The organism is Deefgea rivuli DSM 18356 (assembly GCF_000620145.1).
In the GTDB taxonomy this organism is placed as follows: domain Bacteria; phylum Pseudomonadota; class Gammaproteobacteria; order Burkholderiales; family Chitinibacteraceae; genus Deefgea; species Deefgea rivuli.
The window spans coordinates 1-115,343 of record NZ_JHVM01000009.1; the positions used below are offsets into that span (position 1 = coordinate 1).

Below are 115,343 nucleotides of genomic sequence, written 5' to 3' on the forward strand. Positions count from 1 at the left end.
AATAAATAGCAATCGAGTTTGGATTTAGCCACATCAATACCGAGGTAAAACATGATGAGAATCTCCTTTAAAATGCCCAATTCGCCCATTTGCCTTGTACATGCAGGGTCAAAGCCCTTGGCTACCGTTCAGTGTCTTGACTGGCGAAAGGAGTAAGGTGAAGGGTTCAATCTACCTTGCAAGGTCTGTGCCTTAAAGTGCCGCTCAAGCTCACTTCACCTCATGTGATACTAGCTAAGCATCACATTGAACAAGATACAAGGTGCCGCGCGGCATTAGCGCCGACCCCGCATTGAAAAATCTCAAAGTTTTAAATCCTAAAATCACCAAGTCGGATAACGTTTTTGGCGGGTTTGGTTTGCGCTGTTCATTTACATTTTGAGCAAAACGGTGCAATTCGCGCAGATTTTGACACCCTACGTATGATGTATTTGCTTGCGGGCTTTTATTTGCAATGCCTAGCTGGCAATACATCAACTTTATTTCAAACCTTGTTGAGCTGCGCGAGATCCCTTGTGTCAAGCCGAGCGAGGAACAAGCGGGGCGGGGTTTTTGCGATCAATGTTTGAGAGAGGCCGACGCTTTTGCACTTGAGGCCGAACGAGTTTTGAGCGCAACCGACCCGATTGTCCGCAGCGAGGGAATCCGACGAAGTCGGACGCAGATACTAGGGGCGCCTTTCTTTTGCCTACTTTTCTTTGGCGAAGCAAAGAAAAGTAGGTGCCGCGCGGCATTAGCGCCGACCCCATGTTGAAAAATCTCAAAGTTTTAAATCCTAAAATCATCAAGTCGGATAACGTTTTTGGCGGGTTTGGTTTGCGCTGTTCATTTACATTTTGAGCAAAACGCTGTAATTCGCGCAGCTTTTGATACCCGATGATGTAGATGTATTTGATTGCAGCTCTTTATCTAAAATGCCTAGCTGGCAATACATCGACCTTATTCTTGAATACGCCGCTTTATTGCTAACGCTGTGCTGGAATAAACCCATAGCCCAATCGCCCACGATTGGATAAAATCGCGCGCTTAAAAGTCATTGAATCATCGAGAAATTTATGCGCGCACTACGTTGGGTCATCGGTCGGGGTATCTTAGGTTTAAACGCGGTATTCGCGCCGAAAAAAGCACAACACTCGACTGAGCGCCAAGCTTGGTTGGATCAACAAACCCTATCTTTGGCGCTTTACGAATACGAGGCTTGCCCGTTTTGCGTCAAGGTTCGCCGTACGATGCGACGACAAGGCCTGAATATTAAAACCATCAATGCCAAACAAGCTGAGCATAAGACAGCCTTAGCCGAGCAGGGCGGCAAAGTCCAAGTGCCTTGCTTGCGGATCGAAGAAAACCAGCAAGTGCAGTGGTTGTACGAATCGAAAAGTATCATTCAATACTTGGAGCAACGTTTTGCCGCTCCAGTAAATGCATAAGGCGCAAAGGTATTCATCAGGTCAGAAAGTATGCGCGGCCTAATATTGGAATCCGCCTTATAGGGTGTATTTGCTGGTAGGCCTTTACCTAAAAAGCCTAGAAGGCAATACATCGAATTTATTTCAAGTTGAGTGATGCGAACCGCCTTGCATCCAACCCAGCGAATTCAAGTGAGGCGCAAGACTAGGGCGAAGCTGATGCTTTAGTTTTATTTCGCCGCGTTTGTCTTTGCCAACGATGCCAAACAAAAACCACATCATCATGGGCGGGGATGAGCGCCAAAGTGACTAAAGCCAAAGCCAGCGGCACTGTGGCGATATAGCCCAGATGTTTAAAACCTAAAGCCCCTATCACGCCGCCAGTAAAAAAACTGAGGGCTAAGCCACTGAGTAATTTGAGGCGTGCGCGATTGGCGATGACTTTGGGCTGCGCAGGGGAATGGCTGGCATTGATGTAGGCGAGTTTGCCCAGCTCAATGCCGATGTCGGTGATAATGCCGGTGATGTGGGTGGTGCGGATTTCGGCTTTGGAGAGTTTGGTGATTACCGCGTTTTGCAAACCCATAATGAAACACAGCAGCATCACGGTGACAGGAATAAATAAACCATCAATTTGCGCCAAGCTGGCGCCCAAAAAGCCAAAGCACAATAAGAGCAGCGCTTCGAGTAATAAAGGCAGCGCAAATTCGCTATATAGATGCCGCCGCCGCGCATAGTTGACCAAAACTGCAGAGCCAGCGGCTCCAGCCAGAAATGACAGCAGGGCACCTAAGCCACCGAGTACAAGATCATAAGCGCCAAAGACCCAATGGTCGGCCATCGCCGAAACGATGCCGGTCATGTGTGAGGTGTATTGCTGTACGGCCAAAAAGCCGCCCGCGTTGATGGTGCCAGCCACAAAGGCGAGGGTAAACCCGAGGTGGTAATTGCTGTTCGCGGAGCGTTTGCGACCCACTAAGTTTCTGGCATATTTGAATGGCATGCGGCCTCGCGGTTTGCCGCAAGCTTAAAGATGAATCCGGCCCTTATTGCGCCACGCCATTCGCTCGCGGCGAGTGTATGGCATGGCGCTGGCTTCAATTTACAATACAACTTTATGGGCGGTATTGATTTTTAGCATTGATGATTGAATTAAACATCTGCATCTTTGATTGCGATTCGCGTATCGCGTTAAACCTTATGGCTGTTTAAAGTAAAACGAATGAACCGTTTTTTGTCCTGATGCAATTTTAAATTTAAATCGCTGGGTTTGATTTTCATCACTTACATTGGCAATGTAAGTGCCATTCGGAAGATTGACATATAAAAATGGCCCCGGCACTAGCGTATCAAGCACCGTTTTATTTTCTGTATTAACGATGTTCACTTTAATATCGGCAAGATAAGCACCAGAGCCTTGTTCGGCAAAAGTAAATTGAGTATTAAATTGTGGTTTGAGCTGTGCAAATTGCTGGCTCTGCTCTTCACTGACGCCACCCGCGATATAAGTCACACCGGATGGGGCGGTTTGTTTCGCGACTAAATGATTGTCTGCGGCAAATGAAGCGCTAGAAATTAAAATTAATAGCGCAATTTTACTGAGAGTGAGTTTTTTATTCATTTTGAATTCCTTGTGGGCGAGTAGAAGTTAATTCATAAAAGATGTGGCTTATTTTAATTGAGTTGCTTTATTTGCTCTGTCTGTTATCGCACAGAAAAAAATTTAGAAAACACTCAATTTCAGAAAAATTGTGAATTTTATGCCATTAAGGTCATTCGCTTGTGCCGTGTGTAAGCGCTGATTGCCCTCAAAAGCTAGACCTCATACAGACAAAACGCCATCTAATACCGACCACCGGATACGGCTGGCACTTAAGAAATTGATGGCTATGCTAAAGCCAAATCCTGCCCCAAACCCAAGGAGAATTCTGATGTGTAATCCCAAATTGATGCTGATTTTAGCTAGCCTTTTCATTGTTAGCACCGCTCAAGCTAGCGATCTAAAAACAGAAAGCGCGCAAATTAATGCCAATTACAAAAGCGATTTGAAAGTCTGTATGGAGTTTGAGAAGAGCGAGCAGGCCGATTGCAAAAAAGATGCTGCCACGCAGCGCCAAGCTGGTTTTCAGGCGTTATGGAATAAGCGCCAAGGCAATGAAGCGCTGCCCGTGTATCAAGGCGATTTGGCCAGCCAGAAAAAACAAATCGAAGCGGATTACCAGCTAATGTTATCGATGTGTAAAGAGCTGGATAAAGCGACTCAGCCTACGTGCAAAACCGAAGCCACTAATCGGAAAAAAGCCTCGCTCAAAACCGCGATGAATGCGCCTGCAAGCAGCGATAAAAAAGCGATTTGTGCAACGTGCGGCGTGGTGACTCAGGTGCTCGAAGTTGAGAAGCCCGGCGAGGGAACTTGGATGGGGAAAATTGGCGGTGCGGCAGTGGGCGTGGGTTTGGGGAGCTTGATCGGCAAGGGCAAAGGTAAGACTGCCGCGATGGTGGTGGGCGGATTGGGTGGCGCGTATGCGGGCAATAAAGTGGAGGGCGCAATGAATGATAAAAAATATTATGAAGTCAGCGTGAAGCTCGACGATGGCAGTACGCAAACGGTGACGTTTGATAATCCCAATCATGGCTACAAACAAGGTGATAAGGTGAAATTAGAGAATAAACAGCTCGTAAAACGCTAGGTTTTGTTAGGCATTTTGAAATAAAGCCCTTCCTTGTCATCAGAAAGGGCTTTTCGTTTTAAAACACTAAACCCAATAATTTTCGGACTAATTCTTCGAGTGGCATCATCGTTAGCGCCAGTGGAATAAGTGGTGCAACGGTGGCGATGGCGAGAAAAAGAATGGCGTCTTTTTTGATCGGCACGGTATTCATCGCTTGCACGACATCAAAACTCGCGCCCAAATCGACCAGTGACGACATATCGGGATTGCCCAAGGGTGATTCTTTGGGTTTGCCAGAGCGAAACCATTTTTGATCAAACTCTCGATTGTGCTGCATTACCAGCAAGCCATATTCGCGCAGTGCATCGCGTTTGGCTTGCGCCAATTGCGGGCGAAAGACCAGTAGCGGCGCCAAAATAAGCAATTGCACCCAGATGATCATCAGCACAATTTCAATTTTGAAATCGGTGAGCACCGCGCCTTGATAGAAAATACGATTGGCTAGCATCGCCGCCAGCATGGTGCCGTGCGCGAAGGCGAGCGGGGCGAAAGCATGAAAAGTGCCGCTTAAAAAAGCCAAGCCGCCTAAGCGATCACTGTGGCTGGGCAGCAATTGCAGTTTGATGCGGGAAACCTGCCATAAAAATCGCGCCCAAATCCAGAGCCGGTAATACCAGCGCGCGACGAGAAATTGAAAAATCGGCAGACTGACGCCAGCATACCAATAGCCCGCCAGCGTGAGGCTCAAACCCTCAGCGCCTTGGTGGGCGTACCATGTATTGGTATCGAGCACCATGACGTTGCGCCACAGAAAAATCCCCGCGCTGTAAACGAGCGCAATCAAAATCAGCTCGGCTTTGATGGAATTTCTAAGCTCAAACGCAGAATGCAGCGCAGTTTCAAATTGTTGCATGGCCTCATTAGGAATCAGTTGGCGCTGTAAAAACTGCTGCACGACTTTACGCATGCGCCGATGCACCAATAATTCGGCAGCAATCATGATGGGAATGGCGAGCAAAAAGCGCACATGGACTTCTAAATCATATAAAAACGGAATGGTTGCGCCTTGATACCAACTGCCGCTGAGCAGCGTAATTAGGCAGAGCGGCAGCCAAGCGAGCAGTGAAATCACGATGATGCGTCGCCACAACAGACCTTCAGCATCGTCAGTCAGATGGGCGCGGCGTAAGAGCTGAAAAAGCGGGCCGCCCAGCACCAATGAAAAATTGCTTTGTTCTGCTAACAGCTGTTCGCTGAAATACGCGGAAGATGTGGCTTTGGCCATGATTTTGCCCCAAGGGTTGCTGTTTTTACCTTAGCAGAGCAGAACTGGAGCGATAGCCGCTTAAGCCATAATCCTGACCCATTGCACGATCATCACGGCGCTGTGTTCCAGCGCCAGCCAACACCAGCGTTGCAGCGCCATTTGCGCTGGTTGTATCCACGCGTGGCCGGGGCGCTGTAGCGCGACCCACAGAAAATAGCCCACACCAATCCAGCAGCCGCGATAAATCAGTTGCTCGACCCAACCATCGGCCTTAAATAAATTCAGCGAAAATTTTTGTCGAATCGGCCACAGCAGCGGCACACCCGATGGCGTCAGTAGATCGCCAATAATGTGTGAAAAATAGCCAATGACTAAGGGCAAAATCGGGATGTTTTGCTGTTCGCGGTGCGTGAGCAGCAGCCAAATAATCACCGCGACCATTAACAGCGAATGCGTAAAGCCGCGATGACCAAACACCTTGGCAATCGGAATCGAAATATAGGGCACGATGCGGCCAAAGGTCGATTTGGGGTGATCCAAATCGGGCAAGAGGCCAGCTGCGCCAGCGAGGGCGACTTCATGCACTTGCGGCATACGCTGCAAAATGCCAACACTGCATGCCACCATCATTAAGGCGGCAAAAGCAATGTGGGTGCGGGCCATCATGGGAGTACCTGCTCACAATGAATGGGTGCCATACGTGTGGTATACGCATAGAACCCTTGAAAACTAAGGGGGCTGTGAAGATACCAGAAAATTACATCGTCGGTGTAAGTATGTGAGTGTGATTTTGGCGACAAGTTCGGCTTGAGCGCAGAAAATCGCTAAAAAATGCCTTTTCCTCAGCAAAATAGCCGTGCGTAGCGGGGGCGACGTGCGTGAATTCTCGCTTTATCGCGCACTGTATTCGGCGTCACGACACACATTTTGTGTCTATTCTTCCGAATTTTGATCGAGGTTTTTGCTGCTTTAAGTGTGTTGAAGGCTGTATTTCTTACGTTAAAATTAAGAATAAAGTTTGGTTGAATGCCGCTCAATACCTTAAATCGACGCTTTAATCTGGCTATGAGCGCTTTATCGCAAGTGCCAACAGCGCAAAAAGCAATCGCCTACAGTAGCGAGATCAAATTGATTCGTGACTTATTCACTGACTAAGGAATTTTTACCATGAAGCATAAATTGTTTACTCCGCTGTTATTGATTGTTTTGGGCCTGATGTTTTTGGCGCATAACCTTGGCTTTTGGCCGAACTTGGGTGAGTTGTGGGCGACGTGGTGGCCGTTGATTTTGATTGCTGTCGGGCTTAATCATTTTTCTCGTCCACGGCTTTGCGCGAGTGGTCGAGATAAAAATGAGCAATCCAATGATTAAGTTGGGCGCAATCCTATTAATATCAGCATGGCGGCCGCCAACAGCGGCAGATGTTCCCACGGTACACAGTATTTTCTAGTGATTAAATTTCTTCCGTGATTGGTAAAGAGTAAATCCAAGTCTTCAAGCATAAAGAGTACAGAGTTCTACTCTCTATGGTTCAAGGTTTAGGTTTTAAACGGCAAGCTGAAATACTTTTTGTGAGAATTTTTATGGCAACCTTGATTCGCCAACATGCTGGATTTTTTTGCAACTGGCGTACTGATTTACCGTTATTACTTGGTGTGAATGCGGTGATTGCGCTGCTGTTGACCTTGATCGACGAGCGCACGACGCTGATTGATAATCTGATTATTTCCAATTGCATCGGCTTTTGCATTTGGGGCAGTAATACGCTGCTGTCTTGGTGGCTGGGTGATAAATTGTCTTGGCCGTGGCGGATGGCGATCGCTGCTCCGCCGAGTTTATTGGCTGGGTTTAAACTAGGCTCACTGTTTGGTGCGTCGGATGTATTGGCTATTTTGCTGCATACGCCTGAGCAAGCTTGGCGCTGGGTGGCGATTGCCGTGTTGGTTTCAAGTTGCGCCAGTGCCTTTTTTATTGTGCTGTTTCATGCGCAAAAATATCGTGCCGAGCTAGAAGCCGAGCGCCGCGTGCTGGCTGAAGTGCAGCAAGCCGAAACCGCAGCGCAATTGGCAATGCTGCAAGCGCAGATCGAGCCGCATTTTTTGTTTAATACCTTAGCGAATTTGCAAAGCCTGATTGGCAGCGATCCAGCAATGGCGCAAACCATGCTCAATCATTTGAATGATTACCTGCACGCCAGCCTAAAACGTACTCGCCAAACGACAACAACTTTGGCTGAAGAAATTGATTTGGTGAGTGCTTTGTTGGCGATTCAGTCTGTTCGTTTGGGCGATCGACTGCAATATTCCTTGAACGTACCAGAAGCTTTACGTCTTGCCACGTTGCCGCCGCTGCTGCTGCAACCACTGGTTGAAAATGCGCTTGAGCACGGTATCGAGCCGGCGATTATCGGTGGCCGAATCGATATCGACGTGGAGCAAGACGGCGAGCAATTGCGGATTTGCGTGAGCGACACGGGTTTGGGTTTGGACGTAAGCAGTGTTACTGAGTCGGGCATCGGCTTAGCCAATGTCCGCGCCCGTTTAGATAAACTCTACGGCAGCCAAGCCCAGCTGGTGTTGCGCCCCAATACACCCAGCGGCGTCATTGCTGAGCTGATTTTCCCGTTGGAAATGAAATAACTAACATTACAAAGTCAAAAGCAGGGAACACGAAAGGCACGAAAAGAAGAGCGAAAAACACATGAATAAGGCCGTGATTTCCTAGGGTGGCTTAGGCCCTTATTGAATGTCTTTTTGGCGATGCGGCAACATGGCCGTAGCCCATCATTGTTTTGTTCGTGTTTTTTTTGTTCTTCTTTTCGTGCCTTTCGTGTTCCAATTTTTTTTGCTGTTAATTTTTAGGGAATCTCAAATGCCGACTGCCGTCATTGCTGATGATGAACCGCTACTCATTGCGGCGTTTACTGAGCGCATCCGCACGCTGTGGCCGGATTTAGAAATTGTCGGCATTGCAAAAAATGGCATTGAAGCGCTGGCGCAGATTAGCCAATTGCAGCCGGACTTTGCATTTTTGGATATTCGAATGCCAGGTTTGACGGGTTTGCAGGTGGCGGAAAATATTCGTGATACACGGGTGATTTTTGTGACTGCGTTTGATGAATATGCGGTGGCGGCATTTGAAACTTGTGCGGTCGATTACTTGCTGAAACCCGTTAGCGATGTGCGTTTGGCGCAGTGTATGGCACGTTTGCAGCGCGATATTCGCCTCCCTGATTTGAAGGGAAATTTGGCGCGGCTGAGTCGAGAGCTAGCAGCGCCGCCGCTGGCGTATTTGCAATGGTTGACCGTCAGTTTGGCCGATACGACGCGGCTGATTGCCATTGATGAGGTACGTTATTTTCAAGCGACCGAGAAATACACTGAAGTCGTCACCGCGAATGGGCGATTTTTGATTCGTACTTCTTTAAAAGAATTGCTGCCGCAGCTTAATCCGCAACGATTCTCACAAATACATCGTAGCTATATTGTTTGCCTGCCTGCGATTGCCAAAATCGAAAAGGACATTTTGGGGCGGCACACGATTTATCTGAAAGACAGCGACACCACATTGCCGCTGAGCCGCAGCCATGCGGCGCAGTTTAAGCAGATGTAATCAGGTGATTAATGTTCAACAATATGTTGAATCGTTTGTCTAAGCACGGTGAGCACTTCATCGCGCTCTAGGCGCTGGCTCACCAAGCTGCGCAGACCAAATCCCTGAAACAGCGCAATGATGGCTTCGGCGCGCGCATTCATCATGGCGACGGGCAGTGGCTTGAGAGAGCCACGCGCTTTGAGCATGAGCTGATAGCTCAGCACGCAAAGCTCACGATCTGATTCTTGCAAAATTGCTGCGATATTTGGATTGCGTGTCGCTTCGGTGAGAATTTCCAATTGTAGCGAGATATTTTTCGCATCCATACTTTCATCCAAACCGCTGGCCGCATGATCGAGCATCGCTTGGATCGTGTTGTCGGCATCAATCAGCGATTGCAAAATAAGGCGGTTTTTGTCTTGTTCGAAAGTGACAAACGCGCCAATGATTGCTTCTTTGTTTTCAAAGTAATGATAAATATGCCCGACACTCATGCCTGCTGCGCGGGCGATATTGGCCATGCTGGCGCCATGAAAACCGGATTGGCGAAAGCACTGTGCCGCCGCGCATAAAACTTGATTGCGGCGCACTTCGGTTTTACAGGGCGGGTTAGCTTGAGTGTTGTTTGTCATGGCTTTGTACACAGAATTGATGAAGATGCAATTGCGATATTTTCCGCATTGTACCCGCTTGTTTCATTGTCACAAAGTATTATAGAATGAACGTTCATTCTAATTTAATGGGCGGCTGTTCGCGTCGCTCAAGATGGGCTCAGGGTTAATAGACCCTAACTAGTGAGAAAAAATATGAAAACCAAGCTTAGAGCTTTACCGCAAGCGCTGACTTTAGTGGCGCTCGGTGTGATATTGGCAGGGTGCAGTGGCGGCGACAAATCCGGAGCGGGCGGGCAGGGCGGCGCGCCAGAAGTGAGTATCGTGACGATTCAGCCGACGGCGCAACAAATCGAACGCGAATTACCCGGTCGTACCAGCCCTTACCGTGTGGCAGAAATTCGCCCGCAAGTGGGCGGCATCGTGCAAAAGCGCTTGTTTACCGAAGGTGGCAATGTCAAAGCTGGTGAATTGCTCTATCAAATCAATCCCGAGGTGTATCAAGCGGCGTTTGATAGCGCAAAAGCAACTTTGGATCGGGCTGAAGCCAGTTTGGTAACCCTGAAACTTAAAGCAGAACGCTATAAAGACCTCGTTGCGATCAATGGTGTGAGCAAGCAAGAATTTGACGATGCCCAAGCGGCGAAGCAGCAGGCGCAAGCCGATGTCGCCGCCGCGCGAGCGGCTGTGGATGGCGCGAAAATCAATTTAACGTATAGCCGAGTTACCTCACCGATTAGTGGCGTGATTGGCAAATCATCGGTGACCGAGGGGGCTCTATTGAGCGTGGGTCAGGTCGCGCCTTTGGCGACAGTGCAGCAACTCGATCCGATGTATGTCGATATTAGCCAGTCGAGTGCCGAGTTATTGCGTTTGAAGCGCGAATTCGGGCATTTGGTCGGCAAATCGGGGATCCCGGTGAGTATTATTTTGGAAGATGGTAGCTTGCACAAAGAAGCAGGCAAATTGGAATTCACTGATGTGACAGTGGATGCGGGGACGGGGTCGGTGAGCTTGCGCGTGTTGGTGCCGAATCCTCAGCATGATTTATTACCGGGCATGTTTGTTCGCGCGCGTTTGCAGCAGGCCGAAGTGAAAGATGCGCTTTTGGTGCCGCAGCAAGCGTTGAGCCGCACGCCGACGGGTGAAGCTCGAGTGATGTTGGTGGGGGCTGGCGATAAAGTAGAGGCGCGCACCGTGACGGCCAATCGCACGATAGGCAATAGCTGGTTGGTCAGCCAAGGTTTGAAAGCCGGTGATCGCGTTATTGTTGAAGGTTTGCAAAAAATTCAACCCGGTATTGCCGTGAAGACTATAGCAGCCAAGCTTGATAAAGCAATACCCAATGGTGCCAGTGCAGTCGCTTCAGCGCCAGCTGTAGCACATTAAGGAGTTTTTTCATGGCACGTTTTTTTATTGATCGCCCCATTTTTGCATGGGTGATTGCGCTGATTATTATGCTGGCTGGATTGTTGTCGATCCGTAGTCTGCCCGTTGAGCAATATCCTGCGGTGGCGCCACCAGCAGTAACGATTTCTGCGATGTTCCCAGGTGCTTCGGCGCAAACAGTGGAAGATTCGGTCACGCAAGTGATTGAGCAGAAAATGCAGGGGATTGACCGCCTCCGCTATATCAAATCAAGTAGCGATCAAAACGGCAGTGTGAATATCACGCTGAGTTTTGAAGCCGGTACCGATCCTGATATTGCCCAAGTTCAGGTGCAAAACAAATTGCAATTGGCGATGCCAAGATTGCCGCAAGAAGTGCAATCGCAAGGAATTAGCGTTTCAAAATCATCATCCAGCTTTTTGATGGTACTGGGTTTTGTGTCGAGCGATGGCAGTTTAAGCCGCACTGACTTGGCCGATTATGTGGCGGCCAACTTGCAAGATCAGTTGAGCCGTGTGAATGGTGTTGGTGATGTGCAATTGTTTGGTGCGCAATATGCAATGCGAATCTGGCTGGATCCGATCAAACTGAGCCAGTATCAGCTCACGACGATGGATGTGGTTAGCGCGGTTAAAGCGCAAAACGCGCAGATTTCTGGCGGCCAGTTAGGCGGTGCGCCTTCGGTTGTCGGGCAGCGCTTGAATGCCGCGATTATCGCGCAAACGCGTTTGCAATCGCCGGAAGAGTTTGGCCGCATCTTGCTCAGAAGTAATGCCAATGGCGGACAGGTTCGCCTATCGGACGTGGCGTTTATTGAGCTGGGTGCCGAAGATTATTCGATCGATAGCCGCTTTAACGGTAAACCGGCCACTGGTCTGGCGGTGAAGCTGGCAACGGGGGCGAATGCGCTGGCGACTGCCAATGCAGTGCGTGCCAAAGTTGCGGAAATGCAGCCCTATTTCCCTACGTCAATGCAAGTGGTTTTCCCGTATGACACGACGCCATTCGTGAAGATTTCGATCGAAGAAGTAGTGAAAACACTGCTAGAAGCGATGGTGTTGGTGTTTTTGGTGATGTATTTATTCCTGCAAAATTTCCGTGCGACCTTGATTCCAACGATTGCAGTGCCGGTGGTTTTGCTCGGTACGTTTGGTGTGATGGCGGCGCTGGGCTTTTCGATCAATACGCTAACGATGTTCGGGATGGTGTTGGCGATTGGTTTGCTGGTGGATGATGCGATTGTCGTCGTCGAAAACGTTGAGCGCGTGATGAGCGAAGAGGGCTTGTCGCCCAAAGAAGCCACGCGCAAATCGATGGATCAGATTACTGGCGCGCTGGTCGGCATTGCGCTGGTGCTGTCGGCGGTGTTCGTGCCGATGGCGTTCTTTGGTGGCTCGACCGGCGTGATTTATCGCCAGTTTTCGGTGACTGTCGTCGCGGCGATGTTGCTGTCGGTGCTGGTGGCGATGACATTGTCGCCAGCGCTGTGCGCGACGCTGCTCAAGCCAATTGAAAAAGGTCACACTTACGGCGAAACCGGTTTCTTTGGTTGGTTTAACCGCATGTTTGATCGCAACAATCTGCGTTATCAGAATGTGGTGCGGCGCTGGTTGAAGCACACGGGTCGCTATATGGTCATTTATTTGGTGATTGTGGCGGTGATGGGCGTGCTCTTTGTGCGGATGCCCACATCGTTTCTACCCGAAGAAGATCAAGGGATTTTGTTCTCGATGGTGACGTTGCCACCAGGCAGTACACAAGAGCAAACCGTGGCAGTGCTGAAAAAAGTAGAAGATCACTTTTTGAAAGATGAAGCCAATAATGTCGCATCAATCTTTACGGTTGCTGGCTTTAGCTTTGGTGGTAGTGGGCAAAATGCCGGTTTAGGCTTTGTGCAGCTTAAAGATTGGTCTGAGCGGCGCGGCGCGGAGCAGGGTGTTGGCGCAATTGCGGGCCGTGCGATGGGCGCGTTTAGCCAGATCAAAGAAGCGATGGTGTTTGCATTTGCACCGCCAGCGATTGTTGAGTTGGGTAATGCCAGCGGTTTTGAATTGCAATTGCAAGATCGCGGCGGTGTGGGTCATGCCAAATTGATGGAAGCGCGCAATATGCTGCTGGGCATGGCCGCGAAAGATCCAAATGTCGTCGCGGTGCGCCCGAATGGGCAGGATGATTCACCGCAATTGCGTTTGAATATCGATCAAAGCAAAGCCACGGCACAGGGTTTGAGTATTTCTGATATCAATCAAACCTTGTCGACCGCTTGGGGCTCGGCGTATGTGAATGACTTTATTGATCGCGGCCGCGTGAAAAAAGTGTATTTGCAAGCCGATGCACCGTTCCGTATGCAGCCAGAAAACTTAAATGACTGGCAGGTTCGTAATGCCAATGGCCAGATGGTGCCGTTCTCGGCGTTTGCTTCGACGAGCTGGGAATACGGCCCGCCATTGCTGAACCGCTATAACAGCGTGCCAACGATCAATATCCAAGGCGCTGCGGCTCTGGGCAAAAGCTCAGGGGATGCAATGCTGGCGATGGAAGCGATGATTGCTAAATTGCCGCCGGGAATTGGTTACGAGTGGACGGGCTTGTCACTAGAAGAGCGTGAATCGGGCGATCAAGCTCCCGCTTTGTATGCGCTGTCTTTGTTGATTGTTTTCTTATGTTTGGCGGCCTTGTATGAAAGCTGGTCAATTCCGTTTGCGGTGATGTTGGTCGTACCTTTGGGCGTGATTGGTGCTTTATTGGCGGCAACGGGGCGCGGTTTATCGAATGACGTGTATTTCCAAGTGGGCTTGCTGACAACGATTGGATTGGCGACGAAGAACGCGATTTTGATTGTTGAATTTGCTAAAGATCTGCATGAACAAGGGCAAGATCTAATCAGCGCCACGCTGGATGCGATTCGGATGCGTTTGCGGCCGATTTTGATGACTTCATTGGCGTTTGCTTTCGGTGTATTGCCACTGGTGATCAGTAATGGCGCGGGTTCAGGCAGTCAAAATGCGATTGGTACTGGCGTATTGGGCGGCATGATTAGCGCCACGGTACTGGGGATTTTCTTTGTGCCGGTGTTCTTTGTTTGGGTACGCAGTCGCTTTAGCGGCCGCAAAATTCAAGCTAAGTCCAGCGAGCAGGAGTAAGACATGCAGCTAAAAATGAAATATGGCGTAATGGCCACGGTAATGCTCACGCTGTTGGGAGGTTGCGCCAATTTGGCACCGGATTACCAGCAGCCGATGGCGCCTGTTCCGGCTGGTTTTGTAAATGCCGATGGGTATATTAATAAAGGCTCTGATAAAGAAGCTCTTCATGCCAATACCCATGATGTTAATCAATGGAAGCAGGTGTTTGTTGATCCGCAATTGCAAGCAGCGATTGTGCAGTCACTAGAAAATAATCGTGACTGGCGAATTGCGATGCTCAATGTGAGTAAAGCTCGGGCGCAATATCAGTTGAGCGATGCTGAGCGTTGGCCTAGCGTGGATGCCAAAGGTAGCGGCACGAATCAACGGATTCCAACGACATCTTCAGGCGCAGCGGATTCCTATATCGCTCGCTCTTACGGTGCGAATGTGGGTATTACGAGTTTTGAGCTGGACTTTTTTGGTCGAGTGAAAAATCTAAATGAAGCCGCTTTAAGCCAATATATGGCAACGACAGAAGCGCAGCGCAGCGCGCGTTTGAGCTTGATTGCGAATGTGGCGAATGGCTGGTATAGCTTGGCTGCCGAGCAAGAACGCTTGAAGGTCGCCGAAGCCACTTTAGAGAGTCGGCAAGCATCTTTCACGCTGATTGAGCGGCGCTTTGCGGTGGGCGTCATCGGCGAGCTAGATTTGCGCGAAGCCCAAACGCTGAAGGAAAGTGCTGCGGTGGATGTGGCACGTTTTAAAAGCCAAATGCAGCAAGCGCGTAATGCCTTGCAACTCTTAGTTGGCGCGCCGGTTGAGGTCGCCAGTTTGCCTGCGGGTTGGCAAGAGCAGTCTGTACCTGGCGTGCCGAGCATTCCTGCTAATTTGGCATCCAGTGTATTGTTGCAACGCCCTGATGTATTGCAAGCCGAGCAACAATTGCGCGCGGCTAATGCCAATATCGGCGCAGCGCGTGCCGCGTTTTTCCCTAGCATTACGTTGACAGCGAATGCAGGAACGGCGAGTGCTGAGTTGGGTAATTTGTTTAAGGCGGGCAGTGGTGCGTGGCTATTTATGCCGCAAATCAATTTGCCGATTTTTGACGGTGGCCGCAATCAAGCGAATTTGGACGTAGCCAAAGTCGAGCGTGATTTGGCGCTGGCGAATTATGAAAAAGCGATTCAAAGTGGTTTTCGTGAAGTGGCGGATGGTTTAGTACAAATCGACGGCGACAGCGCACAATTGCAAGCGCAAGCGCGGGTACTGAAATCCAGTCAGCAAGCGCTAACTATCGCTGAGGCGCGTTTCCAAAAAGGCGTATCGGGCTTTCTGGAAGTGCTGATCGCCAAACGCAGCTACTATGCCGCGCAATTGGTGATGATTAATTTGCAGCAACAACAGGCGGCCAATCAGATTGGTTTGTATAAGGCGCTGGCGCTGTATTGATCGTGTTGAAGTTGTAGCGAAAAATAAAAACCCCGCATTCTGCGGGGTTTTTATTTGCTTTATATGAATCTCAATATTGATGGGTATTGCGATGTAGCAATTATTCAATAAAGGCTACAAGCAAATACCCTACTTATAAGAAGCGCGATAGCAAACGATCTGCGCGGATTCGGGAAAGTCGAGTCAGAAGTTTTTTTACTTTCTCGGGATAGGCGATCAGTGTTTCCAGCTCACGATAGTGTGTGATGCGCTGCGTATGTTGCCGAATCTGGTTTTGCTCGATTTTCGCGCTGGCAGCGAGTTCGTGCTGTGGATCGTGAATGAGTAGCGCATTTTCTAAATCGAGGCTAAACGCGCGCGGGTTCAGATTGTTGCCGGTGAGCAATTGATAATCGTCGTCGATCCAAATGCCTTTTAAGTGGTAGCTATTGCCCACATCATTCCACAGCAAAATATTTAGCTGCCCGCTTTGGATGGCGCTTTGCTGGGCTTTGGCAAAACGGCGCAAGTTCATTTCATACAAATACGGCAGCGCGCCAATGGTTTTGAATGGCTCGCTCGGCGGAATGTAAAAATCGTTGGCGGTTTTGTCGCCGATGATAATGTCGACGGTGATGCCTTTTTTAAGCTGCTGTTTAATCGCTTTGGTGACGCTGCGCGGCAAATTAAAGTAGGGCGTGCAAATAGTGATGTGCTGCTCGGCAGCGCTGATGAGTTTGACGATCAGCCGATTGAGCGGGTTGCGTTGCCCCACGCCGACCAGCGGCGTAATGGCCAATTGCTGCTGTTGCTGGCTACTACCGCTGAGGTTGTAGCGCGCGGCTTTTAAATGCTGGCGAAAGTGGCGGATGGTACTGCGAATATCTTTGGTGCTCGGAATCGGGGCGCGATCAAGTCGGTGAACCGCAGTTTGGCTCAGTAGCGCGTCTTGAATAAATTGCACCATCGCATTGGCCAGCAAAGAATTGCGTAGCAAATGGTAGCGGTCGGCACGGTAGCGATCACCAACGTGCAGGTACACATTATTCAAACTCGCACCGCTATAAATCACCGTGTCGTCGATGATAAAACCTTTTAAATGCAGCACGCCGAGCAGTTCACGCGTTTGCACCGGTATGCCATAAATCGGTACTTCGATATTGTGCTGTTGGGCTTCTTGTTGATACCAGCCCGCATTGCCCGACTGCGCCGCAGCGCCAATCAAGCCACGCTGCGCACGATGCCAATCAACCAGCACTGCGATATCGAGCTTGGGCTGACGCGCTTTGGCGGCATACAGCGCGGCCAGAATCTCGGCACCGGCTTCGTCCTGTTGCAAATACAAGGCGGCAATATAAATGCGCTGTTCCGCTTGGGCGATTTGTTCGAGTAGGCGAGTGCGAAATTGTGCCGTCGATGACAAAATTTCAACATCGACAGCGGCTTGTGGAAAGCTGGGCAGGGCACGTAAAAATGAGCGGGGAGATTCAAATAGCATGCGGACCTACGAGAGGATCGATATCGGTGACATATTGGGGCGGTGGGCTTAATTTCAAGCGCAGCCCCACCTGCAAGGGGGCGTTAAAAAAAGCAGGCTTTTGATGATCTTTAAGTCTTTTTGCTGAGTCGATCCCTCGCTGATTCTGCTAAAGCCTTAACGGCATAGACCAACCCACCCATAGGACTTGATAGATTGTATTCCTGAAGCGGATAAGTCATGCCGCTATTGAAAAGCCTTACTGCTTCTTGCTCGGTTTCGGCATAGATCACATCGCCGATGACTTCAAAACCACGACTGAGGAGTTGTTCTTTTTGCACTAAAAAAGAGTCTTCTGCCATCGCTAGCCAGCGATAATTGTCACCTTTTGCTTGTTCCAGTTTGAAAAATTGATATTTAGGCATCTTTGGACTTCCTTAGCTTAAGGTTTCTACAAGCTTTCAATTTTACTGGGTTTTCAAGAGAAGACCATTCGATAATATTTGCAGCATCTTTCGAAAAAACCTGATGCTCTGTCTGAATCTGTATCTGCTTTGGCATGAATAAAATCACAGATTTGCTTTGCCGTAGATTAAATCGGCAATTCATGTTGCTGCTGCACGCCTTGGCTCACATTCACCGTGATGCTGCCATCGGCAAATTGCACTGCCAAAGCTTCACCGGCGCGGACTGTTGTGGCGTGGCGCACCAAGCTGCCGTCGGTTCGGCTGAGCAAAGCGTAGCCGCGCGCTAAGACCGCTTGTGGATTCCAAGGTTCGAGTTTGAGCGTGGCTTGCGCAATTTGCTGTTGTTTGATTTCGATCTGTCGCTGCATCGCACGTTGCAAGCGCTGGCTGAGTTGCTCTAGTTGCGAGCGGCTGCGTTGCAAGTTTGGCCGTTGATGCGCCAAGCTCATTCGCAGGCGCAGTAGTTTTTGGCTGCGTTGCTGCATTTGTTGTTGCAGGCTGTGCTGCAAGCGCTGGCGCAAATATTGCAGCTGTTCACTTTGCCGTGCCAATTTTTGTCCCGGATGCTGCAAGCGGCGACCCAGTTGATCCAGCTGCAGCATCTTATTGTGCAAATCCCGTTCGAAAGCACGCACCAAGCGTTGTTGCTGATGATGCAAAAGATTGAGTAATTCTTGCCGATTCGGGCTCACCAATTCTGCAGCGGCGGTCGGCGTTGGCGCGCGCAGATCGGCGGCAAAGTCCGAAATCGTAAAATCAGTTTCATGGCCTACGCCGCTGACCACGGGCATATTGCAAGCGGCAATCGCGCGGGCGACGATTTCTTCGTTAAACGACCACAAGTCTTCCAAACTGCCGCCACCACGACACACAATCAGTACATCGACTTCATCACGCTCGCTGGCGGTGCGGATGGCTTTGGCGATTTGCGGTGCGGCATCCAAGCCCTGCACGGGGGTTGGGTACAAAATAATCGGCGTATTGGGCGTGCGGCGTGCCAGCGTGGCCAGTACATCACGCAGGGCGGCGGCGGCGGGGGAGGTGACGATGCCAATCGCTTTGGGATATTTGGGTAGCGGGCGCTTATTGTCTTGATCGAACAGCCCCTCGAGAGCGAGCTGTTTTTTCAGCGCTTCAAAGCGCTCAAACAGCGCGCCAAGCCCTGCAGGGCGCATGGCTTCGACGGTGAGCTGAAAGTCGCCACGCGCTTCATATAAAGTCACGACGACACGCGCCTCGACTTGCAGCCCTTCGCGCGGCTGAAAATCGAGTAGCCCCGCACGATTGCGAAACATCACACAGCGCACTTGCGCGCCAGCGTCTTTCAAGCTGAAGTAGCAATGCCCCGAATCGTAACGCTTGAAATTGGAAATTTCACCGGCCACCCACAGTTGCGGTAAACCCGTTTCTAGCAGTGTACGTACTCTTTTATTCAGTTGTGTGACAGAAACTACATTGCTTTGGGCTATTGACAAATCAGTATTCACGCGATTCTAACCTTGAATAATCCACAAAATCCTTGTTCTAAGCCACTTGGCATTAAGATTGAAAGTTGTAGTTAATGAATTGTGTTTAAGTTGTTGATTTTATTGAACTAATATGTTTTGTATAAAAAACGTGCAGCGCGTGTAAAAGTGGCAAAAATGGCGGTTTTAGTGCGCTTTTTGAAACTTCCCCACAAAGTTATCCACAGTAATAGTGGGTAAATATAAAAATCTGAATAATATCTGCGACTTAGCGGATCATTAGCGGCAGATTTTGTGCGATCTGTTGATCAGCAAACTTTTTCTTGCATCCTTGTATCACCTTGCTGCACTTAAAGTACTGACAGCGACTTCTGCGCCTTGCCACAAAACTTTTAGCTGTGTACTTAGCACTTCCCCTGCAACGGGATTCGGGCTAAAGTTACGCGGTTTTTAGCTGTCGCCCATCTTTACCACAAGGTTTTTACTATGCTCGCTATTATCGAGGCCGCAGGCTGGCCAATCTGGCTCATTATCGCCGCTTCTATTGCGACTGTGACCATTATTATTGAACGTTTACTCACGCTGCGTAAATCGCTGGTGTTGCCGCACGGTACGCTGGTGAAAGTGGTGCAAGAGTACCGTAGCCAAGGTGTTACGGCAGAATCACTGACTAAATTATCTGCTTCTAGCCCGCTGGGTCGCGTATTGGCCGCAGGCTTGAAGAACGTGAAAAGCTCACGTGAAATCATGAAAGAATCGATTGAAGAAACCGGCAGCGCCGTTGCGCATGAACTCAATCGCTATTTATCGACGCTCGGTACATTGGCGGCTGTGACGCCATTGCTGGGTTTGTTTGGTACCGTAATCGGTATGATTGAGATTTTCGGCTCGCAAGCGCCAAGCGGCGGCGGCAATCCAGCTGCGCTAGCACACGGTATTTCGATTGCGCTATACAACACCGCCTTCGGTATTATGGTTGCAGTGCCTGCGTTGATGTTTTACCGCTACTTTGCCAGCAAGGTCGATGACTTTATCGTTGAGATGGAACAGCAAGCGATCAAACTGGTAGAAATCGTCCACGGCGAACGCCACTAATCCAAACGGGCTGCGAAGCCCAAATACTGCGTTAAAAAGCGGCTCAAAATCCTCATTTACAGATGTAAACTCTGGTTTTTCGCCGCTTTTTGCCTTGTCTTTGGACTTCTCGCTCCGTTTTGAGCTTTGCTAAGGTAATAAAAACTATGAAATTCAATAAAGGCCGTCGTGGCCGCCTTGATCCGGAAATTAACTTTATTCCGCTGATCGACGTGTTATTGGTGATTTTGATTTTCTTGATGGCAACTACGACGTATTCGAAGTTTGCCGAGCTGAAAATCAATCTGCCGACAGCCGATGCCGAAAAACAAGTTGAGCAGCCACAAGCGATTCAAGTCGGTGTATCCGGTAGTGGTCAATTTATGATCAACGGCGAACCAGCACAATTCTCCAGCCCCGACGACTTCGCCGTCCAACTCCGCCGCGCCGCAGGCAGCAACGCCGACCCAATGATCGTCATCAACGCCGACGCCCAAACCAGCCACCAAAACGTCGTGAACGTCATGGAAGCGGCAAGGGTAGCGGGGTATGGCAAGCTGACGTTTGCGACTCAGACGACTGGGCAAAAGTAATTAGATGGGTTTGAAAAAAAACGGCGCTGAGGCGCCGTTTTTATTGCCAAATGTCGCGTTGTAGCAGTGATTTTTATTTAATTGTAAATAGTGATAGGATGAATTTTATGAATGCTAGAATTAAAAGAATATCTATTTTATCGACTAGTTTAGTTTCTTTTTTATGTGGTTTATTTATTTTTGTTCCATTATTGGCTGTTATGGCGATTTTAAATTCATTCAACTCTGGCTATGAAATGGAACATCCATTTTTCTTTGTTTTTATGCTGTTTATATGCTCTTTAACATTTGCACTTTGCTGCACCTTGGGAGTAGTTGCATATAACTTAATAAGCAGATTGGGGATACGATTTAATTTAATGATTGAAGTTGATGAGATTGAGGAAACATAAGATTTAATCTCATGGGAACTGTTTAGCTCGTAGGATGGGTGGAGCCGTTTTTTTTTTGGCGATACTCATCAATAGGCGTATGAATTTGATGGGTATCGCTTCGCTCCACCCATCCTACAGTGTGAATGTATATGATTGCAGGCTTTTATTTTCAATGTTTCGCTGGCAATACATCTAATTTATTACTTAATCGTCGGTCTGGTGTTTGAGATCCCTTGTATCAAGCCGAGCGAGGAACAAGCGGCAAGGGGGTTTCGGCGGTTTCTGTTTTGTTAAAACCCGCCGCCTTGCCGATTGTCCGCAGCGAGGGAATCCGACGAAGTCGGACGCAGATACTAGGGCGGCCTTCTTTTGCTTACTTTTCTTGGCCGTTCAAGAAAAGTCAGTGCCGCGCGGCATGAGCGCGACCATGTTAATTAGAAAGCTAGAGCTTTAAGGTAAACATTGCATTCGCTGGCAAGCCAGCTCCCACGATGATCCATCTATGAATATTGAATCTTTCCTTAACCGCATTTGGTACAACCGCCTTTCAATTTGGGCGATCTTGCTGTGGCCGCTCTCAATGCTATTTGCGCTGCTAGCAAGCCTCAACAAATTGCTCTACCGCTGCAAAATCAAATCGACCATCAGACTCCCTGTTCCAGTGATTGTCGTCGGCAACATCACTGTTGGTGGCACAGGTAAAACACCATTAACGGTTTATTTGGCACAAGAGTTAACGAAGCTCGGCTGGAATGTCGGCATCATTTCGAGAGGGTATGCACGTGCAGGCATTGATGCGAATGCGCCACTGGCAGTTACCCCGCAAAGCGATCCTGCTGAGGTTGGTGATGAGCCTTTGCTATTAGCACGCGCAACAGGCGTACCCGTGTTTGTCGCCAGACAACGGGCAATGGCGGGACTGGCTTTATTGGCCGCGCATCCGACTGTAAATGTGCTGTTGTGTGACGATGGTTTGCAACATCATGCACTGGCACGGGATATTGAGCTGTGTGTGATTGACGGCGCGCGCGGCTTGGGGAATGGTTTGCGCCTGCCTGCGGGGCCGCTGCGCGAAGCGCCGCGCCGTTTGCGTAGTGTTTCGGCGCTGGTCGTCAATGGCGGCAATGCGGCTTTAACTCTGCCGCATTCAACGCCACAATTTACGATGCGCTTGCAAGCGCAGACCTGCTACCAATTAACGTACTCTGAAGTGCGGCGCACAGCGAGCGATTTTGCCGATGACACGCTGACCGCAATGCCCGGTATCGGCAATCCTGCGCGTTTTTTTGCGACTTTACGGGATTTAAATTACCGCTTTGCTGAGCAGGCGATGCCCGATCATCATGCGTTTTCAGTGCAGGATTTGCCCCAGAATGGGGCGGTTATCGTGACTGAAAAAGACGCCGTAAAACTCGCAGCCTTAAATTTGGGCGCAGACGGTGATAGAATCTGGGTTTTGCCAGTGGCCGCACAGATTGAACCGAATCTGGCCGACTGGCTCGACGCACAATTAAGGAATCTCTAAATGGACGCCAAGCTACTGGAAATTCTGGTCAGCCCTGTTTCAAAAGGCCCGTTGACGTACGATAAGGCGAAACAGGAGTTGATCTCTAAAGCGGATCGTTTGGCTTTTCCGATTAAGGACGGTATTCCGGTGATGCTAGTGAGCGAAGCGCGCGAGCTTGGCCCGGACGAGGTTTAAATATGTCATTCGTCGCCATCATTCCCGCCCGCATGCAGTCCACACGTTTACCGAATAAACCGCTGGCCGATATTGCTGGCAAGCCGATGGTGGTGCGGGTGCTTGAGCAAGCGCTGCAATCGGATGCCGAAATGGTGGTCGTGGCCTGCGATGATATGGCGATTCAAGATGCGGTCACCGTTGCGGGTTACGTCTGCATGTTGACGCGCTCTGACCATCCATCGGGTACGGATCGACTGGCTGAAATGGTCGATAGGCTGGAGTTGCCAGACGACGCGATTGTGGTGAATGTGCAAGGCGACGAGCCGCTGATTGATCCTGAGCTGATTAACGCCGTTGCGGCGCATTTGGCGTCAGACGCCAGCCTCTCGATGGCGACGGCGAGCCACACCATTGATAACGCCGATGATTTTTTCAATCCAAACGTGGTGAAAGTCGTCTGCAATGCGGCCAGCCAAGCGCTGTATTTCAGCCGCGCGCCGATCCCGTGGGATAGAGATAGTTTCGCCGATGACAATAGTGATGAAGACTGGGTATTGCCAGCTGAGCTAGATGCACAAAGGCATATCGGCATATACGCCTATAGGGCCGGTTTTTTGCGCACGTATCAATCGCTAGCGCCATCGGCCTTGGAAAATATCGAAAAGCTCGAACAACTGCGCGTGCTGTGGCACGGCTACAAAATCGGCGTTTACCGCACCGCACAAGCCCCCGCAGCGGGCGTGGATACGCAAGAAGACCTAGACCGCGTGCGTAGCGTGTTTGCAGCGAAGCTTTAAAAAATAATAAAAATAGGATCACGAAAGGCACGAACACAATTCAAAAAACACGAAAGTAAGATCAATATTTTTGGATTTTAAATGAATTTAAAAGTTGTTTTCGTGTGTTTCGTTCTTTGTTCGTGTTGTTCGTGATCCCCTTAGTCTTTGAATTTCGTTGTTAATAATATTCACTCAAACCACAGGAAAACTGAGAATGCGATTGATTCTTTTGGGCGCGCCCGGCGCTGGTAAAGGCACACAAGCTAACTTCATCCGCGAGCAATTTGGGATTCCACAAATCTCGACGGGCGATATGCTGCGCGCAGCCGTGAAAGCGGGAACGCCTTTGGGTCTGGAAGCCAAAGCAATTATGGATGCCGGTGGTTTGGTGCGCGATGACATCATTATTGGTTTGGTGAAAGAGCGGATTACTGAAGCCGATTGCAAAAATGGCTTTTTGTTCGACGGTTTTCCACGCACGATTCCACAAGCTGAAGCGATGATCGCTGCCGGTGTTGAGATCGATTACGTCGTCGAAATCGATGTGCCTGATGCCAATATTGTTGATCGCATGGCTGGCCGCCGCGTGCACGTGGCTTCTGGCCGCACTTACCACATCAAATACAATCCACCGAAAGTGGAAGGTATTGATGATGAAACGGGCGAGCCTTTAGTGCAGCGCGATGACGACAAAGAAGAAGTCGTACTCAAACGTTTGGGCGTGTACCACGAACAAACTGAAATCTTGGTGAGCTTCTACGGCAAAATGGCCGCTTCTGGCGATGCCAAAGCGCCAAAATACATTAAAATCGACGGCACACAAGCAGTTGATGCGGTGCGTGAGCAAACATTGAAAGCGCTTGGTGCTTAATTTGTATTAGGTGTTTCAATGAAAAAAGCCACTTTGAGAAAAGTGGCTTTTTTTTTACGTCTATTTGGGCTGTTTCGTGACCTTTGGGCGATTTTAGCGGCTGTTTCTATTGGCGAGCGCGCAATTCACAATTAAATTTTAATTACTCACGAATCATGAACTGGAAGCTGTGGGAGCGGGCTCGCCCGCGACGCGGTGCATTCGCAGGTAAGCTATTTCTATGAGGCGATCCCCGTTCAGGAAAATCCCTATCGCGTAATTTGTTGCAGCGCGCAAAATGAGGCCTCACTTTGATCCATCCCTTTCAGGGAATTTTTGTCTGCCGGAGTTCATCATGCCCATGAATGCCCTATATGCTCAGTCTGGTGGTGTAACGCCAGTGATAAATGCCTCGGCTGCCGGTGTGATTTCCGCCGCAAGGCAGCATCCTAGCCATATTGGGCGTATTTTTGCTGCCAAAAATGGCATTTTAGGCGTGCTGCACGAAGAACTGATTGATACCGCGTGTTTGACTACGGCAGATTTAGCGCAACTCAAAGCCACCCCTGGCGGCGCATTTGGTTCGTGTCGACACAAAATTAAAACTGAAGCCGAATTGGCGCGACTGTTGGCAGTGCTTAAAGCGTGGGATATTGGCTATTTCTTTTATAACGGCGGCGGAGATTCAGCTGATACCTGCTTAAAAGTGGCCGAATTAGCGCAAGCTGCCGGATATCCCTTGCTGGCGATTCATGTACCCAAAACCATCGATAACGATCTACCGCATACCGATAATTCGCCAGGCTTTGGTTCTGTAGCTAAATACGTCGCCACATCAGTGCGTGAAGCGGGTTTAGACGTGGCGTCGATGGCCGCCAGCTCGACTAAGGTATTTATTTTAGAAGTAATGGGGCGGCATACAGGCTGGATTGCAGCGGCGAGTGGTTTGGCGGCGCGAACTGAAGGCGAGCCGCCGCATCTCATTTTATTGCCTGAAGTGGCGGTGAATGAAGAGCGGCTGTTGGCTGCGGTGGAAAATACCGTAGCGAGGTATGGCTATTGCGTCATTGTTGCCGCTGAAGGCGCGAAAGATACCCAAGGCAATTTTTTGGCTGAAGCCGGTGGGACGGACGCATTTGGTCATGTGCAATTGGGTGGTACAGCGCCATATTTGGCCGCACTGATTAAAGCGCGCTGTGGTTTTAAGTGTCATTGGTCGGTTGCCGATTATCTGCAACGCGCCGCGCGGCATATCGCCTCAGCCACTGATTTGGCGCAAGCGATTGCCGTTGGCGAAGCTGCGGTGAAATTGGCCGTTGCAGGGCAGGGCGGCATGATGACGACGATCGAGCGATTGAGCGATGCGCCGTACACTTGGGATATCGGCGCAGTGCCGCTGGGCGTCGTCGCCAATTGCGAAAAACCGCTACCCCCTGAATTTATCACCGCCGATGGTTTTGGTATCACCGCTGAAGCAAGGCGCTATTTCGCACCACTGATCGCCGGGGAAGCGCCGCCACCGTATGTGGATGGCCTGCCCGATTATGGCTCGTGGGTCTGGTCAATTGAGCCGCCGTGCTTGCCGGGATTTAAGCCGTAGCTTGTAGTTAAAGTACTTATTTATAAAATAAAATTAAGGCGAAAAAAATGGCACTTTAAAGTGCCATTTTTTTATTCAAACTATCTTTTTTCAGATCAATTATTTTGCTTTGCGACGACGTGCAGCCAATAAGCCGAGCAAGCCCATACCCATCAAAGCATAAGTTTCTGGTTCTGGAACGGGAGCTACAGATGTCGTAAATGTTACAGATTGCCCAGCAGTAAATGGTAGGCCATTCCAGTTAACGTAAAGATTGTTCGCGTCATGGGAAAGGTTGGCGTTTGATAAACCAGCTACGCCTGTATTTGTAAGAATAGAGAACGAGGTGAAATCGCTTAATTGATTATTTACATCTGAAATGCGGAAGCCGTTAAAAGCGGTCTGAGTCCAGGTTGAACCATAGGTGAAAGTTGTTGTTATGTTACTACCAGCAAGGTCAATCTTAAAGTACGGTGTAAAATTGGCTTGAGTGCCTTCTGTTACCGAAATAGGACTGCTGTAGTTAGAGTTGACATTAGGAAATAAATATTGGAATTCAACGGTTTTCCCATCAAATACGGCAGCATTGGCAAGCATTGAGGCTGATGCAAAAGCAATTGCAAGTAAAGTGTGTTTCATTTGTAAACCCTGTTTAAGTTATGCGTTGAGAGTAGGTATTATCAGGGGAAATCCCTACTTGCACAATTTATTTTGGGTGTTGAATTATTTTTTAGGTGTTGGTGTGATGTTTGATCGCGATTGATATCTTGCTTCGACCTAGAGTCTGTTGACGTTTGGTTCATGATCGCGCTGGAGCGCTTTGGGTTTGGCGGCTCTTGGCCTGATGCTGCGTTACAAAGGACTAACTTAGAATGACTACGTGGCGCGCTTCGTGCCTTGCCTCAGGCCAAAATCCGCGCAAACGCGGCTGGCAAACCAAGCGTCAACAGACTCTAAGTTAATTCTCACTGCATACAGCATTGATTGTCACTTAGCTTAATGTTGTAACCAGGAATTTACGCCTATTTTTATTTTTTCTGGCAAATTTTCTTGTAGGCAATCTACCTCAAGCAAATCATCCATCCCACGCAACCAAGTCAATTGTCGCTTGGCGAGTTGCCGTGTTGCGGCGAGGCCTTTTTCTGTACAGGTTTTTAGATCAACCTGTCCATCCAAATATTCCCATGCTTGGCGGTAGCCGACGCAGCGCATTGATGGTAAATCCAAACTTAGCGGATATTTAGCTCTCAGCATGCGGACTTCATCAAATAAACCACCTGCCAGCATTTGCTCGAAGCGTAACGCGATGCGTTGATGCAGCACGGCTCTGTCGCTAGGAACTAATGCAATTTTTAACAGCTTATAGGGGAGTATTTCTCTAGCTGGCTCTGCTAATAAGGTCGACATGGCAATACCCGACAGTGTGCAAACTTCTAGTGCACGCTCGATTCGCTGCGTGTCATTTGGGTCTAGCCGTGCTGCGGTGATCGGATCGAGTGCCGCGAGGCGTTGATGCATTGCTAGCCAACCCAATTCAGCGGCATCGCGATGAATTTGCTCGCGTAGCTCGGCGTTGGCCGTTGGTAGATCGTGTATGCCTTGTTGCAAGGTATTGAAATACAGCATCGTGCCGCCGACCAGCACCGGCACTTTGCCACGCGCGGTGATGTCCGCCATCAACGCCAAGGCATCAAGGCGAAATTGCGCGGCAGAATAGACTTCGGTTGGGTCAATAATGTCGATCAAATGATGCGGTGCGCGCGCGAGTTCCGCTTTGGTCGGCTTAGCGCTGCCGATGTCCATATCTTTGAACACCAAGGCTGAATCGACTGAAATCAATTCAACCGGCATGCCCGATTCCAGCAAATGCATCGCCGCCGCTGTTTTGCCGCTGGCGGTCGGGCCCATGATGAAGATGGCGGGAGGGAGGTTTGATTTCGTCATTTTATTGCCCCCGCATAAACATTTTATCGAGATCATTCATCGTCAGGCGGAACCAAGTTGGGCGGCCGTGATTGCATTGGCCGCTTCGTTCAGTCACTTCCATTTCGCGCAGTAGTGCGTTCATTTCGGGAATGGTCAATGCGCGGTTGGCGCGCACTGAGCCGTGGCAGGCCATTGTGGCGAGTAGCTCGTTGCGGCGGCCAGACAACACTTGCGAGACGCCGACTTGGCGAATATCTCTGAGCATCGCTTGCGCCAATTCAACGGGGTTGCTGCCTTGCAACAGCATCGGCACAGCGCGTACCGAGAGCTGCGTTGGCGAGGTTACTGAAATCTCGAGACCTAAATCGGCGAGTTGTTCACCAAAGTCTTCGACGGTGGCGACATCGAATTTATCGGCGCTAAACACGTGCGGAATCAAGAGCGGTTGCATCGGCATTTCAGCCAGATCTAGCGCTGTTTTAAGCTTTTCGTAGACCACGCGTTCGTGCGCCGCATGCATATCGACGACGATCAGGCCTTCAGGAGCTTGGCTTAAGATGTAAACACCGTGCAATTGCCCGAGCGCGAAGCCGAGTGGTGGAATGCCATTTTCGTCGCTTGCGGGCAATGTGGTTTTAGTCGTGGCCACATTGCTCGCCAGCCACGGTGCGTGGGCTGGGTCGCGTTGGGATTGGCTAGGAGTAGCAGTAAAAGCGCCTGCGCCGCCGATGGGGGCGGGGCTGGTCTCGTTGACGACGCGGTTGCTTGGCGTGCCAAATGAGTAACGCATTTCACTGGCCGTCGCGTGCTCTGCCGTGCTGTCTGAGGCGTGATGTGCGCCTGCTTCGCGGTACATATCAAGTGTACTTGCTTCGCGGCGTAGGTCGCCGAACATGGTTTCAAAAACTTTCATTCCTTCGCCAGCGGCAGGCGCGAGCGGGATGTGTTGTTGCCGCGCAGCCATTTGGGCGTAGTCTTGTGGTTTGAGATTTGATGCAGGAGGTATTAACTTGGCGGCTATGATTTCACCTGTTTCCGTGTCAATACTATCTGTATTTTCTGGCAGGGCACCAGCTTTAGTTTTTGCTAGGGCTTTCGATAAGCTGGTAATCAAAAAGCGATAAATTGCTTGGCTTTCGCGGAAACGCACTTCGATTTTGGTCGGGTGCACATTGACGTCAACGCCTTCGGGATCCATTTCCAAAAATAGGCAAAACGACGCATGCAGATTATGGTGCAACACATCGCGATACGCTTCGCGCAGCGCGTGCATGACGACTTTATCGCGTACGAAACGGCCATTCACAAAGAAATATTGCGCTTCGCGGCTGGTTTTTCCCAAGGTCGGCGAGCCGGTAATGCCATGCAATCTTAGCGTACCAAAACCTTCATCGACCGCAATGCCCGAGCGTACAAAATCGTCGCCAATAATCGCGCCCGCGCGCTGCGCCATATCGCCGGCGAGCCAGCGCTGCTGCGCCTTGCCGTTGTGGATCACCGTAAACTGAACTTGCGGATTAGCCAGCGCGAGCCGTTCGATCATTGCGGCGCAGTGCGCGTATTCGGTGCTATCGGACTTCAGAAATTTTTTGCGCGCGGGAACCTGATGATAGAGATCATGCACTTCAATTGTCGTTCCGGCGGCGAGCGCGGCCGGTTCTGGATCGAGCATCTTGCCGTGATCGGCCTCAACGCGCCATGCGTGCGGCGACAATTGGCCGTTGTCTGCAAAGCGGCTCGTTAAACTGAGCCGCGACACCGACGCAATCGACGCTAAACCTTCACCGCGAAAACCGAGCGTTGCCACTTGCGCTAGATCGTCCATGCTGGCGATTTTGCTGGTCGCGTGGCGATGCAGCGCCAGTTCTAAATCGTCTTTGGCAATGCCGCAGCCGTCGTCAATCACTTTGATGAGCTTGGTGCCGCCCGCTTGCAATTCAATTTGCAGCTGCGTACTGCCTGCATCGATGCTGTTTTCGAGCAGCTCTTTGAGCGCAGACGCAGGGCGTTCAACCACTTCGCCAGCGGCGATTTGATTGACCAAATGATCGGAAAGTCTTTGAATACGTGGCATAAGGGCTGAGCTAGGTACGATTACAATGAGGCAGAAGTATAACAGCGCTTAGCTTGAATCGTGATTGAATTGGGGCTGGTAGATTGGGACGCGTGCTAAGTAAAATCAAAAGCTAGAATGGTCCACGAAACGCACGAAAGTTAAATTTTAGTTTGATTTTTTTTTGCCTGTTTTGACTTTTATTCGTGATTTTCGTGTCTTTTGTGGATAAGGTGTTTGACCTAGGTTTAGCTTTGCGCGATGCGTGTTTTGGCCAGTGGTGGATTTTTGGCGAAATAGCGCTTGATGCCTTTGTGCAAAGCTTGCGCCATTTTTTGTTGGTACTCTTCCGAAATCAGTTTTTGTTCTTCTGCGGGATTAGAAATAAACGCGGTTTCGACCAGAATCGACGGAATATCCGGCGCTTTGAGCACCGCGAAGCTGGCTTGCTCGACATTCGGTTTATGCAGGCGATTGATACTGCCCAATTCGCCGAGCATCGCTTTGCCCAGTTTCATGCTGTCGTTTATCGTCGCCGTAGTAGTTAAATCCATTAGCGTTTTGGCCAGATAGGGATCTTCGCCTTTGATTTTGATGCCGCCAATTAAATCGGCATTATTTTGCGTTTGCGCCAACCAACGCGCTTGTGCGCTGGTCGCGCCGCCCTCAGACAGCGCAAACACCGACGAGCCATTTGCATCGGCGCGTACAAAGGCATCGGCATGAATCGATACAAATAAATCGGCATTCACCGCACGAGCTTTTTTGACGCGTACACCCAGCGGTACAAAATAATCGCCATCGCGGGTGAGCACCACGCGCACGTTCGTCTCGTTATCAAGTAGTGCTTTGAGCTTTTTGGCGATTGCAAGCACAACAGTTTTTTCATATGTTCCAGAGGGGCCCACTGCGCCCGGATCTTCGCCGCCATGACCCGGGTCGAGCACAACGGTAATCAAACGGTCGACTTTCAGTTTGCTGCGATCGACTGTCGCTTCGGCTGATTTTGGCTCAGAGGCTTTGTTTTCTTTGCTATCAGGTGTTTTGGCTTCGGCGGTTTTACTTTCGGATGCTTTATTTTCAGGCGTTTTGGCGATATTGCTGCTGACGGTGGGTTTGGCAGCGTCGTTCAGTAGCGCCAATAGTGGATCGTTTTGCACCGTAGGGTACAAATCAATGACCAAGCGATGCTTGTATTCGCCAAACGGCGTTAGCGTAAAAACTTGTGGACTAACTTGGGTTTTTAGATCCAGCACCAAGCGCACGGTGCCTGGCTTATTGCGCCCAGCACGCAGCAATTTGATATAAGGATCATCATCGCCGACTTTGCTGGCCAAACTTTGCAGTTCGCTATTAAGATCAATGCCGTTTAAATCGACGACTAAACGTTCAGGATCTTTGACTAAAAATTGATTAAAAGTCAGCGGTTCAGATGATTCAATCGTCACGCGGGTATAGGCCGCAGCAGGCCAGACGCGCACGGCGACAATGCTGGCCGCCGCAGCCAAGCTAACGGGGCTAACCGATAAAATCAGCGTGGCAGCCGCAGCGCGCAGCACGTCGCGGCGCTTCAGTGGAAACGTCGGGTTTATTTCGCTGCTAAGGTCAAAGCGTTCTGGCATGTTTGGCCTAACTCACTGGTGGCGCATAGTAAAAGTTGTCGGCCTTCGCCTTCCGGCCGCAATTGGATAATCCAGTCGGGCGCGGGAAGTTGGCCGCTGGCTTGATCGGCCCATTCGATCAGGCAGATCGATTCGGCATTAAAATACTCTCTGAATCCGGCATCTTCCCATTCGCTGGGGTCATTAAATCGATATAAATCAAAGTGATAAAAGTATAAGTTAGAATCCGGTTTAAGTCCAAGCAAAGAGTAAGGCTCAACCAAGGTATAAGTTGGGCTTTTAACGCGGCCTTCAAAACCAAATCCACGCAAAATGCCGCGCGTCAACGTGGTTTTTCCTGCGCCTAAATTACCCTCTAAAAACACCACCATGCCGGGGGCGAGCACTTGCGCCAGTTGGCGGCCGAAGGCCAGTGTGGCGTCTTCGTCACTTAAAAACGCACTGAACGCGGTATCATCTGCGATATGACTGAATTTATACATCCATCACCCGGTAGTTTGAATTATGCGGATTTAGCGCAATCGATTAAAGATTGGGCGCTGGAACTCGGCTTTGCGCGTGCCGCGATTGCCAATATTGATTTAAGCCACGCGGAAGCGGGTTTAGAGCAATGGTTGGCGGCTGGATTTCACGGCGAAATGGATTATATGGCAAGGCACGGTTTAAAACGCGCCCGACCGGCAGAATTAGTCCCTGGCACGGTGGCCGCGATTACTGTGTTCATGCCGTATCTGACTGGCGGCGTTGATCCATCTACCGTTCTGGCCGATACCAGCAAGGCGTATATTTCACGTTATGCGCTGGGGCGTGATTATCACAAAGTTTTGCGTTCGCGTCTGCAACAGCTTGCCGATAAAATTACCGCTGCAGTGGGGCCGTATGGGCATCGGGTTTTTGTCGATTCAGCGCCGATTCTCGAAGTCGAGCTGGCTAAGCAGGGCGGTAATGGTTGGCGCGGTAAACATAGCCTGCTGATTAACCGCGAATATGGCTCGTTTTTCTTTCTGGGCGAGCTCTTGGTGGATATCCCTTTGCCGGTCGATCCGCCGATGGAAAAAGAGCATTGCGGCAAATGCACCGCCTGTATCGATATTTGCCCGACGCAGGCGATTGTGGCGCCGTACACCGTTGATGCGCGGCGCTGTGTTTCGTATTTGACGATAGAGCTGAAAGGCGCGATTCCTGTTGAATTTCGCAGCATGATCGGCAATCGCGTGTACGGTTGTGATGATTGCCAACTGGTTTGCCCGTGGAATCGTTTTGCCGCCCCTAGCCCTGAAACTGATTTTGCGATTCGACATGGTTTGGACGACGTGAGTTTAGTTGAGCTATTTGCTTGGACTGAAGTTCAGTTCACACAAAAAATGGCCGGCAGCCCGATTTACCGGATTGGCTATGCCGCATGGCTGCGCAATTTGGCGGTGGGTTTGGGGAATGCCACGACTTCAGATGAAGTGATCGCTGCATTAATGGCACGGCGTGAGATTGAAGATGACATGGTGCGTGAGCATATTCTCTGGGCTTTAGTGCAACATGGGGTATATTGATGTATGCCTTGTTTATTAAGATCTACAAATGAATACTAAGGTAGTGTATTGCCAAGCAGTTTATCAATGATCGGTAGCGTGACCTTGATGTCGAATGGCTTGGTGATGTAGGCATCAAATCCAAGTGTGAGTGCGCTTTGAATGTCTTCTTCAAGGGCGTCACCCGATAGTGCAATGACCGGAATCGCACGTGTGCGGTCGCTGAGTTTGAGTTGCTCTAAAATAGCGACGCCGCTGGCATCGGGCAGATGTTGATCCAGTAAAATTAAATCGGGTTGCGGTATTTGCCGTGCGAGTGCCAAACCGTCGGCACCATTGCCCGCAATCGTGACGGTGTAATTGGGGCGCTGCTTGCTAAAAATCGTCGTGACTAATTTTTGCGAGAGCAGATCGTCCTCGATATATAAAATATGCCGCTTCCCTTCGCCGCATTGAATCGCAGTGCTGTGTGGACTTGCTTGCGTAATGCCTTGCGCACAAGGTAGATCAATCCAAAAGCGGCTACCCACATTGAGCGTGCTGCTAAATCCGACTTCGCCGTGCATCAATCCGGCGAGTTTTTGCGTGAAAGCCAAGCCAATTCCAGTCCCTTCGATATTGTCGGTTTGATTGCCTACACGGCTAAACGGCTGAAATAATTTACTTTGATCGTCTGTGCTAATCCCGCGCCCAGTGTCGCTCACCATGAGCCGCCAAGTATCCGCTTTAGCATGGGTAACGGTCATTTCCACTGTGCCTTGCTGGCGATTGTATTTGATTGCATTGCTGACAAAATTAAGCAGAATCTGTTTAATCCGCCGAGCATCGCCTTGTACAATAAATCGTGCGGCAGGCATCTGGGTTTGCAAGAGTGTGACGTTTTTGTCTATCGCCAGTGTTTGCGTCAATTCAAGGCAGTCTTGAATAATGAGCGCCAAATCAACGGGTTCATCGCGCAGCACCAATTTCCCTGCTTCAATACTGGCTAAATCCAGCACTTCATTGATTAAATCCAGCAAGTGTCGACCCGCTTTGCCGATGTAGTTGCCCAATTCACGCTGATTATTTTCTGAGTCTGCACTGATAATTTGTGCGAAGCCCAAAATCGCATTCAATGGTGTGCGTAACTCATGGCTCATGTGCGACAGGAAGTCTGATTTGGCTTTGCTGGCGGCTTGCGCGGCATTGTGTGCGACGCGTAGTGCGTTTTCGCTGTGTTTGATGATGCTGATATCATGCATGCCCAAAATTCGTCCGATAGGTGTTTCGCCCAGTCGTTGTGGTCGGCTGCTGATATCGAAAAAACGGCCATCGCGTAGCGCGCAGCTGTGCTGCGATTCCAGATAAGGATCGTTGTATAGCTCATCCAGCCAATCTCGAAATTGCGCGGGGTCGAATAACTGGCTCTCGATGTGTTGAAACAGCGATTCAGCGGCAAGCCCTGTTTCAATCGGCCATTGCCAGATTTGTGGGACTTGATGGTTAAAGTTGCGAATCTGAGCGTTTAAATCGGTCACCAAAATCCCATCGGCAGTGGATTCCAGTGTGGCAGCCAGTAGCGAAGCACTCAGGGCGGTTTCTGCTTCGAGTCGTTTTGCATGGCTAATGTCATTGACCGAAATCACGCACAAGAGTTGGCCAGCCCATTCGATGCTGCGGATGGTTTTACGCACCTGCAGAAAATGGCCATTTTCATGGCGATATTCGCCTTCTACATTGCTGACGGTATGGCTACCGCCTTCGCGGAGTTCTTCCCAGAAAAACAAATCCTGTAAACCGACTTCGATATCGGTAATGGCGCGCCCTTGCAAATTGTCTGGCGAGTAGCCGAGCAATTCTTCGCAGGCGGTATTGGCTGCAATAATAATGCCATCGTGCGGCGTAACAGCTAGCACGGCGGTAGCGCAGGCATCCAGTAAGAGGGCAGGGAGCGTCATACTGGTTCACTCGGGCTAAAGAAATACGTCATGCGTTTTTTTGGCGCTAAATAAAGCGCCACATCTCGTGGCAATTGAGCAATTTTGAGCGATTTACTGATGTTTAATCCTTTTTCAAACTCAAGATCGAGTACCACGGCTTCGCTTTTTCCGTTGTCATTGTCATACACCAGTACTTGCGGTTTGAGTGGTCGCGATGCATTGACCGACACCACCAAGCCATAGCATTCGTTCGATAGCATCACCAAGGTGCCGGGCGGATAAACGCCGAGACATTTGATAAAGTGATTGAGCGGTACGGGATCAAATTTAGCTTTTTGATGGGCAAACATCAGCGCCAAACCTTCGTGTGGCGTGAGCGATTGGGCGGGATTGGTTTTATTGCAGTAGTTGTCGTAGGTATTGACCAGCGACACAATGCGCGCCAGTGGATCGATTTTATCGATTGACAGCCGATGCGGATAACCGCTGCCGTCGCATAGTTCGTGATGCTGTGCGATCACTTTCAATACCGTCACATCTAGCCCTGCGCGATGCCCAGCTTCAACACCCCATTGGCAATGCTGCTCGATAATCGCTTGCTCGGCGCGGTTGAGTCCGTCGGTTTTGAGTAAAATCCGATCGGGTACTTCGCTTTTGCCAATGTCATGAAATAATGTGGCTAAGCCGAGTGTATGTATTTGCTCACGCGAGAGTTTCATTTCGCGGGCTAGCATCAGCGCCAGCACCGATACATTCAGTGAATGGAAGTAATTATCATCACCGGCAACTTTGCCGTTCATTAAATGGATGGCAATGTCGCTGTCTGACAATAAAGAATCGAGCATTTTCCCGACCAGTTGATCTGCCGCCGCAACGGTTTCTTTGGGCTGAGTATGAATTTGCGAGCTAATGTTGCGAACGACTTTGGCGGCATAACCAAATTCTTTTTCACACGCCGCCAGTTGCGTTTGACGGCGCTCATGCTGCTCTAACCGTTGGCGTTTGGCAGCCAGTAGTGCCAACAAGGCCGGATCGGCGACGATTTCTGGCTCGGCTACGGTGATGTCTGCGATTGTGGCGATAGGTACGGCAAGGGGTTGTGCATCGCTTTTAGTGGGGGAATAACGAATTTGACTGAGGCCCAGCTTTTTTAGCGTATCGATTTGATCGATGGATTTGATTTTAAAGCTGCCAAACGTGAACGGATGCTCCATCCAATGTAAATCCAGATGAATAAACAAGCCGATTTGCAATTGATCGGGATGAATGAAATGAGCCGTTTCGTCGAGGGTCATAAGTTTTAAGTCGTGAATTAATCTTATGATTATGGCTAATTTATTGAAAAAATCTGCAGACAGAGTGCATTCATTGGAATAAATACAACTTACCCCTAGTGCGGGGCGGCGCTGGTTCTGTAAGGTGTGCGCGCCAGCAAGCGTGCCTGCTGGTGCGATGCACAAAACCACCGAAATTTAGTCGCTCATTACACGGTGATTTTGTGCTGACTAATGGCGGGCAGGGTAATGCCGCGCTGGCAATCAGTTACAATTTGTCAGGTCGAGCAAGCCGTGTTCGCTTTACGCGAACAGCATGGTTGAGAAAAATCCAAAGGATAGTATGTTCATTGATTTAAATGCAGATTTGGGTGAAGGGGGCGATTTTGATTCGCAGTTAATGCCCTTAATTACATCCGCTAATATTGCTTGCGGTGGGCATGCGGGAAATGTGGACTCAATGCGTGCTGCAGTGCATTTAGCGCATCAGCATGGCGTGCGAATTGGCGCTCATCCTAGCTACCCGGATCGAGCGCATTTTGGACGCCGCTCGATGGTGATTGAACCTTCGAAACTGGTATTTAGCCTGACCGCGCAACTGTGGGCTTTAAAAGCGGTGTGTATTGAAGATGGCATTTCAGTCGCCTATGTGAAGCCGCAGGGCGCTTTGTATCACGATGCGATGGTTAATCCGGTGTTGGCGGATCAGATTGCACAGCTGATTTATGAAATTGACCCTGATTTGGCGGTGATGGCTTTGGCAGGAAGTTGCCTGATTGAAGCCGCTCAAGCGCGTGGCCTCGCAACGATTAGTGAAGGCTTTGCCGACCGCGCTTATTTGCCCGATGGTACGCTGATGCCGCTCGCTGAGCCGAAGGCCGTATTGAGTGACTTGGCCGAAATTCAAATTCAAGCCTTAAGCTTAGTCGGTCAAGTGCAGTCACTTTGCATACACGGAGATCAGCGCAATGGATTGCAGCAAACATTTGCGATTCGTCAGTATTTACAGGAAAACGGCGTGAATTTTGCTGTAAACCCGAGTTAAGCGCTAGTCAAATGCGGGTTTGATGCGTTAAGGTAAATGCATAATTACATTTCAATAGCCTATCCCTATGTCAGTTAAGCAAGCCCATCCCAGCGGCCTTTACCTTCTCTTTGCGACTGAAATGTGGGAGCGATTTTCCTACTATGGCAATCGGGCCTTATTGGCCTTATTTATGATTTCGGCGCTGTCATTTGATAAACAATTCACCTCCGCTTTATATGGAAAATACACTGGGCTGGTGTATTTAACGCCACTGATTGGCGGCTATATTGCGGATCGCTACTGGGGCAATTGCCGCTCTATTTTAGTGGGTGGTGCGCTCATGGCGGCGGGGCAATTTACGCTGTTTGCCGCAGGATCGTACTACACCCATTTACCGCTTGCTTTGCCGCTGCTTTATTCCGGGCTGGCGCTGATTTGTTTGGGAAATGGTTTCTTTAAACCGAATATTTCGACGATGGTGGGGCAGTTATATACACCGAACGATCATCGTAAAGATTCCGCATATACGATTTTCTATATGGGGATTAATTTAGGCTCGTTTGCCGCGCCGCTGATTTGCGGTAGCTTGGGCGATACGGGAAATCCGGCGGATTTTCGCTGGGGCTTTTTGGCCGCAGGGGTCGGAATGCTGATGTCTTTGCTGGTGTTTCAGATTTTCAAAGCCAAGCATTTAATTTCACCTACTGGCGCGCCGCTGGGTTTGCCACCTAAGCGCCTCACTGCCGCCGAAAAAAACCAAGTCGATGTGTCTTTGTCCACGATTGATATTCAGCGCATGGCCGTGATTGGCGTGTTGTCATTTTTCGTGATTTTCTTTTGGTCGGCTTTTGAGCAAGCCGGCGTGTCGTTGACCTTCTTTGCTCGCGAATCGACAGAACGCGTGATTTTCGGTTTTGAAGTGCCAGCATCATGGTTTCAATCGCTCAATCCCGTGTTTGTGCTGATTTTTGCGCCGATTATGGCGCGCCTGTGGATGAGCTTGTCTGCGAGCGGCAAAGAGCCTTCGTCACCCACCAAAATGGCGTGGGGTCTGATTTTCTTAGGGTTGGGTTATATGGTCATTGCTTTTGGCGTGAAAGGCATTGATGACGGGATGAAAGTTTCGATGCTGTGGCTGGTGACCATGTATTGGCTGCATACGATGGGTGAGCTGTGTTTGTCGCCGATTGGTCTTTCCTTAGTCAATAAACTCGCGCCAGCGCGCTTTGCTTCTTTGCTGATGGCGGTGTGGTTCTTGGCTAACGCCGCCGCGAACTGGTTTGCGGGCGTATTGGCTGGTTTTTATCCCGAAGTCGGCCGACCTTTCCCTACATTCCTTGGCTTCACGATTAGCAATTTGCATGAATTCTTTATGCTGTTTGTCGCGATGTCATTATTGGCGGGTGGATTGCTATTACTCGCCAGCAAGCCATTACAGAAAATGATGCATGGTGTTAGGTAATGATTGCTAGCCATTGTTAATCAATGGCTGCAGGTCAATACAGTCATATTAAGTTTGATGGCGTAGTTAGTTCAGAATGTATTTGTGGGAGCAGGCTTGCCCATGAAAGCAAACCATCACATGGTGCACTAGTTCTAGCCGCGCCCTTCAACGTGCCGATTCGCTGGCTCTAATCCGTCGGGATTGCGCAGTGCGCGCTCGATTCGGCGAGCGAGCGCGGGCATATCGACGCTATGCGTAGCGGCGATCTGCTGGGCGCGTTGCATAATCGGGCGGATCGGTGGTGGGAAGTTGCGACTATTAATATGAAAGCAAACCATCACATGGTGCACTAGTTCTAGCCGCGCCCTTCAACGTGCCGATTCGCTGGCTCTAATCCGTCGGGATTGCGCAGTGCGCGCTCGATTCGGCGAGCGAGCGCGGGCATATCGACGCTATGCGTAGCGGCGATCTGCTGGGCGCGTTGCATAATCGGGCGGATCGGTGGTGGGAAGTTGCGACTATTAATCGCCAGCACCAAACGATTCGCACAACCATCGGCGCCAATCGCCAGTGCCGAGCCATCAAATACAGTGCGGATGCGCTGATAATAACTATCAAAGCGTGCGTCACTACCCCATAGATTAACGACCAGCACGCCGTTGGGCGCGAGCGCGGCGCGGCAATCGTCGAAAAATTGTGCGGTGGCTAAACTTTCCGGCATGCCGTCTTTGCCATACGCGTCGACCAGTAAAGCATCCATTGGCTGTCGATGTTGTTTTAGCCAGACTGCGCCGTCGATGCATTCAATTTTCAGGCGAGCATCATTTTCTGGTATCGCAAAACGATCGCGCAGCGCAATGACACCTGGATTGATTTCGGCGACTTTGATGTGGCTTTGTGGCAAATAGTGATGGCAATATTTTGCCAGTGAGCCACCGCCCAAACCTATCATGCCGATATGCTGGGTATTGGCTTGTAGCAAATGAAAGGCAAGCATTGAGCGTGTATACCCAAGCACAAGATCTTGCGGTGCACTGCGTTTCATCCGGCTTTGTACGGTCGTTAGATCAAACATCAGCGAAACCTCTTCGCCTTCTTCATAAACAAAAGGCTTGCCGCTCAAGGTTTCAGCGAATAAATCAGCAAAAGAGGGGGAATCAGTAGAAGTCACGCAAAGTCGCACGGCAGGATTGAGCAAGGGCGACATCATCGCATGTTAAGAAAATAAAGTAAGTAAGGGTTGCTGCAAAACTGTTCTGGCATCGTCGCTGCGCTGTATGGCGAAGTGCTTTGCTGTGATCTAAGGCAGAAAAGTTTGCTCAAGCTCACCTAAACTGAATTTATCCATTTCACATTAGGCAGAACGAACTGTGATTGCCCTTTTAGCCGCGAAAAAGGCGGGTTTACTCGCTAAAGAGCATTGGCTGCCCAATATAGTTTCAGGCCTAATTGTCGGTGTCGTTGCTTTGCCTTTGGGGATGGCGTTTGCGATTGCATCGGGCGTAAAGCCCGAGCAGGGCATTTATACCGCAATTATTGCAGGCATTTTGGTGTCGATTTTTGGTGGTAGCCGCTTGCAGATTGCGGGGCCAACCGGCGCGTTTATTGTCATTTTGTCGGGCATTACCGCGCAATACGGCGTGGCTGGTTTGCAAATTGCGACGATGATGGCGGGTGTGATTCTGTTGCTGCTTGGTTTAGCCAAGTTGGGCGGCGTCATCAAATTTATCCCTGCGCCGGTCATTGTGGGTTTTACCGCAGGGATAGGCGTGATTATCTGGATTGGGCAGTGGGGCGCATTTTTGGGGCTGCCGAAAGTGACAGGCGAGCATTTTCATGAAAAATTCTGGCACACGCTGCAAGTGCTGCCTGAACTTCATCTCGCGACAACAGGTATTGCTGCATTGAGTTTATTACTCTTGCTGGCGACGCCGAAAATCCATCATCTTAAAAAAATCCCTGGTCCTTTATTGGCGATGGTCGTCGCGACGAGCTTGCAAGCGTTGTTTCATTTTGACGGTGTAGCGACGATAGGTTCGGCTTTTGGCGGTATTCCGCAAGGTCTGCCTGAGTTTGCCGTGCCGCAGTTTAGCGCCAGCCAGCTCATTAGCTTAATCGGCCCCGCATTTACGATTGCGATGTTAGGGGCGATTGAATCGCTGTTGTCTGCGGTCGTCGCCGATGGCATGGCCGGCACGCGGCACGATTCCAATCAAGAGTTGGTCGGGCAGGGTATTGCGAACATCATTACGCCGCTGTTCGGCGGTTTTGCTGCCACGGGCGCGATTGCGCGCACCGCGACCAATATTCGCAACGGTGGCACCAGCCCGCTGGCAGGGATTTTTCATGCGATCACTTTACTGCTAATTATTTTGTTTTTAGCGCCGTTAGCCGCGTCGATTCCACTGGCGGCACTGGCTGCGATTTTGTTTATGGTGGCGTGGAATATGAGCGAGGTGAAGCATTTTCTACGCATGCTGACGCACGCGCCGCGTGCCGATGTGGCGATTTTGCTGATTACCTTTGTACTCACGGTGTTTGCTGATTTAGTGGTGGCGGTAAATATCGGCGTGATTTTGGCGACGCTGCATTTCTTGCGCCGAATGTCGATGTCAGTTGAAGTTCTGGCGCAAGATGAGCGGCAAATCGGCGTTGAATTGATTCAACAAGGATTGATGAAATTACCCGAAGGCGTGTTGGTATATGCGATTGAAGGACCATTTTTCTTTGGTGCGGTGGAGAATTTCGAACGCGCGCTGGCGCAAACACATACCGATCCTAAAATCGTGCTGATCCGTTTGTTGCGCGTGCCTTTTGTTGATATGACGGGCTTGCAGGCATTGGATGAGGCCATTAGTGAGTTACAAAGGCGCGGCGTCAAAGTGCTGCTGTGTGAGGCCAATCCTCTGGTGATGGGCAAACTACAGCGCGCTGGCGTGCTGAGTACTTTGGGTGCTGAGAATTATTGCGTGGATTTGGCGAGTGCCGTAGTTCGTTCGGATGTGATGAGTGAGGGTGTTTAATTGTGAGCCATGCTAAATAAGGGCTATATTTAAATACCTGCTCCTACATTGAGTATGCTGATCGCTAAATGAAAACAGGATCGCAGTAGGTTCAAATATTCATTTTTTAATTGATTTAAATTTCAGGCTTTGTGTTGGCGTTACAGTTTGTTTCTTCATTTTTGATGGTTCATTGATGGTGATTGGGATGGATGATTCGAGCTTCTCTGTTATTGCTTAAGTTTCGGCAAATTTTCGCCGCGACGTCATTTAACTCAGAGTAGAATTCCGTCCTTCTGGCACGACTTCACTCAGGCACGTATGAATTCCCTTCCTTCGCATCCCATTGGCGTTTTTGATTCTGGTGTTGGCGGTCTGACCGTCGTGCGGGCGCTGATGGATAGATTGCCGTTTGAAAATATCATCTATTTTGGCGACACCGCACGCGTGCCTTATGGTGTGAAGTCGGTGGCGACGATTGAGCATTACACCCAGCAAATTGCCGATTTTTTGCAGCAACAAGAAGTCAAAATGCTGATTATTGCCTGCAATACGATGGCGGCGGTGGCGGCGGATAAAGTACGCGCTAGTGCCAAAGTTCCGGTGCTTGATGTCATTGAAGCGGGCGCGAAAAATGCTGTTGCACATACTAAAACGGGCGGTATTGGCGTCATCGGTACGCCAACGACGATTAATTCCAACGCTTACGCGCGCGCGATTCATCAGCTCAATCCGGCGTTCCGTGTGTATTCACAGGCTTGCCCATTGTTTGTGCCGCTGGTCGAAGAAGGTTGGCTCGATCATGCGGTGACGCGTTTAACTGCGCAGGAATATCTCAAACCCGTTTTCGTCGAATCCATCGACACGCTGGTGCTGGGCTGCACGCATTACCCGCTGATTAAGCCGTTATTAATGGATATTTGTGGCGATCGGATGCAGTTGGTCGATTCGGCGCTCTCAATTGCCGACCAAACGGCGGAGATTTTGCAATCACGTGGTTTGGCTAATCCCGCGCATACGATTCCAGAATATCGCTTTGTCGTGACTGATTTGCCAGTGAAATTCCAAACGATAGGCGAGCGATTTTTGGGGCGCAGCTTGGGCAAGATCGAATTGGCGCAGCTTTAAGTCGTATTTACTTATAAAAAAACCAGAGCATCAGCTCTGGTTTTTTTACGCCTGAACATTGAAATTCATCGACTAGCTGATTTTTACATCCACAATTCCCGCTTGCACGGTTAGCTTAGTGTCTTTACCGATAATGCTGCTCGGTAATTGACCTTGGTTGAGCGGATTGATTTTGCGGAAAGTGCATTGCAAATCAGTTGGTGTGAGCGTGACGACCGCATAGCCTTGCGCATCAGTATCGGCGTATTTGATCCACGGATTATTGACGGGCGCGGCGCCAGTGCTTGGATTAGCAAACGGATTTAAAAATGGCGTCACTTGGTTGGCCGGAATTTGCGCCGCGCTGATTCCTCCGCCCAATTGCGCGGCGATTTTTTGCGCGATAAAACCATACAGCGTTTGCGCCGCGACTGATTTTTTCGTCGCCGCTAGCGTGGTAATCAAGGTCGCAATCGTTTTGCCCAATTCGCCGCCGAGTAAATCATTAAACGTATTGATCTCGGTGTTGCTTAATCCTGTAGTCGCTTTAAACGCCGCCGCCGGAACCCAATTTGCTTGAATTGCCGCAGCAACAGCAGCTTGCACTTGGGCGCTATTGCTTGGGTCGGGCACATTGGCTTGCATTGCGATGCCGACGCTGAGCATCTGAATCGCGATTTGTTCAGCACTGGCTTCGTTACTAAAAACCAAAGCTTGCGCGCTAGCGAGCGATGGATCGCGCACCGCTTCCGCAAAGTAGTGATAGAAAGAATCGCTACTGATGCCCGCAGTCACCAAATCAATCAAAGCAGGTGTATTTGGTGGCGTGGCGTTGTAATCGGCATGAGCGACGCCCGCATAAAAACTATGGATATCGCCAGTAATCGCGACGACATTATTGATTTTGTTTTGGCGGATGAAATTGAGCAAATCGCTGCGCTCGGCGTTGTAGCCATCCCATTGATCGGCATTCAGCACAAAGTCTTGCTGTAACGCTGTTGGTACACCAGCGAGCTTTCTGGCATCCAAGCGCATTTTCAGTAAAGACACTTCATTGCCCCAGACTTTCCACTGCGCTGGCGAAGTTTGTAGCGTTTTTTTCCACCATTCACGCTGGGTCTTGCCCAAAATGGAGACCAGTGCTAGCTCATCACCTTGTGCTTTGCCAATCGCCATTTTTTGCGCTTCAGCGGCAGCCAGAATATTGCTCGGCGCTAGATAACGGCTACCGTTGGCGCTGCCGACGGCGGCTTCGGGCAAGATATGATCGGCGCGGTAAAGGCGTTGATCGGTCATGACCAAGTGCATTAATTTGCCAAACTGGAAATCTCGGTAAAGCTGAACGGTTTGAAAACCTGTTGCTTTATTATCAAAGCGAATATCAGCGGGCATAAATTCATACCACGCTTGATTGGCGGAGCGGCGGCGGGCAGTTTCGTGTTTATTGTCGCCGCCTTTGCTTGGATCGTAGCTGCCATTATCGTAGGTCGTGGCATCGCCCCAGCAATCATCCGAAAACTCGTGATCGTCCCAAACGGCAATCATTGCAAAGCGTGCGTGGACTTGTTGTAGGCGTGGGTCGCTGCGGTATTGCTTATATAGCGAGCGGTAATCGGCCAAAGAATTGGCGTAGCGTGCGCCGGATTTACCATTTTTAAATGGCCCGTCGGGTAGTTTGAGCGCGGTGTGGCTGGCTTCGACTTGGCCGGTTTGAAACCCTTCGCCGATAGTTTCGTAAATATAATCGCCTAAATGCACGATAAAATCGAGGTCTTCTTTGACCAATTGGCTAAAGCCGCCCCAGTGATTGATGCTCCAATCTTGGCAGGATAAAAATGCAAATTTGAGTTGCGACACATCCGCAGTCGCAGCTGGCGCAGTTTTAAAGCGACCAATCATTGAGCGGCTGCCATTCACAATAAACTGATACCCATAGTAGGTATTGCTCTGCAAGCCAGTTAATTTGTGGCGTACGCTGTGATCCCACTCACTGCTGGCTGCAAGTGTGACATTCGCCACGGGCTTACCAGTCAATGTTGCTGTACCTCCCGTTAAATTGCCTGGATCACCTTCAAATACCATGAGCTGAATTTGACTATTCATCGCCGCTGCTTGGCTCAGGATGGGGTCGGCATCGCTAGGCAAGACGCGAGTCCATAACACAATGCTGTCTGCACGCGGATCGCCTGAGGCAATGCCTTGTGGGAACTGATATTTGAGTGGTGATGGGCTTGGTGATGTACTTGGGCTTGGGCTGCTGCTGGGTATACCGACTGGACTTTCCGAGCTACCGCCACAAGCAGTAATGAGCAGTGGGCTGGCTGCGCTGACGGTCATAAAACCGGCAAGGCGAATAAATTGGCGGCGATCCATAAAGCTCTCCTTGAAAGCGCGCCATCATGCTTGAACTTTGTTACAGGAATTTAAACGAGCGTTTTATTTCTAAAGGGTTAGTTTTTTGACTGTTTCTTTTATGCTGTATTAATAAAGTCTAATATTGTTTTTATATTCGACTAGATTTAATCACATGTATTATTTACCGCTGATGTTTTTGGGGTGTGAAGTGAATCAGTTAAAGAGTGAAGTTTTAAGTGATGCAAGTGATGAAATCATATCGCCTTTGCTCGGCACTGCGTTGGCATCAGCGACTTTGCTGCTTGCCGCCTGTGGGGGCGGAGGTGGTGGTGGAGCTGGTGCTGGTGCTGGTGGAGCTACGAATTCGAGTGGTGGTGTGCCAAACGTAGTTGGAGGGACTGATCCTACTGTTGTTGGAGGGGGCGGTACTAATTCTACTGCGACGACTCCGCCATCATCATTACCTTTCGCACCGATTAAGCCCAGTAGTGAAGCTGAAGCTGCACGATTTTTAGCGCAGGCGGGGTTTGGTGGTGATGCAAAAGCTCGGCAAAGCTTAATGCAAAATGGTTTTGAGTCTTGGCTGAAGGCGCAGTTTGCAATGCCGCAAGGTGTGGCGCGTTGGGATGAAATCTCAGCGTTGAAAATTGCTGACCCAGCTGCTTATTCGGTCACTAACCAGCAAATCGACAATATGCTGTGGAAGCGGATTGTTAGCTATCCCGATGTGTTGCGTCAAAGAATGACGTTGGCACTCTCTGAATTGTTTGTTGTGAATTCAGGGGGCGTCGATGTGCCCGCCAAAGCGCATGCAATGTGCGCGTATATGGATCTATTGGAAAAAAATGCTTTTGGTAATTTTCGGCAATTACTTGAGGCGGTGACTTTGCATCCCGCGATGGGGCGGATGCTGGGTACGCTAGGTAATCGCAAAGAAGACGCTAAAACTGGGCGGCGGCCCGATGAAAATTATGCCCGTGAAGTGATGCAATTATTTACGATAGGCTTGTATGAATTGAACCCAGATGGTTCAAATCGACTAGTTAATGGCAAAGAAGCTGAGACATATAACCAAGATATGGTCAGTAATCTGGCGCGCGTCTTTACGGGCTGGAGCACGACCTTGGATTGGGTTTCGGGCAATCCTGATGCTAATTTGATGCGCCAGCCTATGGTGCTGAATGCGACGAGTCATTCCTTGCTTGAGAAAAAATTTCTTGGCGTCACGATTCCTGCAGGAACCAATGGTACAGAGTCATTAAAAACGGCACTCGATACCTTGTTTAACCATCCCAATGTTGGGCCATTTATTGGTAAACAACTGATTCAACGCTTTGTGACAAGCAACCCAAGCCCTGCTTATATTTCGCGTATTGCTGCGGTATTTGCCAATAATGGACAAGGGCAACGTGGTGACTTGAAGGCCGTTTTGCAGGCGATTTTGCTCGATACAGAAGCGCGTCAATCTTCAAGTAGTGCGTTTGCAGGTAAATGGATCGAACCTATGATTCGCGTAGGTATCGTGATTCGTTCATTGGGATTTACCAGCCCTGACGGACAATGGCGTCTAACTCAGGCCAATGTCTTTGGTCAACAACCACTCAATGCGCCGAGTGTATTTAATTTTTTCCGTCCTGCTTATGTACCGCCCAATTCATCTTTAGTCGGCCAAAGTAAATCAGCGCCAGAGTTGCAGATTGTTTCTGAGCAAAGCGTGTTAATTCAAGCCAATAGCTATGCATCACTACTGGATGATCCGCAGTCATTTACCCGGCGCAATTATTACGATGCCGCAAAAAAGTATATCCAAGATGATAAAGCCACAGGCTTGAGTTTGGATTTGGCCGTAGAAATTGCTTTGGCAAGCCAAGCGGATGCCTTAGTTGCACACTTGAATTTATTACTTGGTGCAGGCCAGCTCTCTAGCACAACTCAGCAATTTATTATTATCAGCGTGAGCAAAATGCCTGCGACGGATACTGATCCCGCTAAATTAAAAACAAAACTAATAAATCGAGTTAAAGCAGCGATTTTGATGGTGCTGGTTGCACCAGATTCTCAATTGCTGAAATAAGGGATATAAAAATGGATCACGACCTTTCTCGCCGCGAGTTTTTGCGCCGTGCTAGCGCGCTAGGTATTGCAGGTGTTGCGATGCCGATGGCGCTTAATTTATCTATTTTGGGCGAGGCGGTAGCAGCGGCATCTCCTACGGATTATAAGGCCTTGGTTTGTGTGTTTTTGGCAGGTGGAAATGATTGCCACAACACGCTAATTCCTTACGACCTTGCGAGTTATGCTTCGTATGCGACTGTTCGGCAAACATTGGCTGTGCCGCGTACAAATTTGGTAGCAACGGCATTGGGTGTTGCTGATAGCACTGGCAAGCAAATGGCGCTGGCTCCTGAGTGGGCTGGGCTGAAAGGTTTGTACGATCAAGGCGTGTTGGGGGTTATTAGCAATATTGGCCCGTTACTTGTGCCAACCACGAAGGATCAATACAAAAATAACAAAGTACCATTGCCGCCTAAATTGCTGTCGCACAACGATCAAACCAGTGTGTGGTTGTCAGGCGCAGCAGAAGGGGCTGGACAAGGTTGGGGCGGGCGGATTGGCGATTTGTATATGGGTAACAATACGACTTCATCCTTAAGTTGCGTGATGGTTGGCGGGTCGCGGGTCTTTTTAAGTGGTAATCAAGCTGCCGCGTTTAGTATGGGCACTGGTGCTTCGACTCAGCTATTGGGTGGTAGCAGTAATCGTTGGGGCAACTCAACGCTACGCAATGATCTGATGACCTTAATGACACAAGGTCAGAGCAATGAATTGGCTAAAGCGTATTGCGATATTAGCAAGCGCGGTATTGCTACCACAGATACGCTGGCCACTGCCTACGTTGGCTTGCCTGATCCTACGGGTTTTCCTGTGAATAATAATTTGGGCGATCAACTTAAATCCATCGCAAAAATGATTTCAGCGCGCACAGCTTTGGGTAATAAACGCCAAGTATTTATGGTGCAGATTGGTGGCTTTGATTTGCACGACGATTTGATGAGTAAACATCCCGCTTTGTTGACATCGATTAATGACGCTTTACTCGCTTTTCAAGCTTCTTTGGTCACGATGGGCGTACAAAATCAAGTGACGACTTTTACCGCCTCAGAGTTTGGGAGAACCTTATCGTCTAACGGCGATGGTTCAGACCATGGTTGGGGCTCGCACCATATTGTGATGGGAGGGGCGGTCAAAGGCGGGCAAATCTGGGGCAGAAAACTGGATGCGGTGATAGATGGCCCAGATGATATTGGGCAAGGCCGGATGATTCCTGATTTTGCGACCGATCAATTGGCATGGAATCTCGCGAAGTGGTTTGGCGCGGCAGATTCAGATCGTGATTTGATCCTCCCATCGATGAAAAATTTTGATGCGAATGCGCTCAAGATTTTTGCTTGATGATGAGCGTGCTTTTTAAAAGTTGAACAAGCTATTCAAACCGGTGGGCGGTTTGAATGATGCATGTGATGGCGGTCTCCCGATGTTACGTGATATTGATGACTTGCCATAAACGCTCACCATAATTATCTGTATGCGGGTGAGACAGCAGTAGATAAACTGCCGCTGCGCTGGCAAGGCTGCTGATGGGCGCGCCAAACAAAAAAAAGCGTGAGCCCATTCTGAGTTTGATGCTGCGTAATATCATCCAGATTGCCGTAATACACAGTGCAATGGATATTACGAGTAGAGTCGGAAAATGAAAGGCGTTGGTTTCACCAAGGCCATAGGCTGCGCCGGCCAAAATGCCGGGTAAGAAATACATCGGTGACCAGAGTGCACATGCCAGTATGCACGCCGGCATGAAGCGTTTCGGGCTCATTGAGAGCATACCTGCCACCATCGGCAATACAGGGCGCGTTGGTCCTAAGAAACGCCCGACGAAAATTCCTGTTGGGCCGTGATTGCGCAGCACGTTTCGTGCTTGCAGCAAAAGGTGGCGATGGCGACGAACGAGTTTTAGCCGATGTAGTTGGCGACGGTAGCGGTGACCTAGCCAATATGAAAATACATCTCCAAGTAGCGCGGCCACAAATCCAATACTGCACGCCAGCCAGAAGTCCATTTTTCCTGCGCCGATCAAGCTGCCCATCGTAATCATCAGTACCGTGCCGGGTACAATTAGGCCGACGAGGGCGGTTGATTCAGCCAGTACAAGCAAGAAAAGCACCAGTAAGGCGACTTCGGTTGAGTGGGTGAGTGCAGTGTATAGCAGGTCTTCCATGAGGCCAGTCCGGTGTCATAACACTGGCTTAGTGATGGCCTCGTCGATATAGTTCCCAGCCAGCAGAAATGGCCGAGATTTAAAACCAAGCGCCAAAGTTGAATTTATAGCTTTGTACATTTTCGCCTTTGGTGAAACTAAAGCCCGCGCGTAAGTCGGATTCTTTGCTGTGTGCTGGACGCCGTGTTCCCAGTGTGAAACCCACTTCATCTTGGTAATTGCTAAATAAGTCTGTGCCGGTAAAGCGTGTATCGACCAGAAAAACTTCCCAAGATAAAGGGTCGCCAGTGAGCTGCCACTGGCTATCGAGCGAATACAGTAGTCCATTTCTAAACACGGTATTGGCAATGTCTGGATTGATCGACGTATTGTCGATTTTGACGCGCAGTGCCGAGTAATAACCGATCATATTGCCCAAAGTTAAACCCCAAGTTTCACCGCTCCAAACATAACTAGATGCAATCGCGCCCGAAGCCATCATCGAGCCGCCAGCAAGATCGGAAGATCCCGTTGCGCGTCCTGAGCCGGTAAAGCTGACAACCCAATTTTTTAAAATAGGGCGGCGATAGAAAACGCTAAAGCTACCATCATAGGTCTTTGCGCCTTCGGTATCGGTGTAGCCCAGTGGCATATTGATAATGAGTTCGTGATTCGCTTCTTCAAATTGATGTGAGTAGCTTAATGGCAGTGTAAATGCATCGCTTTCCATTTCTTTGGCGTTGCCAGTGGCTTCTGAAACCATGCGAGCATAGTTGATACCAATCCCAAAGCGATTTGAGGATGTACCCTCTGCTGGCTGCTCAGTTTGGCGGCCAAAACTTGAATTAGAACCGTACCACATCATTTGTGCATCGCTTTGCACTGAGCGACTCATCAGGCTATTTGGATTACCAGCGATGGGATCGACAGGTGATACTTTGACGAGTTTTTTACTGAGTTGATTGAGTAAATCAGCGTTGTTTTTCAAGAAGTCTTTTAAGAGCGCTTGGCTTTCATCTCGCGTAGCACCTTGAAAACTTTGATTAATGCCCAGTTCTGGAACATTAAACGTCAGCTGCGTGCCGCCATTGACGGGAAATGCAATATTCATCGGTAAGCCGCGAAAATTCAGCGTGCTATTAACGATCTCAGTGCCGCTGTAGCCATTAAAAATGCTATTGAGCTTGGCTTGCTCAAAAATATCGATGCCTTCTTCTGCGGTGGTAAAGCTGGTTTGTTCGGTTTGACCGTTCATTGTCGCGGTAAGATCGAACACGCCAGCGTAGCTGTAAGTGCTAAATGCCAATGCGATTAGTGGAAGGAATAATTTGAGGTTAGGCATTTTGCGCTCCGCAGCAGTGATACATCTGTTTTTAGATGTTGCGATGCGGAAAGCAAGTGAAAAGACTATTTTGAATTCGGGTGTTGCAAAGATGTTTTTTTAATCTGAACCAAAGGGTAAATCACGAGATAAAGACAGTAACTGGCTTTCAATTAGCTCATCCAGCAAGAACGTAAAATCGGCAGCTGCATTGGAAGTCGGCGCAAAATCAAAAATATTGCTGCCGCAACCCACCGCTGCCGCTAAAGCCTCTTGCTCACGAATTCGGGTTTTAAGCACTTCGCCAGGAAAGTAGCGCATTAATTGGCCAGCAACCGTTTCGGCTGTGATTTGATTCGGAATGTAGCGATTCACCAAATAGCGGCGAGGTTTGCGTGCTTGGAATTTTTCGAGGCCAAATAGAGTTTGCGATAATTGCATTGCGCCATTGAGCGCCAAATATTCGGCAGCGACCGGAACTAAAATAATATCAGCAGCAAACAGCGCCGAAAATGCGACAACACCCAGCATCGGCGTGCAATCAATAATAATCGGCAAGCCGCTGCCTGCAAGCATTTCGGCATTCAGGCCGAGTTTTAAGCGCCAAATATTATCGCGATGCCGCGTGACTTGTGCATCGACTTTGCCCAGCTCTAAATGCGAAGGCACAAAATGAATACCGCTATCGAGTGGCACAATCAAATCTGAGAGTGGGCTTAGGCCTTGATAGAAGCGGTAAACGCTTTTGCTGCCGGTGGTTTTGATGCCATACATTGAGGTCAAATGCGCTTGCGGATCAAGATCAATCAGGAGTGGCTCAACGCCATTTTTGGCGATCGCCGCCGCTAAGTTGGCTGCCACCGTGGTTTTACCCACGCCACCTTTCATATTAAACACGGCGATGACGGTCATTGATCTCTTCCCATGGTGTTGAATAAGCAATCGTGCAAAGGTTTTGAGCAAGCTATCTTGCAATGCCCATCCTTGTAAGTAGAGCGTGCAAGGCGGCGATTCAAGACAAATTTGCTGAAGCACTTACCGACGAGCTGACATTGTGCAGATGGCTGGCTGTCATCAATACGGTCTTTTGATGAATTGTATTCTACCTGAAGCCACTTTAAGCGCTGCGATAGTTTATGTGCGGTGTGCATGGCCACTCTGCACTTGCTTTACAATGGTGTTCTCGAATGTTTGCTGGTGTAAGTAAAGCTTATGAAATCGATTTTCCAACGTCTTGCTATTGAACTTGCTTGTCGTGAACCACAAGTCGTCGCCGCAGTCGCTTTGCTGGATGAAGGCGCGACCGTACCGTTTATTTCGCGCTATCGCAAAGAAGCCACGGGCGGCTTGGACGACACGCAAATGCGCTTGCTGGAAGAACGTTTGCGTTATTTGCGCGAGTTGGAAGATCGCCGTTCTGCCATTATTGATACGATTCGCGAGCAAGGCAAACTCACTTCAGAACTTGAAGGGGTATTGCTCGCTGCGGATAATAAACAAAGGCTTGAGGACTTATACCTGCCCTATAAGCAAAAACGCCGCACCAAAGCACACATCGCGCGTGAAGCGGGTTTAGCGCCGTTGGCGGATTTGCTACTCAACGATCCACAACAAAATCCAGAGCAAGCCGCCGCTGAATTTATTAATGTCGAGCAAGGCGTGGCGGATGTGAAAGCGGCGCTGGATGGCGCGCGAGCGATTTTGCTCGAAACATGGAGCGAAGATGCGGCCTTGATCGGCGCTTTACGTGCGCATTTACAGCGCGAAGGCCAACTGAAAACGACGGTGATTGCGGGGCAAGAAGCTGCTGGCGCGAAATTTAGCGATTATTTTGATTTTGCCGAGAGCCTGACTGCGATGCCATCGCATCGCGTATTGGCGGTGCTGCGTGGTCGTAATGAAGGATTTTTGGCGCTTAATTTATGGTTGCCAGAAGAAATCGAAGCCAATGGCCGGATGAGTACGCCGAATCGCTGCGAGCTGATGATCGCCAAACACGTGGGTATCAATCAGCAAAATCGGCCAGCCGATAAATGGTTGAGCGACACGGTGCGCTTGGCGTGGCGCGCCAAAATTGCGCTTTCTCTGGAAAGTGAATTGCTGACCGCCGCGCGTGAACGCGCTGATTTGGAAGCGATTCGCGTGTTTGCGCTGAACTTAAAAGATTTATTGCTCGCTGCGCCGGCTGGGCCGCGTGCGACTTTGGGCTTAGATCCCGGCCTACGCACGGGCGTCAAAGTCGCGGTGGTGGATGCGACAGGCAAGTTTGTCGCGCATGACACGATTTACCCGCACGAGCCGCGCCGCGATTGGGATCAGTCTTTGGCGGTACTGGCGCGTCTGTGTAAAACGCATAACGTCGAGTTGATCGCCATTGGTAATGGCACGGCGAGCCGTGAAACCGATAAATTGGCCGCTGAGTTGATCGAGCAGTTGGTTAAAGCTGGCGCAAAAAAACCAGCCAAAATCGTCGTGTCCGAAGCGGGCGCTTCGGTGTATTCGGCGTCTGAATTGGCGGCGAAAGAGTTTCCGGATTTGGATGTGTCGATTCGCGGCGCGGTGTCGATTGCACGGCGCTTGCAAGATCCGCTGGCTGAATTGGTTAAGATTGACCCGAAAGCGATTGGTGTTGGTCAATATCAGCACGATGTGAATCAAAGCGAATTAGCGCGGATGCTCGATGCGGTGGTTGAGGATTGCGTGAATGCGGTTGGCGTGGATGTGAATATCGCCTCTGCGGCATTGCTAGCGAGGGTATCGGGTTTAAGCTCAACGATGGCAATGAATCTAGTCACATACCGTGATGAGCATGGTGCATTTAAAAATCGTAAAGCTTTACTGAAAGTACCGCGTTTGGGTGATAAAGCGTTTGAACTGTCGGCTGGATTTTTGCGCATTAGCGGTGGTGATAATCCACTCGATGCGTCCGCGGTGCATCCAGAAGCTTACCCATTGGTCGAGAAAATCATTAGCCAAGTAAAGCAAAATATCCGCAGCATCATTGGTGATAAAGCGGTATTGCAGCAGATTAATCCGGCGGCGCTGGTGGATGAGCGCTTTGGTTTGCCAACCGTGAAAGACGTTTTGGCCGAATTAGAAAAACCCGGGCGGGATCCACGGCCTGAATTTAAAACGGCGACCTTTGCCGATGGTGTTGAAGACATCAAGGATTTACGCGTGGATATGGTGCTGGAAGGCGTGGTCAGCAATGTGACTAACTTTGGCGCGTTTGTCGATGTTGGCGTACATCAAGATGGTTTGGTGCATATTTCTTGCTTAGCGGAAAAATTCGTCAAAGACCCCCGCGAAGTGGTTAAAGCTGGAGATGTGGTGAAAGTCAAAGTCACCGAAATCGACGTGCCGCGCAAACGGATTGCGCTGACAATGCGTTTGAATGAAGTGACGCGGGAAAAGGCCAGCAGTGTGAGTGCGCAGCCGATGACGAGCAAGGAGAGAAAAATAGTCGCAACGCCAGCGCCGCAGATGGGCGCAATGGCCGATCAATTAGCGGCATTGAAATTAAAGCGTTAATCAAAAAAGCCAATCTGAGGATTGGCTTTTTTGTGCTGCAAATTAATTTAATTATTTATTATGTTTAAATGAAAAACCAGTATTGAGAATATGTTTTTGATGTAGTCCGCACAATGCTGCTACCAACCCTAGCCCTGATTTCTCAGTATTTTTTTGATTGGTGGCGCTGTTCGCTGGTTTGGCGATTGAATGAGTTTGTGCGTTAGTTGCGTAGCTTGGCATGGTCAGCAAATCTATTGAATTGTTTCCTTTTTTATCGGTTAATGACTTAAATTCTTTAATGTGAAATGCATAAATGCTTGAAATTCATGCTTTAATCATGATCTAGCTGCGCGCTTCAATCGTGGCTGCAGCTTGGATTTACCGCGATTGACCTTATTGAATCGCAGGTGCATTGGCAAGCCCCACCATACTGGGATGGTCGGTAATGATCCCGTCGATACCAAATTCGCGACACCATTGGTGCTCGTTTTCATTGGCGGCACCGTACACATAATGGGCAAATCCCAGATGGCTGGCTTCGAGTAAAAAATCAGGGTCAAGAATGTCGTAATTCCAGACCAGTGTACGCAAACGTGGATTATGAATTGCACCTTCTATTAGGGTATTAACCGATAGGGGTCGATGGGAAAGGAGTAGGGCGCAATACACATCCAGGGTATTTGCTGCCTCATGGATTAAATGATGGCAGAATGAAGACAGTAAAATCGGCGTTTTGTGCTGAACATTCCGAATCGTATTAATTGCGCTACTCATGCATGCGGGAGTTTTTAGCTCAATATTCCAAAATGCATTGGGAAATGCATCCAAAGCTTCATTTAAGGTGGGTACGATAAAGCCCGCTTGATGCGATAATTCAGTCCGAGTTAAGCCAGCAACCGCTTGCCCCTGTGGGCTGAGCCGGTCGTGATACAAAATCGCTTCGCTATCGGCTGAAAGCCGGACATCTGTTTCAAGTCCATCAAATCCCACCGCTAGAGCGGCGGCAAAAGCAGCCAGCGTGTTTTCTGATTGATGGCTGGATAAACCACGGTGTGAGAGCAAGCGCATATAACTCAACCTTAAAAATTAAACAAATTTAATTGTAGGATGAAAACAATGATCAAACCCAAACGAATCAGTGTACTCAAGCAAGTCTTGCTGGCTTTGCCATTGTTCGTTTTATCCGTGCAGGCTTTGGCCGAGCGACCGCGAATTGGTTTGGTACTGGGCGGTGGTGGTGCGCGCGGCTTTGCCCATGTGGGCGTACTAAAAATTATGGAAGAAAATCACATTCCAGTTGATTGCGTGATCGGCACCAGTATTGGTTCATTGGTGGGCGCGGCCTATGCGACAGGGCGAACGCCGAGCGAGATGGAGGAGCGGATTCAGCAGGCCAATTGGAGCGAATTACTGAGTATTTCTTTGCCGCGCCAAGTTAGTACATTTCGTCAAAAGCAAGACGACCCTTATTCTTTGTTGGTCGAATTAGGTTTAAGCGATAGCGGCAATATTAAATTGCCGACCGCCGCAATTAGCACACAGAAAATTGGCTTTTTTCTACGTGAGCTGACGTTTGCCGGAACGGTGAACAATTTTGACGAGCTGGGTATTCCCTATCGTGCGATTGCGACTGATTTTGAAACGGGCGAAATGGTGGTGCAAAAAGACGGTGATTTGGTGACCGCCATGCGCGCCAGTATGTCGGTACCTGGTGTATTTCCGGTGGTGTACTCGCAAGGCCGCACTTTAGTGGATGGCGGGCTGGTGCGCAATTTGCCGGTGGATGTGGCGAGAGAAACCTGCGCGGACGTCGTGATTGCCGTGGATGTGGGTTCTGCGCCTTTAAGAGCTTATGAAATTAATAATATTTTTTCAGTCGCGGATCAATATACTCGCTTGATGATGGTTCAGAACGTTAGACCACAATTGGAAAGTCTGGGGTCACAAGATTTGCTGATTAGTCCTGAATTTGGCGAGCTGTCATCCGGTGATTTTGGTAAAGGCGAAGTATTGATTGAAGTGGGACGCAAAGCCGCTTTGAGCGTTTTGCCGCAATTACAAAAATTTGCCGTTTCGCCAGAACAATACGATCAATGGCAGCAGCGCCGTGCCGATATGCGCTTAAAACCGAAATTGGTCAAAGAAGTGACCGTTGAAGCCGGTAAAGTCGTTAATCCCGAAGTGTTGAGAAAAGTATTGGATATTGATCTGAATGAACCACTGCATTCAACGGAATTTCACGATAATTTAATGCAGGTCTATGCACGCGGTGATCATAGCCAGATTAATTACGATTTAGGTCAGGGTAAAGATGGCGATACGGTCGCGATTTTGCCGATAGAGAAAAGTTGGGGACCTAATTATTTGCGCTTTGGCTTGAGTTTTGCGACTGATTTTACTAATTCACAGCCGTGGAATATTAGCGCGCAATATCGCCGAACTTGGTTGAATGATTTGGGTGCAGAATGGAAAACAATGTTGCAAGTGGGAAGTTCCACTTTGGTGCAAACCGAGTTTTATCAACCGATAAAACTGGATGAGTCACTGTTTATTTCTACCTATTATAAATACTTTAGAGGACCTTTATCAATTTGGCTCGATGACGAAGATATTGCGCAATATAACTACAATAAATCATCGATTGGTTTTGATTTTGGTTCTATTTTATCTAATCACAGCGAACTGCGTGTTGGCCCTGTCTATAATAATTACAGCGGTAATCGAACCATCGGCCAGATTCAGTTGCCAGATTCGTCAAACCATGATTATGGCGTTCGGTTTAATGTTTTCTATGATGATTTAGATAATTATTTCTTTCCGAAGAACGGTCAATTCTTTAATGCTTATGGCTATTACTCCGTCGGTGTTGGCAAGCAGCATGATGATTACGGAATTTATGGTTTTGTGTATCGAACCGCGATTCCTGTCGGCTCGGATGCCTTGCAATTTAAATTAAAAGGGCAGAATGTTTACAATTCAGCACCTTTGTTTGCTGATGTAAAATGGCTGGGTGGATTCCTGAATTTATCGAGTTATAACTATCAACAATTAGTTGGTGATAAGTTTGTTTATGGCTCGGCTCAGTATCTGCATTCAATTGGGTTTTTATCGGGTAGTTATCTAGGGACGGCAGTGGAAGTGGGCCGTGTGTTTGATAATTTTAATCCGGATGTCGATGAAAAGTGGCATTACTCAGGCTCAGTCTATTTAGCGTATGACAGTTATCTCGGGCCCTTGTATTTAGGGGCCGCGTATGGCGGCAACCGTCAAGCTCGTTTTTATATGATGCTGGGTAAGCAATTCTAAGCGGAGTCTGATATTCATGCTCACAACTTGCTGGCGCAAGCTGCGCAGCAACAGCTGGCAGGCGAGTATCCGAGCGGATTTGCTGGCTGCGCTGTCGGTGGCCGTGCTGTCTGTGCCTGCGGTGATTGCATACGCTGAGCTCATTGGTTTACCTGCTCATGCCGGATTGCTGGCGGCCATTGCAGGGATGCTGGCTTATGGCCTGATGGGGGCATCCAAGCAAGTGATTGTTGGGCCTGACGCTGCGATTGCGCTCTTGATTGCGGGTGGTATTGCGCCACTTTCAGGGGGTAATGTCTTAGAGGCTTTGGCTCTTGCTGCTTTGCTGGCAATACTGGTTGGTTTTGTGATGATGGCCGCAGCCTGGGCACGGCTGGGCGTACTGGCTGAATTTCTATCCAAACCCGTATTGATTGGTTTTTTGCAGGGTGCGTCGGTCATTTTGATTGGCACGCAAATCGGCAAATTATTTGGAATCTCACTGAGCGAGCCAAGCTTTTTACCGCGAATGGCGCAATTATTGTCTCAGCTTAGTCATACACATTGGCTCACTTTGGCGCTGGGGCTGATTTTTTTAGTTTTGTATGCCTTATTAAATCGTTTGCGGCCCCGATGGCCAGTGACGGTGATTTTGTTTGCTGCGGTGATTCTGGCTGACGTTCTCTTCGATTTTCAACGGTTTGGTATCAGCATGGTGGGGGCGCCTAGCTCTGAGGCTTTGGTGCCGCACTGGCCTGCATTTAGCTTTACTGCTTTAGCGGCTTTATTGCCGACGGCAGTGGGGATTACGATGTTGGCCATGCCGGAAGGGATTTTATTGGCACGCGCTTTTGCACAGCGGCATGGCGATCAAGTCGATGCCAATCGGGAAATTATGGCGCTGGGTGTGGCCAATATTGCGGCAGGATTTGCGGGTGGTTTTGCGATTGGGGCGAGCCAGTCCAGAACGACGATCAATGATGCTTCCGGCGCACAAAGCGCCGCTGCGGGGCTGTTTGCTGGCATTATTTTATTATTTTTTCTGTTTGTATTATCTGATTTGCTTGATCATTTGCCGGTGGTGATTGTGGCGGCTTTATTGATCCGAGCCGGATCACAATTGATCGATTTGCCGGCATTTAGGGAATTGTGGCGGCTGGATGCTCTAGCGGCTGGTTTGGCGATTGCGACGGCGTGTGGTGTGGTGGTGGTCGGCGTTTTACCCGGAATTTTATTGGGCATTTTATTGTCGCTATTACATTTAATTCGGATGTTTTCCAATCCGGCGGATGCAATTTTACGGCAAACAAAAGATGGGTATCATGATGTAGGTACTGATCAAAAAGGGCTGGATGACTATACCCATGATGGTGTGTTGGTTTATCGGTTTTATGCGCCATTAATTTTTGTGAATGCGAGTTTTTTTGTTATGCGAATTAGGGGTTTACTGCAGGATTGCCCTAATTTGAAATGCATTATTATTGATGCACAGGCGATCGTGAAGCTTGACGTGAGTGCTGCAGAGCAATTGCAAGCATTGATTGGCGAGTTGGAGTTGCAAAATATCAGGATGAAATGGGCGCGTTGTAATCGCCCATTACGTGATGATTTGACGCGTTTTGGTATTACTGCTGTTTTAGGGGACGGTGCAATTTATGCGCATTTAGATGATGCGGTCGCGGCGTTTCATTGGCAGAGTGTGGCTCATTTGGCCACCGAGATCCCCCCTTACACCTTGAAAAAAAACGTTTGAGCCTCACTTCATCATGACTTTGTCTTAATACAAAGCTGAATCTGAAAATCGAAAAAATTATGAAATTTATTGATCGTTTGCTCGGCCGTGCAACTGCCGCGTCTAGCCAAGGAAATCCCGCCATGAATGATCCCCAGCTCGACACCCAACTCGAACTACTCCGCCAAACCCTTGCCACATTGATCGACCCAGATACGGGCAAAGACTATATCGCCGCCAAGTGCGTGAAAAACCTGCAATGGCAGGACGGCGCGGTGAGTTTAGATTTAGTGTTGGGCTATCCGGCGCAAAGCCAGTTTGCGGCGCGTCAAGCGCAAGTGGCGAGCGCTTTATCAAAACTGGAAGGCGTGAATTCAGTCGTAGTGAATGTGAGCAGTCAAATCACCGCACATGCCGTCGCGCGTGGTTTGCCACTGCAAAGTGGTATTAAAAATATTATCGCAGTGGCATCGGGCAAGGGCGGCGTCGGCAAATCGACGACATCGGTCAATTTGGCGCTGGCCTTGGCCGCAGAAGGCGCGCGCGTGGGTTTGCTGGATGCCGATATTTACGGACCGAGTTTGCCAACGATGATGGGCGTGGCTGATCAGCACCCTGAAACGACTGAGAATAAATTCATCAAACCGATTGAGCATTACGGCGTGCAAGTGATGTCGATTGGTTTTTTGATCGACCCCGAACAGCCTATGGTGTGGCGTGGTCCGATGGTGACGCAAGCGTTGACGCAATTGTTGAATGATACGCAGTGGGATAATTTGGATTATCTGGTCATTGATTTGCCGCCAGGCACGGGTGATATTCAGCTGACTTTGTCGCAAAAAGTACCGGTAACGGGCGCAGTGATTGTGACGACACCGCAAGATATTGCGCTGCTCGATGCGCGTAAAGGCTTAAAAATGTTTGAAAAAGTCGGCGTGCCGATTTTTGGTATTGTCGAAAATATGAGTATGCATGTGTGTAGCAATTGCGGGCATATGGAGCCAATTTTTGGTGAAGGCGGTGGCGATAAAATGAGCCAAGAGTATGGCACTGAATTACTCGGTAAATTGCCGTTGGATTTATCGATTCGTCTGAATGCCGATGCCGGTAAGCCAACGGTGGCTGCCGATAGTGATGGCGAAATTGCGGCGCTGTATAAAGCGATTGCACGCAAAGTGGCCGTCAAAATTGCTGCGAAATCACAAGACTTTTCGAGCAAATTCCCGAAGATTGTGATTCAAAATACCTAATTTGAAGTGCCAATTAAAGCCAAAAACCCAAGCTTGCTTGGGTTTTTTATTGTCTAGGCTTTGTTGGCTTGCGGTTTTGCGTATAAATTTTTTTCTTTAACTGACGTCAGTTTTGCGGTTTGACGTGGTTTTCGTGGGCGAAATGCGCTGCATGGCTTTGCATGTCATCGTGCTAGTGTCAGACTACGCCGACTGATTTTCAGAGAGGCTTATATGTTAAAAATAATGCTGCGTTTACTGATGCGGATTTTATTTCGCGTCGAAGTACAAGGCGATCAAAGTGTGTTTGGCCCGCCAAAAACCTTGATTGTCGCCAATCATGAGTCATTTATTGATGGCTTATTGCTCGGTTTATTTTTGCCCGTGCGCGCAACGTTTGTGGTGCATACCCAAGTACTGCGTAGCCGTTGGGTGCGTTTGGCTTTATCGCAAGTACCGTATTTGGCGGTCGATGCGTCCTGCCCTTTGGGCATGAAAGTGGTGATTCGCTTGCTGGAAGCGGGGGAGAACGTCGTTATTTTCCCCGAAGGGCGCTTAACTGATACCGGTTCTTTGATGAAGGTTTACGAAGGCGCGGCATTTGTCGCAGCCAAAACTGGCGCACGGATTATTCCGGTGCGGATTCAAGGCGCATCACGCAGCTATTTTGGTCGTTTGGCTGGCTTATTCCCGCGGCAGGTTTTCCCTAAAATTCAACTTTTCGTTCGCCCCGTCACTGAAATCGCGATGCCCGAAGGCGGCAGCGCCAAAGATAGGCATCGCCGCGCAGCGGAGTCTATGCGCGGTATTTTGCTGGATATGTTGATTCATACTCGGCCACAAAGCACGCTGTGGCAGGCATTTAATGATGCCAGATCGAGTTTCGGCCGCAATTTTCGCTTGGCCGAAGACATTAATTTGGAAGAAGACACCTACGGCACGTTGACGCGCAAAACTGCGGCGTTAGCGCGATTGACTGATCGCCATACGCAGCGCGGTGCGAATATCGGTGTATTGATGCCTAATGCGGTGGCGACGGTGGCTTTGATTCTGGCTTTGTCTGCGCGGCAACGTGTGCCTGCACTGCTCAACTTTACGGCGGGACATGATGGTATTTTATCAGCGTGCGTCGCGGCGAAAGTCGGCACAATCATCACTTCGCGTGCATTTATTGAAAAGGGTCAGCTGGAAGGTTTATTGCAAAACTTGCCCGAGATTCAAATCGTGTATTTAGAAGATTTAAAACATGAATTGAGTTTGATGGATAAATTGGCGGTGCTGTTTTTTAGTATCTTCCCACGTGCTTTGGGCTTGCCGCAATCGCCTTGGGATCCTGCCGTCGTGTTGTTTACGTCAGGCTCCGAAGGTAAACCTAAAGGTGTGGTGCATAGCCACGATAGTTTGCTCGCCAATATCGCGCAAATTAAAGCCGTCGGTGATTTTACGCCGCACGATAAATTCATGGTCGCCCTGCCTTTATTCCATTCGTTTGGCTTGACTGCAGGCGCGCTATTTCCACTGATGACGGGTTGCAAAGTGTTTTTCTACCCGACGCCGCTGCATTATCGTTTGATCCCAGAGCTGATTTACGATCGCAATTGCACGGTGTTATTCGGCACCAGCACCTTTTTGGATAATTACGGCAAGTACGCGCATCCTTATGATTTTGGCCGCTTGCGCTATGTGGTGGCGGGCGCGGAAAAGTTGTCTGAAGAAGTGCGAAAAACGTGGATTGATCGCTTTGGCGTGCGGATTTTAGAAGGCTATGGCGTGACCGAATGCGCGCCGGTCGTTGCGGTGAATGTGCCAATGGCATATCAATCGGGCACCGTCGGCAAGCTGGTTCCGGCGATGCAATACCGTTTGATTCCAGTGCCGGGCATTTCGCAGGGCGGCATTTTAGAGCTTCGTGGCCCGAATGTGATGCTGGGTTATTTGCGCTATGAAAATCCAGGTGTGTTGGAAGCGCCAAGCGCTGAGAGTGGCTTAGGTTGGTATTCGACTGGCGACGTGGTTGATGTTGATGCGGATGGTTTTTTGCGGATTATTGGTCGCGTGAAGCGTTTTGCCAAAATTGCGGGTGAAATGGTCTCGCTGGAAGTCGTTGAGAAAATTGCCGCCACCAGTAGTCCTGAACACAGCCATGCGGCAAGTAGTCGGCCTGATGTGAGTAAGGGCGAGGCGATCGTGTTATTTACCACCGATCCCGCGCTTAAACGCGATGCCTTATCGGAGGCGGCGCGCAGCTTGGGACAAATTGAGCTGGCTGTTGCGCGAGATATTCGTTATCTTGACGCGATTCCTTTGCTCGGTACGGGCAAAACTGATTATGTGACTTTGAAAAATATGGCTTCGCAAGCTGTCCAAACGGGTCAGGCGTCGCAAGCTGAGCCGATTGAGGTTGAAACTCAGTCTGACTCGCCTTAGTCGAGTAGCTCGTTTTTCCTGTAATGCAGTGCTTTATACTCTGATGGGGTAATTGAATGTAGTCATTCATGAATGATGCCTATGTTCATATACCCCATTGTTAATTGATTTTATTTTAAATAGAAATTGCGGTGCGTTTAACTCATATCAAACTGGCGGGCTTTAAGTCTTTTGTTGACCCGACAACGATTCCCGTTCCTGGGCAATTGGTCGCTGTGTGCGGCCCGAACGGTTGCGGCAAATCGAATGTGATTGATGCCGTGCGCTGGGTGCTGGGTGAATCGTCGGCTAAACAGTTGCGCGGCGAATCGATGCAGGATGTGATTTTTAACGGCTCGACGACGCGCAAAGCCGTGAGTCGCACTGCGGTGGAGTTGGTATTCGATAATCACGCTGGTTTGGCAGCGGGGGCGTGGAGCGCTTATGCCGAAATCAGCATCAAGCGCGTGCTGACTCGGCAAGGCGATTCGTCCTACTTCATCAATAATCAAGCGGTGCGCCGCCGCGATATCACTGATTTATTCCTTGGTACTGGCGTCGGTAAATCGGGCTACGCGATTATCGAACAAGGCATGATTAGCAGGATTATCGAGGCCAAACCGGAAGAGCTGCGGCATTTTTTGGAAGAAGCCGCTGGCGTTTCTAAATACAAAGAGCGCCGCCGTGAAACTGAACATCGCATTGCTGATACACGCGATAATTTATTGCGCGTTGCCGATATTCAGCTGGAATTGCAAAGGCAAATCGATAAGCTCAGCAGCCAAGCGGGCGTCGCGCAGCAATATCAATCGCTACAAAATCAAATTACTGAAAAACAGCAATTATTGGCCTTGCAACGCAAAATAGATGCGGGCGCAGAAGCGGAACAAGCCAGCCTAGCACTGATGCAAGCGCAAACGAATTTAGATGCAGCTTTAGCTTGCGTGCGAGAGACAGAAGCGCAATTAGAAATTTTGCGAGAAACGCATTTTATCGCCAGCGATGCGCTGCATGCGGCGCAAGGCGAGTTGTATACCGCCAATGCCGAAGTGGCGCGCATGGAGCAAACGCTGCTGCATATAAAGCAAAGCCGCGAGCGGATCAGCGCGCAAATCAGCCAGTGTGAGCAAGACGGCAATAAATTAAATGTGACGCAAGCCCAAATTGCCGCTGATTTAGCCGCCAGTCTTGAGCAGCAAGATGAACTCAATTTTGCCGTCGAAGAGGCTGCGCTTAAAGTCGAAGAAGCCAGTTTGGCGCTGCCCGATCATGAGCAAGCGCTGCATCAGGCCGATGCCGCTTGGCAGGCGCTGCGCGAGCAATTGAGTGAACTTGCAAATGCGCAAAAATTACTTGAGCAACAGGCGCAATTTGCAACGCGCAATTTACAAACTTTAGCGCAGCGGCGAAATCAACTCGATGCCGAGTTGCAGCGTCTCGCCCCGCCGCAAACCGATTCGGATTTACCCGAACAAATTTCAGACGCGCAATATGAAATCGCCGAGCTTGAATTGCAGCTCGAAGAGCACACGGCACTCCAGCAAACATGTGATTTAGCCCTGCAGCAAATTCGGCGGGTGGCGCAGGATGCGCAGACTGAGCTGCTGCAAAGCGCGGCGCGTGAAACCGCCTTGCTCGAAGTGCTTGTTCCGGCTTCGACAGCCTCAGAGCTTGACGCTTGGTTGGCTGAGCAAGACTTGCAGCATGCGGCGAAAATCATCGATGGATTGCGCGTTGAACCGGGCTGGGAATTGGCGCTCGAAGCGGTGCTCGGTTCGCGCGTGCACGGGATTATGGCTGCGCCGCCGCTGTGCGCACCACCAGCGAGCTTGTTTATGACGATGCCGGATGCGGAGGGAATGACACAATCTGCGGCCCTAATTGCGGCGGATTCGGCCAGTTTATTCAGCAAAATCAGCAATAGTACGCCTGCGCTATTGCTGGGTTTGCAAGATGTTTTGACGACAGTGCGTTGCGTAGAGAATGTTGAACAACTCTTGCAGCAGCAAAAAACCCTGATCGATGGGTATTGCTTGGTAAGCAAAGAAGGCCATATCGCAACACGATATACCCTGTGGTTTTTTGCGGCAGATCGCGGAGATGGCGAGCAAAGAGTCGCTGGGCAATTGGCGCGCCAAGCTGAATTACGCGCAGTGCAAAGCCAGCTGAGTGAATTAAGGCCACGCCATGCGTTGATCGCTAGCGAGGTACAGGCGCAAGAGGGCGCGCAAATTGAGTTACAGCAAGCGCAGCGCACGTTAGAAGATCAATTGCAGCAACGTAAACACGCCTTGCAACAGATCGAACATCAATGGCTGCGTCAGCAAGATAGTGCACAGCAATCGGCGCTTCGCCGCGCAGAAGTTGCCGCCGAATTGCAGCTCAATGAGCAGCAGCAAATGGAAGAATCACAGCTGCATGAAGAATTAGCCCAGCAAATGACGGAGTTGCAACAGCGCATGGCGCATTTGCAGGCCGACGAATTGCAAACGCGCAGCGCGCGCGATGGCCTGCATCAATCGCAAAATCAGCACAGCGTGCAAGTACGCGAGATTGAACGTGCGGCGCAGGCGGCTGCATTTGCGCTGCAAAGTGCTGAGCAAAAAATCCGTACTTTGCAACAGAGAGCTTTAGAAAACCAAGCGCTACTGAGCCAGCAAGCTGAGCGTTTAGCCGCGTTGTTGCAAGAACGCGACTTGATGGCCGAGCCTGATTTTGACGATCAATTTCAAGCTGCGATTGGCGTTCGCGCTGAAAAAGAGCGGCTATTGGCCGCCGCACGCGATGCACTCAATCAATTTGCGCAGACTTTACGTGAGCAAGAGGCCAACAAACAACAGGCGGAGCAAGGTTTGGAAGCGCAGCGCGAAGTCGTCAATCAAATGCGTTTACTGGAACAAGAAGCGCGGCTGAATTTTGAGCGCTTTAGCGCTGAGTTGACTGAATTAGCGATCAACGAAGCTGAATTATTACCGCAGCTGGGGCGCAGCGTGAAAGCGCTGGCCGCAGAAATGGCGCGTTTGAGCCAGCAGCTTGCGAGTTTAGGGCCAGTGAATTTGGCCGCGATGCAAGAATTAGCGGTAAGCCAAGAACGGGATGCGTATTTAAAAGCGCAAGCCAGCGATTTAGAGCAAGCAATGGCGACTTTATCGTCGGCGATTGCACGCATTGATAAAGAAACTCGCAATCTGTTGCAGACCACTTATGATGCCGTGAATGCTAATTTGCAAGAGCTGTTTCCGGCGCTATTTGGCGGTGGACATGCCGAATTGATTTTGACGGGTGATGAGATTTTGGATGCGGGAATGAGCATTATGGCGCAGCCACCGGGCAAGAAAAATGCAACCATTCACCTCTTGTCAGGTGGCGAGAAAGCACTGACAGCATTAAGTCTGGTATTCTCTCTATTTAAGCTCAATCCTGCGCCTTTTTGCCTATTGGATGAAGTGGACGCGCCGCTGGATGACGCCAATACGCTGCGTTTTTGCGAATTAGTGAAGAAAATGGCGCAGCACACGCAATTTTTGTACATTAGTCACAATAAATTGACGATGGAAATGGCGCAGCAATTGGTCGGCGTAACAATGCAAGAGCAAGGTGTGTCGCGGATTGTGGCGGTTGATATTGAAGCCGCGCTGAAAATGCGCGAGCCAGAACTAATTTAGGTGCTTCGCTGGTTGTTTAGCGGGGCGCAAGATGTAATTAACGCGTAAATGATTACGCTCACGTTGAGATATAGATAAAACAATGACTGAGTTGCAGATTTATTCCTTAGTCGGTGCCGGTGGTTTTGTCGCCGCAGTGTATGGATTCAATTGGTGGCAAGAATACCGCTATCGAAAACAGGCGAATAAGGCCTTTGCCCGCAATCAGCCCGACGCGCTACTTAATACGCCTAAAAACATGGTTCGCAAAGGCGACGGCCAACGCTTAGAGCCGATTTTAGAGCCAAGTGCGCCCGTTGAATTCGCACCGCAATACGATGAAAGCCGTTTGGATCAGGCTGAGTACGATGTGCCCGAACTCAGCGATGCGCACTTGCAAGCTGCGCAGCACAATTCGTACGGCGATGATATGCCGGATGATATTCCGGATATGCCACCAGCGTATCGCTCGACGTATGTGCCCAAAATCATTGAAGAAAGCGAGCCGCAGCTCAATACTGCGCCAGAGTATATTGCGCCAGCTGCAGCTCAGTCTGCTGGGGTGGGTCATTCTGCTCCGCATGCTGACGAAGTTGATGAAGTGGTGTTAGCGGGTAGCTTGCTCGATCCTGCGCTGGACTTTATTGCCGAAATTCATGCGCCCGAACCGATTTCAGCCTCTGAAGTACCGCCATTTCCTGCAAATAAACGCGTGCAAGTGCTGGGCTTAAATCAAAATAAGCAATGGGAAATTTTAAACAGCACGACGCGTGGCCGTTTTAAAGAATTGCGTGTTGGCCTGCAAATGGCCGATCGCCAAGGCGCGCTGAGCCAAGAATCGCTGAATGCGTTTTGTATGGGTGTGCAGCAATTTGGCGATGATTTTGATGCTTCGGTGACCTTCCCGCAAAAGTCTGCGAAATTAAGCTTGGCGCGCGAACTCGATGAATTCTGTGCTTCGGTCGATGTGTTGATTGGCTTGAATATTCCAGCTGGCGCACGGCCTTTGCCGATGGAAAAAGTACGTATTTTGGCTGAGCAAGCGGGCTTGGTGCGTAATCATGGCGACGGTACTTTCCAATATCGCAGCGATTCGGGCAAAACTTTGTTTGTGCTGGCGAATCAAGATCAATCGCCGTTGATGTCGACATCACAAGGTTTGGTTTTGTTGTTTGACGTGCCGCGTGTGGCTGGCGGTTTGGCGGTGTTTGATTACTTGGCCGATTTCGCGCAAAGCTTGGCGACAGCGCTGCATTGCGAATTGGTTGATGACAACAGCAAGCCGCTCAATGCTGCGAGTTTGGCGAATATCCGCAAGCAATTGGCGGGTCTGTACGCCGATATGGATGATAGAGGCATCGCGCCAGGATCGGTCGCCGCGCTGCGCTTATTTGCATAATAAAAAGATTTGATCACGAAAAACACGAAAAAAATTCAAAAAGTGTGTGGTTTGATTGATGACTTAAAAAGATAGGCTGATCTATTCCGGTCGTCATTCCCACCATCCCTCTGTGTACCCTAAGGGGACGGCGGGAATTCAGTGGTTCTGGATTCCCGAAAGAATAGTTAGGGATGATGAATAAATAATAAATCAGTATTCCCTTAATAATGCTTTGTTCGCCTTTTTTTGCCTGTGTTCGTGCCTTTCGTGATCCTTGTTTTTGAATTTAGCTATTAACGCCGCTCCAATGAAGCGGCGTTTTTCATTGAATAATCTCATTGGGATTGAAAATGTCAGATTTTGTTCAACGCGCCCTTGAGTTGCGCATCACGTTAAACCATTACGCGCATGAATATTATGTGCTCGATGCACCTAGCGTTCCCGATGCGGAATACGACCGCTTATTTCAAGAGTTGCAGGCGCTTGAGCTGGCGCATCCTGAGCTACGCACTGCTGATTCACCTACTTTGCGCGTCGGCGGTCAACCGCTACCGCAGTTTGAACCCGTCATGCATGTGATTCCCATGTTGTCGATTCGCACTGAAACCGATGTGAGCGAGCAAGGCGCTTTGGCGTTTGACGCGAGCGTTCGGAAGGAATTGGAATTGAGTAGTAGCGATCCGGCGATTGAATACGCGGCCGAGCTAAAATTTGATGGTTTGGCGATTAGCCTGCGCTATGAAGACGGTGTGCTGGTGCAGGCCGCGACGCGCGGCGACGGCGCAACCGGCGAAGATGTAACGCAAAACATTCGCACGATTAAGCAAATTCCGCTACGTTTACGCGAGACTTCTCGTGAGCGTGGTGTGTCGGCGATCCCCAAAGTCCTCGAAGTGCGCGGCGAAGTGTATATGCGGCGCGATGATTTTGAAAAACTCAATGCGCGCCAGCGTGAGTTGGGTGAAAAGACTTTTGTGAATCCAAGGAATACCGCTGCGGGCGCGGTGCGGCAGCTCGATCCTAAAGTTGTGGCCGAACGACCACTTTCTTTTTATGGGTATGGCCTTGGTGCGATTGAAGGCTGGGATCTACAGCCTGATACCCATAGTGGCATCTTGGATGCTTTGGCTGAATTTGGTTTTCCGGTTTGCGATATTCGTGAAGTGGTGAGCGGCGGCGCAGGTTTGGTGGCTTACCACGCGCGCGTCGCGGCGCTGCGTGATGATTTGCCGTTTGATATCGACGGCGTGGTGTACAAGGTGAATTCAATCGCCTTGCAGCGCGAGCTTGGCTTTCGCACGCGCGAGCCGCGCTGGGCCGTGGCCCATAAATATCCAGCGCAAGAAGCGCTGACGGTTGTCGAGGCAATCGACATTCAAGTCGGCCGAACAGGCGCATTAACCCCCGTCGCGCGCCTTGCTCCAGTGTTTGTCGGCGGTGTAACCGTCACCAATGCGACTTTACACAATCAAGATGAAATTGAGCGCAAAGACATCCGCCTTGGCGATACGGTGATCGTTCGCCGCGCTGGCGATGTGATTCCTGAAGTCGTGTCGGTGGTGCTAGAAAAACGCCCGATGGTAGAGGTATCTGGCGCTGATCTTTTTAATGCAAAGCTCACTGAGCAATACCCACCTTATCGCTTGCCAGAGCAATGCCCAGTTTGCGGCTCGCACGCGGTACGTGAAGTCGGTGAAGCGGTGACGCGTTGCACCGGCGGACTGATTTGCGCGGCGCAGCGCAAAGAGGCGGTGCGGCATTTTTCCTCGCGCCGCATGATGGATATTGACGGCTTGGGCGAGCGCTACATCGATAATTTGGTTGATCTCGGTTATGTGAATAGTCTGGCCGATCTGTATCGTTTGACGCTGGACGATTTTCTGGAAATGAAGCGCCGCGCTGATGAGCGTGATGGCGTCACGCCAGAGAGCGTCAAAGCCGGGCAGGTGACGACCAAATGGGCGGAAAACCTGCTGGCTGGCATTGCCGCGAGCAAGCAACCGCCGCTGGCGCGATTCTTGTTCGCGCTCGGCATTCGTCATGTCGGTGAATCAACGGCAAAAACCTTGGCCGATTGGCTGGGGAGTTTGAAGCGAATTCGCTACGCGCCCGCGCCACTGCTGCGTTTATTACCCGATATTGGCAGCACGGTGGCAACGTCATTGGCCGAGTTTCTGGCTGAGCCGCACAATCAGCAAGTGATCGACGACTTTCTAGCCTTGGGCGTTGCGCCGCAAGGCGAACATGCACCCAATCCGGCCTTGCGTGAAAAACTCACGCTGGCGGCTTTGTTGGCGGCGCTAGAAATCCCCAAACTCAGCGCCATCCGTTGCAATGCCTTGGCGACGTCAATCAGCAATTTGGCTGAATTAAAGTCATTTGGTTTGGGCCGTTTGCAAGACGCAGGCCTGCCGCTCGATGTGGCGCAAGCGTTGTTCAATTGGCTGGCGACGCCTGCGGCCGAAACGCTGGCGCAGCTCGATACGCTGCGCGCCGATTTACTGGCGGCATTGCCAGAAGCCGATGCGGCGCAGCAAGGCGTGTTGAGCGGCAAAACGCTGGTGTTGACCGGCACGCTGCCCACGCTAAGCCGTGATGACGCCAAAGCGATGATAGAAGCCGCTGGCGGTAAAGTGTCGGGCAGCGTGTCGAAGAAAACCGATTACGTCGTTGCGGGCGAAGCGGCGGGCTCGAAGTTGCAAAAAGCCGAAGAGCTGGGTGTGGCCGTGTTGAGTGAAGAGGATTTGATTCAGCTACTGGCTTGAGGGGTATAGGCTTGTGGGCGTTTATTAATGGGCTCTATATTAACATACCAAATTGTCATTTTTGATTGGAGGCGTTGTGGGAGCGGGCTTGCCCGCGAAAGCAGTGCCAATACGGCGCGGAATGGTAGTGCCAAAGAGTGCCCTCGCGGGCAAGCCCGCTTCCACGAGAATGTAGTTTCAAGTTCGCTGAGATGGCTCACTCACCAGGAGTCAAATTCATTGCTTATTGAAGTTCTATGTGCTTTTGTTCGTGTTTTTCGTGATCTGCTTTTATGATTGTCTTTGTTTAAATATTTAAACAATGTTGCGGACAAATTAATCGTTGACTTTGCTGTTTAAATGATTAAACATAACGCCATGCGTAAGTCTGAAGCCCTACAAATTTTTGGTTCACAAACCCGTCTTGCTGACGCGCTCGGCCTTGGCCGCTCGGCGGTGTCGCAATGGCCGGATGAGCTGAATTTAAAACAATCCGATCAAGTTCTGGGCGCAGCACTGCGCCTTGGGCTGCTCACACCCAGTCAAACTCAATCAGGAAATCCCATGCAAAAAATTCGCAAAGCCGTTTTCCCCGTCGCTGGTATGGGGACGCGTTTCTTGCCTGCCACCAAGGCCAGCCCAAAAGAAATGATGTCGATTGTCGACAAGCCGCTGATTCAATATGCAGTGGAAGAGGCGCTAGCGGCTGGGATTACCGAGATGATTTTTATCACCGGCCGACATAAACGCAGTATCGAAGACCATTTTGATAAAGCGGGCGAGCTGGAAGCGGACTTGGAAGCCAAGCAAAAAACCAAATTATTGGAAATTTTGCGCGGGATTATTCCAAAATCGGTAACGTGCATTTATATCCGTCAGCCGGAAGCCTTGGGTTTGGGTCATGCGGTGTTGTGCGCCAAGCCTGTGGTGGGTGATGAGCCGTTTGCGGTGATTTTGGCGGATGACTTGATCGACGGTAACGGCGTTTCTGAAATGAAACGCATGGTCGACGTGTTTGACGATACGCATTGCTCGGTGCTTGGCGTGGAAGAAGTGGCACAGGAAGAAACCGGCAGCTACGGCATCGTTGAAGTCAGCGAAAACTCAGGCCGTTTGCGCATTGGTAATATTGTTGAAAAACCAAAACCAGAAGAAGCACCGTCGAATTTGGCGGTCGTTGGTCGTTACATCTTAACGCCGCGCATCTTCCATCATTTGCAGCATGTGCAACCGGGCAAGGGCGGCGAAATCCAGCTTACTGACGGGATTTTCGCGTTGATGCAAGAGCAACACATCCTCGCGCACAAACTACAAGGCACGCGTTACGATTGCGGTAGCAAGATTGGCTTCCTGAAAGCGACCGTTGAGTTGGGCATGAAACACCACGAAGTGGGCGCTGAATTCTCGGCTTACTTGAAAGAGTTTTGCGCTACAAAATGAATGACTGATGGACGAAAGCGTTGGATTTAGTAACAAAGGGTATTACCTTGCTGGTAATGCCCTTTTTTTATCCTTAGTATGGTACTGAATAAGTATGCAAATTCAATAGGCAAAAGGTAATGGCGATGAAGGCAGTAATTCTGGCTGGCGGTTTAGGTACCCGAATATTGGAAGAAAGTCATTTGAAACCGAAACCAATGATACAAATTGGTGGTCATCCTATGCTGTGGCACATTATGAAGATCTATTCAGCGCATGGGATAAATGAATTTATTATTTGTTTGGGTTACAAAGGTTATTTGATTAAGGAATATTTTAGTAATTATTTCCTACATATGTCAGATGTTACTATTGATATTGCGAATAACACCATTGAAGTACACGAAAGAAAAAGTGAGCCATGGAAGGTAACTTTAGTGGAAACGGGAGAGCATTCGATGACGGGGGGGCGCTTGAAGCGCGTTGCCCGCTATTTAAATGATGACGAACCATTTTGCTTTACCTATGGTGATGGCGTTGCTGATATTGATATTAGTGCCGAAATTGCTTTTCATCAGCATCACGGCAAGTTAGCTACCGTGGCCGCAGTGCAGCCGCCGGGACGTTATGGCGCTTTATTACGTGGTGAGACTGGCTCTGTTTCCGGCTTTGTAGAAAAACCACAAGGTGATGGCGGCAGTATTAATGGCGGTTTTTTTGTATTGGATAAACGCTGCTTGGATTTTATTGCCGATGACAGCAGCAGCTGGGAAATGGAGCCAATGCAACAACTCGCGCAAAAAGGGCAATTGATGGCGTTTGATCATCTCGGTTTCTGGCAGCCAATGGATACGCTACGCGAAAAAAATCTACTGGAATCGCTGTGGGATTCAAACCAAGCACCGTGGAAGGTGTGGTGATGGCATTGGAAGTCCAAGCTGCGCCGAGTTTAAATGAGTTTGCTGGAAAATCGGTTTTCCTGACTGGACATACCGGCTTTAAAGGTGGCTGGCTGGCTGCTTTGTTGCGGTATCTTGGTGCTAGCGTTCATGGTTATGCTTTAGCGTCAGATACCTATAAAAATCTATTTGAAGTTGCTAAGGTTCAATCCTTACTGGCCTCGCATACGGTTGCCGATTTAGCGGATCCCGTTGCGATGCTTGCTGCGATGCAAGCCGCTCAACCTGAAATCGTATTTCATCTCGCCGCTCAATCCCTAGTGCGACGCAGCTATGTTGAGCCTGCACTGACTTGGCGAACTAATGTGCAGGGTACGGTTAATTTATTGGAGTGCGTTCGGCAATGCCCATCGGTGCGCGCCGTGGTGATTATCACCACCGATAAATGCTACGCAAATCAGGAATGGTGCTGGGGTTATCGCGAAAATGACCGGCTTGGCGGACATGATCCCTATTCAGCCAGCAAAGCTGCTTGCGAGCTGGTCGTGGATAGTTACCGCAATTCGTTTTTTAAAGAGTCCGGCGTGCTGATTGCCAGTGCCCGAGCTGGTAATGTGATCGGCGGTGGCGATTGGGCTGCTGACCGGCTTATTCCTGATGCCGTGCGAGCGGTTGCTGCAGGGCGAGCACTTCAGATCCGTAACCCCACAGCTAGCCGTCCTTGGCAGCATGTACTCGCTCCTTTGCATGGCTATTTATTACTGGGGCAGGCTTTATTGCGCGGTCAGGTTAGCGCTGCAGGTGCTTTCAATTTTGGCCCGCCGCAGCAAGATAATTTAAGTGTTGGTGATGTGTTGCAACGTTTGCAAAGTTATTGGCCGCAGTTGGAGCTGGCGTTGTCAACACCTAGTGATCAACCCCATGAAGCCCAATTACTCTATTTGGATTCCAGCAAAGCACAGCATGAACTGGGTTGGCAGTCGCGGTGGAGTCTGGCGCAGAGCTTGGAGAATACTGCTGGGTGGTATCAGGCTGAGAGTCTTGATGGTGAAGGTATTCAGGGCTATACATTAGCCCAAATAGAGGAGTATCTCTCTTAATGAGTCATTGCCGATCTTGTGGTGCAACGCTAGGGCACTCCTTGGCTGATCTTGGCCTCTCGCCGATTTCCAATGCCTTTCTTCGTGAAGCCGATTTGCTGCGTGGTGAAATGTATTATCCGCTGCATGTGCAGGTATGTACGCAGTGCTGGTTGGCACAGCTAAATGATGTGTTGGATGCCAATACTCATTTTCATGACGATTATGTCTATTTTTCATCTTACTCATCATCGTGGCTGGCACATGCCCGTCAATACGTCGAGAGTATGATTGAACGATTTGAATTTGGCTCACGTAGTCAAGTCGTTGAAATTGCGAGTAATGATGGTTATTTACTGCAGTATTTTCAGCAGGCTGGTATTCCTTGTCTTGGTATCGAGCCGACTGCGAATACAGCAAGGGTAGCGATTAATCGGGGCATTGCCACCCATCAAGCCTTTTTTAATCTTGAAACGGCAACTGAATTAAGTGCTAAAGGCATTAAGGCAGATTTGCTGCTCGGAAATAATGTATTGGCGCATGTCCCTGACTTGAATGGTTTTGTGGCTGCCATGCCATTGTTGCTGGCTAGTGAGGGGGTGATTACGCTGGAGTTTCCGCACTTACAGCAATTGATCGCCAATAAGCAGTTTGATACGATTTATCACGAGCATTATTCCTATTTATCATTAACAGCTTTGATCCCCGTTTTCGAACGGGCAGGGCTGCGGGTGTTTGATGTGCAGCAATTGCCAACTCATGGCGGTAGCTTGCGGATTTTTGCCTGCCATCAAAAAGCGACGCATCTATTAAATAGAGCTGTGAATGAGGTTTTGTGTGCTGAGCATCAAGCAGGATTATTGGAGCTTCAAACATATACTGATTTTTCTGTACAGATGCAGCAAATCAAATATCAATTGATTACCTTTTTGATTGACGCTCGTCAGCAAGGTCAGCGGGTCGCCGCATATGGCGCGGCAGCTAAGGGCAATACTTTACTTAATTATTGCGGTATCAAGCCCGATTTACTAGCGTTTGTAGTAGATCGAAACCCCTCAAAACAAGGCCGTTTTTTGCCTGGTAGCCGTATTCCCGTTTATGCGCCTGATGCCATTTTCGAGCAAAAACCCGATTATTTATTGATTCTACCTTGGAATATTCAGGATGAGATTATGACGGAAATGAGCGCAATTCGTGAATGGGGTGGTCAATTTGTGTGTGCCATTCCAGAGGTGAAAATTCTGTCATGATTTTTCATCCTTTGCCGCTGTCGGGGGCTTTTTTAATAGAGCCAGAACCCATTCGCGATCAACGCGGTTTTTTTGCCCGCACTGTTTGCCGTGAGGAGTTTGCGTTGCACGGACTCAACGCTGAATTTGTACAGCAAAGCCTTTCTTGGAATGAGTATCGAGGTACTTTACGCGGGATGCATTATCAAAAAGCTCCGCATGAAGAAGAAAAATTGGTGACAGTGATTCGCGGTGCAATTTACGATGTAATACTTGATTTGCGTGCAGATTCATCGACTTTTGGCTGTTGGTATGGTGTGGAATTAAATGAGGAAAATAATAAACTGCTTTATATTCCTAAGGGCTTTGCACACGGTTTTCAAACCTTGTGCGACAACACGAAGATTAGTTACCAAATGACGGAAAGATATCAGGCCGATTACGCCTGTGGGGTTTCATGTTTTGATCCTGAACTTGCGATTGCTTGGCCCATTCTAGATTTATTCGTAATGTCGAATTCGGATGAAAAGCTACCTCCTATTTCTAATATAAAGAAGGTTGAGTGATGGCTGGTATTGTTTTACTCACAGGCGCTACTGGATTTGTTGGTAAGCAAATATATAAATCCCTAGTACAGGATGGCATCAGGGTGAGGTTGGTTTTGCGGGGCGCTATATCAGATGAGTTTTTGGCAGAGCCATGTGTAGAATCGTGCATTATTACCAATGATATGTTTGCTGAGAGTCTTGAGTGGTGGGAGAGCGCATGTCATGGGGTTGAAGCAATTATTCATGCTGCTTGGTATGTGGAGCCGGAAAAATATTTGGATTCTCCAAAAAACATTGATTGCCTGATTGGAACCTTGAATTTAGCAAGGGCTGCGGTGATGACGTCGGTTAAAAAATTTATTGGTATTGGCACATGTTTTGAGTATGACTTGAACCATAATTATTTATCTATAGATACGCCTGTGGCTCCTCGTTCGCTTTATGCTGGCACAAAAGTGGCTGCATTTTATGCCTTGAGGGAGTTGTTTAAAAATGCAAAAATTGATTTTGCATGGGCAAGACTTTTTTATCTATACGGCGAGGGTGAAAAAGAAAATAGATTTGTACCGTATTTGCATGATCGCCTTTCTGCAGGATTGCCGGTTGAGATGACTTCCGGCGTTCAAATTAGAGATTATTTGGATGTTAAAACGGCTAGCCGAATGATTGCAGATATTGCATGTAATAATAAAATTGGGCCGATGAATATTTGCTCGGGAGTGCCTGTTTCTATTAAAGATATGGCATGCAAGATTGCAGAAGAGTATGGTCGAAAAGATTTGCTGATGTTTGGTGCTAAATCACTTTCAAGCTCGGAGCCACTTTGTGTCGTTGGGGTTGTGTAATAGGAGTGCTAAATTGAAACAAGAGAGTGGTTTCAGGGTTTTATATACACAAAATGATTTTCCGGTTTTGCAAAATAAACTGTATTTTTCTCGTGCTGATGCAATAGCGTGTCCAAGGGGTGATATTCAACTGGTTGAAGATTTAAAAACTGGGCTTATTTACAATAAAAAATTTAATGATGAACTTGTGATTTATGATCAGAGTTACCAAAATGAACAAGGCCATAGCTTAGTATTTAAAGCTCATCTTGAGCAAGTGCTTGGATTGATCAGTCAATATATGAGTGGCAAGCGTTTGGTCGAAGTTGGTTGTGGTAAAGGGATGTTCGTCGAATTATTACAATTCAATGGCTTTGATGTTTGTGGTTTAGATCCCGCTTATGAAGGGTCGAATTCAAAAATTGATCGCGAATACTTCACGTCCGAGTTGGGGCGCCAATTTGATGGTGTGATTTTGAGGCATGTACTCGAGCATGTGGAAAATCCTTTTGAATTCTTGAATAAACTAAACCGTGCTAATCGGTCATCGGGTTTAATTTATATTGAAGTTCCAAGCTTTGAGTGGATCTGTGAAAAGCGAGCTTGGTTTGACATATTTTATGAACATGTTAATTATTTCAGACTGACTGATTTTTATAGAATGTTTGAGAGAGTAGTTGCTGCTGGGTATTTGTTTGGCGGGCAATATATGTATGTTATTGCCAATTTAAACTCCTTGCGCGAACCGATTTTTGATTCGGAAGATTCGATTGATTTTCCTGTGAATTTTGATACGTCGCTGAGAAGTGAGGCTGTAGCCTCGTCTAGTGTTGTCTGGGGTGCTAGCTCAAAAGGCGTGATATTTTCTTTGTTGAGAGAGAGGATTGGATTTCCTGTTGGAATAATAATTGATATTAATCCGGAGAAACAAGGTAAATTTATTCCAGTTACAGGTTTATGTGTGAAGTCTCCTGTGGATGCGTTGGGGAATATGAAGAATGGTGAATCTATATGTGTAATGAATTGTAATTATTTCGACGAGATAAAAAGAATGTCGGGTGCTAAGTATAACTATATTAGGATTGAAAATGACTGAATTTGAAAAAGAAGTTGAAATTCGCCTTGCGAAGCAAGCTCAGAATGAGCCAATTAAAGACTTAGCTTCTTCATTTATGTCTGCTTCGTTGGCGCAGAAATATTCCTATAACTTTTTTTGGCAAGGTAGGCCGATTATTCAATATCCACAAGATATTTTTGCAATGCAAGAGTTAATATGGAGTGTTAAGCCAGATTTGATTGTTGAAACTGGAATCGCACATGGTGGCTCGATTATTTTTAGTGCATCAATGCTTGCTTTGTTGGATATGTATGAAGCTATAGAGGGCGGGTATGATTTGAATGTTTCAAAGCCAAAGAGAAAAGTGCTGGCTGTTGATATAGATATTAAGGAACACAATAGAAAAGCAATTTCAGAGCACCCGCTTGCTAACCGAATCACAATGATTCAAGGTTCTAGTGTGGATCCCGAGGTGGTTAAAGCAGCCCGTGAGCTTTCGCAAGGGAAAAAGGTTTTGGTTGTTTTAGATTCCAATCATACATTTGAACATGTCTATCAGGAGTTGCAGGCTTATGCACCCTTGGTTTCGATAGGCAGTTATTGTATTGTCATGGATACAATCGTTAATGATGTGAGTGATGCGATGTATCTAGATCGCCCGTGGAGTCAGAATAACAACCCTAAACAAGCCGCGCATAAATGGCTGAGCGAAAATTCAAATTTTGTAGTGGATAAAGATATTGAGAGTAAAATTTTGCTGACTGTTGCGCCGGATGGTTATTTGAAAAGAATCAAATGATTTTGAGTGCCGTATTAGCAGTCTATTTTTTTAATGTTCTGCTAGTACGGCGCCAATCACGAATTTAAATAATGATTTCCCCTGCATTTATTCTTTTTTCTAGCATCTGCAAAATTTGTTGTGCAGCCTGCTGTTCGTCCTTTGCAATCAGCATTTCGGCGAGCCGCAAATAATAATGCCCGCGTTTTGGTGCCGCATCCACGGCACAGCTCATGTAGCTGATTGCCATCTCATAACCATTGGAAAAATCGGCCTCGGCCAGCGCTGCCAGTGCATCTGCCTGTTGCGGGATAGACTCTAGTGCCATGGCGCCCATTCGATAGACCGCATCCCAGGCTTTATTTTCGACTGCGGATTGCAATTTTTGTAAATGTTCAGTTAACGGAATGTGGTTGCCGGGGCTAATAAACACTCGCTCGCCTGCCAGCTCGAATTCGGGGGGGGGCGGAGTAACTGCCCCTTGTTTTTCACACCAGTTAATCCAGGCCTGGCGAATGGCATTGTCAAAATAAATGCTAAAGAGGCGCTCGTCCATGATGGGGCTTTTTTCTATATGCTCTCGTAACGACATCCGTCTTTGATTGAGTGCGCCGATATCGCTCGCTAGTAGCACCGCTTTTCTCACGTAATCATCGCCATCGTTGGCTATCCAGTCGCTAAGACCTGCCGCGGTCAGCCAACTGGTTGACATTCGACTGCGAAATTTTTCGCCAACCATGGAAATCATTGGCACTCCCATCCAAAGCGTGTCGCAGGTTGTCGTTCCGCCAGTTAGTGGGAAAGGGTCGAGTGCAATGTCGATTTCGTGGTAAATCAAATATTGCTTACCGTAATCTCGCTCTAGTAGATGTAATTGCTCGGGGCGGATTCCCGCTGCTGTGCACTTGTCAATAAAGGCGGCTTTGACTTCCTTATGTGCTATTCCTGCCGCCTCGATCAATAGCCTTGAATTGGGGACTGCATTCAGGATTTGCCCCCATAATCTGAGTGGGCCGAGCCCCATTTTTGCAAAGTTATTGCATGAGCCAAAAGTAATAAAGCCATTGTTCAGTGCTGGCGTGGGTTGAACTTGATATTCGGGCCAGTAACGCTGAATTGGGCGGCGCAAGCAGGGGCGATACACGCAAAATGGCGCGGGTAAAAAGTATAATGTTTCGCTGTAATCACCATCTTGGGCATTGGCGTCGGTGATTTCGTCGGTGAGGCGTATATCAATATTACTCAGCCCCGTGGTGCCGGGGTAACCCAGCCAAGTCACTTGAACTGGCGCTGGTTTTTTACCCATCACTTCCAAGCCATTACCTGCGGTATGCCCAGCGAAATCAATGAGAATATCGATTTGATCTCTGCGGATATTTTGTTCTAATTGGTCGATGCTGAGTGCCGCAACGGTGCCGTAATGATCGAAATAGCGGATGAGTCGCAGGGTGGTCGCATCACCTTCTGCCAAGGTGTGGTAGGCGTAGATCTCATACTGGCTTCTATCTAGCCTAGCTAGTACTGGCTCCAGAAAATAGCTGACAGCATGGCTGCTGATATCGGCGCCAATAAAGGCTATTTTCAATCTGCGCCATGGATCGATTGTATTCGTGTGGGGCTTGATTTTTTCAGTCGGTAGGTCAAAGGAGCTGGAGTAGCGTTTGCTGGTAGTGGTGATTTCATCGACGCTGCATTGCTCGTCATACAGCATGGCCAGCAGTAGATTATTGTGAACGAGCGCGGCGTTTGGGTGTTGTTCTGCCAGTTTTTGGTATTGCACCACCGCTTCGTGTGGTCTGCCCGTATCCAGGTAGTAGGTAGCAAGATTAAGCTGGGCTGAGAGATTGTTAGGCTCGACTTGCAGTGCTTTCTCAATTGCATAATGTACTTCGTCAAAGCGCAGCAGGGATCGGGCGCAATTGCTGAGTGAAATCCAGACATTACTATTGGTGAATTCTAATTCACTGGCGCGTTTGGCGTAATCATAAGCTTGCTGTGGATGGCTTAGTTTTGCATGCACGACGCTGAGATTGTGCAGTAAGTTGGCGTTGTCAGGATGGGTGTTTAAGCTGGTCTGAAAAAGCTCGATTGCTTCGCGAAAGTGCCCCTGATCGTCGAGGATAGATCCTAGGTTGATGCAGGCGTATTCGTCATCGGGCTGGGTGAGCAGGATTTTCTGGCATAGCATCATCATCGGGCCATTATCACCCGCGATTTTGCGTTGTTGTGCATATTGTTGGAGCTGGTTTAAATCGGGTGGGGCTGGAGGGTCTTTGTGTTTGCGCTTCATTGCGGCATACCTTGTAAGTGATGGATGTGTGAAATCATGCCTGAATTAGCTTTAACTAAAAAGCGGATCAAGGCTGCCGCGACATAAAATTTAAAAATCATGCAACAATTTCTAAAGTTCTGACTTATCGCGCCGAAAATGATTTTGTAGGCGGCGCTTTTGGTGCGATCGCTGAAGTAAAACTCAATCTTTCAGGAGAAGCATCATGGCTCAAGTCATTAACACCAACGTCCCTTCGCTTAATTCACAAAATAATCTTAATAAATCTCAAGGTATGCTCAGCACCTCGCTACAGCGCTTATCATCAGGTTTGCGCATCAATAGCGCAAAAGACGATGCAGCAGGTTTGTCGATTTCGGATCGGATGACTAGCCAAATTCGTGGTCTGGATCAAGCCAAGCGCAATGCCAACGATGGTATTTCTTTGTCGCAAACTGCCGAGGGCGCATTATCTACCAGTGGCGATTTATTGCAACGGATGCGTGAGTTAGCTGTTCAGTCATCGAATGCATCTAATACCGCCAGTGATCGTCAGGCCTTGCAAGCTGAGGTGACTCAATTGGGTTCGGAACTGGATCGTATTTCAACTACGACTCAGTTTAACGGCCAGAACTTGCTCGATGGTACTTTTGGTACTGCGAATTTTCAGGTGGGTGCCAATGCCGGGCAAACGATTCAGGCGTCAATGAGTAATTTCCGTACCAATGGCTATGGTAATAACCAAATAGCAGGTGCTACTGCGGCAAGCACTGCAGGGGCATCCGTAGCATCTGGCGCATCGACTGCGGCTGCAGCGTGGGGTGATAATGGCGTGGCTGCTAGTACTGCGACGATTTCGGGTACTGTCGGTACTGCGTCGTTTGCAGGTACTGCTAATATGACTGCGCAAGCTTTTGCTCTGGCGGTGAATAATGTCGAGGCGTCGACGGGTGTCAAAGCAGAAGCTGAAACCGAGGCGACAGTCGGCTTTGGAGCCGCAGGATCGTATTCGTTGGATATCATGTCCGACAATGGGTCAACCGCTGCAAGTTCGGCAGTCAGCATTACCTTTACGGTAGGGGCGGGTATAACAGGCTCGGCCGCTTTGGCGGATGCAATGAATAAAGTGAACGACCAAACCGCCAAAACTGGGGTGACTGCGACGATTAATAAGAGCGGTCTTCTTCAATTAACCAATACCAATGGTAATGACATTGTGCTCGCCAATAAGACAGGAGTAACCAATGCTGGCGATGCTACCGTGACTAAACTGGATTCTACAGGGGCTGCCGCGACGTCGGGCATTGTTGGTTCATCAGGTGGTACTGCTTCTGCTACCGTTGTGAGTGGTTATGTGACATTTGATTCGGCTAGCTCGTTCACTGCGACTGGGAGTGTTGCGAATTCGAATCTTGGAGCTGCTGCAACTTCGATTTCCAGTTTGAAGAGTGTTTCCAATATCGATATTTCCAGCTTTGCTGGTGCGCAAGATGCACTGAAAACGATAGACTCGGCATTGTCAAAAGTGAGTGGCGAGCGAGCTAAATTGGGTGCTTTGCAATCACGCTTTGAAAACACGACTTCCAATTTGTCAACCAGCTCGGAAAACTTATCAGCATCACGCAGCCGTATTCGTGATACTGACTATGCAAGTGAAACAGCAAACTTGGCTAAAGCACAAGTATTGCAACAAGCGGGTACTGCGATGTTGGCTCAGGCTAATGCCTTGCCAAATCAGGTGTTGAGCTTACTTCGAGGCTAATGATCGCTCATTGAGGTAAACTAATCATGCCCCAGTGCGAATCGTACTGGGGCATCTGTGCAAATAGAGAGGTGTATGATGCAAATATCATCTGTGAATGCAACTCCTGCCGCTTTGCCGCAGCAAAACGAAGTACCAAAGCCAGTGGTTCATAATAAGGTGGATCAGGTAGCGGCACCCGTTGAGACGACTCATTCGTCTGCAGTGCAGGCGATTGATCCGAAAGAGCAGGCGCGTGATGTCGAAGAAGCTGTAAAAAAAATCAATGAGACTGTCAAGTCGCTAAATCGGAATGTTGGGCTGGAATTTAGTACCGATGAGGATACTAAGATTAATTTGGTACGCCTGATTGATACAGAGTCGAAAGAAATACTACGACAGATTCCTAGTGTAGAAGTACTGAATATCGCCAAGGCGCTGGATAAATTACAGGGCCTGCTGGTACGTGACAAAGCCTGATTAGGCGTTCTGAGATAAGGAAAATATCATGGCTACGATCGATGTGAATAGCATTGTCACTCAATTAATGACGATTGAGAGGCAGCCGTTGCAAAAATACGATGTGAAAAACATTGGTATTCAACATCGCATCAGCGCCTTCGGTACGATTAAAAGCGCATTGGCTACTTTTCAGGGGACGGCACAAAAGTTGGCTAATGCAGACAACTTCAACACAGTGACCGCCACCTCTTCATCTAATGAATTTGTTGGTATTTCGGCGAGTAAAACAGCAAGCAATAGTAATTTTTCGGTTGAGGTTTCGCAGTTAGCTCAAAATCAAAAATTGGCGTCTAGTGCATTTGCAGCTCCAACTACCGTTGTAGGGACTGGCACGATCAATCTGACTTTTGGTAAATACACGACGACTGGTACTGTGCCTAGCACTGTGACGAGCTTTACGGCCAACCCGGATAAAACCGCGAAAAGTATCACGATTGATGCGAGCAATAATACGCTGACGGGGGTGCGGGATGCGATTAACAAAGCCAGCGCAGGCGTAACGGCGAGTATTGTGAATGATGGTACTGGCTACAAGCTAGCGATTGTATCCAATGATACGGGCGAATCGAATGCTTTGAAAATTACCACTACGGATACGGGTGATAGCAACAATACCGATGCCGCCGGTTTGTCGATGTTGGCCTTTGATGCATCGACTGGTGGAACCATGAATTTGGCGCAAACTCAGGTTGCGCAGAACGCCAATTTCAAAATTGATGGTATTGCCATTAGTAAATCGAGCAATTCAGTCAGTGATGCGATTGATGGCGTTACATTGACGCTCAATAAAGTAACGACCAGTGCCGTGAGCATGAGTGTTGGCAAAAGCACTGGTGCAATCACAAAAAATGTGCAAGATTTTGTTAAAGCGTATAACGACCTAGCTAAAACTTTAGATGATTTAGGTTCTTTTGATCCTGTGACTAAGCAAGGTGGTATGTTGAGCGGCGATGGGACTGTGCGTGAAATGCAAAATACACTACGCAAAGCCATGACACAAACGATTTCAGGAACAGGTGGGGATTTCAAGTCATTGACTCAGGTCGGAGTGAGTTTTGATAAAAATGGCCAAATGACTTTAGACTCTAGCAAGTTGAGTGCGGCGTTGAGTAAAGACTCGCAAGGTGTCATTAGCCTATTTTCTAGTAATTCCCGCGCTAGCGATTCATTGATTAAAATCGATAGCGTGGATAAAAAAACGCAAACCATTAATGGGCTTGCTATTTCTGTAATCAGTAATGCCAGCCAAGCGACTTATACGAGTGAGGCCCTTTCCTTTGCAGGCGCTGGAGGCACTTTTAATGTTAGTGGTAGCAATAATACTTTTGGCATTGATATCAATGGAACGAGTGCGTCAATTACACTCACCGCGGGTGACTACACGCCTGCTCAGCTGGCCGCTGAATTACAAACTCGGATTAATTCCGACTCGGCGTTGCAAACTGCGGGTGCTAAAGTTGGAGTGACCATTGGTGCTGATAATAAAATTTTGATGACGAATGCTAAATATGGCTCAGCAGCCACGCTGAGTGTGACGGGTAGCTTATTGGGCTCGGCGACATCGATTTCGGTGGCAGGGACTGATGTAGTAGTTAAAGCGGGTGCAACTACAGCGACTGGTGTTGGTCAGCAGGTGACTCTGGATAATGGCTTGAAATTTTCAGTATTGGGCGGCGCAGCGAGTTCGCCCGATGGTGCTGATCGTGGAACCATTAATTATTCTCGTGGTATGGGCTATCAACTTGATACTTTATTGAGTGATATGCTCTCAAGCAAAGGTCAAGTAGCGAGTCGAGTTGATGGTTTGAATCAACAGGCAAAAAACATCGCCAGTCAAGTAACGAGATTGAATAGCCGTTTAGTTGACATTGAAAAACGTTATCGGACGCAGTATACCGCTTTGGATGTGTCTGTATCGCAAATGCAAAATACCAGTACTTGGTTAAGTACTCAGCTGGCTAATTTACCGAAGATGTCATAATGATCACTAATAAAAAAGCACTTAATGCCTACGGTAGTGCTAGCCTTGATCATCAAGTGGAGACTGCATCACCGCATCGTTTGGTGGTGATGCTCTTTGATGGCGCCATTAAATCTATCAATATGGCTAAATTTTATTTGGAGCAAGGTAACGTTCCAGCAAAAGGCTTGGCTTTGACTCAGGCGATTTCTATTATTGAAGAAGGTTTACGTCTTTCTTTGGATAAATCCAAAGGTGGCGAGTTGGCTGAGAATTTAGATGCACTTTATGAGTATAGCGCCCATCAATTGTTGATGGCGAATTTAAGAAATGACAAAGACTTGCTTGATGAAATCTTGCAATTGCTAAATGATCTTAAGTCGTCGTGGTCTAGTATTGATCCGAGTATACCAGTTGCGAATGCTTCGCCAGCTGAGGTTCTTGACGCTTCAAAAGATATTCGGAGTTTTGGTCGTGCCTAGCATGAAATCGGCTAATTTGAATATTCATGATTTAGGTTTAACAATTGAAGCGTTGCTGGCTTTGGCTAAGGCTGAGCAATGGGACGACTTGTTATTAGCTTGGCCTGGCTATGAATTGCTCACTTTAAATCTAACGAATATTTGTTGGGCATCTATCCCTGAAGACGAGGTAGCCCTGCTGGAAACGCAATTGCGACAGATTGAAACTAATCATTCGCAACTACTTGAATTAACTTCAGCTTGGCGCGATGAACTACAAGATATTTTGCAAAATACTGTGCAATCTCGCAAACTGAACGACCATTATCGCTAATATAAAAACAGGATTTTTCAGGGGGTATGGTGAGTAATTCAGGAATATATATTACTTGGCCGCAATTACTCTACGTGGGTATTCTTGTGTTGTCGTTTTATGTGGTCGAGTTGTTTTTTTTCTGGCTACGTCATGGTCGTAAAAGTAAATCATCCGATGGTCTTGCATTACTTCAGGCACAGATTGATGAATTACGCCAAGAATTATCGCTATCTAAAGTACGAATGGCTGCGTTAGCGGCGCAACTGCTACCATCTAACTTTGATGAAAATGCGATTCCACCATCATTAATCACTACTCTCCCTGTTGAAATCAATGCGTCATCTGCAGAGTCTCCCTACGCCCAAGCCATCCGTTTAGCGCAACAAGGCGCAGATGCAACAGAAGTTGCAGCTGTCTGCGGTATCTCTCGTGGTGAAGCGGATTTGATTGTGGCGATTTACCGTAGCGCAGCGCGGAGCTGATATGTTACCTGGTAATACTGCGACGACCTTGCTTTCGCAGTATTTGCGTGGGCAACAAGGGGTTCTGGAAGCCGTTAAGCTTTCTCCTGATGATATTCGCCTGACTGTCGGTGAGAAAGTTCAAGCGACCGTCACCAATCAATTACCTAATGGCCGATTTGCCGTACTAATTAAAGATCAATTGCTCGACCTAAACCTGCCGCGCAATACCCAGCCTGGCGAAAAGCTAGATCTTACCGTGGTCGCTAAGTCGCCGACTTTAACCTTTAGTCTCGCTACGCAAGAAGTAAAACTCCCTTTGCCGCAAGCTCCTAATGTAGAGCTGAGTAAGGGCGCTGCGCTGCTTAATGAAGTGCTCTCCAAATCCTCTGATGGTAAGGCTGCGGTATTGCAGCAAGCGCAACCTTTGTTTTCAGCGAAGCCCGATACGACCCAGTTGGCCGGACAATTGGCTGGGCGTTTGGCTGAGAGTGGTTTGTTTTATGAATCACACCAAGCTGAATGGGTGACGGGGCAGCGACCATTGCAAACCTTGCTGCGCGAGCCGCAGGCGAGCTTGAACGCCTCCTCTTTCAATGAGGGAAAAACAGCAGCTGCAATGTCTAATGCGGCGAAAGAATCCACTGATAATACTGTAAACACATCTAATAAAACTCAAGACCTTGCTCTGCAAGCGGCACTCAAAAAATCGGATGACCTACCACCAGAGCAGGCAATGCGGCAATTGGTGCGCCAGCAAGTCGATTTATTAGAGCAGCGACCATTAGTTTGGCAAGGCAATGCTTGGCCAGGTCAGCCGTTGAAATGGGAATTAGAACTGCAAAATGAGCAAGAGCATCAGGCTGACTTAGCGGTAGAGCAGCGGCAGTGGCAAACTAAACTGGATCTGACTTTGCCTAAATTAGGCGAAGTGGGGGTCGTTGCAACGATGGTGCAAGGGCAGTTTTCTTTGCGATTTAATGCGGTTGATGAAAAAACCGCCGCACTGATTAAAACGCATCAAGCTGATTTAATGCAGCGTTTTGAAGCGGCAGGGCTGACTTTGGTGAAATCACAGGTTGACCATGAAGGCGCGTAATAGCACGCCACGCGCCGTCGCTTTGGCGTATCGGGAAGGTAGTGCAGCACCGCGTGTGGTCGCCAAAGGGCAAGGCTTGCTGGCCGAGCGCATTATTGAAAAAGCTAAAGAAGCGGGCGTTTTTGTGCATGATTCGCCCGAAATGGTCGCTTTGCTGATGCAAGTCGATTTAGATAGCCATATTCCTCCCCAACTGTATCGTGCTGTGGCAGAATTATTAGCGTTTATTTATATGCTAGAGCGAGGTGAAGATGTGTTTGCGCCCGACTTCAGCAATTTACCACTTCCGGACGCGCCCACTGCGTCACTTCCTCAAGACCAATCAACGGATTCCAAGTGATTAATACTTCTGTTTCTTTGCGCCGCAGCCAGCTTGCGGTGGCTTCGCTTTTTCTCGTTTTAGGCTTCAACTTTGGTACATGGGCATCACGGATTCCCGCGCTCAAAATGCAATTGGGACTGAGTTCGGCAGAAGTGGGCATCTTATTGCTGGCCAGTGGCTTGGGCGCGGTGTTTTCCTTCCCTGTCACGGCAACCTTATTGCATAAATTAGGTTCACGCAAAATGTGTATTTTGGCGGGTTTAACTCTGCCGTGCGTGCTGATTGCATTGGCTTTAGCGCCGACGTTTCCGATTGCAATTGCGGTGATGGCGATTGAGGGCGTCACAGTGGCCTGCTTGAACGTCGCGATGAATTCGCAAGGGGTTGAGGTTGAATTGGCTGGTAAGCAAGCAATTATGTCGCGTTTGCATGCGGTGTTTAGTTTGGGGGGCTTATTGGCTGCGCTATTTGCATCGGCGCTGACTATCTACACCGATTCGGTGCTTGTCCATTTTGTAGCGGGTGCTGCTGTGCTGTGGTTGGGCGTGATTTATGCTATTCCGGGCTTGCTGCATGAGCAAATCAAAGACAGTGGCAGTAGTGGCGGTAAGCGTTTTGTGATTCCAACAGGCGTTGCGCTGTGGCTGGGTGTGATTGCGCTGTGTGGCACGATTGTTGAAGGCTCGATGTCCGATTGGTCGGCGCTGTATTTAAAAGACGTGGTCGGTGCATCAGCGCAGCTTGCGCCGCTGGGAATCGCTTGTGTCTCTGGCACGATGCTGATTGCGCGCTGGTTTGGCGATGGCTGGCGGATGCGCTTTGGTGCGGAGCGTATGCTCACGGTGGGCGGTTTATTGGCGGGCGGCGGCTTATTGTTGGCCTTGCTGCTCGGCGGTCTGATTCCTGCCTTATTGGGTTTTGCTTTGGTGGGTTTGGGCGTCGCAGCGGTTTCGCCTTGCGTGTATGCGGCAGCGGCCAAGCATGGTTCAGTCGCTTTGGCGGCAGTGACCACGATGGGTTCGATTGGTGCGCTGATGGGGCCACCCGTGATTGGCTTTATCGCGCACGCTAGCAATCTGGCATGGGGTATGGCGGTGATTGCCTTGGCGGCGGCTTTGATCTCCGTGTGTACCAAAAAAGTGAATTGGAACTAATAGGGTATTGCCATCTGGGCTTTTAGTAATAATGGCTGGATGGCAATACCTGTTAATGTATTTTTCGGTTACGTACTTTTCTTAGATTGGGTGAATAACCCCAATCGTCTTTTACTGCGATATAGGCTAAGGTAATTCAAACGATCGTTTGGAGTGACCCATGTCGCAGTATCCGCAGCTATTTACCCCTTTGGATTTAGGTTTTACCACGCTCAAAAATCGCGCCTTGATGGGCTCGATGCATACGGGCTTGGAAGAGCACGCCGATGCGCCCGAGCGGCTCGCCACATTTTACGCCGAGCGTGCCGCAGGCGGTGTTGGCCTGATTGTCACTGGCGGCATTGCGCCGAATTTGGCAGGCTGTACTTTTGCGGGTGCAGCGCTGTTTAATGACGCCTCGCAAATCGCGCGGCATACGCCGGTGACGCAAGCGGTACACGCCGCTGGCGGTAAAATCGCGCTACAAATTTTGCATACGGGGCGCTACGCCTATCACGCCGATTCGGTCGCGCCATCGCCGATTACGGCGCCAATTTCTCCGTTCACGCCGCGTGAACTCACCTCTGCTGAAATTGAGCAAACGATTACTGATTTCGCGCACACTGCCAGCCTTGCGCAGCGTGCTGGCTATGATGGCGTGGAAATCATGGGCTCGGAAGGTTATTTAATTAATCAATTTTTGGTTGAGCGCACCAATCAGCGGCAGGATTATTGGGGCGGCAGTGTTGCCAATCGCCAGCGTTTTGCACTGGAAATCGCCAAAGCGGTCCGTGCTGCACTCGGCCCCAATTCCATTATTATTTTCCGTATTTCGCTGTTGGATTTGGTTGAGCAGGGCGGCACATTGGCGGAGGCGATTGAGCTGGCGCAGGCGCTGGAATTAGCTGGTGTGACGCTACTCAATACTGGTATTGGCTGGCATGAAGCGCGTATTCCAACGATTGCTGCGACGGTGCCACGCGGTGCGTACAGCTGGGTAACGCGTGCGCTCAAGCCCCATGTTGGTGTGCCGCTGATCGCTGTGAATCGAATTAGTACTCCAGAAATCGCCGAAGAAATTCTCGCACGCGGCGATGCCGATATGGTGTCCTTAGCGCGGCCTTTATTGGCAGATCCAGAGTATCTTCTTAAAGCCCAATCAGGCAGAGCCCTAGAGATCAATACATGTATAGCTTGTAATCAAGCTTGCCTCGATCATGTGTTTGAAGGTAAGCCCGCAACGTGTTTAGTCAATCCGCGCGCCTGCCGAGAAACTGAGCTGAATATTGCTGCAACGAGCAAGCCTAAAACAGTGGCTGTCGTTGGCGCGGGGCCAGCAGGGCTGTCTGCTGCGCTCACTGCGGCGCAAGCGGGGCATGTGGTGACCTTGTTTGAAGCCGATGCTCAAATCGGCGGGCAGTTTGGTTTGGCACAGCAAATTCCGGCCAAAATTGAGTTTGCTGAAACATTGCGCTATTTTTCAGTGATGTTGGCGAAATTCAAGGTCAACATTCAGCTTAATCAGCGTGTGTCAGCCGCGAGCTTGGCGGGGAAGTTTGATGAGGTGATTGTGGCAACGGGGGTCGTGCCGCGCTTGGCAAAAATTACGGGAATTGCGCATCCTTCAGTTGTTGCTTATCCCGACATCATTTCAGGTAAGGTCAAACCCAAGCATAAAATCGCGATTATTGGCGCAGGGGGTATTGGCGTGGATGTCGCTGATTACTTAGTCAATGGCTTGCATACGGGCAGAGAGTATTTGGCTGAATGGGGGGTTGATACTTCTCTGCAAAGTCATGGTGGTTTATGTGCGCCAGAGCTTCATGCGCCGGAGCGTGAGGTTTGGTTGTTGAAACGCAGCAAAGGTAAACCCGGCGCAGGGCCAGGACGCACGACGGGCTGGATACACCGAATCGGCTTGCAGCGTAGCGGCGTGCATCTATGGGGTTCAGTTGAATATCTGAAAATTGATGATGACGGTTTGCATTTGCGACATGAAGGCATGGAGAAATGCTTGCCCGTTGAGCAGATTATTCTTTGTGCAGGTCAAGAGTCAGTGAATTCACTGTACGCTGAATTATTGGCATTGAAGCAATCCGTGCATTTAATTGGCGGTGCGCTGGAGGCGGGGGAGTTGGATGCGAAACGTGCGATTGAGCAGGGGTTTGTGACGGCGCTGAGCTTATAAAAGGCGGTTAAAAACCGCCCTGAATTAATTGATTGACGGGTATATAATGCTAGGCATTGTTTAATAATGCCTAGCATTATATACCCATACTTTATTCTGTTTTGGCTATTTAGCGGTCTCACCGCCTAAGGCCTCAATCAATGCTGGAATAAATCCGCGCAATTCACCGATCAGTAGCGCCATTTGTGATTCAAATAGCGCGTCTTGCGTTTCGGCGTCCATATCTTTGACTTCGTCTTTGAGTACATCCAGCATTGCCAAGGATTTAATTTCTAGCGCTTCGGTCAGCGTAAACGTCAGGCGTTCGCCAAATGCCAAGGCCAAGCGAGTCGCAATTTTGCCAACGTCTAAATGCTGTCGCACTTCATCGCTGTCCATGACTTGGCGCTTAAAGCGCGCGATTGAGCCTTCGTCACCCGGTACTTTAAGCTCGGCATCTTGGCCTATCGTGAACGCATCAGGTGCTTCGGTGGTCAGCCAATCTGTCATTGCCATTGCAGGGCTGGTTTCGGTGTCGATGAGTTTGCTTGGCAAGCTACCCAGCGTTTCGCGCAAAGTGGAGAGTAGGTATTCAGCTTTAGCCGCTGAGGCTGCATCAACAATAATCAAGCCATTGGCCAAATCGATCAAAGCGCGATGGCTGCGGCAGCGGGTAAAGGCACGCGGTAGCAGTTCATCGACGATGCGATCTTTCAGTTCACGCTGCTCTTTTCGGCCTACCTTGCGATTTTCTTCCGCCTCAATGTGCTGCACTCGGTCATCGAGAACATCTTTGACTACCGCAGCGGGTAGCACTTTTTCTTCAGTTTTTAGACAAACTAACACGGCATCTTGACGCGCTAATGCAAAATCTTCAGGCGCGTGGCGAGCAGGCGGCACCCAGCCGCAGCTTTCCATATCCATGCTGCCGCACGGCACAAACGGGCGTTTAGCGAGTTCAGTGGCGATGTGCTCGCTCGAGAGTTTATGGTCGGGCGAAAGGCGATAAATTTGTAGATTACGAAACCAAAGCATGCGGCATTCCTTTTTGTGGGTGGATGATTGTAGCGCCGACTGGGAACGATGCAAAATGAATGTCGAAATTACCGTTGTTTACAGCATGGCTGATATTGAGAATGATTGTTATTGTGTGCTACAGTCTGCACATCATGACTTGAATTTGGACGATCTAAATGAAACGCATCACACTATCGCTGTTGGCTCTTTCGATGATGGCGGGTTTTGCTCAAGCTGAAACAGTGACCGTATACAGCGCGCGCAATGAGCAATTGATTAAGCCTTTATTTGATGCTTACACCAAAGAAACCGGTGTTGAGATCAAAGTTTTGACGGATAAAGAAGGCCCGTTAATGGCGCGTTTGCAAGCGGAAGGTACCAATACCCCCGCTGATATGCTGATCACCGTGGATGCGGGCAATCTTTGGCAAGCTTCGAATTTGGGTCTGCTTAAGTCTGTGAAATCAGAAACGCTGAACAAAAACATTCCAGCGCATTTACGTGATGATAAAGGCCAATGGTATGGCCTATCAGTGCGTGCACGCACGATGTTTTTCAATCCAGATTTAGTTAAAGCCGAAGACTTGTCAACCTATGAAGACTTGGCCGATCCAAAATGGAAAGGTAAATTGTGTTTGCGTACCAGTAAAAAAGTTTACAACCAATCTTTAGTTGCAATGATGATTGCGCAACATGGCGAAGCCAAAACTGAGAAAGTCGTTCGTGGTTGGGTGGCGAATTTGGCAACGGATGTATTTGCTGATGACACGAAATTACTTGAAGCAATTGCAGCAGGTCAGTGCGCTGTTGGTATTGCCAATACGTATTATTTTGGCCGTTTAGTCGATAAAAATCCTAAATTTAACGCTAAAATCTTCTGGGCAAATCAAAAAGCCGAAGGCGTTCATGTGAATGTATCGGGTGCAGGCGTGACGCGTTATGCCAAAAATGAAGCGGGCGCAGTGAAATTGATGGAATGGTTGTCTTCAAATAAAGCGCAAAATATTTACGCCGATAAAGATATGGAATTCCCTGTGAATCCAACCGTTAAACCCGATCAGTTGGTGGCTTCTTGGGGCGCTTTCAAGCCTAACGTTATCAATATGAGCAAGGCGGGTGAGTTGCAATCGCAAGCGGTTAAATTGATGGATAGAGCAGGTTATAAGTAATTGTTGAGTGTAAGTTGCGTGGCTTAATCCGTCCGCTCCGTTACAATTGATGGGCAGCCCGTTCTGGGACTGCCCATTTTATATTTCTGGATGTCTATGCGTTTGTTCTCTCCACGCGGCGCGTTTCTTCTCTTGCCGATTGCTTTGCTCACGGTCATTCCTTTGTTGGTGGTCATGGCGTCTTTTTTGCAGCCCGAGCCTGAAATCTGGTCGCATCTATTCGAATTCGTGTTGCCTGATGTTTTAAAAAATACTTTTGTTTTGATTTTAGGCGTTTCAGTGGGGGTATTGCTGCTGGGCGTACCGCTGGCATGGCTTACCGCCGTATGCCAATTCCCTGGTCGGCGTTTTTTTGCGTGGGCGCTCATGCTGCCTTTGGCGATGCCCGCTTATGTATTGGCCTTTGTGATGGTGGGTTTTTTAGACTTTACGGGTCCAGTGCAAACCTTGATCCGCGAGTTAACCGGCTCATCGGCGTGGTTTCCGCGCATTCGCAGCACCGGCGGCGTGATTATGGTGATGTCACTAGCGTTTTACCCTTATGTATATTTATTGGCGCGCAATGCGTTTTTAACTCAGGGCAAGCGGGCGCTAGAAGCGGCGCAAATGCTGGGTATGTCGCGCCCATGTGCGTTTTGGAAAGTGGCGCTGCCGATGGCGCGGCCTTGGTTGATTGGCGGCATGACTTTGGCGCTGATGGAAACCTTGGCCGATTTTGGTACGGTGTCGATTTTTAATTTCGATACATTTACGACGGCAATTTATAAGTCGTGGTTTGCGCTATTTAATTTAACTGCTGCCTCGCAGTTGGCCTCGCTACTGGTGTTATTGGTGCTGGTGATTTTGGGTTTGGAGCGTTGGGCGCGTGGGGCGCGGCGTTATCATGGCCGAATAGTGGCGGCGGAGCGCATTGTGCTCACTCGTTGTCAGGGTTTTTGGGCGAGTGCGGCGTGTACGCTTGTGTTGCTGACGGCGTTTATTATTCCTTTGCTACAATTGATCACGTGGAGCGCGCAAATTTGGCGTGAGGATTTCGATGCGCGCTATCCGGGTTTTATTTTGCGCTCGATTGGGATTTCTTTATTGGCTGCTGCAATCGTGACGGTGTTGGCCTTGCTCTTGGTCTATATCCAGCGCCGTTATGCGGCTAAGTCAACATCCTTGTTGGTGCGCTTAGCGACGGTAGGTTATGCCGTGCCAGGCACGGTACTGGCGGTGGGCGTGTTTATCCCCATTGCGTGGTTGGATAACCAATTACTACCGATTGCGCATGCCTTGGGGTTTGATACGTTTCAAATTTTGAAAGGCTCAGTCGCCGTGATGTTATTGGCTTTGGCTGCGCGGTTTATGGCGGTGGGCTTTCAGCCGATTGATGGTGCGATGCAAAGAATTAGTCATAATCAAGAAGATGCGGCGCGTACTTTGGGTGTGAGTGAGCGTGGCTTATTGTGGCGCTTGCATATCCCTTTGCTGCGCGGTGGTGTGTTCACGGCGATGCTGATGGTGTTTGTTGATGTGATGAAGGAAATGCCGATCACCTTGATGACGCGTCCGTTTGGTTGGGACACCTTGGCAGTACGAGTGTTTGAAATGACATCAGAAGGCATGTGGCAAAACGCCGCATTGCCGAGTTTATTGATTGTGATGGCTGGCTTATTGCCAGTGATTTTATTAGTTAGAAAATCTGAGGGTGAGTAATGGCTTTACTAAAAGTTGATGGGTTAGCGGTTTCATTTGCTGGGCGTAAGGTCGTTGAGAACTTGTCATTTGAATTGGCCGAGGGTGACATCGGCTGTTTATTGGGTGCTTCGGGCTGCGGTAAAACGACGGTGTTGCGTGCAATTGCGGGGTTTGAGCCTTTATCGGGTGGTCACATTTATTTGGCGGGACGAAAAGTGGGCTCGGCAGCGCAGCAAACGCCGGTGCAAGAACGTGGCATTGGCATGGTGTTTCAAGATTACGCACTATTCCCACACTTAACTGTGGCGGCGAATATCGCGTTTGGTCTTAGCAATAAAGATCCGAAAAAAGTACGCGAATTACTTGATTTAGTGGGCTTAAACCATGTTGAAGCGCGCTATCCGCATGAATTGTCTGGCGGGCAGCAGCAGCGCGTCGCCTTGGCACGCGCCTTAGCACCTAAACCACGGCTATTGCTATTGGATGAGCCATTCTCGAATTTGGATGTCGAGCTACGCGAACGCTTGGGTCAAGAAGTACGAGCGATTTTGAAAGCCAGTGGCACAACGGCGATTTTGGTCACGCATGATCAGCGCGAAGCATTTGCAGTGGCGGATCGGGTCGGCGTGATGACGGAGGGCAGTTTGCGCCAGTGGGCCGCGCCGTATGATTTGTATCATGAGCCAGTCGATCGCTTTGTCGCCAATTTTATTGGCGAGGGCGTATTACTTCCTGCGACATTAACGGGGCCGCAGTGCATTGAATTTGAATTGGGCGAGGTTTGCCGCACCGTGCCGATTGATTGTTGTGTCGGTTGCGATATGGAAGTGCTAATTCGCCCCGATGATATTGTGCATGTCGACAATAGCCCGTTGAAAGCCGAAGTCATTTCAAAAGTGTTTCGCGGTGCGCATTTTCTGTACACCTTGGCGCTCCCTTCGGGAAACCGCGTATTGTCTTTAGTGCCCAGTCATCATAATCATGCTATCGGTGAAGCAATTGGTATTGAAGTCGAATGTGAGCATGTGATTGCATTTAAAACACCTTAAGTGGTAAAGCAAAAGTTTTGGCCTAAGGCCACCCAGTCTTGCATCGTTGTCTCGCCTTGTCGTACTCGATGTACTGCCTGCGGCTTCGACGCCTCGCCATAAAACTTTTTCACTTGTACTTAAGCGATTTAGTTTTGCTTGAGTGTCGTTTTGTTTCAGTGACTTACAGATTAGCGACTAAACTATAAAAATGAGATTGATATTGGGGGTTATATGCTGCGCTTTAGTCATATGAGTTTACGTACTAAGATTTTGCTGTTTACGACGACCGCTATTGCTGTTGGTTTCGCAATTATGATTAGCATTATTGCTAACCATGCTTATGAATCCGCTAAAGCACAAGGTTTGCTGCGTTTAAAAGAGCAGTCTTTGGCCTATGCCACGCAAGTTGAGGGGCAATTTTCTGCCGCCTATCAATTACCGATTAATTTGACGCAGGCCGTGCAAGGCTTACAGGGCGCAGCGCTACCCGAGCGAAAAGCGCTTGATGCGCTTATTGTGCGGATGCTTGAAGCGCAGCCGCTGGCGTCGGGTTTGTGGATGATTTGGGAGCCCAATGCGCTAGATGGCAAGGATGATATGTATAGGCAGGACTGGCCGAAACATGATCCTTCAGGTAGATATACCCCCTATATTGTTCGCAGCGAAGGCAAGATTGTTCAAGATACCATGTTGGGGGCTGACCAGAAAAAAGCAGCCGAACCTTTCCGTGACAAGCCCACTGAATACAAAGTGCCCTATGAAGCCAGTGGCTGGGGCGATTTTTACGCTGTACCCAAGCAGCGCCAACAAGATACTGTTACTGAGCCTTTTCCGTATGATGTGGGTGGTGTAAAAACTTTGATGTCGACTTTGGCTGTGGCGATTAAAGATCCTTCGGGTAAATTTTTGGGCGTTGCAGGGCTGGATTTTCCTTTGGCCTCTTTGCAAGCCAGTATCGGTAAAGAAAAACCTTATGGTGTTGGCACGGTGACTTTGATTTCAAATGCCGGCATGTATGTGGTGACGCCCGATAGCGCCAAAGCGGGCAAGAATGTGAGCGATGCTGATTATCCGGCCGGCTTTATGAGCGATTTGAAAGCGGGTAAAGCTAGCCATTTCGAGCGCGATGGCACTTTGTTTGAATACCAGCCGATTAAAATGGGTAATAGTAATCAGCCATGGTCGATTGGCGTTGCGGTACCTGAATCAGTCATCGTTGCCGAGGCCGTTGCGGCACGAAATTGGGCGATTGTTGTTGGCTTAATTGCGCTGGTCGCGATTGTAGCTGTGCTGAGTGTGTTGCTGAATATTCTGATTGCGCCCTTGCAACGCTTGGCTGTGGCGATGGAAGAAGTCTCAACCGGTGAGGGCGATTTGACTCGCCAATTGCCGATTCATGGTCAAGATGAAATTGGCCGTACTGCGCAGGCGTTTAATCAGTTTGTTGTGACCTTGCGGAAAATGTTTATCGAGGTTAGATCGCAAAGTGACGCGGTGAGTCAAGCTAGCCAGCAACTCGCGGGGCCGGCACATACAGTGCGTTCATCTTCAATGCATCAGGCCGAAGCGGCAACTTCAACAGCTGCCAGTGTTGAAGAAGTTACCGTTAGTATTCAGCATATCGCCGATTCGGCGCGCGATTTTGAGCACACAGCGCGTGAAACAGGGCAAGAAACCAGTGCCAGTCAGATTAAAGTGGATGAAGTCGCCAAAGAAATCGCGCAAATCCACGAAACCATGGCGCATTTGGTGTCTTCAATGCAGAGCCTGAATACGCAATCCTTGCAGGTGAATCAAATCGTACAAACGATTAAAGACATTGCCGATCAAACTAATCTCTTGGCACTGAATGCCGCGATTGAGGCGGCGCGTGCGGGCGATATGGGCCGTGGTTTTGCGGTCGTGGCCGATGAAGTGCGTAAACTCGCAGGTCGTTCGGGTGAAGCGACGATTGAGATTTCATCGATTGTGAATGCCATCCAGCAAGAAATCCACAAAGCAGGTGATCATATGCAAGTGACGCAGCGTCAAGTGGGCGCAAGCGTGGAATTGTCGCAACAGGCTGCCGTATCGATGAATACGGTGCGCCAAGGCACCGAGCTGCTGTTGGTGAGTATTGGCGATATTGCCAATGCAACGCGCGAACAAGCCGCTGCGAGCACTGATATTGCACAAAATATCGAAACCATCAGTACGATGTCACAGCGCAATAGTGATGCGATGTCAGGTGTTGGCGCTTCGGTCGAAGATCTGGAAAAAATGGCCGGACGCTTAAAAGCGATTGTCGGTGGTTTTAAATTGTAATTGTTGGTGTATTGAGCTGTAGCCTTTTTTAATTATAGCTTGCAGCTCAATACCCATTAGATACAGAAGTCGTCTTTTTCCGGATTTAAAGCCTGTACTGCGGCGTGAGTGGAAATAAATACGGGCCCAAGTTCACTCAATAGCGTGCTATGCGCTAGCGTTGCATACACTGGGCCTTTTACTTCAGCCAAATGCAAGGTCACTCCCTGATTTTCCAGTCCTTGGCGAAATTCACGCAAAGCCGCAATCGCGCTTGCATCAATTGAATTGACCGCCGATAGCACCAAAATGAGATGTGCCGCTTGCGTGTGGCTTTTTAGGTGCTGCTGGCATTGCTCGATCACCTGCGCGCAATTGCCGAAATACAAGCTCTCATCAATCCGAATCGCAAGTAAGTGCGCGGGCATTTCGACTTTAAAATGCAGCGCATTTCGAAAGTGCTCGCTACCGGGAACGCGCCCAATGACGGCAAGATGTGGTCTGCTACTGCGTAAAATAAACAGTAATAGCGATACGCCGATACCAACCGCAATACCATTGATTGGGCCTATCAGTAGTACCGCAAAAAAAGTCAGTAGCCACGCCGCACCATCGCGCTGATCAATGCGCCAAGCAATCTGCAAGGCTTGCAGATTGATCATTCGGATTGTTGCCAAAATAATCGTTGCGGCCAGCAGTGGTAGTGGTAATCCACTAATTGCATCACTAAAGAACAGTACCCCGAGCAGCATCCAGCCTGCGGTCATTACGCCGGCTAGTGGTGTGCGCGCGCCACTATTTGCGTTGACGGCTGTGCGGGAAAATCCACCGCTAACCGGCATGCCACCAAACACGGCAGCTGCCATATTGCTGCCGCCTAAGGCGATTAGCTCTTGATCGGTGACGACTTTTTCATTGCGCTCGGCGGCAATCGTCTGTGCAATCGTGATGCTTTGTAAAAATCCAGCTAAACCGATCAGTAGTGCGGGGAGCCAAAGTTGTGCAAGCACATGAGTATCTAGCTGAGGCTGAATTGCCGTCATGCTGGCACTGGGTAGTGCACCAATTAGTCGAATGCTATTTGGATCAAGCAGTTTCTGGGCGATTAATCCGCCTACGATCAGAATGCCCAGCGGTAAAATCCGGCTAATGAGTTGCGCGGTTTTAAAAGAGACGCGCAGGCGCTGTAGTGCGGCAATGCAGGGTGTGCTGCTGAGCCAGAGTAAAGCCAATCCGGCTAAGCCAAATAAGCTGGGCGTGAGCGAGAGTTGCGTGAGTGCGTGCGGTGCTGCGAGTAGCCAATTCATTACATTGTCGCCACGCCATGCCGTGCCGAGCAATGCGCCGCTTTGTCCCAGCGCAATCAGTAATGCTGTTCCGGCACTAAACCCTTGAATGACTGGAATTGATAGTACACGAGTAAGTTTGCCAAGTTTGAGCGCACCAAATCCAAGCATCAATACGCCTGATATGAGCGTAAGCCCGCTTGCTAGCGCGATGTATTCGGTACTATTGCTGGCGGCGAAGGGCGCTAATGCGGTGGCGGTCATTGCCGATGTGATCGCCATTGGGCCAACCGACTGCGCCATGCTGCTGCCCAGTAAGGCATACACCAGAACGGGGGCAATGCTGGCGTAAATGCCGTTGATGGCTGGCAGCCCAGCCAACTGTGCATAGGCTAATCCTTGTGGGATTAGCAGCAGCGCCACGATGATGCTGGCGCCCAAGTCACCTAGCGCATATTCGCGGCGATAGTGGGGGAGCCAGTTCAGGATGGGGAGTTTCATTGGCGTTGTAGGCGTTCAAAAATAAACATTCCAGCCAACATGGCGGCGACAAAAATAGCTGCGCCCATCGATCCAGTGCCGAGTGCGACCAAGGCTGGGCCCGGGCAAATACCTGCAATCCCCCAGCCTATCCCAAATGCCATACTGCCAAGGATTAAGCGGCGATCAATGACATTACTTGTTGGCAATTTCATCGCCTCCTGAGTCAAGACGGTGGTGCTGCGTTTTTTTGCTGCGGTGAAAAAAATGAGCGCTACGCCAATCCCGCCGCCCATCACAAACGCTAGGCTAGGATCCCACAGTCCTGCAAGGTCTAAAAAACCCTGTACTTTGCTGGGGCTTGCCATACCTGCGAGTAATAAACCGAGTCCAAATAATAGCCCCGTAAGAAGACCAATTAGATTCATTTGCATGGCAAGACCTTAAAGAATATGTTTAATGACAAAAACGGTTGCAAAACCTGCACCCATAAAGCTCACAACGGCCACCAAAGAGCGCGCCGAATAACGCGATAGGCCACAAATGCCATGCCCGCTGGTGCAGCCGTTGGCGTAGCGCGTGCCGATGCCGACTAAGAGCCCTGCGACGATCAGCCAAGGTGTCGTTGTCACCATTTCCAAATCGGGTAGTGGCGCAAATAGTCGCCATAGCCACGGTGAAGCCAGTAATCCGATCACAAATAACACGCGCCATGTTTTGTCTTTTGCGCCATTAATAAGCCCACCGACAATACCGGCGATGCCTGCAATTTTGCCCGCCAATAAAATCAGCAATCCCGCAGCAAGCCCGATGATCGCGCCGCCAGCCAAAGCGGCCAGTGGCGTAAAGTGTGCATAATCAATTTGCATCTTGGGTCTCCGGCTGTGTGGGTTTTAGGTCGATGGGGCAATACAGTGCATATAAGAGATTGAGTAGCTGCTGAACCTCGTCACTGGCCAGAGAGTAATAAATTCGCTTGCCGTCGCGGCGAGTGTTGACAAGGCCCGCATTACGCAAGACACCCAGCTGTTGAGATAATGTGGGTTGGCGAATGTCGAGTAGTTCTTCGAAATCGGAAACGCATTTTTCGCCGTCGACCATTTGGCACAGCAGCAAGAGGCGGTCTTCATTGCCCATAATTTTTAGCGTTTGCGTGGCGTTGACTGCCGCAGCACGCATTGCATTGATGGCTTCTGGATTCATTGTTTGACCCTGAGATAAAACTATTTGACTTTATATTATATAAATTTATAATGTATGTAAATAATTATTTACGAGGTCACACCATGAGTCAGTCGCAAGCGCATGTTTTAGCATTTTTTGATGCGGCTACTTTTACCGTGAGTTATCTGGTGTATGACAAAGTGGCAGGGCGAGCTGCGATTATCGATCCAGTACTTGATTATGATGCGAAATCGGGAAGAACAAGCACCGCTGGCGCGCAAAAGATTGTGAATGCAGTGCACCAGCTCAATTTGACAGTGGACTGGATATTAGAAACGCATGCCCATGCCGATCATGTATCGGCTGCTGCGTGGTTGCAGGGGGTTGTGGGTGGTCAAATTGCGATTGGTAAAGGCATTGATCAAGTACAAAAAATATTTAAGCCGATATTTGATCTGGAGGCTGAGTTTTTCACTGATGGTCGGCAATTTGACTATTTATTCGCGCCGAATGAAGAATGGGGTATTGGCTCGCTTAGCGCAAAAGCATTGTCTGTTCCGGGGCATACCCCTGCGGATATGGCTTACTTAATTGGCGATGCTTTGTTTGTTGGCGATACGGTGTTTATGCCCGATGTGGGGACTGCGCGCTGCGATTTTCCGGGCGGCGACGCCGGTGCATTGTATGATTCGGTGCAAAGGCTGTATCAATTGCCTGATGACACGCGCGTGTTCGTTTGCCATGACTATTTGCCGCCGCATCGGCACGAATATCAATGGGAAACGACGCTGGCAGCGCAAAAAAATAGCAATGTGCATTTGCGCGCAGATACACGGCGCGATGATTTTATTGCATTACGTCAAGCAAGGGATGCAAGCTTGGCGATGCCGCAGCTGATTTTGCCATCGATTCAAATTAATATTCGCGCAGGACATTTCCCGCCAGCTGATGCGAATGGAAAACGGTTTTTAAAAATACCTTTAAATGTGCTTTAAGGAAAAATAATGAGTTTATTGATTGAATGCCCACATTGCCATGCGACAAATCGCCTTGAGGCCTCGCGTTTGGCCGAGTTGCCTAATTGTGGTGGCTGTCATCAGCCAATTTTAGCTGGTGCACCGATTTCTGTGACCAGTGAAAACTTACCGGCGATTTTAAAGCATAGCAAATTGCCGGTCGTGATTGATTTTTGGGCGCCATGGTGTGGTCCGTGCCAAACCTTCGGGCCGACGTTTGCGGCAACCGCGCAAGCTATGGCGGGAAAAGTGCTGTTTGTGAAAGTAGATACTGAAGCGCAAGCCGCGCTTGGGCAGCAGTATAAGGTGCGGAGTATTCCAACTTTGGCGGTGTTTGAAGGTGGGGTAGAGCTGGAACGCGTGTCGGGCGCTTTATCGGCGGGGCAGTTCAAGGCTTGGTTGATGCAGTTTTTGTGATTGTATTAAGTATGAAAAACGCCTCGATTGAGGCGTTTTTGTTTGGGTGCTAGTAAATTAACCTGCGCGCAATTTGGCCATTGGATTGCTCTCTATCCATTTGCGAACGCGCTGTACATCGCCAATCCGAGTGTATTTGCCATTCGAATCCATCAGAACCATCACAACTGGCGTATTGTTGATGGTCGCTTGCATTACGATGCAGCGACCTGCTTCATTGATAAAGCCTGTTTTTGACACACCAATATCCCAATCAGCATCTTTAACCAATGGGTTGGTATTGCGGAATGTCAGCATATTGCCGCGCATATTCGACGAAAAGGTATATTCGCTCGACGTGCTAAATTGATGAATTTCTGGGTAGCGTTGTGCTGCTTTTACCATGAGCGCTAATTCGCGCGGGCTAGATACATTGTGCGGCGTGAGGCCGGTTGAATCATAAAAACGTGAGTTACGCATACCGAGTTGCAATGCTTTTTCATTCATTTTGCGGATGAATGCTTCGCGCCCGCCGGGGTAGTGATGGCTCAGTGCTGATGCGGCACGATTTTCTGATGACATTAATGCAAGTAGCAGCATTTCACCGCGCGTTAAAGTCGTGCCGACACTAAGGCGAGAGCTGGTGTTTTTTAGAGAATCGACATCGGCATCACTAATGCTAATCAATTCATTGAGTGGTAAATGTGCATCAAGCACTACCATTGCGGTCATTAATTTAGTGATCGACGCAATGGGGATAATGTTATCAGCATTTTTTTCAAATAAAACTTCACCCGATTGCTCATTTAAAATCAAAATACCAGCGGACTGTAGGCCTGGATTATTGGGATCAATTCTTGCAGCAATGGTGCGAGTGACTTGAACTTCTTTACGTGCATCGGCAATTGCCGCATTAGAAATACTGGATTTTCGTGTGGTGTAAGTAATTTTTGTTTTGGGTGTTGTTTTTTTGCTTAAGGTAGTGGCGGTTTTTGATTTTGCAGCGGTATTTGTTTTATTTTGACTGGCTTTTTTCTTGCTCGCCGTTGCTTGCTTGCTGTTTGTCGATTTACTTTCCTTGCTATTTGCAGCAGCAAATAAAAGCGGCGCGTAGGCGATTACACTGGCACTGATGAGCATGCACAATGAATTGATCAGTTTTGACATTAATATTCCCCAGCGGGTTCGGGCTGTGTATTAGTAATCGGTAATTTATTTTACTGAATGAAATGAAAAATGTCATGTTAAATCAAGCATTAGTAACGTTTTTTCAATCCTTCGCTTTAGATTTTGTCAGGCTTGCAATCTATGTTAGATTAAGTTAATGTTGCGTTGCAGCAAATTGATGCGCAAAATTCAAAAAAATACTAAATCGGAGCAGTCAAACTGTGCTAAATAATCCCGCCATGGAAAATTTTTTCCAGCAAATTACTGAAGCGCATCGCCAGTGGACGCAAAACTGGGTGAATGCACATCCTCAAGCTGAACCGACACAACACACCAATGTGATGCACGATTTAGTTCAAAAAATGAGTCCTGCGCACAATCCGTGGATGGGTAGCCATTCACAGTTTTATCAGCAGCAACTTGATTTATGGCTGGGTTTAATTGGTGCCAAGCCTGCAGTTAAAGTGGCTGAAACCGATAAAAGTGATCGTCGCTTTAATGCGCCAGAATGGGAAGCGCCTTTATTTGATTACATTCGCCAGAATTATTTGGTGACGTCCAAATGGCTGATCCAAATGGTGGAATCGGCCAATACCGATGAAGCCAGCAAAGAAAAAGCGGCGTTTTTCACCAAACAATATCTTGATGCAATGAGCCCGACCAATTTTGCATTTACCAATCCTGAGGTGATGAAGCTCGCTTTGGAAACCAAAGGTGAAAGTTTGCAAGAAGGCATGAAAAAACTCATGGCCGACATGCAAAAGGGCAGCATCACGATGACCGATGAGAGCCAATTTGCAATTGGTACCAATCTCGCGATGACGCCGGGTGAAGTGATTTTTGAAAATGAACTCTTTCAATTAATCCAATACACGCCAGCTACCCCCCAAGTGTATAGCCGCCCACTGCTTGTGGTTCCGCCGTGTGTGAACAAATACTACATCATGGATTTGCAACCAGCCAATTCGATGATGGCTTATATCGTGAGCCAAGGTTACACGACGTTTTTGGTGTCGTGGAAATCCATCGAGGCGCATCAAGGCGCGTTGAAATGGGATGATTACGTTGAAAGTGGCGTGATCAAAGCGGCTGAAGTCGTGCGCGAAATTAGCAAGGCCGAAAAAATCAATGTGCTGTCGTTCTGCATTGGTGGCGAATTGGTTACTACCGCGATGCCCGTAATGCAAGCGCGTGGCTTGGATTGGTTTGAGTCGATTACCCTTATGACAGTGATGCTTGACCATACTGATCCGGGTGAAATCAAACATTTCATCGATTGGAATTTGATTCGCAAACGTGAATCGCAAGTTGAAGGCGTGATTGACGGTAAAGAGTTGGCAAAAACGTTTTCAGCATTGCGCTCGAATGATTTGATTTGGAATTATGTGGTGAATAATTACCTCAAAGGTAAAAACCCACCGCCATTTGATTTACTCTATTGGAATAGCGATTCAGCGAATCTATCATTGCCGATGCATACCTTCTTTTTACGTAATATGTATTTAGAAAATAACCTCACTAAACCAAACTCATTCAGTCTTTGCGGAACGCCCATTGATTTAACGACGATTAAAGTGCCAACGTATATTTTTGCCGCACGTGAAGATCATATCGTGCCTTGGCAATCGGCGTACTTGAGCACGAAAATCTTACAAGGCTCGATTCGCTTTGTACTCGGTGCTTCAGGCCATATTGCGGGTGCGATTAATCCTGTTTCGACCAATAAGCGTAACTATTGGGTGAATGAAAATACGGCGCAAGAATCGACGGCTTGGTTTGATGGCGCAGAATCTCGTCCAGGCAGCTGGTGGCAAGATTGGTCTGCTTGGTTGGCACCGCAATCGGGTGAGCAAGTAGCGGCACCGAAAAAATTAGGTAGTACGAAATTCAAGATGATTGAAGCCGCACCGGGTCGTTACGTGAAGGCGCGTGTTGTATAAAGTTATTTTTTAATGAAGCAAGGCGATTCGCCTTGCTTTTTTTTATGTTTATAGCTTACAAAGTTTCTTGTTTATTTGTTTAATAACTGGGGTATTGTATGACTGATGTTGTCATTGTTGCGGCATGCCGCACTGCATTAGGTAATTTTTCAGGTTCTTTGGCGAAGGTGTCTGCGCCTGAGCTGGGCGCGACGGTGATTCGTGCTTTGCTGGCTAAAACAGGCCTTGCCGCCGATCAAGTTTCTGAAGTCATTTTAGGCAATGTATTGACCGCGGGTTTGGGTCAAAACCCTGCGCGCCAAGCCGTGCGCCGTGCTGGTTTGCCAGATGCAGTGCCAGGCCTGACCATTAATCAAGTGTGTGGTTCGGGCTTGAAAGCTGTGGCACTCGGCATGCAAGCCATTTTGGCTGGCGATAGCGATATTGTGATCGCGGGTGGCCAAGAAAATATGAGCGCTACGCCGCATTTGCTCAATGGTAGCCGCGATGGTTTCCGCATGGGCAATGCCGCATTGATCGATAGCATGGTGTATGACGGTTTGACTGATGCTTACAATAATTACCATATGGGTGTAACGGCTGAAAATATTGCTAAAAAATACGCAATTAGCCGCGAAGAGCAAGACGCATTGGCATTGACTTCGCAACAACGTGCCGCTGCAGCTCAAGCTGCAGGTCGTTTTGCTGATGAAATCGTGCCGGTGAGCATTCCGCAGCGTAAGGGCGATCCTGTTATTTTTGATCAAGATGAATTTATCAAACCATCGACTACAGCTGATTCGTTGGCTAAATTGCGCGCCGCATTTGATAAAGAAGGCACTGTGACCGCGGGTAATGCATCGGGTATTAACGATGGTGCAGCGGCGGTGATGTTGATGAGCCGTGAACGTGCTGACGCGCTGGGTTTGAAGCCACTCGCAACGATTCGCGCTTCTGCAAGTACCGGTGTTGACCCAACGATTATGGGTATGGGCCCGGTATTGGCGAGCCAAACTGCGTTGAAACGTGCGGGTTGGGATTTGGATTCTGTGGATTTGATCGAAGGCAATGAAGCCTTTGCCGCGCAAGCTTTGGGTGTGGCGCGTGAAATGAAGTGGGATATGGCTAAAGTGAACGTCAATGGTGGCGCGATTGCTTTGGGTCATCCCGTTGGCGCTTCAGGCTGCCGTATTTTGGTGACTTTGCTGCACGAAATGGTTCGCCGCGATGCAAAACGTGGCTTGGCGACTTTGTGTATCGGTGGCGGTATGGGCGTAGCATTGTGCGTTGAGCGTTAAACTTGCTGCGCGTCCCGTGATTGCGGCTCGGGTGGTACTCGAAATCCTCATGTACTTTATGTATATTCCGGTTTCTGTGTTCCAGCCTCGCCACTCTGACGGGCGCTCGCTACGTTTAATATCACGTAAAATAAAAACCCGCTTTAAAGCGGGTTTTTTCATGGGTATATGGATGTAGACATTGTTGAATAATGGCTACATGGAAATACCTACTTTTTTAATGAATCACGAATTTCACGTAATAGCACAATATCTTCAGGCGTTACTGCGGCGACTTCGGGCTCTGCCGCTGCTGCGGAGCGATTCATTTTATTCATGGCTTTAACGACTAAAAAAATCGCAAAGGCGACGATGATAAAGCTGATTAAAGAATTAAAAAACATACCAAAATTCATAGTTACCGCGCCAGCGTCTTGGGCGATCTTGAGTGTGTTGTAAGGGCCTGCGGTTTTGCCATCGGCTAAAGTCACAAACATATTCGTAAAGTCGACTTTGCCAATCAAAAAGCCCAGCGGCGGCATAATGACGTCTTTGACCAGTGAATCGACAATTTTGCCAAAGGCCGCACCGATCACCACACCGACGGCCAAATCAACCACATTGCCACGCATGGCAAATTCACGAAATTCTTTAAACATAAATTGTCCTTATTTAAATCGATTTAATTAGTCTTTAACTGTGGTGATATAACAAGTAATTTCTTCGCGATCATGAAATAGTTGCTTAGCACTAATTTTATAGGAGATATCCGCTTTTCTAAGTCGTTTATCGATCAAATCAAAGCATTTTTCCACTTCCATGTGGCGCTTTTTCATTGGTAATTTCAGATTAAAAATCGCCCGACGTGCATTGCCTGAGGCCAACCATTTGGCGACTAATTCAGCAATTCGAATTGGCTGTTCGACCATATCGCACACCAGCCAATCGACTGGATTTTTCGGGCGATATTTAAAGCCGTCATCACGCACGTGTTTGACTTGATGATGGCCATCCATACTGCCTTTCATCGGACCATTATCAATCGCAAATACTTTTAGTCCGCGTGAAACCAATTGGTAAGTCCAACCGCCTGGCGCTGCGCCCAAATCAACGGCCGTCATGCCTTCGCGGAATTTTTTTTCTGGCTCATCCACCAGCACTAAAATCGCTTCGAGCATTTTGAGTGTAGAGCGGCTTGGCGCATCGCAAGGCATGCGTAGGCGTGGAATGCCATTAAGCCAGTCGGTGGCGCGCACAGGCCGCGTGGCAATCATCACTTCGCCTTGGATAGGGAAAAATAAATGTAGACGCTGGCGCGATTGCTCAGGTTGTAGCCAATTATTTTGCACTAGCGCTTTGGCGACGTAATCGCCAAATTTACGAGTAAACCCAGATAGGGATTTACCTTCGTTCGAGTCTGGATGCTCAAGCCAAACGTCGCTATACAGGCCATTGATAACTTTAAGTGCATCCACAATCGGCGTCAGGCGATCTTTCGTTCCCAAAGTCACTCGACTATGAACTTGCACGGTTTGCCGCGAGAAAATAAATTGTTTAGCGAGGAGTTCACGCAATTGCGCGCCATGGTTTTCATTGGGTGTGAATAGAACCCAGCCATCACCGCGTTCAAATTTGCCGGGGCCTTGAATATGGTCGGCAATTTCTTCGGCACATTCAGGCTCAAAACCGGGGCGGCAGTAGGCAAGTAGAGCGTAGGGTTTTCCAGCGAGAAGTGCGGTCATGGCGTGAAGCTCGATACTAAAAAGACGCAAGGATACCCAAGAAATGCAATTTCACCAATGCCGCCGAGGTTTTACCGCCGCTTTAAGTGCTGGTTTGATTGCGATGGGCCGGTGCAACAGAGGGGAAAGTCATAATAAATGATGTGCCTATGCCAAGTGTCGATTTCACATGGATATGCCCGCCTAAGGTTTGCGTGACGAGGTTAAACACAATGTTGAGTCCTAAACCACTGCCGCCATTGGCGCGTTTGGTAGTGTAAAACGGATCGAAGATTTTGCTAATTACCGTGTCATCAATACCCTGACCATTGTCGGTCACGTGCAAAGTCACCGTGCCAAAATAGCGCTCAGCGGTGATGTTGACTTGTTTTTTTATCGTACTATTTTCAGAGGCTGCATCCGAGGCGTTAGTGAAGGCATGCATGGCTGCGTTATTGACTAAATTGGTAATGATTTGTGAAATGGCGCCTGGGTAGCCTTCTAGCTTGATTTGTTCTGGGCAAATAATATTAATCGCAATTTGGGAATGTTTGAGCGCGGGCCCGATGCTGGTGATGATTTCTTGTAAATATTGCCCCAATTCAAAATCGCGCCGTGCCTCAGAAGTTTGATCAACGGCGACGCGTTTAAAGCTTTGGATTAGTTCAGCCGCTCGAACCGCATTGCTAATGATTAGCGCTGAGGATTGTTCTGCGGTTTGGCTATAGCTGACTACTTCGGATTTTTTCATGTTGCCCGCTTCAATTTTGGAGCGGAACAATACTGAGTCATCGTGCAATACCGAGGCGCTGGTCAGAATAATCCCGACAGGCGTGTTAATTTCGTGAGCAATGCCGGCGACCAAGCCACCGAGCGATGCCATTTTTTCCGATTGAATTAAGCTGGTTTGCGCGTCTTTGAGTTGCCCAAGCGCTGTTTCTGCGGCGTCTTTGGCGCTACGCATTTGGCTTTCGGCTTGACTGCGGATAGTCAGGTCTTCTTTTAGGCGGGTGATAATCCGAGTAAAGCCATCGGTGAGATCAGAAAACTCTTTATAAGGGTTGCTGGGGAGTTCGGTTTCTTCAAGGTCTTTGTCTGATTGCGCCGCTTGGCTGAGCTTTTTACCCAATAAAGACAGTGGCGCAATCACCATGCGCTGTAGCGTGGTGGAAAGTGCTATCAGTAGCAGCGCGTCGAGTAGGATAATTTCAATGAGCTTTTCGCTAATGATTTTGCGTAGCATGCCATTGATGCGCTCGCGTGAAATCGTGATCTGAACTTTACCGAGAGGGTGTTTATCTTGATTTTGCTGATAATTAATCGTCGTGATGTGGGTGTCGGGGCCTGAGAATTGAGTCGGCTTATGAATTGTGACTACAGTACCATTTTGCCGAATCCGGCCTGCCAGCATGCTTTCCATATTGGAGACTTCGAGCGCGTGAATGTCGGGTGAGCGCATTTCGGCATCGAGCACCAAGGCTAATTGCTGGTCGTCAAAATTCCACATAATGCCAGGCAAAACACTCTGTAGGCGGGCGTCGAGTGATTTGCGAAATTCAACGAGCTCAGCCTCAAGCTGATGTTGCGTTCGGTAATACGAAATTGCACCCGACACCGTTAAAACCGAGGTGACGATGGCAATGAAAATGAGGTTTAAATCGATGCGAATTTGGCGCATACACTCGTGCTTTTATATGGCGTGCTTGCAAGTAATTTAGCAGAGGATTAGATCATGTGTGAAAGTTTTATGGCGAGCGTAAAGCCGAAGTCAGTAGAGGTGGTACGGCGAGGCGAAGCAAGGATGCAAAATATTTTTTTAGATGTATTTTATTATTTTCTTTGCAGATAAACGCGATCATTAAAGCTATTTACCCATTCTGGCCGCCAAACCACCAGTAGAGTGAGATTAAGCCCCGTGATAAAAGCTTCTGGCCAGCCCATTAGAAAATAAAACGGTAGTGTTTCATCAAATAAAAAATCAGCCGGGTAAGCGCCGACCAGTGATAATAGGGCGCAGATACTGAGGCCGACCAGCCACATACTAAGCGCACCTGCGGCAAAGCAATTCACAAAAATATAGACAAAGAAATTCGGGCTAAATTTTGTTTGGGCGAAACGTAATAGCCCGTGTGTGATGCTGATGGGGAGCAGGCCAATTAGCCATAATGACAGACCCCAAGTGGCCAAATCGCCGTGACCAAAACCAAGATCAATAGCCAGTAAGACCGCGATGCTGAGCAGCGCCCGCCGCGGCCCAGCAATCAGCGTGAGTGCGCTAACACCTAAGAGGTGAAACGCCAGCCCGTGATGCACTTGCGCTTTGAGTTGCCAAGCCATTAGTACGATGACCGAGCAGCACAGCCAGCTATTGATTTGGGCTTGAGGGAGTTGCAGCCACTTCTCTAGACGTATCGCCCAGCCACAAGCGATAAAACCCATGATGGCGCTGATGATGAGTAACCAGGCAGGGAAAAAAGTGGCGGGCAAATTCATTGTTAGCGCCAAGCGTGTTCGACAAGTTCTGCCAGCTGCGTTAAGCGGCCATGAAAATAATGCCCTACGCCGGGAACAACAACAATCGGCAGTTGTTGTGGCCGCGACCAGTTGAGCACTGCAGCCAAACTAATCACTTCGTCTTCTTCGCCATGAATAATCAGCGTGCCTTTGGGCACGTTTGGAAAAGCATAACGGCTAACGGCTGGACCAATCAAAATCATCCCTTCGACCTCATCATCGCTCAGCCGTTCGCGCAGGCGGCTTTGCACCAAAGTGCCAAAGGAAAATCCTGCCAAGGTGAGTCGAGTGAGTTGTGGATGCGCTGCGCGGGCAAACGAAAGTACTGCAGCCATATCATCGGGTTCGAATTCGCCACGGCTGTGCTCACCTTCGGAGTTGCCGACGCCGCGTAGATTTGGGCAGTAGGCAATATAACCGAGGCGTGACAGTGTTTTGGCGAGCGTATGCACAATTTTATTGGTGAACGTGCCGCCCTCAGTCGGGTTGGGGTGAGCGACTAAAACAATGCCGATGGCAGTTTCTGTGGCCGCGTCCAGACGTAGGCATTCAAGCTTACCGGCGGGGCCTGCGATCTCGATTAATTCAAACGTAGCTGCTTTGCGGGGTATAGTCATGTAAGCTTTATTCTGTAATGGCTAGATCGATATACGTAAACAATGCGCCATTTGGCGCATTGTTAATATCGGTGCAGTGATTATTTTTCAGTTTGGCGCGCTGGGATGAGTAAGCGCTCAACGACTCGACCATGGAGTAAATGTTCTTCAACAATTTCGTCGATATCTTCTTTGTCGATATAGGTATACCAAGTTTCGTCGGGGTAAACGACGATGACTGGGCCTTCTTCGCAGCGCTCCAGGCAACCCGCTTTATTGATGCGCACTTTGCCATCGCCGTTTAAGCCCAATGCTTTGACGCGATCTTTGGCGTAAGCCCAAAGCTCATCTGCGCCGCTGCTATTACAGCATTGGCGCTCGCCCGGTGCGCGCTGGTTGAGGCAAAAAAACACATGATGTTGGTAATGGCTCATCGTAATTCCTTATTGCAGAACAACGGGTTTGATGTGCGCGGTGATAAAGAACGGTAGACCATCAGTATCCAATGTAGGTTGTACATTTTCAATGAAAACTAAATCTTCCAAACGGCACTCCAGCATCAGCTCGCGCACGTATTGCGCAATGAGTTCAACGTGATCGGATGGCAATAGTGTCCACACATAACCTTCCCAGCGCTCTGGATCTTCCTTGCTCGAGAACGTGATGCGAATTTCATTATTTTCATGCGCGGCAACCGTCACTACGGGCGTGCGCCCTTTAGTGCGGATGCTGCGTAAGGCATTGCTAGTCATCACTTGCAAGCGCGTCTCAAGCTGTGTAACGCGGCCTACGTCTTGCGCCGCCAGCCATGACAATGGCGTGCGCGGAATGGGGAATAGCGTAACGCCGTCGGTTTTGAGCGCTTCGCTGATCAGATTCGCCAGTGGCATGCCCCAGCTCGTGACTTGGCCACCGAGCTGAATTGCGGGTTCTGCGCCTTTTTCTTGAATGGCTACGCCAATCAAATAACGCAGCACAACGGCTTCGTCTTTGACCTTAATGGCGCTACCCGCTGAATCAATCGGGAATTTTTCGGCCTCTGTAATCGTCGCACGCCATTCGGCGAGTTGCGCTGGGCTAATCGCTGCGAGCACATCTGGGCCCAAGAGCGCGCCAGAAATCCAAGCGTCGGCATTCGCCGCAATCACGCCGTGTTCACGCAATAAACTCAGCGCCGCCGCACCGTCGATCTCGCTTGGCAAGCTGGTTTCGCCTTTGCAACCGGCAACGAGTACCAGTGGGATCGCAAATACAGTCGCCGATTGTTGATCGTGTGCGCTCGGGCTTTCTACTTCAACGCGTAGCGCGTGCCACATCGTTAGCCATGCGTCTTGCGACGGCGCTTGAGTCAGCGCGCCATTTAAGCCGTAATGATCTTTAGACATCAGTAATTCGGCCATGAGCTGCTGCAAACCAGCGCGCTTTTGTGCGACCAATTCGGCGTCGCGTTCGGTCATTAGCGACATGACTTGGCGAATCATTGGATTTTGTGGATTAACACGAGGGTAAAGGCGTGGATCAGGCAAGTTCATGACGGGTACCGAGTGCAGGGTAAAAGCGAAAGCGCAATTATACCTATCTCATCCCTGTCTGTCGGTATTGGTATCAGGCTTGGATTGGGCTTGCTGCTGCGTGGCTCGTTTTTCGTGGCGAGCGCGTGGCTTTTATTGCATTATGCTCGGCATTGAATGCAATCCAACTCAATCTATGGACAAGAACACTCATGAGTCAAACTACTTTTATCGATCAAGCCATGTTGTCGGATTTGCTGGGTGAAGCGGCGCACAGCCCGCGCTTGCGGAAAAATTTGAATTTTCATGCCAATGATGCGGCCGCCTGTCATCGGATGCTGAACGGTTTGCAACCGGATACCTATGTGCAGCCGCATTGCCATTTTTCAGAAGATAAAGAAGAAACCATGATCGTACTGACGGGACGCATGGGGGTGTTGATTTTTAATAGCGATGGTGTGGTGACGCGTTCGCAAGTTTTGGCAGCAGGCAGCGATTGCATCGGTATTAATATTCCGCCGCGCGTCTTTCATAGTTTGGTGGCTTTAGAGCCAACCGTATTTTTTGAGGCGAAAGCGGGGCCGTATGTGCCGGTAGCGGCTGAGGAGCGCGCCGCATGGGCACCGAATGAGGGTGATGCGGCGGTAAGGGTGTATCGTGAATGGATGCGGTCATTATTTGATTGATGGGTATTTGGCTGCAAGCTTTGATGGTTAATGCTTGTATGGCAATACCTAGGTGGTGGTTTCTTTGATTTGAAATTCGGTGTATTGCTTGGGATCAAAGCGCTCAATGGTGACGTGATCGACTCGAGCTGCGGGCGGGCCTTGTTGTAGCCAGATCGTGAGTTGATCCAGCGCTACTGCTTTACCTTCAGCCCACAGTTCTACGCGGCCATCTTGGCGATTTTTAACCCAACCGGTCACGCCCAGTTGCTGCGCTTTTTCGCAGCAGGAGAAACGAAAGCCAACGCCTTGCACTAAGCCCGAAATTAAAACATGCATTGCCTGTAACATGCTCATCCCCATAAAAAATGCCGCTAATCAACAGAGTAGCGGCATTTTTTTTGAAAAGCGAGGTGAAGATTATTTCACGCGCATTCCTGGTTTTGCGCCTTCGTGTGGCTCAAGGATGTACAAACCGCCGTCGCCACTGGCGGCCAGCACCATCCCTTCTGATAGGCCAAATTTCATTTTTCGCGGTGCCAAATTGGCGACCATCACCGTGTGTTTACCGATCAAATCTTCAGGTTTGTACGCTGATTTAATCCCTGCAAATACATTGCGTGTTTCGCCGCCCAAATCGAGTGTGAGTTGCAGCAATTTTTCTGCGCCTTCCACGTGCTGGGCATCGGCGATGCGCGCGATGCGCAAATCGACTTTCATAAAGTCATCAATACTGCAGGTTTCAGCAATGGCAGGAATGTCGTAGCTTGGTGCTGCAACGGGTGCAGCAGCTGTTGGTTCCAGTGTTTGCTTGTTTTCTTCGATCATCGCATCAATGCTTTTTGGATCAATTCGTACCATCAAATGGCTGTAGGCATTGATCGTGTGATTGAGTAGCAAGCTTTGTGAGTCCGACCATTGCAGTGGTGCGATATTAAGGAAAGCTTCAACGTCACTCGCCAATTGTGGCAAGACGGGCTTCAGATAAATCGTCAGAATTCGGAAGGCGTTGATTAGGAAGCTGCATACTCTATGCAAATCATCTTGTTGCTCTGGATGCTTAGCCATTTCCCAAGGCTTCGTTCCATCAACAAATTGATTGATCGCGTCTGTTAGCGACATGATTTTTCGAATCGCACGGCTGTATTCACGATTTTCGTAGTGGTCGGCAATTTCCTCTGATGCTTGTTGCAGGTTGTAACAAAGGTCATTAATGAGAACGTTTAAATCACTAATTTTGATATCGCCGTTCTGTGTCTTGTAAAGTTCGTCGTTTTTAAGAGATGAATGTAACTTCCCGTCAAAACGCTTACTAATAAACCCAGCCGCACGGCTGGCGATATTGACGTATTTACCGATCAAATCCGAGTTCACACGCGCGGCGAAGTCTTCGAGATTTAAGTCAATGTCTTCGATGGTGCTGGAGAGCTTGGCGGCGTAGTAGTAACGCAACCATTCTGGATTCAGATGGCTTAAATACGATTCAGCGGTGATAAATGTACCGCGTGATTTGCTCATTTTCACGCCATTCACCGTCAACATCCCATGCACGTGAATCGCGCTT

At 49.0% G+C, this 115,343-nt stretch carries 95 protein-coding genes and 2 pseudogenes (1 of these 97 running past the window's edge); 59 read left to right on the top strand and 38 right to left on the bottom strand.

Translation table 11 applies throughout. The features are described from left to right. Window positions 1-1,055: 1,055 nt before the first annotated feature. Window positions 1,056-1,427, top strand: coding sequence for a glutathione S-transferase N-terminal domain-containing protein (locus tag Q320_RS0104245; RefSeq protein WP_027467978.1), 372 nt, complete (start codon window positions 1,056-1,058; stop codon window positions 1,425-1,427). A 253-nt stretch (window positions 1,428-1,680) separates the two neighbouring features. Here Q320_RS0104245 and Q320_RS0104250 read toward each other — a convergent pair. Both Q320_RS0104250 and Q320_RS0104260 read right to left on the bottom strand, forming a co-directional pair. Next, window positions 1,681-2,409 (bottom strand): annotated as a pseudogene (locus Q320_RS0104250) (YoaK family protein); the annotation flags it as partial. A 195-nt stretch (window positions 2,410-2,604) separates the two neighbouring features. Further along, window positions 2,605-3,027 carry a hypothetical protein gene (locus tag Q320_RS0104260; RefSeq protein ID WP_027467980.1) on the bottom strand — a complete coding sequence of 141 codons (423 nt, stop codon included), beginning with the start codon at window positions 3,025-3,027 and terminating at the stop codon, window positions 2,605-2,607. A 310-nt stretch (window positions 3,028-3,337) separates the two neighbouring features. Here Q320_RS0104260 and Q320_RS20585 point away from each other — a divergent pair, with 310 nt between their 5' ends. Then, window positions 3,338-4,096, top strand: a complete 759-nt coding sequence (locus tag Q320_RS20585) for an outer membrane lipoprotein (protein WP_051534456.1) — start codon at window positions 3,338-3,340, stop codon at window positions 4,094-4,096. A 58-nt stretch (window positions 4,097-4,154) separates the two neighbouring features. On the opposite strand, the gene Q320_RS0104270 is transcribed toward Q320_RS20585, so the two are convergent. Continuing rightward, window positions 4,155-5,363, bottom strand: coding sequence for a hypothetical protein (locus Q320_RS0104270; RefSeq protein WP_035852271.1), 1,209 nt, complete (start codon window positions 5,361-5,363; stop codon window positions 4,155-4,157). Window positions 5,364-5,423: 60 nt separating this feature from the next. Further along, the gene (locus tag Q320_RS18405; RefSeq protein WP_051534457.1) at window positions 5,424-6,011 is read right to left on the bottom strand and encodes a metal-dependent hydrolase; all 588 of its coding nucleotides are present in this window, start codon (window positions 6,009-6,011) and stop codon (window positions 5,424-5,426) included. A gap of 360 nt (window positions 6,012-6,371) precedes the next feature. Between Q320_RS18405 and Q320_RS22095 the strand changes: the two genes are divergently transcribed. The 4 genes from Q320_RS22095 (at window position 6,372) to Q320_RS0104295 (ending at window position 8,957) form a co-directional block, all read left to right on the top strand. After that, window positions 6,372-6,500: a hypothetical protein gene (locus tag Q320_RS22095; protein WP_281174224.1), complete on the top strand. Its 129-nt coding sequence runs from the start codon at window positions 6,372-6,374 to the stop codon at window positions 6,498-6,500. A 12-nt stretch (window positions 6,501-6,512) separates the two neighbouring features. After that, window positions 6,513-6,716 (top strand): LiaI-LiaF-like domain-containing protein, encoded by a 204-nt coding sequence (locus Q320_RS18410; protein WP_051534458.1) that lies wholly within the window; start codon window positions 6,513-6,515, stop codon window positions 6,714-6,716. Window positions 6,717-6,928: 212 nt separating this feature from the next. Next, the gene (locus Q320_RS18415; protein WP_169734430.1) at window positions 6,929-7,984 is read left to right on the top strand and encodes a sensor histidine kinase; all 1,056 of its coding nucleotides are present in this window, start codon (window positions 6,929-6,931) and stop codon (window positions 7,982-7,984) included. Between the two features lie 232 nt (window positions 7,985-8,216). Continuing rightward, the gene (locus Q320_RS0104295) at window positions 8,217-8,957 is read left to right on the top strand and encodes a LytR/AlgR family response regulator transcription factor (RefSeq protein ID WP_027467982.1); all 741 of its coding nucleotides are present in this window, start codon (window positions 8,217-8,219) and stop codon (window positions 8,955-8,957) included. A gap of 8 nt (window positions 8,958-8,965) precedes the next feature. Here the strand turns inward: Q320_RS0104295 and Q320_RS0104300 are convergent, their stop codons facing one another. After that, window positions 8,966-9,571, bottom strand: coding sequence for a TetR/AcrR family transcriptional regulator (locus Q320_RS0104300; protein WP_027467983.1), 606 nt, complete (start codon window positions 9,569-9,571; stop codon window positions 8,966-8,968). 174 nt (window positions 9,572-9,745) lie between these two features. On the opposite strand from Q320_RS0104300, the gene Q320_RS0104305 reads away from it, so the two are divergent. The 3 genes from Q320_RS0104305 to Q320_RS0104315 are packed head-to-tail and all read left to right on the top strand — an operon-like array spanning window position 9,746 to window position 15,516. Next, window positions 9,746-10,939 carry an efflux RND transporter periplasmic adaptor subunit gene (locus Q320_RS0104305; protein ID WP_027467984.1) on the top strand — a complete coding sequence of 398 codons (1,194 nt, stop codon included), beginning with the start codon at window positions 9,746-9,748 and terminating at the stop codon, window positions 10,937-10,939. A gap of 11 nt (window positions 10,940-10,950) precedes the next feature. Further along, window positions 10,951-14,082 carry an efflux RND transporter permease subunit gene (locus Q320_RS0104310; RefSeq protein ID WP_027467985.1) on the top strand — a complete coding sequence of 1,044 codons (3,132 nt, stop codon included), beginning with the start codon at window positions 10,951-10,953 and terminating at the stop codon, window positions 14,080-14,082. A 3-nt stretch (window positions 14,083-14,085) separates the two neighbouring features. Beyond that, window positions 14,086-15,516, top strand: coding sequence for an efflux transporter outer membrane subunit (locus Q320_RS0104315; protein ID WP_051534460.1), 1,431 nt, complete (start codon window positions 14,086-14,088; stop codon window positions 15,514-15,516). A gap of 133 nt (window positions 15,517-15,649) precedes the next feature. On the opposite strand, the gene pssA is transcribed toward Q320_RS0104315, so the two are convergent. The 3 genes from pssA to xseA all read right to left on the bottom strand — a co-directional run bounded on the left by pssA (window position 15,650) and on the right by xseA (window position 18,926). Beyond that, entirely contained in the window at window positions 15,650-16,993 is a 1,344-nt protein-coding gene (gene pssA, locus Q320_RS0104320; protein ID WP_027467987.1) for a CDP-diacylglycerol--serine O-phosphatidyltransferase, read from the bottom strand. A 110-nt stretch (window positions 16,994-17,103) separates the two neighbouring features. Beyond that, a complete protein-coding gene (locus Q320_RS0104325; protein ID WP_027467988.1) occupies window positions 17,104-17,397 on the bottom strand; it encodes a hypothetical protein in 294 nt (97 codons plus the stop codon). 167 nt (window positions 17,398-17,564) lie between these two features. Further along, complete coding sequence (gene xseA, locus Q320_RS0104335) at window positions 17,565-18,926, bottom strand: exodeoxyribonuclease VII large subunit (RefSeq protein WP_027467990.1); 1,362 nt, start codon at window positions 18,924-18,926, stop codon at window positions 17,565-17,567. A 465-nt stretch (window positions 18,927-19,391) separates the two neighbouring features. Here xseA and Q320_RS0104340 point away from each other — a divergent pair, with 465 nt between their 5' ends. From Q320_RS0104340 to Q320_RS0104375, 8 genes are all read left to right on the top strand, one after another. Next, complete coding sequence (locus tag Q320_RS0104340) at window positions 19,392-20,000, top strand: MotA/TolQ/ExbB proton channel family protein (protein ID WP_027467991.1); 609 nt, start codon at window positions 19,392-19,394, stop codon at window positions 19,998-20,000. A 146-nt stretch (window positions 20,001-20,146) separates the two neighbouring features. Further along, window positions 20,147-20,572 (top strand): ExbD/TolR family protein, encoded by a 426-nt coding sequence (locus tag Q320_RS0104345; RefSeq protein ID WP_027467992.1) that lies wholly within the window; start codon window positions 20,147-20,149, stop codon window positions 20,570-20,572. Window positions 20,573-20,679: 107 nt separating this feature from the next. Then, a complete protein-coding gene (locus Q320_RS21470) occupies window positions 20,680-20,964 on the top strand; it encodes a hypothetical protein (RefSeq protein ID WP_156938975.1) in 285 nt (94 codons plus the stop codon). Between the two features lie 484 nt (window positions 20,965-21,448). After that, entirely contained in the window at window positions 21,449-22,471 is a 1,023-nt protein-coding gene (gene lpxK, locus Q320_RS0104350; protein ID WP_035852275.1) for a tetraacyldisaccharide 4'-kinase, read from the top strand. After that, window positions 22,472-22,648 (top strand): Trm112 family protein, encoded by a 177-nt coding sequence (locus tag Q320_RS0104355; RefSeq protein WP_027467994.1) that lies wholly within the window; start codon window positions 22,472-22,474, stop codon window positions 22,646-22,648. A 2-nt stretch (window positions 22,649-22,650) separates the two neighbouring features. Then, on the top strand, window positions 22,651-23,427 hold the full coding sequence (gene kdsB, locus Q320_RS0104360; RefSeq protein WP_027467995.1) for a 3-deoxy-manno-octulosonate cytidylyltransferase: 777 nt from the start codon (window positions 22,651-22,653) through the stop codon (window positions 23,425-23,427). 196 nt (window positions 23,428-23,623) lie between these two features. Next, window positions 23,624-24,280, top strand: a complete 657-nt coding sequence (gene adk / locus Q320_RS0104365; protein WP_027467996.1) for an adenylate kinase — start codon at window positions 23,624-23,626, stop codon at window positions 24,278-24,280. 334 nt (window positions 24,281-24,614) lie between these two features. Next, entirely contained in the window at window positions 24,615-25,859 is a 1,245-nt protein-coding gene (locus tag Q320_RS0104375) for a 6-phosphofructokinase (RefSeq protein WP_027467997.1), read from the top strand. Window positions 25,860-25,958: 99 nt separating this feature from the next. Here the strand turns inward: Q320_RS0104375 and Q320_RS22190 are convergent. From Q320_RS22190 to tsaE, 5 genes and pseudogenes are all read right to left on the bottom strand, one after another. Next, window positions 25,959-26,057: pseudogene (locus Q320_RS22190) on the bottom strand (PEP-CTERM sorting domain-containing protein); the annotation flags it as partial. Window positions 26,058-26,834: 777 nt separating this feature from the next. Beyond that, the gene (miaA, locus tag Q320_RS0104385) at window positions 26,835-27,782 is read right to left on the bottom strand and encodes a tRNA (adenosine(37)-N6)-dimethylallyltransferase MiaA (RefSeq protein ID WP_027467999.1); all 948 of its coding nucleotides are present in this window, start codon (window positions 27,780-27,782) and stop codon (window positions 26,835-26,837) included. Between the two features lies 1 nt (window position 27,783). Continuing rightward, the gene (gene mutL / locus Q320_RS0104390; RefSeq protein ID WP_027468000.1) at window positions 27,784-29,838 is read right to left on the bottom strand and encodes a DNA mismatch repair endonuclease MutL; all 2,055 of its coding nucleotides are present in this window, start codon (window positions 29,836-29,838) and stop codon (window positions 27,784-27,786) included. Between the two features lie 227 nt (window positions 29,839-30,065). Further along, window positions 30,066-31,439, bottom strand: a complete 1,374-nt coding sequence (locus Q320_RS0104395) for an N-acetylmuramoyl-L-alanine amidase (protein ID WP_051534461.1) — start codon at window positions 31,437-31,439, stop codon at window positions 30,066-30,068. Next, entirely contained in the window at window positions 31,406-31,903 is a 498-nt protein-coding gene (gene tsaE / locus Q320_RS0104400) for a tRNA (adenosine(37)-N6)-threonylcarbamoyltransferase complex ATPase subunit type 1 TsaE (RefSeq protein ID WP_027468002.1), read from the bottom strand. The genes Q320_RS0104395 and tsaE overlap by 34 nt, the downstream gene beginning before the upstream one ends. On the opposite strand from tsaE, the gene queG reads away from it, so the two are divergent. Further along, complete coding sequence (queG, locus tag Q320_RS0104405; protein WP_051534462.1) at window positions 31,904-32,986, top strand: tRNA epoxyqueuosine(34) reductase QueG; 1,083 nt, start codon at window positions 31,904-31,906, stop codon at window positions 32,984-32,986. It begins immediately after the preceding gene. 35 nt (window positions 32,987-33,021) lie between these two features. Here queG and Q320_RS20590 read toward each other — a convergent pair whose 3' ends face one another. After that, on the bottom strand, window positions 33,022-34,902 hold the full coding sequence (locus tag Q320_RS20590; protein ID WP_051534463.1) for a hybrid sensor histidine kinase/response regulator: 1,881 nt from the start codon (window positions 34,900-34,902) through the stop codon (window positions 33,022-33,024). Further along, window positions 34,899-36,179: a cyclic di-GMP phosphodiesterase gene (locus Q320_RS0104415; RefSeq protein ID WP_035852282.1), complete on the bottom strand. Its 1,281-nt coding sequence runs from the start codon at window positions 36,177-36,179 to the stop codon at window positions 34,899-34,901. The genes Q320_RS20590 and Q320_RS0104415 overlap by 4 nt, the downstream gene beginning before the upstream one ends. A gap of 322 nt (window positions 36,180-36,501) precedes the next feature. Here Q320_RS0104415 and Q320_RS0104420 point away from each other — a divergent pair, with 322 nt between their 5' ends. Both Q320_RS0104420 and Q320_RS0104425 read left to right on the top strand, forming a co-directional pair. Next, the gene (locus tag Q320_RS0104420) at window positions 36,502-37,203 is read left to right on the top strand and encodes a LamB/YcsF family protein (RefSeq protein ID WP_035852285.1); all 702 of its coding nucleotides are present in this window, start codon (window positions 36,502-36,504) and stop codon (window positions 37,201-37,203) included. 67 nt (window positions 37,204-37,270) lie between these two features. Then, a complete protein-coding gene (locus Q320_RS0104425) occupies window positions 37,271-38,647 on the top strand; it encodes a peptide MFS transporter (RefSeq protein WP_035852287.1) in 1,377 nt (458 codons plus the stop codon). Between the two features lie 134 nt (window positions 38,648-38,781). Here the strand turns inward: Q320_RS0104425 and Q320_RS0104430 are convergent, their stop codons facing one another. Further along, window positions 38,782-38,967, bottom strand: a complete 186-nt coding sequence (locus Q320_RS0104430; protein ID WP_027468007.1) for a hypothetical protein — start codon at window positions 38,965-38,967, stop codon at window positions 38,782-38,784. A gap of 17 nt (window positions 38,968-38,984) precedes the next feature. Next, the gene (locus tag Q320_RS18425) at window positions 38,985-39,827 is read right to left on the bottom strand and encodes a fused MFS/spermidine synthase (protein WP_156938976.1); all 843 of its coding nucleotides are present in this window, start codon (window positions 39,825-39,827) and stop codon (window positions 38,985-38,987) included. Window positions 39,828-39,999: 172 nt separating this feature from the next. Between Q320_RS18425 and Q320_RS0104440 the strand changes: the two genes are divergently transcribed. Both Q320_RS0104440 and murI read left to right on the top strand, forming a co-directional pair. Then, window positions 40,000-41,652, top strand: a complete 1,653-nt coding sequence (locus tag Q320_RS0104440; RefSeq protein ID WP_027468008.1) for a SulP family inorganic anion transporter — start codon at window positions 40,000-40,002, stop codon at window positions 41,650-41,652. Window positions 41,653-41,952: 300 nt separating this feature from the next. After that, the gene (gene murI, locus Q320_RS0104445; protein WP_027468009.1) at window positions 41,953-42,759 is read left to right on the top strand and encodes a glutamate racemase; all 807 of its coding nucleotides are present in this window, start codon (window positions 41,953-41,955) and stop codon (window positions 42,757-42,759) included. Between the two features lie 72 nt (window positions 42,760-42,831). Here the strand turns inward: murI and Q320_RS0104450 are convergent, their stop codons facing one another. Next, on the bottom strand, window positions 42,832-45,111 hold the full coding sequence (locus Q320_RS0104450) for an alkaline phosphatase D family protein (RefSeq protein ID WP_027468010.1): 2,280 nt from the start codon (window positions 45,109-45,111) through the stop codon (window positions 42,832-42,834). Window positions 45,112-45,301: 190 nt separating this feature from the next. Here Q320_RS0104450 and Q320_RS18430 point away from each other — a divergent pair, with 190 nt between their 5' ends. Both Q320_RS18430 and Q320_RS0104460 read left to right on the top strand, forming a co-directional pair. Beyond that, entirely contained in the window at window positions 45,302-47,167 is a 1,866-nt protein-coding gene (locus Q320_RS18430) for a DUF1800 domain-containing protein (protein WP_156938977.1), read from the top strand. Between the two features lie 11 nt (window positions 47,168-47,178). Beyond that, complete coding sequence (locus tag Q320_RS0104460; protein WP_027468011.1) at window positions 47,179-48,546, top strand: DUF1501 domain-containing protein; 1,368 nt, start codon at window positions 47,179-47,181, stop codon at window positions 48,544-48,546. Between the two features lie 85 nt (window positions 48,547-48,631). Here Q320_RS0104460 and Q320_RS0104465 read toward each other — a convergent pair whose 3' ends face one another. The 3 genes from Q320_RS0104465 to Q320_RS0104475 form a co-directional block, all read right to left on the bottom strand. Further along, a complete protein-coding gene (locus Q320_RS0104465; RefSeq protein WP_027468012.1) occupies window positions 48,632-49,369 on the bottom strand; it encodes a DedA family protein in 738 nt (245 codons plus the stop codon). Between the two features lie 79 nt (window positions 49,370-49,448). Further along, window positions 49,449-50,690 (bottom strand): hypothetical protein, encoded by a 1,242-nt coding sequence (locus Q320_RS0104470; protein WP_027468013.1) that lies wholly within the window; start codon window positions 50,688-50,690, stop codon window positions 49,449-49,451. A 99-nt stretch (window positions 50,691-50,789) separates the two neighbouring features. Beyond that, window positions 50,790-51,581, bottom strand: a complete 792-nt coding sequence (locus Q320_RS0104475) for a ParA family protein (protein ID WP_027468014.1) — start codon at window positions 51,579-51,581, stop codon at window positions 50,790-50,792. 300 nt (window positions 51,582-51,881) lie between these two features. Between Q320_RS0104475 and Q320_RS0104480 the strand changes: the two genes are divergently transcribed. Next, a complete protein-coding gene (locus Q320_RS0104480) occupies window positions 51,882-54,200 on the top strand; it encodes a Tex family protein (protein WP_027468015.1) in 2,319 nt (772 codons plus the stop codon). A gap of 375 nt (window positions 54,201-54,575) precedes the next feature. On the opposite strand, the gene Q320_RS0104490 is transcribed toward Q320_RS0104480, so the two are convergent. Continuing rightward, window positions 54,576-55,250, bottom strand: coding sequence for a glycerophosphodiester phosphodiesterase (locus tag Q320_RS0104490; protein ID WP_027468016.1), 675 nt, complete (start codon window positions 55,248-55,250; stop codon window positions 54,576-54,578). A 48-nt stretch (window positions 55,251-55,298) separates the two neighbouring features. Here Q320_RS0104490 and Q320_RS0104495 point away from each other — a divergent pair, with 48 nt between their 5' ends. The 15 genes from Q320_RS0104495 to Q320_RS0104570 all read left to right on the top strand — a co-directional run bounded on the left by Q320_RS0104495 (window position 55,299) and on the right by Q320_RS0104570 (window position 78,457). After that, window positions 55,299-57,488 carry a patatin-like phospholipase family protein gene (locus Q320_RS0104495; protein ID WP_027468017.1) on the top strand — a complete coding sequence of 730 codons (2,190 nt, stop codon included), beginning with the start codon at window positions 55,299-55,301 and terminating at the stop codon, window positions 57,486-57,488. Window positions 57,489-57,504: 16 nt separating this feature from the next. After that, window positions 57,505-59,220: a SulP family inorganic anion transporter gene (locus Q320_RS18435; protein ID WP_051534466.1), complete on the top strand. Its 1,716-nt coding sequence runs from the start codon at window positions 57,505-57,507 to the stop codon at window positions 59,218-59,220. Window positions 59,221-59,279: 59 nt separating this feature from the next. Beyond that, entirely contained in the window at window positions 59,280-60,449 is a 1,170-nt protein-coding gene (apbC, locus tag Q320_RS0104505) for an iron-sulfur cluster carrier protein ApbC (RefSeq protein ID WP_245590965.1), read from the top strand. A gap of 213 nt (window positions 60,450-60,662) precedes the next feature. Continuing rightward, entirely contained in the window at window positions 60,663-62,855 is a 2,193-nt protein-coding gene (aas, locus tag Q320_RS18440; RefSeq protein ID WP_084282357.1) for a bifunctional acyl-ACP--phospholipid O-acyltransferase/long-chain-fatty-acid--ACP ligase, read from the top strand. Window positions 62,856-62,986: 131 nt separating this feature from the next. Then, the gene (gene smc / locus Q320_RS0104515; protein ID WP_027468019.1) at window positions 62,987-66,499 is read left to right on the top strand and encodes a chromosome segregation protein SMC; all 3,513 of its coding nucleotides are present in this window, start codon (window positions 62,987-62,989) and stop codon (window positions 66,497-66,499) included. A gap of 82 nt (window positions 66,500-66,581) precedes the next feature. Then, window positions 66,582-67,877, top strand: a complete 1,296-nt coding sequence (locus Q320_RS0104520) for a cell division protein ZipA C-terminal FtsZ-binding domain-containing protein (RefSeq protein WP_027468020.1) — start codon at window positions 66,582-66,584, stop codon at window positions 67,875-67,877. A 332-nt stretch (window positions 67,878-68,209) separates the two neighbouring features. Then, window positions 68,210-70,624, top strand: coding sequence for an NAD-dependent DNA ligase LigA (gene ligA, locus Q320_RS0104530; protein WP_035852290.1), 2,415 nt, complete (start codon window positions 68,210-68,212; stop codon window positions 70,622-70,624). Between the two features lie 543 nt (window positions 70,625-71,167). After that, complete coding sequence (gene galU / locus Q320_RS0104535) at window positions 71,168-72,043, top strand: UTP--glucose-1-phosphate uridylyltransferase GalU (protein ID WP_027468022.1); 876 nt, start codon at window positions 71,168-71,170, stop codon at window positions 72,041-72,043. Window positions 72,044-72,162: 119 nt separating this feature from the next. Continuing rightward, complete coding sequence (gene rfbF, locus Q320_RS0104540; RefSeq protein ID WP_281174225.1) at window positions 72,163-72,942, top strand: glucose-1-phosphate cytidylyltransferase; 780 nt, start codon at window positions 72,163-72,165, stop codon at window positions 72,940-72,942. Next, window positions 72,906-74,021, top strand: coding sequence for a CDP-glucose 4,6-dehydratase (gene rfbG, locus Q320_RS0104545; protein WP_245590966.1), 1,116 nt, complete (start codon window positions 72,906-72,908; stop codon window positions 74,019-74,021). The genes rfbF and rfbG overlap by 37 nt, the downstream gene beginning before the upstream one ends. After that, a complete protein-coding gene (locus Q320_RS0104550; RefSeq protein WP_027468025.1) occupies window positions 74,021-75,250 on the top strand; it encodes a class I SAM-dependent methyltransferase in 1,230 nt (409 codons plus the stop codon). Before rfbG ends, Q320_RS0104550 begins: the two co-directional genes overlap by 1 nt. After that, on the top strand, window positions 75,247-75,795 hold the full coding sequence (rfbC, locus tag Q320_RS0104555; RefSeq protein ID WP_027468026.1) for a dTDP-4-dehydrorhamnose 3,5-epimerase: 549 nt from the start codon (window positions 75,247-75,249) through the stop codon (window positions 75,793-75,795). Before Q320_RS0104550 ends, rfbC begins: the two co-directional genes overlap by 4 nt. Then, window positions 75,795-76,622, top strand: coding sequence for an NAD-dependent epimerase/dehydratase family protein (locus Q320_RS0104560; protein WP_027468027.1), 828 nt, complete (start codon window positions 75,795-75,797; stop codon window positions 76,620-76,622). The genes rfbC and Q320_RS0104560 overlap by 1 nt, the downstream gene beginning before the upstream one ends. Before the next feature lie 13 nt (window positions 76,623-76,635). Next, entirely contained in the window at window positions 76,636-77,697 is a 1,062-nt protein-coding gene (locus Q320_RS0104565; protein ID WP_027468028.1) for a class I SAM-dependent methyltransferase, read from the top strand. After that, window positions 77,690-78,457, top strand: coding sequence for a cephalosporin hydroxylase family protein (locus tag Q320_RS0104570; RefSeq protein WP_027468029.1), 768 nt, complete (start codon window positions 77,690-77,692; stop codon window positions 78,455-78,457). The genes Q320_RS0104565 and Q320_RS0104570 overlap by 8 nt, the downstream gene beginning before the upstream one ends. A gap of 64 nt (window positions 78,458-78,521) precedes the next feature. On the opposite strand, the gene Q320_RS0104575 is transcribed toward Q320_RS0104570, so the two are convergent. Beyond that, entirely contained in the window at window positions 78,522-80,726 is a 2,205-nt protein-coding gene (locus Q320_RS0104575) for an O-linked N-acetylglucosamine transferase, SPINDLY family protein (protein WP_027468030.1), read from the bottom strand. Between the two features lie 205 nt (window positions 80,727-80,931). On the opposite strand from Q320_RS0104575, the gene Q320_RS22100 reads away from it, so the two are divergent. The 10 genes from Q320_RS22100 to Q320_RS0104630 all read left to right on the top strand — a co-directional run bounded on the left by Q320_RS22100 (window position 80,932) and on the right by Q320_RS0104630 (window position 90,908). Beyond that, window positions 80,932-82,467, top strand: coding sequence for a flagellin N-terminal helical domain-containing protein (locus tag Q320_RS22100; RefSeq protein WP_027468031.1), 1,536 nt, complete (start codon window positions 80,932-80,934; stop codon window positions 82,465-82,467). Between the two features lie 75 nt (window positions 82,468-82,542). After that, a complete protein-coding gene (locus tag Q320_RS21195; protein WP_211251172.1) occupies window positions 82,543-82,926 on the top strand; it encodes a flagellar protein FlaG in 384 nt (127 codons plus the stop codon). A 28-nt stretch (window positions 82,927-82,954) separates the two neighbouring features. After that, a complete protein-coding gene (fliD, locus tag Q320_RS0104595; RefSeq protein ID WP_035852291.1) occupies window positions 82,955-84,949 on the top strand; it encodes a flagellar filament capping protein FliD in 1,995 nt (664 codons plus the stop codon). Next, a complete protein-coding gene (fliS, locus tag Q320_RS0104600; protein ID WP_035852292.1) occupies window positions 84,949-85,410 on the top strand; it encodes a flagellar export chaperone FliS in 462 nt (153 codons plus the stop codon). The genes fliD and fliS overlap by 1 nt, the downstream gene beginning before the upstream one ends. A gap of 1 nt (window position 85,411) precedes the next feature. Next, a complete protein-coding gene (locus Q320_RS0104605; RefSeq protein ID WP_027468035.1) occupies window positions 85,412-85,723 on the top strand; it encodes a flagellar protein FliT in 312 nt (103 codons plus the stop codon). A gap of 26 nt (window positions 85,724-85,749) precedes the next feature. Further along, a complete protein-coding gene (locus Q320_RS18445; RefSeq protein ID WP_035852293.1) occupies window positions 85,750-86,187 on the top strand; it encodes a DUF2802 domain-containing protein in 438 nt (145 codons plus the stop codon). A 1-nt stretch (window position 86,188) separates the two neighbouring features. Continuing rightward, window positions 86,189-87,265, top strand: coding sequence for a flagellar hook-length control protein FliK (gene fliK, locus Q320_RS0104615; RefSeq protein WP_027468036.1), 1,077 nt, complete (start codon window positions 86,189-86,191; stop codon window positions 87,263-87,265). Then, window positions 87,252-87,605 carry an EscU/YscU/HrcU family type III secretion system export apparatus switch protein gene (locus tag Q320_RS0104620; RefSeq protein WP_027468037.1) on the top strand — a complete coding sequence of 118 codons (354 nt, stop codon included), beginning with the start codon at window positions 87,252-87,254 and terminating at the stop codon, window positions 87,603-87,605. The genes fliK and Q320_RS0104620 overlap by 14 nt, the downstream gene beginning before the upstream one ends. Next, a complete protein-coding gene (locus Q320_RS0104625; protein WP_027468038.1) occupies window positions 87,602-88,741 on the top strand; it encodes an MFS transporter in 1,140 nt (379 codons plus the stop codon). The genes Q320_RS0104620 and Q320_RS0104625 overlap by 4 nt, the downstream gene beginning before the upstream one ends. A 160-nt stretch (window positions 88,742-88,901) precedes the next feature. Next, window positions 88,902-90,908 (top strand): NADPH-dependent 2,4-dienoyl-CoA reductase, encoded by a 2,007-nt coding sequence (locus Q320_RS0104630; RefSeq protein ID WP_027468039.1) that lies wholly within the window; start codon window positions 88,902-88,904, stop codon window positions 90,906-90,908. A gap of 105 nt (window positions 90,909-91,013) precedes the next feature. On the opposite strand, the gene Q320_RS0104635 is transcribed toward Q320_RS0104630, so the two are convergent. Further along, entirely contained in the window at window positions 91,014-91,922 is a 909-nt protein-coding gene (locus Q320_RS0104635; RefSeq protein ID WP_027468040.1) for a recombination-associated protein RdgC, read from the bottom strand. A 158-nt stretch (window positions 91,923-92,080) separates the two neighbouring features. Between Q320_RS0104635 and Q320_RS0104640 the strand changes: the two genes are divergently transcribed. From Q320_RS0104640 to Q320_RS0104655, 4 genes are all read left to right on the top strand, one after another. Continuing rightward, window positions 92,081-93,073 carry an extracellular solute-binding protein gene (locus tag Q320_RS0104640; RefSeq protein ID WP_027468041.1) on the top strand — a complete coding sequence of 331 codons (993 nt, stop codon included), beginning with the start codon at window positions 92,081-92,083 and terminating at the stop codon, window positions 93,071-93,073. Between the two features lie 96 nt (window positions 93,074-93,169). After that, window positions 93,170-94,771 (top strand): ABC transporter permease, encoded by a 1,602-nt coding sequence (locus Q320_RS0104645; RefSeq protein WP_051534468.1) that lies wholly within the window; start codon window positions 93,170-93,172, stop codon window positions 94,769-94,771. Then, the gene (locus tag Q320_RS0104650) at window positions 94,771-95,802 is read left to right on the top strand and encodes an ABC transporter ATP-binding protein (protein ID WP_027468043.1); all 1,032 of its coding nucleotides are present in this window, start codon (window positions 94,771-94,773) and stop codon (window positions 95,800-95,802) included. The genes Q320_RS0104645 and Q320_RS0104650 overlap by 1 nt, the downstream gene beginning before the upstream one ends. Window positions 95,803-96,015: 213 nt before the next feature. Continuing rightward, the gene (locus tag Q320_RS0104655) at window positions 96,016-98,088 is read left to right on the top strand and encodes a methyl-accepting chemotaxis protein (RefSeq protein WP_035852299.1); all 2,073 of its coding nucleotides are present in this window, start codon (window positions 96,016-96,018) and stop codon (window positions 98,086-98,088) included. 56 nt (window positions 98,089-98,144) lie between these two features. Here the strand turns inward: Q320_RS0104655 and Q320_RS18450 are convergent, their stop codons facing one another. Genes Q320_RS18450 through Q320_RS0104675 form a run of 4 tightly spaced genes read right to left on the bottom strand, consistent with a single transcriptional unit; the run spans window position 98,145 to window position 101,036 of the window. Further along, window positions 98,145-99,854 carry a SulP family inorganic anion transporter gene (locus tag Q320_RS18450; RefSeq protein WP_035852301.1) on the bottom strand — a complete coding sequence of 570 codons (1,710 nt, stop codon included), beginning with the start codon at window positions 99,852-99,854 and terminating at the stop codon, window positions 98,145-98,147. Further along, window positions 99,851-100,267 carry a DUF6691 family protein gene (locus Q320_RS0104665; RefSeq protein ID WP_027468045.1) on the bottom strand — a complete coding sequence of 139 codons (417 nt, stop codon included), beginning with the start codon at window positions 100,265-100,267 and terminating at the stop codon, window positions 99,851-99,853. The genes Q320_RS18450 and Q320_RS0104665 overlap by 4 nt, the downstream gene beginning before the upstream one ends. A gap of 9 nt (window positions 100,268-100,276) precedes the next feature. After that, window positions 100,277-100,702 carry a YeeE/YedE family protein gene (locus Q320_RS0104670; RefSeq protein WP_027468046.1) on the bottom strand — a complete coding sequence of 142 codons (426 nt, stop codon included), beginning with the start codon at window positions 100,700-100,702 and terminating at the stop codon, window positions 100,277-100,279. Beyond that, the gene (locus Q320_RS0104675) at window positions 100,692-101,036 is read right to left on the bottom strand and encodes an ArsR/SmtB family transcription factor (protein WP_027468047.1); all 345 of its coding nucleotides are present in this window, start codon (window positions 101,034-101,036) and stop codon (window positions 100,692-100,694) included. The genes Q320_RS0104670 and Q320_RS0104675 overlap by 11 nt, the downstream gene beginning before the upstream one ends. 83 nt (window positions 101,037-101,119) lie before the next feature. On the opposite strand from Q320_RS0104675, the gene Q320_RS0104680 reads away from it, so the two are divergent. Then, the gene (locus Q320_RS0104680; RefSeq protein WP_027468048.1) at window positions 101,120-101,992 is read left to right on the top strand and encodes an MBL fold metallo-hydrolase; all 873 of its coding nucleotides are present in this window, start codon (window positions 101,120-101,122) and stop codon (window positions 101,990-101,992) included. 9 nt (window positions 101,993-102,001) lie between these two features. After that, a complete protein-coding gene (gene trxC / locus Q320_RS0104685) occupies window positions 102,002-102,430 on the top strand; it encodes a thioredoxin TrxC (protein WP_027468049.1) in 429 nt (142 codons plus the stop codon). Window positions 102,431-102,487: 57 nt separating this feature from the next. Here trxC and pbpG read toward each other — a convergent pair whose 3' ends face one another. Beyond that, window positions 102,488-103,576 carry a D-alanyl-D-alanine endopeptidase gene (gene pbpG, locus Q320_RS18455; RefSeq protein WP_156938978.1) on the bottom strand — a complete coding sequence of 363 codons (1,089 nt, stop codon included), beginning with the start codon at window positions 103,574-103,576 and terminating at the stop codon, window positions 102,488-102,490. A 239-nt stretch (window positions 103,577-103,815) separates the two neighbouring features. On the opposite strand from pbpG, the gene Q320_RS0104695 reads away from it, so the two are divergent. Together Q320_RS0104695 and Q320_RS0104700 are read left to right on the top strand one after the other, a co-directional pair. Next, window positions 103,816-105,516: a PHA/PHB synthase family protein gene (locus tag Q320_RS0104695; RefSeq protein WP_035852305.1), complete on the top strand. Its 1,701-nt coding sequence runs from the start codon at window positions 103,816-103,818 to the stop codon at window positions 105,514-105,516. Window positions 105,517-105,614: 98 nt separating this feature from the next. Next, window positions 105,615-106,793 (top strand): acetyl-CoA C-acetyltransferase, encoded by a 1,179-nt coding sequence (locus Q320_RS0104700; protein WP_027468051.1) that lies wholly within the window; start codon window positions 105,615-105,617, stop codon window positions 106,791-106,793. A gap of 209 nt (window positions 106,794-107,002) precedes the next feature. Here Q320_RS0104700 and mscL read toward each other — a convergent pair whose 3' ends face one another. From mscL to Q320_RS18460, 7 genes are all read right to left on the bottom strand, one after another. Then, window positions 107,003-107,431 carry a large conductance mechanosensitive channel protein MscL gene (mscL, locus tag Q320_RS0104705; protein WP_027468052.1) on the bottom strand — a complete coding sequence of 143 codons (429 nt, stop codon included), beginning with the start codon at window positions 107,429-107,431 and terminating at the stop codon, window positions 107,003-107,005. 27 nt (window positions 107,432-107,458) lie between these two features. Then, a complete protein-coding gene (gene rlmM, locus Q320_RS0104710; RefSeq protein WP_027468053.1) occupies window positions 107,459-108,514 on the bottom strand; it encodes a 23S rRNA (cytidine(2498)-2'-O)-methyltransferase RlmM in 1,056 nt (351 codons plus the stop codon). Window positions 108,515-108,596: 82 nt separating this feature from the next. Further along, the gene (locus Q320_RS0104715; RefSeq protein ID WP_027468054.1) at window positions 108,597-110,171 is read right to left on the bottom strand and encodes a sensor histidine kinase; all 1,575 of its coding nucleotides are present in this window, start codon (window positions 110,169-110,171) and stop codon (window positions 108,597-108,599) included. A gap of 152 nt (window positions 110,172-110,323) precedes the next feature. Beyond that, window positions 110,324-110,986, bottom strand: a complete 663-nt coding sequence (locus tag Q320_RS0104720) for an energy-coupling factor ABC transporter permease (protein WP_027468055.1) — start codon at window positions 110,984-110,986, stop codon at window positions 110,324-110,326. Between the two features lie 2 nt (window positions 110,987-110,988). Beyond that, window positions 110,989-111,624 (bottom strand): alpha/beta hydrolase, encoded by a 636-nt coding sequence (locus tag Q320_RS0104725; protein ID WP_035852309.1) that lies wholly within the window; start codon window positions 111,622-111,624, stop codon window positions 110,989-110,991. Between the two features lie 80 nt (window positions 111,625-111,704). Next, on the bottom strand, window positions 111,705-112,037 hold the full coding sequence (locus Q320_RS0104730; protein WP_027468057.1) for a (2Fe-2S) ferredoxin domain-containing protein: 333 nt from the start codon (window positions 112,035-112,037) through the stop codon (window positions 111,705-111,707). Window positions 112,038-112,046: 9 nt separating this feature from the next. After that, window positions 112,047-113,135 (bottom strand): hypothetical protein, encoded by a 1,089-nt coding sequence (locus Q320_RS18460; protein ID WP_035852312.1) that lies wholly within the window; start codon window positions 113,133-113,135, stop codon window positions 112,047-112,049. Between the two features lie 191 nt (window positions 113,136-113,326). On the opposite strand from Q320_RS18460, the gene Q320_RS0104740 reads away from it, so the two are divergent. Further along, on the top strand, window positions 113,327-113,800 hold the full coding sequence (locus Q320_RS0104740) for a WbuC family cupin fold metalloprotein (protein ID WP_027468058.1): 474 nt from the start codon (window positions 113,327-113,329) through the stop codon (window positions 113,798-113,800). Window positions 113,801-113,848: 48 nt separating this feature from the next. On the opposite strand, the gene Q320_RS0104745 is transcribed toward Q320_RS0104740, so the two are convergent. Next, on the bottom strand, window positions 113,849-114,130 hold the full coding sequence (locus tag Q320_RS0104745; protein WP_245590967.1) for an acylphosphatase: 282 nt from the start codon (window positions 114,128-114,130) through the stop codon (window positions 113,849-113,851). A gap of 69 nt (window positions 114,131-114,199) precedes the next feature. Continuing rightward, window positions 114,200-115,343: the 3' portion of a methionine--tRNA ligase gene (metG, locus tag Q320_RS0104750; RefSeq protein WP_027468060.1), read on the bottom strand. 941 nt of this gene lie beyond the right edge of the window; only the last 1,144 of its 2,085 coding nucleotides appear in the window; the start codon falls outside the window, past its right edge; its stop codon occupies window positions 114,200-114,202.

Coding starts and splice junctions, on each gene's coding strand:
- Q320_RS0104245 (WP_027467978.1), top strand. CDS start 1,056: ATGCGCGCACTACGTTGGGTCATCGGTCGGGGTATCTTAGGTTTAAAC.
- Q320_RS0104260 (WP_027467980.1), bottom strand. CDS start 3,027: ATGAATAAAAAACTCACTCTCAGTAAAATTGCGCTATTAATTTTAATT.
- Q320_RS20585 (WP_051534456.1), top strand. CDS start 3,338: ATGTGTAATCCCAAATTGATGCTGATTTTAGCTAGCCTTTTCATTGTT.
- Q320_RS0104270 (WP_035852271.1), bottom strand. CDS start 5,363: ATGGCCAAAGCCACATCTTCCGCGTATTTCAGCGAACAGCTGTTAGCA.
- Q320_RS18405 (WP_051534457.1), bottom strand. CDS start 6,011: ATGATGGCCCGCACCCACATTGCTTTTGCCGCCTTAATGATGGTGGCA.
- Q320_RS22095 (WP_281174224.1), top strand. CDS start 6,372: ATGCCGCTCAATACCTTAAATCGACGCTTTAATCTGGCTATGAGCGCT.
- Q320_RS18410 (WP_051534458.1), top strand. CDS start 6,513: ATGAAGCATAAATTGTTTACTCCGCTGTTATTGATTGTTTTGGGCCTG.
- Q320_RS18415 (WP_169734430.1), top strand. CDS start 6,929: ATGGCAACCTTGATTCGCCAACATGCTGGATTTTTTTGCAACTGGCGT.
- Q320_RS0104295 (WP_027467982.1), top strand. CDS start 8,217: ATGCCGACTGCCGTCATTGCTGATGATGAACCGCTACTCATTGCGGCG.
- Q320_RS0104300 (WP_027467983.1), bottom strand. CDS start 9,571: ATGACAAACAACACTCAAGCTAACCCGCCCTGTAAAACCGAAGTGCGC.
- Q320_RS0104305 (WP_027467984.1), top strand. CDS start 9,746: ATGAAAACCAAGCTTAGAGCTTTACCGCAAGCGCTGACTTTAGTGGCG.
- Q320_RS0104310 (WP_027467985.1), top strand. CDS start 10,951: ATGGCACGTTTTTTTATTGATCGCCCCATTTTTGCATGGGTGATTGCG.
- Q320_RS0104315 (WP_051534460.1), top strand. CDS start 14,086: ATGCAGCTAAAAATGAAATATGGCGTAATGGCCACGGTAATGCTCACG.
- pssA (WP_027467987.1), bottom strand. CDS start 16,993: ATGCTATTTGAATCTCCCCGCTCATTTTTACGTGCCCTGCCCAGCTTT.
- Q320_RS0104325 (WP_027467988.1), bottom strand. CDS start 17,397: ATGCCTAAATATCAATTTTTCAAACTGGAACAAGCAAAAGGTGACAAT.
- Q320_RS0104340 (WP_027467991.1), top strand. CDS start 19,392: ATGCTCGCTATTATCGAGGCCGCAGGCTGGCCAATCTGGCTCATTATC.
- Q320_RS0104345 (WP_027467992.1), top strand. CDS start 20,147: ATGAAATTCAATAAAGGCCGTCGTGGCCGCCTTGATCCGGAAATTAAC.
- Q320_RS21470 (WP_156938975.1), top strand. CDS start 20,680: ATGAATGCTAGAATTAAAAGAATATCTATTTTATCGACTAGTTTAGTT.
- lpxK (WP_035852275.1), top strand. CDS start 21,449: ATGAATATTGAATCTTTCCTTAACCGCATTTGGTACAACCGCCTTTCA.
- Q320_RS0104355 (WP_027467994.1), top strand. CDS start 22,472: ATGGACGCCAAGCTACTGGAAATTCTGGTCAGCCCTGTTTCAAAAGGC.
- kdsB (WP_027467995.1), top strand. CDS start 22,651: ATGTCATTCGTCGCCATCATTCCCGCCCGCATGCAGTCCACACGTTTA.
- adk (WP_027467996.1), top strand. CDS start 23,624: ATGCGATTGATTCTTTTGGGCGCGCCCGGCGCTGGTAAAGGCACACAA.
- Q320_RS0104375 (WP_027467997.1), top strand. CDS start 24,615: ATGCCCATGAATGCCCTATATGCTCAGTCTGGTGGTGTAACGCCAGTG.
- miaA (WP_027467999.1), bottom strand. CDS start 27,782: ATGACGAAATCAAACCTCCCTCCCGCCATCTTCATCATGGGCCCGACC.
- mutL (WP_027468000.1), bottom strand. CDS start 29,838: ATGCCACGTATTCAAAGACTTTCCGATCATTTGGTCAATCAAATCGCC.
- Q320_RS0104395 (WP_051534461.1), bottom strand. CDS start 31,439: ATGCCAGAACGCTTTGACCTTAGCAGCGAAATAAACCCGACGTTTCCA.
- queG (WP_051534462.1), top strand. CDS start 31,904: ATGACTGAATTTATACATCCATCACCCGGTAGTTTGAATTATGCGGAT.
- Q320_RS20590 (WP_051534463.1), bottom strand. CDS start 34,902: ATGACGCTCCCTGCCCTCTTACTGGATGCCTGCGCTACCGCCGTGCTA.
- Q320_RS0104415 (WP_035852282.1), bottom strand. CDS start 36,179: ATGACCCTCGACGAAACGGCTCATTTCATTCATCCCGATCAATTGCAA.
- Q320_RS0104420 (WP_035852285.1), top strand. CDS start 36,502: ATGTTCATTGATTTAAATGCAGATTTGGGTGAAGGGGGCGATTTTGAT.
- Q320_RS0104425 (WP_035852287.1), top strand. CDS start 37,271: ATGTCAGTTAAGCAAGCCCATCCCAGCGGCCTTTACCTTCTCTTTGCG.
- Q320_RS0104430 (WP_027468007.1), bottom strand. CDS start 38,967: ATGGTTTGCTTTCATATTAATAGTCGCAACTTCCCACCACCGATCCGC.
- murI (WP_027468009.1), top strand. CDS start 41,953: ATGAATTCCCTTCCTTCGCATCCCATTGGCGTTTTTGATTCTGGTGTT.
- Q320_RS0104450 (WP_027468010.1), bottom strand. CDS start 45,111: ATGGATCGCCGCCAATTTATTCGCCTTGCCGGTTTTATGACCGTCAGC.
- Q320_RS0104460 (WP_027468011.1), top strand. CDS start 47,179: ATGGATCACGACCTTTCTCGCCGCGAGTTTTTGCGCCGTGCTAGCGCG.
- Q320_RS0104465 (WP_027468012.1), bottom strand. CDS start 49,369: ATGGAAGACCTGCTATACACTGCACTCACCCACTCAACCGAAGTCGCC.
- Q320_RS0104470 (WP_027468013.1), bottom strand. CDS start 50,690: ATGCCTAACCTCAAATTATTCCTTCCACTAATCGCATTGGCATTTAGC.
- Q320_RS0104475 (WP_027468014.1), bottom strand. CDS start 51,581: ATGACCGTCATCGCCGTGTTTAATATGAAAGGTGGCGTGGGTAAAACC.
- Q320_RS0104480 (WP_027468015.1), top strand. CDS start 51,882: ATGAAATCGATTTTCCAACGTCTTGCTATTGAACTTGCTTGTCGTGAA.
- Q320_RS0104490 (WP_027468016.1), bottom strand. CDS start 55,250: ATGCGCTTGCTCTCACACCGTGGTTTATCCAGCCATCAATCAGAAAAC.
- Q320_RS0104495 (WP_027468017.1), top strand. CDS start 55,299: ATGATCAAACCCAAACGAATCAGTGTACTCAAGCAAGTCTTGCTGGCT.
- Q320_RS18435 (WP_051534466.1), top strand. CDS start 57,505: ATGCTCACAACTTGCTGGCGCAAGCTGCGCAGCAACAGCTGGCAGGCG.
- apbC (WP_245590965.1), top strand. CDS start 59,280: ATGAAATTTATTGATCGTTTGCTCGGCCGTGCAACTGCCGCGTCTAGC.
- aas (WP_084282357.1), top strand. CDS start 60,663: ATGTTAAAAATAATGCTGCGTTTACTGATGCGGATTTTATTTCGCGTC.
- Q320_RS0104520 (WP_027468020.1), top strand. CDS start 66,582: ATGACTGAGTTGCAGATTTATTCCTTAGTCGGTGCCGGTGGTTTTGTC.
- ligA (WP_035852290.1), top strand. CDS start 68,210: ATGTCAGATTTTGTTCAACGCGCCCTTGAGTTGCGCATCACGTTAAAC.
- galU (WP_027468022.1), top strand. CDS start 71,168: ATGCAAAAAATTCGCAAAGCCGTTTTCCCCGTCGCTGGTATGGGGACG.
- rfbF (WP_281174225.1), top strand. CDS start 72,163: ATGGCGATGAAGGCAGTAATTCTGGCTGGCGGTTTAGGTACCCGAATA.
- Q320_RS0104550 (WP_027468025.1), top strand. CDS start 74,021: ATGAGTCATTGCCGATCTTGTGGTGCAACGCTAGGGCACTCCTTGGCT.
- rfbC (WP_027468026.1), top strand. CDS start 75,247: ATGATTTTTCATCCTTTGCCGCTGTCGGGGGCTTTTTTAATAGAGCCA.
- Q320_RS0104560 (WP_027468027.1), top strand. CDS start 75,795: ATGGCTGGTATTGTTTTACTCACAGGCGCTACTGGATTTGTTGGTAAG.
- Q320_RS0104570 (WP_027468029.1), top strand. CDS start 77,690: ATGACTGAATTTGAAAAAGAAGTTGAAATTCGCCTTGCGAAGCAAGCT.
- Q320_RS0104575 (WP_027468030.1), bottom strand. CDS start 80,726: ATGAAGCGCAAACACAAAGACCCTCCAGCCCCACCCGATTTAAACCAG.
- Q320_RS22100 (WP_027468031.1), top strand. CDS start 80,932: ATGGCTCAAGTCATTAACACCAACGTCCCTTCGCTTAATTCACAAAAT.
- Q320_RS21195 (WP_211251172.1), top strand. CDS start 82,543: ATGATGCAAATATCATCTGTGAATGCAACTCCTGCCGCTTTGCCGCAG.
- fliD (WP_035852291.1), top strand. CDS start 82,955: ATGGCTACGATCGATGTGAATAGCATTGTCACTCAATTAATGACGATT.
- fliS (WP_035852292.1), top strand. CDS start 84,949: ATGATCACTAATAAAAAAGCACTTAATGCCTACGGTAGTGCTAGCCTT.
- Q320_RS0104605 (WP_027468035.1), top strand. CDS start 85,412: ATGAAATCGGCTAATTTGAATATTCATGATTTAGGTTTAACAATTGAA.
- Q320_RS18445 (WP_035852293.1), top strand. CDS start 85,750: ATGGTGAGTAATTCAGGAATATATATTACTTGGCCGCAATTACTCTAC.
- fliK (WP_027468036.1), top strand. CDS start 86,189: ATGTTACCTGGTAATACTGCGACGACCTTGCTTTCGCAGTATTTGCGT.
- Q320_RS0104620 (WP_027468037.1), top strand. CDS start 87,252: ATGAAGGCGCGTAATAGCACGCCACGCGCCGTCGCTTTGGCGTATCGG.
- Q320_RS0104630 (WP_027468039.1), top strand. CDS start 88,902: ATGTCGCAGTATCCGCAGCTATTTACCCCTTTGGATTTAGGTTTTACC.
- Q320_RS0104635 (WP_027468040.1), bottom strand. CDS start 91,922: ATGCTTTGGTTTCGTAATCTACAAATTTATCGCCTTTCGCCCGACCAT.
- Q320_RS0104640 (WP_027468041.1), top strand. CDS start 92,081: ATGAAACGCATCACACTATCGCTGTTGGCTCTTTCGATGATGGCGGGT.
- Q320_RS0104645 (WP_051534468.1), top strand. CDS start 93,170: ATGCGTTTGTTCTCTCCACGCGGCGCGTTTCTTCTCTTGCCGATTGCT.
- Q320_RS0104650 (WP_027468043.1), top strand. CDS start 94,771: ATGGCTTTACTAAAAGTTGATGGGTTAGCGGTTTCATTTGCTGGGCGT.
- Q320_RS0104655 (WP_035852299.1), top strand. CDS start 96,016: ATGCTGCGCTTTAGTCATATGAGTTTACGTACTAAGATTTTGCTGTTT.
- Q320_RS18450 (WP_035852301.1), bottom strand. CDS start 99,854: ATGAAACTCCCCATCCTGAACTGGCTCCCCCACTATCGCCGCGAATAT.
- Q320_RS0104665 (WP_027468045.1), bottom strand. CDS start 100,267: ATGCAAATGAATCTAATTGGTCTTCTTACGGGGCTATTATTTGGACTC.
- Q320_RS0104670 (WP_027468046.1), bottom strand. CDS start 100,702: ATGCAAATTGATTATGCACACTTTACGCCACTGGCCGCTTTGGCTGGC.
- Q320_RS0104675 (WP_027468047.1), bottom strand. CDS start 101,036: ATGAATCCAGAAGCCATCAATGCAATGCGTGCTGCGGCAGTCAACGCC.
- Q320_RS0104680 (WP_027468048.1), top strand. CDS start 101,120: ATGAGTCAGTCGCAAGCGCATGTTTTAGCATTTTTTGATGCGGCTACT.
- trxC (WP_027468049.1), top strand. CDS start 102,002: ATGAGTTTATTGATTGAATGCCCACATTGCCATGCGACAAATCGCCTT.
- pbpG (WP_156938978.1), bottom strand. CDS start 103,576: ATGTCAAAACTGATCAATTCATTGTGCATGCTCATCAGTGCCAGTGTA.
- Q320_RS0104695 (WP_035852305.1), top strand. CDS start 103,816: ATGGAAAATTTTTTCCAGCAAATTACTGAAGCGCATCGCCAGTGGACG.
- Q320_RS0104700 (WP_027468051.1), top strand. CDS start 105,615: ATGACTGATGTTGTCATTGTTGCGGCATGCCGCACTGCATTAGGTAAT.
- mscL (WP_027468052.1), bottom strand. CDS start 107,431: ATGTTTAAAGAATTTCGTGAATTTGCCATGCGTGGCAATGTGGTTGAT.
- rlmM (WP_027468053.1), bottom strand. CDS start 108,514: ATGACCGCACTTCTCGCTGGAAAACCCTACGCTCTACTTGCCTACTGC.
- Q320_RS0104715 (WP_027468054.1), bottom strand. CDS start 110,171: ATGCGCCAAATTCGCATCGATTTAAACCTCATTTTCATTGCCATCGTC.
- Q320_RS0104720 (WP_027468055.1), bottom strand. CDS start 110,986: ATGAATTTGCCCGCCACTTTTTTCCCTGCCTGGTTACTCATCATCAGC.
- Q320_RS0104725 (WP_035852309.1), bottom strand. CDS start 111,624: ATGACTATACCCCGCAAAGCAGCTACGTTTGAATTAATCGAGATCGCA.
- Q320_RS0104730 (WP_027468057.1), bottom strand. CDS start 112,037: ATGAGCCATTACCAACATCATGTGTTTTTTTGCCTCAACCAGCGCGCA.
- Q320_RS18460 (WP_035852312.1), bottom strand. CDS start 113,135: ATGAACTTGCCTGATCCACGCCTTTACCCTCGTGTTAATCCACAAAAT.
- Q320_RS0104740 (WP_027468058.1), top strand. CDS start 113,327: ATGAGTCAAACTACTTTTATCGATCAAGCCATGTTGTCGGATTTGCTG.
- Q320_RS0104745 (WP_245590967.1), bottom strand. CDS start 114,130: ATGTTACAGGCAATGCATGTTTTAATTTCGGGCTTAGTGCAAGGCGTT.